The 112028-nt window shown below is 69.0% G+C and carries 110 protein-coding genes, 5 tRNA genes, 3 pseudogenes and 1 riboswitch (2 of these 119 cut by a window edge); of the genes and pseudogenes, 39 read left to right on the forward strand and 79 right to left on the reverse strand.

Annotation, left to right across the window (positions count from 1 at the left end; all coding sequences use genetic code 11):
• Together gabT and ACFVXC_RS25040 are read left to right on the forward strand one after the other, a co-directional pair.
• Window positions 1–108: the 3' end of a 4-aminobutyrate--2-oxoglutarate transaminase gene (gene gabT, locus ACFVXC_RS25035; protein ID WP_389908830.1), read on the forward strand. The gene continues 1227 nt to the left of window position 1, outside the view; only the last 108 of its 1335 coding nucleotides appear in the window; its start codon lies beyond the left edge, outside the window; it ends in the stop codon at window positions 106–108.
• 235 nt (window positions 109–343) lie between these two features.
• Window positions 344–1210: a phosphatase PAP2 family protein gene (locus ACFVXC_RS25040; RefSeq protein ID WP_389908833.1), complete on the forward strand. Its 867-nt coding sequence runs from the start codon at window positions 344–346 to the stop codon at window positions 1208–1210.
• Here the strand turns inward: ACFVXC_RS25040 and ACFVXC_RS25045 are convergent.
• The 8 genes and pseudogenes from ACFVXC_RS25045 to ACFVXC_RS25080 all read right to left on the reverse strand — a co-directional run.
• Window positions 1198–2202 (reverse strand): annotated as a pseudogene (locus ACFVXC_RS25045) (chitinase); the annotation flags it as partial. The gene ACFVXC_RS25040 and the pseudogene ACFVXC_RS25045 overlap by 13 nt on opposite strands.
• Before the next feature lie 354 nt (window positions 2203–2556).
• On the reverse strand, window positions 2557–3033 hold the full coding sequence (locus tag ACFVXC_RS25050; protein WP_389908836.1) for a hypothetical protein: 477 nt from the start codon (window positions 3031–3033) through the stop codon (window positions 2557–2559).
• Between the two features lie 137 nt (window positions 3034–3170).
• Complete coding sequence (locus ACFVXC_RS25055) at window positions 3171–4589, reverse strand: NAD(P)/FAD-dependent oxidoreductase (RefSeq protein WP_389908838.1); 1419 nt, start codon at window positions 4587–4589, stop codon at window positions 3171–3173.
• 35 nt (window positions 4590–4624) lie between these two features.
• Window positions 4625–5428 carry an ABC transporter permease gene (locus ACFVXC_RS25060; RefSeq protein WP_389908841.1) on the reverse strand — a complete coding sequence of 268 codons (804 nt, stop codon included), beginning with the start codon at window positions 5426–5428 and terminating at the stop codon, window positions 4625–4627.
• Complete coding sequence (locus ACFVXC_RS25065; protein WP_389908844.1) at window positions 5428–6357, reverse strand: ABC transporter permease; 930 nt, start codon at window positions 6355–6357, stop codon at window positions 5428–5430. The genes ACFVXC_RS25060 and ACFVXC_RS25065 overlap by 1 nt, the downstream gene beginning before the upstream one ends.
• Entirely contained in the window at window positions 6354–7514 is a 1161-nt protein-coding gene (locus ACFVXC_RS25070; protein ID WP_389908847.1) for an ABC transporter ATP-binding protein, read from the reverse strand. Before ACFVXC_RS25070 ends, ACFVXC_RS25065 begins: the two co-directional genes overlap by 4 nt.
• A 113-nt stretch (window positions 7515–7627) precedes the next feature.
• Window positions 7628–8872, reverse strand: a complete 1245-nt coding sequence (locus ACFVXC_RS25075) for a spermidine/putrescine ABC transporter substrate-binding protein (RefSeq protein WP_389908850.1) — start codon at window positions 8870–8872, stop codon at window positions 7628–7630.
• Window positions 8873–8934: 62 nt separating this feature from the next.
• Window positions 8935–10437, reverse strand: coding sequence for a gamma-aminobutyraldehyde dehydrogenase (locus tag ACFVXC_RS25080; RefSeq protein ID WP_389908853.1), 1503 nt, complete (start codon window positions 10435–10437; stop codon window positions 8935–8937).
• Window positions 10438–10642: 205 nt separating this feature from the next.
• Here ACFVXC_RS25080 and ACFVXC_RS25085 point away from each other — a divergent pair, with 205 nt between their 5' ends.
• Entirely contained in the window at window positions 10643–11194 is a 552-nt protein-coding gene (locus tag ACFVXC_RS25085; protein WP_389908856.1) for an NADAR family protein, read from the forward strand.
• Between the two features lie 489 nt (window positions 11195–11683).
• Here ACFVXC_RS25085 and ACFVXC_RS25090 read toward each other — a convergent pair whose 3' ends face one another.
• Window positions 11684–12115 (reverse strand): DUF4190 domain-containing protein, encoded by a 432-nt coding sequence (locus ACFVXC_RS25090; RefSeq protein WP_389908858.1) that lies wholly within the window; start codon window positions 12113–12115, stop codon window positions 11684–11686.
• A gap of 423 nt (window positions 12116–12538) precedes the next feature.
• Here ACFVXC_RS25090 and ACFVXC_RS25095 point away from each other — a divergent pair, with 423 nt between their 5' ends.
• The 6 genes from ACFVXC_RS25095 to ACFVXC_RS25120 all read left to right on the forward strand — a co-directional run bounded on the left by ACFVXC_RS25095 (window position 12539) and on the right by ACFVXC_RS25120 (window position 17153).
• Entirely contained in the window at window positions 12539–13633 is a 1095-nt protein-coding gene (locus tag ACFVXC_RS25095) for an adenosine deaminase (RefSeq protein ID WP_389908860.1), read from the forward strand.
• A 33-nt stretch (window positions 13634–13666) separates the two neighbouring features.
• The gene (locus ACFVXC_RS25100; RefSeq protein WP_389908863.1) at window positions 13667–14365 is read left to right on the forward strand and encodes a glycerophosphodiester phosphodiesterase; all 699 of its coding nucleotides are present in this window, start codon (window positions 13667–13669) and stop codon (window positions 14363–14365) included.
• A 30-nt stretch (window positions 14366–14395) separates the two neighbouring features.
• On the forward strand, window positions 14396–14563 hold the full coding sequence (locus tag ACFVXC_RS25105) for a hypothetical protein (protein ID WP_389908865.1): 168 nt from the start codon (window positions 14396–14398) through the stop codon (window positions 14561–14563).
• Window positions 14564–14606: 43 nt separating this feature from the next.
• Window positions 14607–15050, forward strand: coding sequence for a winged helix-turn-helix transcriptional regulator (locus tag ACFVXC_RS25110; protein WP_389908868.1), 444 nt, complete (start codon window positions 14607–14609; stop codon window positions 15048–15050).
• Window positions 15051–15117: 67 nt separating this feature from the next.
• The gene (locus tag ACFVXC_RS25115; protein WP_389908871.1) at window positions 15118–16368 is read left to right on the forward strand and encodes a serine hydrolase domain-containing protein; all 1251 of its coding nucleotides are present in this window, start codon (window positions 15118–15120) and stop codon (window positions 16366–16368) included.
• A 296-nt stretch (window positions 16369–16664) separates the two neighbouring features.
• Window positions 16665–17153, forward strand: a complete 489-nt coding sequence (locus ACFVXC_RS25120) for a hypothetical protein (RefSeq protein WP_389908874.1) — start codon at window positions 16665–16667, stop codon at window positions 17151–17153.
• A 75-nt stretch (window positions 17154–17228) separates the two neighbouring features.
• Here the strand turns inward: ACFVXC_RS25120 and ACFVXC_RS25125 are convergent, their stop codons facing one another.
• Both ACFVXC_RS25125 and ACFVXC_RS25130 read right to left on the reverse strand, forming a co-directional pair.
• Window positions 17229–18419 carry a spermidine/putrescine ABC transporter substrate-binding protein gene (locus ACFVXC_RS25125; RefSeq protein WP_389908876.1) on the reverse strand — a complete coding sequence of 397 codons (1191 nt, stop codon included), beginning with the start codon at window positions 18417–18419 and terminating at the stop codon, window positions 17229–17231.
• Window positions 18420–18652: 233 nt separating this feature from the next.
• Window positions 18653–20092: a gamma-aminobutyraldehyde dehydrogenase gene (locus ACFVXC_RS25130; protein WP_389908879.1), complete on the reverse strand. Its 1440-nt coding sequence runs from the start codon at window positions 20090–20092 to the stop codon at window positions 18653–18655.
• A 161-nt stretch (window positions 20093–20253) separates the two neighbouring features.
• Here ACFVXC_RS25130 and ACFVXC_RS25135 point away from each other — a divergent pair, with 161 nt between their 5' ends.
• The 6 genes from ACFVXC_RS25135 to ACFVXC_RS25160 all read left to right on the forward strand — a co-directional run bounded on the left by ACFVXC_RS25135 (window position 20254) and on the right by ACFVXC_RS25160 (window position 26180).
• Window positions 20254–20766: an Lrp/AsnC family transcriptional regulator gene (locus tag ACFVXC_RS25135; protein WP_249592806.1), complete on the forward strand. Its 513-nt coding sequence runs from the start codon at window positions 20254–20256 to the stop codon at window positions 20764–20766.
• Entirely contained in the window at window positions 20751–22130 is a 1380-nt protein-coding gene (locus ACFVXC_RS25140; RefSeq protein WP_389908882.1) for an aspartate aminotransferase family protein, read from the forward strand. The genes ACFVXC_RS25135 and ACFVXC_RS25140 overlap by 16 nt, the downstream gene beginning before the upstream one ends.
• Window positions 22131–22331: 201 nt before the next feature.
• The gene (locus tag ACFVXC_RS25145) at window positions 22332–23174 is read left to right on the forward strand and encodes an ABC transporter ATP-binding protein (protein ID WP_389908885.1); all 843 of its coding nucleotides are present in this window, start codon (window positions 22332–22334) and stop codon (window positions 23172–23174) included.
• A complete protein-coding gene (locus ACFVXC_RS25150; RefSeq protein ID WP_389908888.1) occupies window positions 23156–24322 on the forward strand; it encodes a hypothetical protein in 1167 nt (388 codons plus the stop codon). Before ACFVXC_RS25145 ends, ACFVXC_RS25150 begins: the two co-directional genes overlap by 19 nt.
• A gap of 217 nt (window positions 24323–24539) precedes the next feature.
• Window positions 24540–24944, forward strand: coding sequence for a VOC family protein (locus tag ACFVXC_RS25155; RefSeq protein WP_389908891.1), 405 nt, complete (start codon window positions 24540–24542; stop codon window positions 24942–24944).
• A 66-nt stretch (window positions 24945–25010) separates the two neighbouring features.
• Complete coding sequence (locus ACFVXC_RS25160; protein WP_389908894.1) at window positions 25011–26180, forward strand: LOG family protein; 1170 nt, start codon at window positions 25011–25013, stop codon at window positions 26178–26180.
• Window positions 26181–26276: 96 nt separating this feature from the next.
• Here ACFVXC_RS25160 and ACFVXC_RS25165 read toward each other — a convergent pair whose 3' ends face one another.
• The 4 genes from ACFVXC_RS25165 to rlmN all read right to left on the reverse strand — a co-directional run bounded on the left by ACFVXC_RS25165 (window position 26277) and on the right by rlmN (window position 31510).
• Window positions 26277–27317, reverse strand: coding sequence for an ABC transporter ATP-binding protein (locus ACFVXC_RS25165; protein ID WP_389909365.1), 1041 nt, complete (start codon window positions 27315–27317; stop codon window positions 26277–26279).
• Window positions 27318–27346: 29 nt separating this feature from the next.
• Entirely contained in the window at window positions 27347–29035 is a 1689-nt protein-coding gene (locus ACFVXC_RS25170) for an ABC transporter permease (protein ID WP_389908897.1), read from the reverse strand.
• The gene (locus ACFVXC_RS25175; protein WP_389909368.1) at window positions 29011–30105 is read right to left on the reverse strand and encodes a thiamine ABC transporter substrate binding subunit; all 1095 of its coding nucleotides are present in this window, start codon (window positions 30103–30105) and stop codon (window positions 29011–29013) included. Before ACFVXC_RS25175 ends, ACFVXC_RS25170 begins: the two co-directional genes overlap by 25 nt.
• 127 nt (window positions 30106–30232) lie before the next feature.
• Window positions 30233–30349, reverse strand: a riboswitch (TPP riboswitch).
• A gap of 54 nt (window positions 30350–30403) precedes the next feature.
• Window positions 30404–31510 carry a 23S rRNA (adenine(2503)-C(2))-methyltransferase RlmN gene (rlmN, locus tag ACFVXC_RS25180; RefSeq protein ID WP_389908900.1) on the reverse strand — a complete coding sequence of 369 codons (1107 nt, stop codon included), beginning with the start codon at window positions 31508–31510 and terminating at the stop codon, window positions 30404–30406.
• Between the two features lie 579 nt (window positions 31511–32089).
• Here rlmN and ACFVXC_RS25185 point away from each other — a divergent pair.
• Window positions 32090–33667, forward strand: a complete 1578-nt coding sequence (locus tag ACFVXC_RS25185; protein ID WP_389908903.1) for a hypothetical protein — start codon at window positions 32090–32092, stop codon at window positions 33665–33667.
• A gap of 57 nt (window positions 33668–33724) precedes the next feature.
• Here ACFVXC_RS25185 and ACFVXC_RS25190 read toward each other — a convergent pair whose 3' ends face one another.
• The 3 genes and pseudogenes from ACFVXC_RS25190 to ACFVXC_RS25200 form a co-directional block, all read right to left on the reverse strand.
• Window positions 33725–34384: a YdcF family protein gene (locus ACFVXC_RS25190; protein WP_389908905.1), complete on the reverse strand. Its 660-nt coding sequence runs from the start codon at window positions 34382–34384 to the stop codon at window positions 33725–33727.
• Window positions 34381–34704, reverse strand: a pseudogene (locus tag ACFVXC_RS25195) (UTRA domain-containing protein); the annotation flags it as partial. The gene ACFVXC_RS25190 and the pseudogene ACFVXC_RS25195, both read right to left, overlap by 4 nt.
• A gap of 365 nt (window positions 34705–35069) precedes the next feature.
• Window positions 35070–35456: an ATP-binding protein gene (locus tag ACFVXC_RS25200; RefSeq protein WP_389908907.1), complete on the reverse strand. Its 387-nt coding sequence runs from the start codon at window positions 35454–35456 to the stop codon at window positions 35070–35072.
• A 320-nt stretch (window positions 35457–35776) separates the two neighbouring features.
• Here ACFVXC_RS25200 and ACFVXC_RS25205 point away from each other — a divergent pair, with 320 nt between their 5' ends.
• The 8 genes from ACFVXC_RS25205 (at window position 35777) to ACFVXC_RS25240 (ending at window position 41136) form a co-directional block, all read left to right on the forward strand.
• The gene (locus ACFVXC_RS25205) at window positions 35777–36631 is read left to right on the forward strand and encodes a helix-turn-helix domain-containing protein (protein WP_389908910.1); all 855 of its coding nucleotides are present in this window, start codon (window positions 35777–35779) and stop codon (window positions 36629–36631) included.
• 11 nt (window positions 36632–36642) lie between these two features.
• Complete coding sequence (locus tag ACFVXC_RS25210) at window positions 36643–36843, forward strand: DUF397 domain-containing protein (RefSeq protein ID WP_389908912.1); 201 nt, start codon at window positions 36643–36645, stop codon at window positions 36841–36843.
• A gap of 148 nt (window positions 36844–36991) precedes the next feature.
• On the forward strand, window positions 36992–37198 hold the full coding sequence (locus ACFVXC_RS25215; RefSeq protein ID WP_389908916.1) for a hypothetical protein: 207 nt from the start codon (window positions 36992–36994) through the stop codon (window positions 37196–37198).
• Window positions 37182–37706, forward strand: a complete 525-nt coding sequence (locus ACFVXC_RS25220; protein ID WP_389908918.1) for a DUF6879 family protein — start codon at window positions 37182–37184, stop codon at window positions 37704–37706. Before ACFVXC_RS25215 ends, ACFVXC_RS25220 begins: the two co-directional genes overlap by 17 nt.
• On the forward strand, window positions 37690–38526 hold the full coding sequence (locus ACFVXC_RS25225; protein ID WP_389908921.1) for a Scr1 family TA system antitoxin-like transcriptional regulator: 837 nt from the start codon (window positions 37690–37692) through the stop codon (window positions 38524–38526). Before ACFVXC_RS25220 ends, ACFVXC_RS25225 begins: the two co-directional genes overlap by 17 nt.
• 356 nt (window positions 38527–38882) lie before the next feature.
• Window positions 38883–39149, forward strand: a complete 267-nt coding sequence (locus ACFVXC_RS25230; RefSeq protein WP_389908924.1) for a hypothetical protein — start codon at window positions 38883–38885, stop codon at window positions 39147–39149.
• 101 nt (window positions 39150–39250) lie between these two features.
• Window positions 39251–39739 (forward strand): hypothetical protein, encoded by a 489-nt coding sequence (locus ACFVXC_RS25235; RefSeq protein ID WP_389908927.1) that lies wholly within the window; start codon window positions 39251–39253, stop codon window positions 39737–39739.
• A 116-nt stretch (window positions 39740–39855) separates the two neighbouring features.
• Complete coding sequence (locus ACFVXC_RS25240) at window positions 39856–41136, forward strand: VanZ family protein (RefSeq protein WP_389908930.1); 1281 nt, start codon at window positions 39856–39858, stop codon at window positions 41134–41136.
• A 131-nt stretch (window positions 41137–41267) separates the two neighbouring features.
• Here ACFVXC_RS25240 and ACFVXC_RS25245 read toward each other — a convergent pair whose 3' ends face one another.
• From ACFVXC_RS25245 to rpsB, 5 genes are all read right to left on the reverse strand, one after another.
• Window positions 41268–42335, reverse strand: coding sequence for a phosphatidate cytidylyltransferase (locus ACFVXC_RS25245; protein WP_389908933.1), 1068 nt, complete (start codon window positions 42333–42335; stop codon window positions 41268–41270).
• 34 nt (window positions 42336–42369) lie between these two features.
• The gene (gene frr / locus ACFVXC_RS25250; RefSeq protein ID WP_351165429.1) at window positions 42370–42927 is read right to left on the reverse strand and encodes a ribosome recycling factor; all 558 of its coding nucleotides are present in this window, start codon (window positions 42925–42927) and stop codon (window positions 42370–42372) included.
• 148 nt (window positions 42928–43075) lie between these two features.
• Window positions 43076–43837 (reverse strand): UMP kinase, encoded by a 762-nt coding sequence (gene pyrH / locus ACFVXC_RS25255; protein WP_389908935.1) that lies wholly within the window; start codon window positions 43835–43837, stop codon window positions 43076–43078.
• 186 nt (window positions 43838–44023) lie between these two features.
• Window positions 44024–44860 (reverse strand): translation elongation factor Ts, encoded by an 837-nt coding sequence (gene tsf / locus ACFVXC_RS25260; protein WP_389908938.1) that lies wholly within the window; start codon window positions 44858–44860, stop codon window positions 44024–44026.
• Between the two features lie 93 nt (window positions 44861–44953).
• Window positions 44954–45919 carry a 30S ribosomal protein S2 gene (gene rpsB / locus ACFVXC_RS25265; protein WP_389908941.1) on the reverse strand — a complete coding sequence of 322 codons (966 nt, stop codon included), beginning with the start codon at window positions 45917–45919 and terminating at the stop codon, window positions 44954–44956.
• 290 nt (window positions 45920–46209) lie between these two features.
• Between rpsB and ACFVXC_RS25270 the strand changes: the two genes are divergently transcribed.
• Window positions 46210–46953: a peptidoglycan DD-metalloendopeptidase family protein gene (locus ACFVXC_RS25270; RefSeq protein WP_389908944.1), complete on the forward strand. Its 744-nt coding sequence runs from the start codon at window positions 46210–46212 to the stop codon at window positions 46951–46953.
• A 37-nt stretch (window positions 46954–46990) separates the two neighbouring features.
• Here the strand turns inward: ACFVXC_RS25270 and ACFVXC_RS25275 are convergent, their stop codons facing one another.
• From ACFVXC_RS25275 to proS, 18 genes are all read right to left on the reverse strand, one after another.
• A complete protein-coding gene (locus ACFVXC_RS25275; protein ID WP_389909371.1) occupies window positions 46991–47548 on the reverse strand; it encodes a TetR/AcrR family transcriptional regulator in 558 nt (185 codons plus the stop codon).
• A gap of 132 nt (window positions 47549–47680) precedes the next feature.
• Entirely contained in the window at window positions 47681–48523 is an 843-nt protein-coding gene (gene whiG, locus ACFVXC_RS25280; RefSeq protein ID WP_389908947.1) for an RNA polymerase sigma factor WhiG, read from the reverse strand.
• Window positions 48524–48861: 338 nt separating this feature from the next.
• Window positions 48862–50046, reverse strand: coding sequence for a DNA-processing protein DprA (dprA, locus tag ACFVXC_RS25285; protein ID WP_389908950.1), 1185 nt, complete (start codon window positions 50044–50046; stop codon window positions 48862–48864).
• On the reverse strand, window positions 50043–51662 hold the full coding sequence (locus ACFVXC_RS25290) for a YifB family Mg chelatase-like AAA ATPase (protein WP_389908952.1): 1620 nt from the start codon (window positions 51660–51662) through the stop codon (window positions 50043–50045). The genes dprA and ACFVXC_RS25290 overlap by 4 nt, the downstream gene beginning before the upstream one ends.
• Complete coding sequence (locus tag ACFVXC_RS25295) at window positions 51662–52039, reverse strand: YraN family protein (protein ID WP_389908954.1); 378 nt, start codon at window positions 52037–52039, stop codon at window positions 51662–51664. The genes ACFVXC_RS25290 and ACFVXC_RS25295 overlap by 1 nt, the downstream gene beginning before the upstream one ends.
• Window positions 52040–52171: 132 nt before the next feature.
• Complete coding sequence (locus ACFVXC_RS25300; protein WP_003965949.1) at window positions 52172–52480, reverse strand: DUF2469 domain-containing protein; 309 nt, start codon at window positions 52478–52480, stop codon at window positions 52172–52174.
• 55 nt (window positions 52481–52535) lie between these two features.
• Window positions 52536–53030, reverse strand: coding sequence for an NUDIX hydrolase (locus tag ACFVXC_RS25305; RefSeq protein WP_389908957.1), 495 nt, complete (start codon window positions 53028–53030; stop codon window positions 52536–52538).
• On the reverse strand, window positions 53020–53787 hold the full coding sequence (gene lepB / locus ACFVXC_RS25310; RefSeq protein ID WP_389908960.1) for a signal peptidase I: 768 nt from the start codon (window positions 53785–53787) through the stop codon (window positions 53020–53022). The genes ACFVXC_RS25305 and lepB (ACFVXC_RS25310) overlap by 11 nt, the downstream gene beginning before the upstream one ends.
• Window positions 53788–53867: 80 nt before the next feature.
• On the reverse strand, window positions 53868–54839 hold the full coding sequence (gene lepB, locus ACFVXC_RS25315; RefSeq protein ID WP_389908963.1) for a signal peptidase I: 972 nt from the start codon (window positions 54837–54839) through the stop codon (window positions 53868–53870).
• Window positions 54724–55809, reverse strand: a complete 1086-nt coding sequence (gene lepB, locus ACFVXC_RS25320; protein WP_389908966.1) for a signal peptidase I — start codon at window positions 55807–55809, stop codon at window positions 54724–54726. The genes lepB (ACFVXC_RS25315) and lepB (ACFVXC_RS25320) overlap by 116 nt, the downstream gene beginning before the upstream one ends.
• Window positions 55802–56521: a signal peptidase I gene (gene lepB / locus ACFVXC_RS25325; RefSeq protein ID WP_389908969.1), complete on the reverse strand. Its 720-nt coding sequence runs from the start codon at window positions 56519–56521 to the stop codon at window positions 55802–55804. The genes lepB (ACFVXC_RS25320) and lepB (ACFVXC_RS25325) overlap by 8 nt, the downstream gene beginning before the upstream one ends.
• A gap of 45 nt (window positions 56522–56566) precedes the next feature.
• Window positions 56567–56917, reverse strand: coding sequence for a 50S ribosomal protein L19 (gene rplS / locus ACFVXC_RS25330; protein ID WP_160507458.1), 351 nt, complete (start codon window positions 56915–56917; stop codon window positions 56567–56569).
• Between the two features lie 132 nt (window positions 56918–57049).
• Window positions 57050–57871, reverse strand: coding sequence for a tRNA (guanosine(37)-N1)-methyltransferase TrmD (gene trmD, locus ACFVXC_RS25335; RefSeq protein ID WP_389908971.1), 822 nt, complete (start codon window positions 57869–57871; stop codon window positions 57050–57052).
• A complete protein-coding gene (rimM, locus tag ACFVXC_RS25340) occupies window positions 57871–58434 on the reverse strand; it encodes a ribosome maturation factor RimM (RefSeq protein WP_389908973.1) in 564 nt (187 codons plus the stop codon). The genes trmD and rimM overlap by 1 nt, the downstream gene beginning before the upstream one ends.
• A 141-nt stretch (window positions 58435–58575) precedes the next feature.
• Entirely contained in the window at window positions 58576–58815 is a 240-nt protein-coding gene (locus tag ACFVXC_RS25345) for an RNA-binding protein (protein ID WP_030361979.1), read from the reverse strand.
• Between the two features lie 2 nt (window positions 58816–58817).
• Complete coding sequence (gene rpsP / locus ACFVXC_RS25350) at window positions 58818–59255, reverse strand: 30S ribosomal protein S16 (RefSeq protein WP_344525346.1); 438 nt, start codon at window positions 59253–59255, stop codon at window positions 58818–58820.
• Window positions 59256–59465: 210 nt separating this feature from the next.
• Window positions 59466–60062 carry a hypothetical protein gene (locus ACFVXC_RS25355; protein WP_389908975.1) on the reverse strand — a complete coding sequence of 199 codons (597 nt, stop codon included), beginning with the start codon at window positions 60060–60062 and terminating at the stop codon, window positions 59466–59468.
• A 265-nt stretch (window positions 60063–60327) separates the two neighbouring features.
• Window positions 60328–61755 carry a proline--tRNA ligase gene (proS, locus tag ACFVXC_RS25360; RefSeq protein ID WP_389908978.1) on the reverse strand — a complete coding sequence of 476 codons (1428 nt, stop codon included), beginning with the start codon at window positions 61753–61755 and terminating at the stop codon, window positions 60328–60330.
• Window positions 61756–61982: 227 nt separating this feature from the next.
• Here proS and ACFVXC_RS25365 point away from each other — a divergent pair, with 227 nt between their 5' ends.
• A complete protein-coding gene (locus tag ACFVXC_RS25365; protein ID WP_389908981.1) occupies window positions 61983–62846 on the forward strand; it encodes a class I SAM-dependent methyltransferase in 864 nt (287 codons plus the stop codon).
• Window positions 62847–62898: 52 nt separating this feature from the next.
• On the opposite strand, the gene ACFVXC_RS25370 is transcribed toward ACFVXC_RS25365, so the two are convergent.
• A complete protein-coding gene (locus tag ACFVXC_RS25370; protein ID WP_389908984.1) occupies window positions 62899–63807 on the reverse strand; it encodes a LysR family transcriptional regulator in 909 nt (302 codons plus the stop codon).
• Window positions 63808–63877: 70 nt separating this feature from the next.
• Here ACFVXC_RS25370 and ACFVXC_RS25375 point away from each other — a divergent pair, with 70 nt between their 5' ends.
• Window positions 63878–64501 carry a maleylpyruvate isomerase family mycothiol-dependent enzyme gene (locus tag ACFVXC_RS25375; protein ID WP_389908986.1) on the forward strand — a complete coding sequence of 208 codons (624 nt, stop codon included), beginning with the start codon at window positions 63878–63880 and terminating at the stop codon, window positions 64499–64501.
• On the opposite strand, the gene ftsH is transcribed toward ACFVXC_RS25375, so the two are convergent.
• The 6 genes from ftsH to ACFVXC_RS25405 form a co-directional block, all read right to left on the reverse strand.
• Complete coding sequence (gene ftsH / locus ACFVXC_RS25380; protein WP_389908989.1) at window positions 64498–66432, reverse strand: ATP-dependent zinc metalloprotease FtsH; 1935 nt, start codon at window positions 66430–66432, stop codon at window positions 64498–64500. The genes ACFVXC_RS25375 and ftsH overlap by 4 nt on opposite strands.
• 116 nt (window positions 66433–66548) lie before the next feature.
• The gene (ffh, locus tag ACFVXC_RS25385) at window positions 66549–68105 is read right to left on the reverse strand and encodes a signal recognition particle protein (RefSeq protein ID WP_389908992.1); all 1557 of its coding nucleotides are present in this window, start codon (window positions 68103–68105) and stop codon (window positions 66549–66551) included.
• A gap of 363 nt (window positions 68106–68468) precedes the next feature.
• Window positions 68469–70970 (reverse strand): [protein-PII] uridylyltransferase, encoded by a 2502-nt coding sequence (locus tag ACFVXC_RS25390; RefSeq protein ID WP_389908995.1) that lies wholly within the window; start codon window positions 70968–70970, stop codon window positions 68469–68471.
• 95 nt (window positions 70971–71065) lie between these two features.
• Window positions 71066–71404, reverse strand: coding sequence for a P-II family nitrogen regulator (locus ACFVXC_RS25395; RefSeq protein WP_249587501.1), 339 nt, complete (start codon window positions 71402–71404; stop codon window positions 71066–71068).
• A complete protein-coding gene (locus ACFVXC_RS25400) occupies window positions 71401–72753 on the reverse strand; it encodes an ammonium transporter (RefSeq protein ID WP_389908998.1) in 1353 nt (450 codons plus the stop codon). Before ACFVXC_RS25400 ends, ACFVXC_RS25395 begins: the two co-directional genes overlap by 4 nt.
• Before the next feature lie 416 nt (window positions 72754–73169).
• Window positions 73170–74645, reverse strand: coding sequence for a hypothetical protein (locus ACFVXC_RS25405; protein WP_389909001.1), 1476 nt, complete (start codon window positions 74643–74645; stop codon window positions 73170–73172).
• 423 nt (window positions 74646–75068) lie between these two features.
• On the opposite strand from ACFVXC_RS25405, the gene ACFVXC_RS25410 reads away from it, so the two are divergent.
• Window positions 75069–75731: a bifunctional DNA primase/polymerase gene (locus ACFVXC_RS25410; protein ID WP_389909003.1), complete on the forward strand. Its 663-nt coding sequence runs from the start codon at window positions 75069–75071 to the stop codon at window positions 75729–75731.
• 176 nt (window positions 75732–75907) lie between these two features.
• Here ACFVXC_RS25410 and ftsY read toward each other — a convergent pair whose 3' ends face one another.
• Entirely contained in the window at window positions 75908–77116 is a 1209-nt protein-coding gene (gene ftsY, locus ACFVXC_RS25415; protein ID WP_389909006.1) for a signal recognition particle-docking protein FtsY, read from the reverse strand.
• 211 nt (window positions 77117–77327) lie between these two features.
• Between ftsY and ACFVXC_RS25420 the strand changes: the two genes are divergently transcribed.
• Both ACFVXC_RS25420 and ACFVXC_RS25425 read left to right on the forward strand, forming a co-directional pair.
• Window positions 77328–78773: a purine-cytosine permease family protein gene (locus tag ACFVXC_RS25420; protein WP_389909009.1), complete on the forward strand. Its 1446-nt coding sequence runs from the start codon at window positions 77328–77330 to the stop codon at window positions 78771–78773.
• Window positions 78774–78896: 123 nt separating this feature from the next.
• Window positions 78897–79877: an LLM class flavin-dependent oxidoreductase gene (locus ACFVXC_RS25425; protein ID WP_389909011.1), complete on the forward strand. Its 981-nt coding sequence runs from the start codon at window positions 78897–78899 to the stop codon at window positions 79875–79877.
• A 44-nt stretch (window positions 79878–79921) separates the two neighbouring features.
• On the opposite strand, the gene ACFVXC_RS25430 is transcribed toward ACFVXC_RS25425, so the two are convergent.
• From ACFVXC_RS25430 to ACFVXC_RS25445, 4 genes are all read right to left on the reverse strand, one after another.
• Complete coding sequence (locus tag ACFVXC_RS25430; protein ID WP_389909014.1) at window positions 79922–81346, reverse strand: sugar porter family MFS transporter; 1425 nt, start codon at window positions 81344–81346, stop codon at window positions 79922–79924.
• A gap of 251 nt (window positions 81347–81597) precedes the next feature.
• Window positions 81598–85179, reverse strand: a complete 3582-nt coding sequence (gene smc / locus ACFVXC_RS25435) for a chromosome segregation protein SMC (RefSeq protein WP_389909017.1) — start codon at window positions 85177–85179, stop codon at window positions 81598–81600.
• Window positions 85180–85491: 312 nt separating this feature from the next.
• On the reverse strand, window positions 85492–85695 hold the full coding sequence (locus ACFVXC_RS25440; RefSeq protein ID WP_383270783.1) for a hypothetical protein: 204 nt from the start codon (window positions 85693–85695) through the stop codon (window positions 85492–85494).
• A 383-nt stretch (window positions 85696–86078) separates the two neighbouring features.
• Window positions 86079–86360, reverse strand: coding sequence for an acylphosphatase (locus tag ACFVXC_RS25445; RefSeq protein WP_389909020.1), 282 nt, complete (start codon window positions 86358–86360; stop codon window positions 86079–86081).
• A 131-nt stretch (window positions 86361–86491) separates the two neighbouring features.
• Between ACFVXC_RS25445 and ACFVXC_RS25450 the strand changes: the two genes are divergently transcribed.
• Window positions 86492–87433, forward strand: a complete 942-nt coding sequence (locus tag ACFVXC_RS25450; RefSeq protein WP_389909373.1) for a CAP domain-containing protein — start codon at window positions 86492–86494, stop codon at window positions 87431–87433.
• A 15-nt stretch (window positions 87434–87448) separates the two neighbouring features.
• On the opposite strand, the gene ACFVXC_RS25455 is transcribed toward ACFVXC_RS25450, so the two are convergent.
• Complete coding sequence (locus ACFVXC_RS25455; RefSeq protein WP_389909022.1) at window positions 87449–88048, reverse strand: flavodoxin family protein; 600 nt, start codon at window positions 88046–88048, stop codon at window positions 87449–87451.
• A gap of 142 nt (window positions 88049–88190) precedes the next feature.
• Here ACFVXC_RS25455 and ACFVXC_RS25460 point away from each other — a divergent pair, with 142 nt between their 5' ends.
• On the forward strand, window positions 88191–88613 hold the full coding sequence (locus tag ACFVXC_RS25460; RefSeq protein WP_389909025.1) for a winged helix-turn-helix transcriptional regulator: 423 nt from the start codon (window positions 88191–88193) through the stop codon (window positions 88611–88613).
• On the opposite strand, the gene mutM is transcribed toward ACFVXC_RS25460, so the two are convergent.
• From mutM to ACFVXC_RS25505, 9 genes are all read right to left on the reverse strand, one after another.
• On the reverse strand, window positions 88583–89446 hold the full coding sequence (gene mutM / locus ACFVXC_RS25465) for a bifunctional DNA-formamidopyrimidine glycosylase/DNA-(apurinic or apyrimidinic site) lyase (protein WP_389909028.1): 864 nt from the start codon (window positions 89444–89446) through the stop codon (window positions 88583–88585). The genes ACFVXC_RS25460 and mutM overlap by 31 nt on opposite strands.
• A gap of 93 nt (window positions 89447–89539) precedes the next feature.
• Window positions 89540–90379 carry a ribonuclease III gene (gene rnc, locus ACFVXC_RS25470; RefSeq protein ID WP_389909031.1) on the reverse strand — a complete coding sequence of 280 codons (840 nt, stop codon included), beginning with the start codon at window positions 90377–90379 and terminating at the stop codon, window positions 89540–89542.
• 7 nt (window positions 90380–90386) lie between these two features.
• Window positions 90387–90560, reverse strand: a complete 174-nt coding sequence (gene rpmF / locus ACFVXC_RS25475) for a 50S ribosomal protein L32 (protein WP_003965982.1) — start codon at window positions 90558–90560, stop codon at window positions 90387–90389.
• Between the two features lie 2 nt (window positions 90561–90562).
• The gene (locus tag ACFVXC_RS25480; protein ID WP_389909376.1) at window positions 90563–91207 is read right to left on the reverse strand and encodes a YceD family protein; all 645 of its coding nucleotides are present in this window, start codon (window positions 91205–91207) and stop codon (window positions 90563–90565) included.
• 170 nt (window positions 91208–91377) lie between these two features.
• Complete coding sequence (locus tag ACFVXC_RS25485; RefSeq protein ID WP_389909034.1) at window positions 91378–92490, reverse strand: cell division initiation protein; 1113 nt, start codon at window positions 92488–92490, stop codon at window positions 91378–91380.
• A gap of 130 nt (window positions 92491–92620) precedes the next feature.
• Entirely contained in the window at window positions 92621–93100 is a 480-nt protein-coding gene (gene coaD, locus ACFVXC_RS25490; RefSeq protein ID WP_383270817.1) for a pantetheine-phosphate adenylyltransferase, read from the reverse strand.
• 26 nt (window positions 93101–93126) lie between these two features.
• Window positions 93127–93720 carry a 16S rRNA (guanine(966)-N(2))-methyltransferase RsmD gene (gene rsmD, locus ACFVXC_RS25495; protein WP_389909037.1) on the reverse strand — a complete coding sequence of 198 codons (594 nt, stop codon included), beginning with the start codon at window positions 93718–93720 and terminating at the stop codon, window positions 93127–93129.
• Between the two features lie 46 nt (window positions 93721–93766).
• Window positions 93767–95977: an ATP-dependent DNA helicase RecG gene (gene recG / locus ACFVXC_RS25500; RefSeq protein ID WP_389909040.1), complete on the reverse strand. Its 2211-nt coding sequence runs from the start codon at window positions 95975–95977 to the stop codon at window positions 93767–93769.
• 64 nt (window positions 95978–96041) lie between these two features.
• Window positions 96042–97709 (reverse strand): DAK2 domain-containing protein, encoded by a 1668-nt coding sequence (locus tag ACFVXC_RS25505; protein WP_389909042.1) that lies wholly within the window; start codon window positions 97707–97709, stop codon window positions 96042–96044.
• A gap of 218 nt (window positions 97710–97927) precedes the next feature.
• Between ACFVXC_RS25505 and rpmB the strand changes: the two genes are divergently transcribed.
• Window positions 97928–98113 carry a 50S ribosomal protein L28 gene (rpmB, locus tag ACFVXC_RS25510; protein WP_160507429.1) on the forward strand — a complete coding sequence of 62 codons (186 nt, stop codon included), beginning with the start codon at window positions 97928–97930 and terminating at the stop codon, window positions 98111–98113.
• A 94-nt stretch (window positions 98114–98207) separates the two neighbouring features.
• Here the strand turns inward: rpmB and ACFVXC_RS25515 are convergent.
• Together ACFVXC_RS25515 and ACFVXC_RS25520 are read right to left on the reverse strand one after the other, a co-directional pair.
• Window positions 98208–98755, reverse strand: a pseudogene (locus ACFVXC_RS25515) (hydroxymethylpyrimidine/phosphomethylpyrimidine kinase).
• Between the two features lie 98 nt (window positions 98756–98853).
• Complete coding sequence (locus ACFVXC_RS25520) at window positions 98854–99822, reverse strand: thiamine-phosphate kinase (RefSeq protein WP_389909045.1); 969 nt, start codon at window positions 99820–99822, stop codon at window positions 98854–98856.
• A 209-nt stretch (window positions 99823–100031) separates the two neighbouring features.
• On the opposite strand from ACFVXC_RS25520, the gene ACFVXC_RS25525 reads away from it, so the two are divergent.
• Both ACFVXC_RS25525 and ACFVXC_RS25530 read left to right on the forward strand, forming a co-directional pair.
• Window positions 100032–100265, forward strand: a complete 234-nt coding sequence (locus tag ACFVXC_RS25525) for an Lrp/AsnC family transcriptional regulator (RefSeq protein ID WP_055698135.1) — start codon at window positions 100032–100034, stop codon at window positions 100263–100265.
• Window positions 100266–100291: 26 nt separating this feature from the next.
• Window positions 100292–100777, forward strand: a complete 486-nt coding sequence (locus ACFVXC_RS25530; RefSeq protein ID WP_389909379.1) for a DUF3515 domain-containing protein — start codon at window positions 100292–100294, stop codon at window positions 100775–100777.
• 25 nt (window positions 100778–100802) lie between these two features.
• Here ACFVXC_RS25530 and ACFVXC_RS25535 read toward each other — a convergent pair whose 3' ends face one another.
• Genes ACFVXC_RS25535 through ACFVXC_RS25545 form a run of 3 tightly spaced genes read right to left on the reverse strand, consistent with a single transcriptional unit; the run spans window position 100803 to window position 103817 of the window.
• Window positions 100803–101984 carry a D-alanine--D-alanine ligase family protein gene (locus tag ACFVXC_RS25535; RefSeq protein WP_389909048.1) on the reverse strand — a complete coding sequence of 394 codons (1182 nt, stop codon included), beginning with the start codon at window positions 101982–101984 and terminating at the stop codon, window positions 100803–100805.
• Between the two features lie 34 nt (window positions 101985–102018).
• On the reverse strand, window positions 102019–103029 hold the full coding sequence (locus ACFVXC_RS25540; protein WP_389909051.1) for an NAD(P)H-dependent glycerol-3-phosphate dehydrogenase: 1011 nt from the start codon (window positions 103027–103029) through the stop codon (window positions 102019–102021).
• The gene (locus ACFVXC_RS25545) at window positions 103026–103817 is read right to left on the reverse strand and encodes a lysophospholipid acyltransferase family protein (protein WP_389909053.1); all 792 of its coding nucleotides are present in this window, start codon (window positions 103815–103817) and stop codon (window positions 103026–103028) included. Before ACFVXC_RS25545 ends, ACFVXC_RS25540 begins: the two co-directional genes overlap by 4 nt.
• A gap of 148 nt (window positions 103818–103965) precedes the next feature.
• Here ACFVXC_RS25545 and cofC point away from each other — a divergent pair, with 148 nt between their 5' ends.
• Both cofC and ACFVXC_RS25555 read left to right on the forward strand, forming a co-directional pair.
• Window positions 103966–104601 carry a 2-phospho-L-lactate guanylyltransferase gene (gene cofC, locus ACFVXC_RS25550; RefSeq protein WP_389909055.1) on the forward strand — a complete coding sequence of 212 codons (636 nt, stop codon included), beginning with the start codon at window positions 103966–103968 and terminating at the stop codon, window positions 104599–104601.
• Window positions 104602–104614: 13 nt separating this feature from the next.
• Window positions 104615–104818 carry a hypothetical protein gene (locus ACFVXC_RS25555; protein ID WP_361838132.1) on the forward strand — a complete coding sequence of 68 codons (204 nt, stop codon included), beginning with the start codon at window positions 104615–104617 and terminating at the stop codon, window positions 104816–104818.
• Window positions 104819–105017: 199 nt separating this feature from the next.
• Here ACFVXC_RS25555 and ACFVXC_RS25560 read toward each other — a convergent pair whose 3' ends face one another.
• The 4 genes from ACFVXC_RS25560 to leuC all read right to left on the reverse strand — a co-directional run bounded on the left by ACFVXC_RS25560 (window position 105018) and on the right by leuC (window position 108380).
• Window positions 105018–105698: an HU family DNA-binding protein gene (locus ACFVXC_RS25560; protein ID WP_389909058.1), complete on the reverse strand. Its 681-nt coding sequence runs from the start codon at window positions 105696–105698 to the stop codon at window positions 105018–105020.
• A gap of 173 nt (window positions 105699–105871) precedes the next feature.
• Window positions 105872–106108 (reverse strand): hypothetical protein, encoded by a 237-nt coding sequence (locus ACFVXC_RS25565; protein WP_389909061.1) that lies wholly within the window; start codon window positions 106106–106108, stop codon window positions 105872–105874.
• 239 nt (window positions 106109–106347) lie between these two features.
• Window positions 106348–106941, reverse strand: a complete 594-nt coding sequence (leuD, locus tag ACFVXC_RS25570; RefSeq protein ID WP_389909063.1) for a 3-isopropylmalate dehydratase small subunit — start codon at window positions 106939–106941, stop codon at window positions 106348–106350.
• Between the two features lie 5 nt (window positions 106942–106946).
• Window positions 106947–108380, reverse strand: coding sequence for a 3-isopropylmalate dehydratase large subunit (gene leuC / locus ACFVXC_RS25575; RefSeq protein WP_389909065.1), 1434 nt, complete (start codon window positions 108378–108380; stop codon window positions 106947–106949).
• A gap of 181 nt (window positions 108381–108561) precedes the next feature.
• On the opposite strand from leuC, the gene ndgR reads away from it, so the two are divergent.
• Window positions 108562–109278, forward strand: coding sequence for an IclR family transcriptional regulator NdgR (ndgR, locus tag ACFVXC_RS25580; protein WP_383280905.1), 717 nt, complete (start codon window positions 108562–108564; stop codon window positions 109276–109278).
• Window positions 109279–109411: 133 nt separating this feature from the next.
• On the opposite strand, the gene ACFVXC_RS25585 is transcribed toward ndgR, so the two are convergent.
• Window positions 109412–109870, reverse strand: coding sequence for a DUF4188 domain-containing protein (locus ACFVXC_RS25585; protein WP_389909382.1), 459 nt, complete (start codon window positions 109868–109870; stop codon window positions 109412–109414).
• A 148-nt stretch (window positions 109871–110018) separates the two neighbouring features.
• Between ACFVXC_RS25585 and ACFVXC_RS25590 the strand changes: the two genes are divergently transcribed.
• Window positions 110019–110666 carry a MerR family transcriptional regulator gene (locus tag ACFVXC_RS25590; RefSeq protein ID WP_389909068.1) on the forward strand — a complete coding sequence of 216 codons (648 nt, stop codon included), beginning with the start codon at window positions 110019–110021 and terminating at the stop codon, window positions 110664–110666.
• 67 nt (window positions 110667–110733) lie between these two features.
• Here the strand turns inward: ACFVXC_RS25590 and ACFVXC_RS25595 are convergent.
• The 6 genes from ACFVXC_RS25595 to ACFVXC_RS25620 form a co-directional block, all read right to left on the reverse strand.
• Window positions 110734–110806: transfer RNA gene (locus ACFVXC_RS25595), tRNA-Glu, on the reverse strand.
• 22 nt (window positions 110807–110828) lie between these two features.
• Window positions 110829–110900: transfer RNA gene (locus ACFVXC_RS25600), tRNA-Gln, on the reverse strand.
• Window positions 110901–110928: 28 nt separating this feature from the next.
• Window positions 110929–111001, reverse strand: a tRNA-Glu gene (locus ACFVXC_RS25605).
• Between the two features lie 62 nt (window positions 111002–111063).
• Window positions 111064–111136: transfer RNA gene (locus tag ACFVXC_RS25610), tRNA-Glu, on the reverse strand.
• A gap of 21 nt (window positions 111137–111157) precedes the next feature.
• Window positions 111158–111229 (reverse strand) — tRNA-Gln (locus ACFVXC_RS25615).
• Window positions 111230–111318: 89 nt separating this feature from the next.
• Window positions 111319–112028, reverse strand: the 3' portion of a protein-coding gene (locus ACFVXC_RS25620; protein ID WP_389909071.1) for an HAD family hydrolase. The gene runs 16 nt beyond the window's last position; 710 of the gene's 726 nt are visible here — the last part of the coding sequence; its start codon lies beyond the right edge, outside the window — the gene reads right to left on this strand; its stop codon occupies window positions 111319–111321.

The raw sequence follows: 112028 nt of genomic DNA on the forward strand, positions 1-112028 counted from the left end.
TGCGGCACGTACGGCAACGTCCTGCGCTTCCTGCCGCCGCTGGTCATCGGCGAGGACCTGCTTTCCGAGGGCCTGGACATCATCGAGGCGGCGTTCACCCGCATCTGATCGCCCCCCCTTCGCGCCTCTTCGGAAGCGCCCACCGGAGCCGGGATCACCCCAAAGGGGGAAAGATCCCGGCTCCGTATGCGTACGCGTGCGTCCTGACGTGTGTGTACTTCGTGCGGTGCCAGAGTCGTGACCTGAGGTGACCGTCAGGGCGTGTGAAGAAGGTGTGCGGGCCCCATGTCGGGTTCCTGTTCCGCCTGTCGGCCCGCCCCTACCTGACGTACGGTTTCTGCAGATGAGAGAAACACCCCGCCCACAGGGGACTGTGGGCGACACCGGGACGGAGCCTCCCCAGCCCCGTCTTGGTCGTGCCATCGCGCACACACCCGGAGCTTCTGGCTTCGGAACTCCTCACCGATCGGATGGCCGCCCGCCCCACACCCCCCGGGGCGCGCGGCACACCGGTCAGGACGGCCGCCCCGGAACTACCCCCCCTGTTCCCGGGCGGCCGACCACTTCCCTCTTCCTCTTCTGCCTCTGCGCGCTGCTCTTCGCGCTCATCACCTGGCAGGTCCTTGCCGACGGCCCCCTCCGCGACGCGGACGAGCGGCTCGGCCCCTGGATCACCGGAAGCCGTCTCCCGGACGGCGCGGCGGAACTCCTCGCCGATCTGGGCGCAGTCACCATCGCCGTGCCGTTCCTCGCCGTGGTCATCGCCTACGCGGGATGGCGCGCCCGCGCTGCCGGTACGTTCCGCTGGTGGCTGGCCCCGGTGGCCGCCGCCGTGGCCATGGCGGCGGTTCCGGCGCTCGTGATCCCGCTCAAGGAACTGATCGGCCGCACCGCGCCGCCCGGCATGGACGGCAGCGGCTACTACCCCTCGGGCCACACCGCCACCGCCATGGTCGCCTACGGCGGGGCGGCGCTGCTCCTGCTCCCCTGTCTGCACGGCACGTACGCACGGCGTGAACTGCTCATCGCCTGCGCCCTGTTGAACTTCGGGGTCGGGCTCGGGCTCGTGCGCCGGGGGTATCACTGGCCGCTGGACGTCGTGGCCAGCTGGTGTCTGTTCGCAATGGTGCTTCAGCTGATGGTGCTGGTGGTGGCGCGGTACGGACGCCGCGCCGAGGAAGAGGGGACGGACGCGGCTCAGCCGAAGTAGCCGTCGAAGTTCTTCGAGAACTCCCAGTTGTTGTAGCGGTCCCAGTTGACCGACCAGGTCATCAGGCCACGCAGCCCCGGCCAAGTGCCGTGCGTCTTGTACGAGCCGCAGTTGGTGCCCTTCGTCAGGCAGTCCAGGGACTTGTTGACCTCCGCCGTGGGGACGTGGCCGTTGCCCGCGTTCGTCGAGGCGGGCATGCCCATGGCCACCTTCGCCGGAGGCAGCGCGGGGAAGACGTTCTTCGTGTCGCCCGCCACCGGGAAGCCCGTGAGCAGCATGTCGGTCATCGCGATGTGGAAGTCGGCGCCGCCCATGGAGTGGTACTGGTTGTCCAGGCCCATGATCGGGCCGGAGTTGTAGTCCTGGACGTGCAGCAGGGTGAGGTCGTCGCGCAGGGCGTGGATGACCGGGAGGTAGGCGCCGGCGCGCGGGTCCTGGCCGCCCCACTTGCCGGTTCCGTAGAACTGGTAGCCGAGCTGCACGAAGAAGGTCTCAGGCGCCATGGTGAGCGTGAAGCCGCTGCCGTACTTGGCCTTGAGGGTCTTGACGGCCGAGATGAGGTTCACGATCGACGGCGTCTTGGGGTTCTTGAAGTCCGTGTCGTCGGCGTTCAGCGAGAGGGAGTGGCCCTCGAAGTCGATGTCCAGGCCGTCGAGTCCGTACTCGTCGATGATCGAGGAGACCGAGGAGACGAAGGTGTCGCGCGCCCGGGTGGTGGTCAGCTGGACCTGGCCGTTCTGGCCGCCGATGGAGATCAGGACCTTCTTGCCCGCCGCCTGCTTGGCCTTGACCGCGGCCTTGAACTCGTCCTTGGACTCGACGCCCGGGCACTCGGTCCGCGGACAGAGGCTGAAGCGGATGTCGCCGGACGTGGCGGAGGTCGGCTCGCCGAAGGCGAGGTCGATGATGTCCCAGCTGCCGGGGACGTCCGAGAGCCGCGTGTAGCCGGACCCGTTGGCGAAGCTCGTGTGCAGATAGCCGACCAGGGCGTGGTCGGCGGCGGCCTTGGGCACCGGCCCCGCCGAGGAGCCCGTCGAGGGGCCCGCCGAGGCCTCGGCGGCGAGCAGGCCGGACGCGGCGAGCGCGCAGGCCGTGGCCGCTGCCACGGTGAGACGTCTGATGCGGCGCGTGAGGGGACGCCTGAGGGGACGCGGCGATGAACGGTCCACAACTGCCTCCGGGCATGGGGAGGATGGGAGGGTGGGCCGCTCAATTTGGTCCAGACCAATCAAGTTGTCAAGGTCCCGTCAAGGACCGTCCACCAGAACAGTCCGTCAGAACAGTCCGTCAGAACAGTCCGTCAGAACAGTCCATCAAGACAGTTCGTCAAGAACGCCCGTCAAGAACTACTCCTCCCTCGGCTCCTCCGGCTGCTCCCGCGGCGCCAGTTGCGCCGCTGCCTCGTGCATCGCGAGTTCGAGAAGTGCCGGATCCGTCAGCGTGCCCGAGCCGTCGGGCGGGATCAGCCAGCGGACGCCGCCCGTGGAACGGCCGGGGTAGGGCACCACGATCCAGGTGCCAAGGCCCGCGCCGCGCACCCCCGTGCCGATCCAGCGGGCCACCGTGCCCGCGGGCACGAAGAACCCCATACGGGAGTCGCCGAAGTCGGCGAGTACCGGGCCCGGACGGTCGATGCAGCAGGTCAGTACGTCGAGCGTGGGATATCCGAGTTCACCGGGGAGGATGAGTACGTCCCAGAGCTTGCCCGCCGGAAGGAGCGCGACCCCCATAGGATTGCGCTCCCATTCCCAGCGGCAGGCATCCGGTTCCGGCGCCACCGACACGAGCCATTCGACCGCCGACTTCGCCTCCGAGCCAGTCATGGCGGGGCCTCCCTCTCTCCGGTGCAACAGCTGTGCTTGTCACAGGAGAGAGGGGGCTCGGCCCGGAGCATTACGCGGGTTCCGGGAACTTGTTGACGAACAGTCGATAGAGCGAGCCGCAGCGCCGGCCGAAGTCGTCAGCTGTCGAAGCCCAGGCCCAGCTTGTCCATCGTCTTCAGCCACAGATTGCGCCTGCCGCCGTTCTCGTCCGCCCTGGCCAGGGACCACTTGGTCAGAGCGACGCCCGTCCACGCGAACGGCTCGGGCGGGAACGGCAGCGGCTTCGTACGCACCATCTCCAAGGACGTACGTTCCGTGCGCTCGCCGGAGAGCAGGTCCAGCATGACGTCGGCGCCGAAGCGGGTGGCCCCGACACCGAGCCCCGTGTAGCCCGCCGCGTACGCGACCCGACCCGCGTGGGCCGTACCGAAGAACGCCGAGAAGCGCGAGCACGTGTCGATGGCGCCGCCCCACGCGTGCGTGAACCGGACCCCCTCCAGCTGCGGGAAGCAGGTGAAGAAGTGGCCCGCCAGCTTCGCGTACGTCTCGGGTCGGTCGTCGTGCTCGGCGCGCAGCCTGCCGCCGAACGGGTAGATCGCGTCGTAGCCGCCCCACAGGATGCGGTTGTCGGCGGAGAGCCGGAAGTAGTGGAACTGGTTGGCGCTGTCGCCGAGGCCCTGCCGGTTCCTCCAGCCGATGGCCGCGAGCTGCTCCTCGGTCAGCGGCTCCGTCATGAGGGCGTAGTCGTAGACCGGGACCGTGTACGCCCGCACGCGCTTGACCAGCGAGGGGAAGATGTTCGTGGCGAGCGCGACCTGGCGGGCGCGGATCCGGCCGTACGGGGTGCGTACGGCCATCCCGGCGCCGGACGAGACGAGTTCGAGGGCCGGCGTGTGCTCGTAGACGCGTACGCCCATCTCCAGACAGGCCCGCTTGAGGCCCCAGGCCAGCTTCGCCGGGTGGAGCATGGCGACGCCCTCGCGGTCCCAGAGGCCGCCGAGGAAGGTCGGTGAGTCGACGTGCGCGCGCAAGGCGTCCGCGTCGAGCAGCTCGGAGCCGTCGGCGAGGCCGTGCTCCGCCATCTCCTCGTACACCTCGCGCAGTTCGGTGAGCTGATGCGGCTGCGTGGCCACGTCGATCTCACCGGTGCGCTCGAAGTCGCAGTCGATGGAGTAGCGCTTGACGGCGGCCTCGATCTCGTCGAGGTTGCGGGCGCCGAGCTCCTCCAGCTTCGCGATCTCGCCGGGCCAGCGGGACAGGCCGTTGGAGATGCCGTGCGTGAGGGACGCGGCGCAGAAGCCGCCGTTGCGGCCGGAGGCGGCCCAGCCCGCCTCGCGGCCCTCGACCAGGACCACCTCCCGGTGCGGGTCGCGCTCCTTGGCGATCAGCGCGGTCCAAAGGCCGCTGTAGCCGCCGCCGACGACGAGCAGGTCGCACTGCTCGTCACCGGTGAGGGCGGGCTGGGCGCGGGGTTTGCCGGGGTCGTCCAGCCAGTACGAGAGGGGCTGGGCGTCGGAGAGGGACTTGGTCCAACGGGTCATGGCGCCTGGGGCCATGATTTCCACTCCTTCAGAATGTGCGGGGTTGGTTCTCAGTTGGCTTGCTTGTTGCGGCGCTTCGAGACGATCATCCCGCCGAGCACCAGGATCACGGCGACGAGGAACATCGCCGTACCGATCACATTGATCTGAACGGGCGTACCGCGCTGCGCCGATCCCCAGACGAACATGGGGAACGTCACGGTCGAGCCCGCGTTGAAATTCGTGATGATGAAATCGTCGAAGGAGAGCGCGAAGGCGAGCAGCGCGCCCGCCGCGATTCCCGGCGCGGCGATCGGCAGCGTGACCCGGACGAAGGTCTGCACGGGGCCGGCGTAGAGGTCCTGCGCGGCCTGCTCCAGGCGTGGGTCCATGGACATCACGCGTGCCTTGACGGCGGTCACCACGAAGCTGAGGCAGAACATGATGTGGGCGATGAGGATCGTCCAGAAGCCGAGCTGCGCGCCCATGTTGAGGAAGAGCGTGAGCAGCGAGGCGGCCATGACGACCTCGGGCATCGCCATCGGCAGGAAGATCAGCGAGCTGACCGCGCCGCGCGCCCGGAAGCGGTAGCGCACGAGCGCGAAGGCGATCATCGTGCCGAGCACGGTCGCGCCGATCGTCGCCCAGGCCGCGATCTGCAGGCTCAGGCTGAGCGAACCGCACATGTCGGCGACGCCGCAGGGGTCCTTCCAGGCGTCGAGTGAGAATTCCTGCCAGGCGTAATTGAAGCGCCCCTTCGGCTTGTTGAAGGAGAACACCGTCACGACGACGTTCGGGAGCAGCAGATACGCGAGTGTGAGGAGACCGGCGATGACGACGAATTTGCCGCGGAGCCAGCGGAAGAAGGCGGCCATCAGACGAGATCCTCCGTCCCGGACTTACGGATGTAGAAAGTGACCATGACGAGGATCGCCGCCATCAGGATGAAGGAGAGAGCCGCGGCCGTCGGGTAGTCCAGAATGCGCAGGAACTGCGTCTGGATGACGTTGCCGACCATGCGGGTGTCGGTGGAGCCGAGCAGATCCGCGTTGACGTAGTCGCCCGCCGCCGGGATGAAGGTGAGCAGCGTTCCGGAGACGACGCCCGGCATGGAGAGCGGGAAGGTCACCTTGCGGAACGTCGTGGACGGCTTCGCGTAGAGGTCGCCCGCCGCCTCGTGCAGCCTGCCGTCGATGCGTTCGAGCGAGGTGTAGAGCGGCAGGATCATGAACGGCAGGAAGTTGTACGTGAGTCCGCAGATCACCGCGAGGGGCGTGGCGAGGACCCGGTCGCCGTCCGTGACGCCGAGCCAGCTGGTGACGTCGAGGACGTGCAGCGTGTTGAGGGCGCCCACGACGGGGCCGCCGTCCGCGAGGATCGTCTTCCACGCCAGCGTACGGATGAGGAAGCTGGTGAAGAACGGCGCGATGACCAGGACCAGGATGAGGTTGCGCCAGCGGCCCGCGCGGAACGCGATCAGATACGCGAGCGGGTAGCCGAGCAGCAGACACAGGATCGTGGCGGCGCCCGCGTACATCACCGAGCGCAGGAACTGCGGCCAGTAGTCGCTCAGCGCGTCCCAGTACGTCGCGAAGTGCCAGGTGACCTTGAAGCCGTCTTCCAGGGAGCCGGTCTGGACGGACGTCGACGCCTGGTAGACCAGCGGCAGCGCGAAGAAGACGACGAGCCAGAGGATGCCGGGGAGCAGCAGCCAGTAGGGGACGAGTCGGCCGCGCTTGCGGATCTTGCGCGGCGGCTCGTCCGGCTCCTGCGCCGGGGCCGCCTTGGTGAGGGTGGTCGTCATGCGGAGGCGTCCTCCTCGACCTTCTCGACTCCCGCGTCGATGTCCTGGGCGGGGTCGAGGCCGAAGGTGTGGGCCGGGTTCCAGTGCAGGACGACGTCGACGCCGGGGACCAGGCGGGTGTCGCGCTCGATGTTCTGGGCGTAGACCTCGAACGCGTCGCAGAGCGGGCTGTTGATGACGTACTGCGTCGACACACCGATGAAGCTGCTGTCGGCGATGCGGCCCGTGATGCGGTTGCGCCCCGCGGGGATCTGCCCCGCGTCGTCGGCGTGCGTCAGGGAGATCTTCTCGGGGCGTACGCCGAGGATGACCTTGCCGCCGGTGCCGGTGGGCGCCGTACATCGCGCGGCGGGCAGCGTGAGCTTGCCGTCGCCTGCCTTGAGGGTGAGGTCATCGCCGCTGCGGCCTGCGATCTCGGCCTCTATGAAGTTCGACGTGCCGAGGAAGTTGGCGACGAAGGTGGTGCGGGGGTTCTCGTAGAGGTCGGCGGGGGCGCCGAGCTGTTCGACACCGCCCGCGTTCATCACCGCGACCTGGTCGGCCATCGTCATGGCCTCCTCCTGGTCGTGCGTGACGTGGATGAAGGTGATGCCCACCTCGGTCTGGATGCGCTTGAGTTCGAGCTGCATCTGGCGGCGCAGCTTGAGGTCGAGTGCGCCGAGCGGCTCGTCCAGGAGCAGCACCTTGGGGTGGTTGATCAGGGCGCGGGCGACGGCGACGCGCTGCTGCTGGCCGCCGGAGAGCTGGTGCGGCTTCTTGCGGGCCTGCTCGCCGAGCTGGACGAGGTCGAGCATCTCGCCGACCTGGCCCTTCACCGACTTGATGCCGCGTCGGCGCAGGCCGAAGGCGACGTTCTCGAAGATGTCGAGGTGCGGGAAGAGCGCGTACGACTGGAAGACGGTGTTGACGGGCCGCTTGTACGGCGGCAGCGCCGTGACGTCCTGCTCGCCCAGGTGCACGGTGCCCGAGCTTGGCTCCTCGAGCCCCGCGATCATGCGGAGTGTGGTGGTCTTGCCACAGCCGGACGCGCCGAGCAGCGCGAAGAAGGAACCCTGCGGCACGGTGAGGTCGAGCGGCCGGACGGCCTTGAAGGAGCCGTACGTCTTGCTGATCCCGGTGAGGCGGACGTCGCCGCCGTGTTCTGTAGCAGTCGTCATGGTGCGTCCAGGGTGTCGAGGGAGAGTCGAGGGACTACAGGGGCGCGAGGGGCGCCGCTCAGGAAGCGATCAGAAACCGGGTCGGTGAGTAACCGGGTCGGTGAGGAACCGGGTCAGGCACCGGTCAGCTTGGCGAACTTCTCCTCGTACGCCGTCTCTTCCTTCGGCGTCAGCGAGCGGAACCCGTGGGACTTCGCGGCCATCTCCTTGTCCGGAAGGATCAGCGGGTTCGCCGCGGCTTCCTTGTCGAGCTTCGCCAGCTCGGGGCGCACACCGTCCACGGGGCACACGTAGTTGATGTACGCGGCGAGGCGTGCGGCGGGCTCGGGCTCGTAGTAGTAGTCGATGAGCCGTTCGGCGTTGTGCTTGTGGCGCGCCTTGTTCGGGACGAGCAGGTTGTCCGTGGACGTGATGTAGCCCTGGTCCGGGATGTGGAAGGCGATGTCGGGGTTGTCGGCCTGGAGCTGGACGATGTCGCCCGCCCAGCCGAGACACGCGGCGAGGTCGCCCTTGTCGAGGTCCGACGTGTAGTCGTTGCCCGTGAAGCGGCGGATCTGCTTCTTGTCGACGGCCTTCTGGAGACGGGCGATGGCCGCGTCGAAGTCGTCGTCGGTGAACTTCGCCGGGTCCTTGCCCATGTCGACGAGCGTCATGCCGACGCTGTCGCGCATCTCGGAGAGGAAGCCGACGCGCCCCTTGAGCTTGGGGTTGTCCAGGAGCTGCGACACGGAGGTGATGTCTTCGCCGTCGGTCGCCTTCTTGTTGTACGCGATGACGGTGGAGATACCGGTCCAGGGGTACGAGTAGGAACGCCCCGGGTCCCAGTCCGGGTTGCGGAACTGGGCGGACAGGTTGGTGTACGCGTGCGGCAGGCTGGCCGGGTCCAGTTTCTGGACCCAGCCGAAGCGGATGAGCCGGGCCGCCAGCCAGTCCGTGACGCAGATGAGGTCGCGCCCGGTCTCCTGGCCCGCCGCGAGCTGCGGCTTGATCTTCCCGAAGAACTCGACGTTGTCGTTGATGTCCTCGGTGTACTTGACCTTGATCCCGGTGCGCTTCGTGAACGCGTCCAGGGTGGGCCGGCGTTGATCGTCGTCGACGTCCATGTACTCGGTCCAGTTGGAGAAGTTGATCTGCTTCTCCTTGGCCGAGTGGTCGTCGGACGAGACGTCGCCCTGCCCTTTGCTCGCGGCCGGGATCCCGCAGGCGCTCAGTGCGCCGAGACCGCCGACGGCGAGCGCGCCGCCCGCGGAGGCGCGCAGCAGGGAACGGCGGGTGAGGGAGGCCCGGCCGTTCCTGAGGCTGCGGTGCATGGCGGCCAGTTGTGCCGGGGAGAGGGGGTCGGGCTCGTACTGCTCCATGCGCTTGGTTGCCCTTTCGGGAGGATGGGCGGCCACTGGTCGGGCGGCCTTCCAGCTGTCGGCTATCGGTCCCCGAAGATCGTGCGGTGCCAGTCCTTGCGGACGACCGCGGTGTTGTCGAACATGACGTGCTTGACCTGGGTGTACTCGTCGAAGGAGTAGGCGGACATGTCCTTTCCGTAGCCGGATGCCTTGTATCCGCCGTGCGGCATCTCGCTGAGGATCGGGATGTGGTCGTTGACCCACACACAGCCCGCCTTGATCTCGCGCGTCGCCCGGTTGGCGCGGAAGACGTCGCGGCTCCAGGCGGAGGCGGCGAGACCGTACGGAGTGTCGTTCGCGAGCCTGATGCCCTCGTCGTCCGCGTCGAAGGGCAGCACGACGAGCACCGGACCGAAGATCTCGGCCTGCACGATCTCGCTGTCCTGCGCGGCGTCCGCGATGAGGGTGGGCCGGTAGAAGGCCCCGGGGTGGTCGAGTGCCTCGCCACCGGTGACCACGCGCGCGTAGGAGCGCGCCCGCTCGACGAAACCGGCGACGCGGTCGCGGTGGACGTGCGAGATGAGCGGCCCGAGGTCGGTGTCCTCGGCGAAGGGATCACCGAGCCGGACACTCTCCATGAGCTCGGCGACACCCTCTACGAAGGCGTCGTAGAGCGGCCGTTGCACGTACGCGCGCGTGGCGGCCGTGCAGTCCTGCCCGGTGTTGATGAGCGCGCCCGCGACCGCGCCGTGCACGGCGGCTTCGAGGTCGGCGTCGTCGAAGACGACGAACGGCGCCTTGCCGCCGAGCTCCAGATGCAGCCGCTTCACGGTGGAGGTGGCGATCTCGGCCACGCGCTTGCCGACGGCGGTGGACCCGGTGAAGGAGGTCATGGCGACGTCGGGGTGCCCCACGAGCCGCTCGCCCGCGTCGCGTCCGGCGCCGCTGATGACGTTGACGACACCGTCGGGGATGCCCGCATCGGTGGCCGCCCGCGCGAAGAGGAGCGAGGTGAAGGGGGTGAGCTCGGCGGGCTTGAGGACGATCGTGTTGCCCGCGGCGATGGCGGGAAGCACCTTCCAGGCGGCCATCTGGAGGGGGTAGTTCCAGGGCGCGATGGACCCGACGACACCGATGGGCTCACGCCGTACGTACGAGGTGTGGTCGCCGGAGTACTCACCGGCCGACTGGCCCTGCAGATGCCGGGCCGCTCCCGCGAAGAAGGCCGCGTTGTCGACGGAGCCCGGTACGTCGAACTCCCGGCTGAGCTTGATCGGCTTGCCGCACTGGAGCGACTCGGCCTGCGCGAACTCCTCGGCGCGCTCGGCCAGTACGCCCGCGAAGCGGTGCATGGCGTCGGAGCGCTCGCCGGGGGTCGCGCCCGCCCACCCGGGGAAGGCGTGCGCGGCGGCGGCGACAGCGGTGTCGACGTCCTTCTCGCCCGCGAGTTCGTACCGGTGGACCTCGTCGCCGGTGGCCGGGTCGACGACGGCGTGCGTGCGCCCCGATGTGCCCTCGGTCAGCCGTCCCGCGATGTACTGCGCGCCTGCCGCGAAGTGGTCCTGCGCCTGGAAGTTGTGCATGACGCTCTCCTCCGCCGTCGTCCCCGTCCCAGGGGCCGGCGTAGCTCCAGATCGATTTGAGTGCCGATCCTGACAGAGCAGTGGTACTCCAACAAGTGATTCCGTTGTTGCCTTTTGGTTACGCGACGGAATCTGTCGACCAGGTGTCGAGTCGTCCTGGAAAACCCAGGACGGAGTGTCAGTGGTGCGTGCCAGACTCGCGTGCATGACGAAGATCGACTCGGTGGATGCGCTGGTCCGCGCGGCGCGTGCGGGGGAACGGGTCGAGTACCTGCACTTCTGGGGTCACGCCCCGCGCCGGGACGGGTCGCTCGGCGCGAGCTGCTTCAGCCAGTGGTGGCAGTCGCCGTTCACCGCGGACGGGGTGGAGTACGGGACGGCTAAGCACTGGATGATGGCCGCCAAGGCCCGCCTCTTCTCGGACGCGGAGGCTCAGACCGCGGCCCTCACCGCACGGACGCCCGCCGAGGCGAAGCAGGCGGGGCGCCTGGTGCGGGGCTTCGACGAGGCGATATGGGAGCGGGAGCGGTTCGGGATCGTGGTCGAGGGCAGCGTCCACAAGTTCGCGTCGACCGATGCGCTCCGCTCGTTCCTGGTCGGCACGGGGTCGAGGGTCCTTGTCGAGGCAAGCCCGATGGACCGCGTCTGGGGCATTGGCCTGACGGCCGACGATGAGCGGGCCCGGGAGCCGGAGAAGTGGCGGGGGCTGAATCTGCTGGGGTTCGCGTTGATGGAGGCACGGGAGCGGTTGCGCTAGGCGCGGGCGCTGGCGGCGGCACGGGAGCGGTTGCGCTTAGACGCGGGCGCTGGCGCGGCGCGGGAGCGGTTGCGCCAGGCACGGGCTCTGGCGCGGCGCTCTGGCGCGGCGCGGGAGCGGTTGCGCTAGGCACGGGCGCTGGCGGCGGCACGGCAGCGGTTGCGCCAGGCACGGGCGCTGGCGCGGCGCGGGAGCGGTTGCGCCAGGCACGGGCTCTGGCGTGGCTCTCTGGCGCGGCGCGGGAGCGGTTGTGCTAGGCACGGGCGCTGGCGGCGGCACGGCAGCGGTTGCGCCAGGCACGGGCGCTGGCGTGGCGCTCTGGCGCGGCGCGGGAGCGGTTTCGCTTAGGCGCGGGCTCTGGCGGCGGGCCTCGCTCGTCCGCCCGGCTGATCACGCGGGGCAATCGGGCGGGTGGGCGGGAGATACCCGTCGCGAAGCGGCGGTTCAGGCCGACACACACGGGAGGCGCCCCCGCCAGTAAAAAGCGGCTCAGAGGCTGACGGCCACGGAGGTCGAGTAACCGCCGTCCCCCGAAGCCCCGCCCTCCTCGAACGCGTCGTCCGGCGTCACGATCAGCACCACCAGCAATGCCACCGCCAGGACGATGCCCGCGACACCGCAGATGATCCCGGCCAGCGCCTGCCCGGAGTTCGTAGCCTCGCCGCGCCGCGCCCTGCCGCGCCCGATCGCCCCGAAGATGATCGCGAGGATGCCGAGCACGATCGCCAGAGGCCACAGACAGAAACCGGCGGCCGCGATGATCCCGAGGACAAGGGCGGCCACGCCCATCCCGTTGGCAGGCGTCATCGGCATCGCTGGCCAGCCGTACCCGGGCAGGCCCTGCCCCTGGTAGCCCTGGTAGCCCTGATAGCCCTGGTAGCCCTGGTGGCCGCCCGGAAACTCGGGGTAGCCGTACGGCATCTGACCGGGCCCCTCGGGCCCGACCGGAGGCGGCGGCACCGGCTCACCACCCGCCGGAGGACCCACCGCGGGCGGCGCATAGGGCCCGGCACCGGCACCCGGCCCCGGCCCCGGCCCCGGAACAGGAGCGGAAGGCGTCGACTGCCCGTGCGCAGACGGCGTGTAAGGCGCCGCCCAGGGATTCCGCTTCTCCAGCGGCACCGGCCCCGAACCCGGCACAGACCCCGCCTCATCCGCCGGCGGAGCCCAAGGGTCCCGCCCCTCGGACGCACCCGGCCCCGCCGAACCGTCGGACATGCCGCGCTCACCTCTTTCGTACGTTCCGTCATGCTACGGCCACCGCCCTAGGCCGAAGTCCCCCGGCCTAGGATGATCCCCGACTTACCCGATCAGCCGATCACATCCGTTCCTGGGGAGGAAACCGTGACCGATCCGAGCAGCGCCCGCGAGCCACGCGACCAGCACGACACGCGTGACCGACGCGACCGGCGCGACCCGCATGCCTTCATCGCCGGACTGCCCAAGGCGGAACTGCATGTGCACCATGTCGGCTCGGCATCCCCCCGCATCGTCTCGGCCCTCTCCGCCCGCCACCCCGACTCCACGGTGCCCACGGACGTGGAGGCCCTCGCCGACTTCTTCACGTTCACGGACTTCGCCCACTTCATCCAGGTGTACCTCTCGGTCGTGGACCTGATCCGCACCCCGGACGACGTGCGGCTGCTCACGTACGAGATCGCCCGCGACATGGCCCGGCAGAACATCCGCTACGCCGAGCTGACCGTCACCCCCTTCAGCTCCGTGCGCCGCGGCATCGACGACCGCGCCTTCATGGACGCCATCGAGGACGCCCGCAAGGGCGCCGAGGCCGAGCTCGGTGTCGTACTGCGCTGGTGCTTCGACATCCCGGGCGAGGCGGGGCTCGAATCCGCCGAGGAGACGGTCCGGCTCGCGACCACCGACAAGCTGCGTCCCGAGGGCCTGGTCTCCTTCGGGCTCGGCGGGCCGGAGATCGGCGTGCCTCGGCCGCAGTTCAAGCCGTACTTCGACCGCGCGATCGCGGCCGGCCTGCGCTCCGTCCCGCACGCGGGCGAGACCACGGGGCCCGGCACCATCTGGGACGCCCTCACCCACCTGCGCGCCGAGCGCATCGGCCACGGCACAAGCGCCGCCCAGGACCCGGGGCTCCTCGCCCACCTCGCCGAGCACCGCATCCCGCTAGAGGTCTGCCCGACGTCGAACATCGCGACCCGCGCCGTCGCCACCCTCGACGAGCACCCCATCAAGCAGTTCGTCGCCGCCGGGGTCCCGGTCACCATCAACTCCGACGACCCGCCCATGTTCGGCACCGACCTCAACAACGAGTACGCGGTCGCCGCCCGCCTCCTCGACCTCGACGAGCGAGGCGTCGCGGACCTGGCGAAGAACGCCGTCGAGGCGTCCTTCCTCGACCCGGCGGGCAAGGCGAAGCTGGTCGCGGAGATCGACACGTACACGCAGACCTGGCTCGCTCCCTAGGTCCGGCGCCACGACCGGCACCACAATGGGCCCATGCGCACCGTGACAGCCGTGGCCCACCGAGGCGATCCCTACCGCGTCCGCGAGAACACCCTCCCGTCCCTGCGCTCCGCGCTGGAGCGGGGCGCGGACGCGGTGGAGATCGACGTCCGCCTCAGCCGTGACGGCGTCCCCGTCCTGCTGCACGACGCGACCCTCAAGCGCCTGTGGGACATCGACCGCCCCCTCTCCACGCTCTCCGCCGACGAGGTGCGCGGCCTCACCGAAGGCGGCGTACCCACCTTGGAGGAGGCCGTCGCGGCGACCGACGGGCGTCGGCTGATGGTGGATCTGCCGGGCGCGACGCCGCAGTCCGTGCGCGCGGTCGTCGGCGCCGTCGCCGACTGCGGGGCGGCGGAACGGACGTACTACTGCGCGGGCGCCCGGACGATGCTCGCGGTGCGCGCGGCGGATCCCGCCGCCGAGATCGCTCTGACCTGGACGAGTCTCGCCCCGCCGCGCCGCGCCGTGCTCGACGCGATCAAGCCCCGCTGGCTCAACTACCGCTTTTCTCTGCTCCACCGCGAACTGGCGGTCCAGGTGCGCCGCCAGGGGCTCCTCGTCTCGGCGTGGACCCCGGACACGAAGCGCTCGATGCGCCGCCTCCTCGACATCGGCGTCGACTCGATCACGACCAACCGTGTCGACACACTGCGTGCCTTGCTCGCACGGCCCGGCGGCGCGCTCTCGTAGCCGGACGATCCCTCAACTAGCTTGTGGGGTATGGGGAACAGCGAGGACGACAAGCGCGAAGAGCCGCTCTTCGTGTACGAGCGCGACGAGCGGGGCTACCGCGGCCACCGGCTCAATCCGCGGCATCCCGTCGGCCGCATGCTGACCCTCGCTCTGCTGGTCGGCATCGTCCTCGTCATTCTGCTGATGGCGACGTGACGGCTGCCCCTGCCCGGGGCCCCCGGGCAGGGGCAGGCCAGCGGTGGCGCGCTCGCCTGCGCGTCCGCCCCTCTCCCCCACGCGGAGGCCGATCAGCGGCGCCGCCGTCGCCCCGACAAGACCCGCCCGCTCCCCACCACCCGCGGCGAAGGGCACGCGGCCGGCGTCCTTCACCGGCTTCCTTACGACATCCAGCGCGCCCTCGTCGTCCCCGCACACCGGTAGCCCCGAGATCCTCACCGGGGCACTGCGCCGCCTGGAGTACGGCGGCTTGGTCTCACGGCAGTCGTACGCCGAGTCACCGCCCCGCGTCGAGCACGGACTCGCCCCCCTGGGGCGTACGTTGCCGGACGCGATCGAGGCTTTCGGCGCCTGGGCCTTCGACCATGGTGACGAGGTGATGGCGGCGCCGGAGCACGCCGACCGCCCCACGGGCGAGGCCACTAGGGGACACGCGGCCAACGCCCCTTACATGTATGGGTGTTGACCCCTCAGGGAGCCACCGTCCCTCGCCCTCCCCAGTGAGGATCCGCCCCGCACGGCCGATCACCAGGATGGACAGCACACGTTCCGCCCCGCAGCCCACCTGGAGTCACACCGTGCAGTTCCGCACCCGCACCGCCCGCACCGCTCTCGCCACCGCCCTGGTCCTCGGCCTCACCGCCGCCGCGACCGCCCCCGCCCTCGCCCACTCCCCCACGTCGGCCGTGACGGCGTCCACCGATGCCTCCGCGCCCGACGGCAAGGCGCTGCGCGACGCGATCAAGGGGCTCCCGAACGCCGACGCGACCGCCGCTCTCGTCCGCGTCGGTGGCCCGACGGGGATCTGGCGCGGCAGTTCCGGCGTGCACGACCTGGTCACGGGGCGGAAGGCAGATCCGCACGGGCGCTTCCGCGCCGGGTCGATAACCAAGATCGTGACCGCGGCCGTGGCGCTCCAGCTTGCCGCCGATGGCGATCTCGACCTCGACAAGCCGGTGCAGCACTACATGCCGGACTTGTTCCCGAAGCAGGAGGACAAGGAGAAGGAGTTCAAGCCCATCCCCGTCCGCAGCCTCCTCAACTACACCAGCGGCCTGGAGTCCGGCGACGGCTTCGACGACGAATACGCCCACCGCTACGACACGTTGGAGCCGCAGAAGGTCGTCGCGTCGGCCATCGCCAAGGGGCCCGAGCACGCCCCAGGTGCCCAGCAGCACTACCGCAACATCGGCTACACCGTGCTCGGCCTGCTGATCGAGCGGATCACCGACGACTCGTTCGCCGATCAGGCCGACCTGCGGATCTTCAGACCCCTCCACCTGCACGACACCTATTTCCCCGGCGCCGATCCCCGCATCCGCGGCCCGCACAACCGCGGCTACCAGAGCATGAAGCAGCCGGACGGCACCACGCGCCTGGTCGACGTCACCGAGTGGAACCAGTTCGACCGTTTCGCGGCGGGCGACATGATCTCCACCACCGCCGACCTGGAGGTCTTCACGCAGGCGCTGTTCGGCGGAGAGGTGGTGCCCAAGGCCCAGTTGAAAGAGATGTTCACCCTGCCGAAGCTGGGGCCGGGCATCCCGGAAGCCACGTTCGGCGCCGGGCTCCAGCGGTTCGAGATCGACGGCAAGGTGGTCTGGCTCAAGACCGGCTCCCGCTACGGCTATACGAACATCATCGCTTCCACCGAGAACGGCTCACGCACCCTCGTCTACTCCGTCAACGCGACCGACGCCAAGGGCAGGGACATGAACCCGATCGCCGAGCGGATCGCGATGGCCGCCTTCAGTTCCCGCCCGTCATCTTCGCGAACACGGTGACGTTGTCGGGGTAGTGGTGCCGGCCCGCGTCGAAGTCGCCGCCACAGGTGATCAGGCGCAGACCCGCGTGGTCGATGTCTCCAGCTCGCCCGACACACCGGGGGTGGGGATGACGACCCGCTCGGGGGGAGCGGACAGGGGCGGCACGGAAGAGGGCGGCAGGACACCGGCGACGGGATGGGGCCACGCGGGCCTCGCCGCGCGTTGGCGGAGCGATACAGTCGCCGGACCGGATGGGACGCCTGGAAGGCTGTGCGCCGACGGAGCTGACAGAGTCGACGGAGCCGACAGAGCAGATGGACAAGAGAGTTGCCATGGCGGCCGGATGGGATTGGGACGGCGACGAGAACCTGCTGCGGTTCCACGCCCCAACCGAATGGGACGCCGAATATGAGCGCGGCAGAGTCCACCGCATGGGCTCCGCGGCGATCGGCCTTGCCTTCAACTGCCCCCTGACCGAGGCCTCGCCCCGCATCGTCAAGGCGACGCACTTGCCGGACAGGGCGGAGCAGGGCTTCGCGTTCACCGCGGCCGGAGCCGCCGCCCGGCTCAACGGCGAACTGACGCCGGAGTTGTACGAGGCGCTGCGCGCGGAAGGGCACGCGGGCCTCGCCTCAGACGCCATCGACGACACCCTGACCTTCGTACCGTTCCGCGAGCTGCCGCCCTGGCTCAAGTGGCGAAAGGTGTGGACGGGAGTGCGGGACACGCTGGTGGGCCGGTGGATCCGGTCGGTGGAGGCAGTCGGGGATGCCTGTCAGGCCCTGCGCCGAAACCGCTCCTGACCAGCGGGCACACGACCCTGAACAGCTGATGCCGCTCCTGACCAGCGGGCACCCGCGCCCTGGCCCGCAGCGCCCCTACAACCCCGCGATCGCGTTCCACCTCTTCGCGAACTCCGTCCGCTCCTGCGACGTGATGTCCCGCGCGATCGCGAGCCGCTTCCGCATCACGTCGTCCGGGAAGATCAGCGGGTCCTCGGCGAGCGAGGCCAGCTCCTTGTCCTTGGAGGAGGCGAGGATGTCGCGCGCGGCCGGGACGGGGCAGACGTAGTTGACCCAGGCGGCGAGCTCGGCGGCCACCTCGGGCTCGTAGTAGTAGTCGATGAGCCGTTCCGCGTTCCGCTTGTGGCGGGCCAGGTTGGGGACCATCAGGGACTCGGCCCACAGTTCGGCGCCCTCCTGGGGGACCACGAACTCGATGTCCGGGTCGTCCGCCTGGAGCTGGATGACGTCGCCGCTGTAGGCCTGGCAGGCGAGGACGTCCCCGCTCGACAAGTCCTTGATGTAGTCGTTGCCCGTGAAGCGGCGGATGTGCTTCGAGGCCACCAGTTTCTCCACCCGGTCGCACACCGCGTGGAAGTCGTCGGCCTTCCACTTGGTGATGTCGACGCCGTCGCCCTGCATGAGCAGCGCGAACGACTCGTCGAGCCCGGACAGCAGCGTGACCCGGCCCTTGAGGTCGTCGGCCCACAGGTCGGAGACGTGCTTGATCTCCCGGCCCAGCTTGCGCTTGTTGTACGCGATGCCGGTGATGCCGGACTGCCAGGGAACGGTGTGCCCCCGCCCGGGGTCGAAGCTGGGGGAACGCAGCAGCGGGTCGAGGTACTTGGTGACGTTCGGCTGCCGGGCGCGGTCCATCTCCTGCACCCAGCCGAGCCGCACGAAGCGGGCGCACATCCAGTCACTGATGACGATGAGGTCGCGCCCGGTCTCCTGGTGGTTCATCAGGGACGGGCTGATCTTGCCGAAGAACTCGTCGTTGTCGTTGATCTCCTCCGTGTAGCGGACGTCGATACCGGTCCGCTTCTCGAACGCGTCGAGCGAGGGCCGCTTGGTCGAGTCATCGTCGTCGGTGTCGATGTACAGCGGCCAGTTGGCGAAGGTCAGCGCCTTGTCCCGCCGGGAGCGGTCCCCGGCCGCGCGCTCGCCGGGTCCGATGTACGCGGCGGGCACACCGCAGCCCGCGAGCGTACTGACGGCCGCCCCGCCGCCGATGGCACGCAGCAGGGACCGGCGGGAGACTGAGGAGGCACTGGGGTTCGCTCGCACCCCGGCAGCATGCGCCCGCGTGTCACGCACAGGCAATGGACGCTGCGTCGAGCCGAACGGTCGGGAAGCGACACCCTGTCGAGACCCCTTCGATCCAGGAAGCGCGCCCTGTCGATCCGGGAAACAGCACACAACGGAGCCGCCCCCGCGTACGTGACGGTACGCGGGGGCGGCGTGGCCGGGCATCCCAATTAACCCAGGGCCCACTGGGAGTACCCCAGGGCCAGGTGTGACTAACCCTCGATCGACGTCATCACGTGCTTGATGCGCGTGTAGTCGTCGAAGCCGTACGCCGAAAGGTCCTTGCCGTAGCCGGACTTCTTGAAGCCGCCGTGCGGCATCTCGGCGACCAGCGGGATGTGCGTGTTGATCCAGACGCAGCCGAAGTCGAGGACCTTGGCCATGCGCATGGCGCGCGCGTGGTTCTGGGTCCAGACCGAGGAGGCGAGGGCGTAATCGACGCCGTTCGCGTACGACACGGCCTGCGCCTCGTCCGTGAAGGACTGGACGGTGATGACCGGGCCGAAGACCTCGTTCTGGATGATCTCGTCGTCCTGCTTCAGGCCGGAGACGACGGTCGGGGCGTAGAAGAAGCCCTTCTCGCCGACCCGCCGGCCGCCCGCCTCGACCTTGGCGTGCGCCGGAAGGCGGTCGATGAAGCCGGAGACCTGCTTCAGCTGGTTGGCGTTGTTGAGCGGGCCGAAGAGCACGTCCTCGTCGTCCGGCTGGCCGGTCTTCGTGTCGGCGGCGGCCTTGGCGAGGGCCGTCACGAACTCGTCGTGGATGGACTCGTGGACGAGCACGCGCGTGGCGGCCGTACAGTCCTGGCCCGCGTTGAAGAAGCCCGCCACCGAGATGTCCTCGACGGCCTTGGCGATGTCGGCGTCCTCGAAGACGACGACCGGCGCCTTGCCGCCCAGCTCCAGATGGACCCGCTTGAGGTCCTTGGAGGCGGACTCGGCGACCTGCATGCCGGCGCGCACCGAGCCGGTGATGGAGGCCATCGCCGGGGTGTGGTGCTCGACCATCGCGCGGCCCGTGTCACGGTCGCCGCAGACGACGTTGAAGACGCCCTTGGGCACGATGGAGCCGATGATCTCGGCCATCAGGACGGTCGACGCGGGGGTCGTGTCCGAGGGCTTGAGGACGACGGTGTTGCCCGCGGCGAGCGCCGGGGCGAACTTCCATACGCCCATCATCATCGGGTAGTTCCACGGCGCGACCTGAGCGCATACGCCGATCGGCTCGCGGCGGATGATGGAGGTCAGACCCTCCATGTACTCACCGGCCGCACGGCCTTCGAGCATCCGGGCCGCCCCCGCGAAGAAGCGGATCTGGTCGACCATGGGCGGGATCTCCTCGGACCGCGTGAGCCCGGTCGGCTTGCCCGTGTTCTCGACCTCGGCCGCGATGAGCTCCTCGGCGCGCTCCTCGAACGCGTCGGCGATCTTCAGCAGGGCCTTCTGGCGCTCGGCCGGCGTCAGGTCGCGCCAGGCGGGGAACGCGGCGGCGGCCGCCTCCATGGCGGCGTCGACGTCGGCCTGCCCCGACAGGGGCGCGGTGGCGTAGGACTCGCCGTTGGCGGGGTTGACCACCTCGGTGGTCCGGCCGTCGGCGGCGTCCCGGAATTCTCCGTCGATGTAGTTACGCAGGCGGCGCAGCTCGGTGGTCACTTCCGGCCCTCCAGTCAGATGTCCAGTGGATGAGACACCCACCCTAGTCGGTACACCGACGCTTTCAACATACCCGGGGGCCCGTAGCTGCGAAATCCGTGACGATTGAAGCTTCAGACAACGAATTTCATCGATCTGACCTTGCGGAACTGTCGAGTCCTGTGCACCATGGGGTCGTGGCCAGTCGCAGCGCAGATTCCAGTAGTTCCCGACAGGGGAACGGCTCTTCTTCCATCGACGCCGTCTCCCTGGCGATCATCGAACAGCTTCAGGAGGACGGACGCCGTCCGTACGCCGCCATCGGCAAGGCCGTCGGCCTGTCCGAAGCGGCCGTGCGCCAACGCGTCCAGAAGCTGCTCGACCAGGGCGTGATGCAGATCGTCGCCGTCACGGACCCGCTCACCGTGGGTTTCAGGCGCCAGGCGATGGTCGGCATCAACGTCGAGGGCGATCTGGATCCGGTCGCGGAGGCGCTGACGGCCATGGCCGAGTGTGAGTACGTGGTCATGACCGCGGGCTCCTTCGACCTGATGGTGGAGGTCGTCTGCGAGGACGACGACCACCTTCTCGAAGTGATCAACAAGCGCATCCGCGCCCTCCCCGGCGTGCGCTCCACCGAGAGCTTCGTCTATCTGAAGCTCAAGAAGCAGACCTATATGTGGGGAACCCGATAGCCGTGAGCAAGGACCTCAGCCGAACCGCGTACGACCACCTGTGGATGCACTTCACCCGCATGTCGGACTACGAGAACGCACCCGTGCCCACCATCGTGCGTGGCGAAGGCACCTACATCTACGACGACAAGGGCAAGAAGTACCTCGACGGCCTCTCCGGCCTGTTCGTGGTCAACGCCGGTCACGGTCGTCACGAGCTCGCAGAGACGGCGTACAAGCAGGCGCAGGACCTGGCCTTCTTCCCCATCTGGAGCTATGCCCACCCCCAGGCCGTCAAGCTCGCCGAGCGCCTCGCGAACCACGCGCCGGGCGACCTGAACAAGGTCTTCTTCACCACCGGTGGCGGCGAGGCCGTCGAGACCGCGTGGAAGCTGGCGAAGCAGTACCACAAGCTCACCGGCAACCACCAGAAGTACAAGGTCATCTCGCGCGCGGTCGCCTACCACGGCACCCCGCAGGGCGCCCTGTCCATCACCGGTCTGCCCGCCCTGAAGGCGCCCTTCGAGCCGCTCGTCCCGGGTGCGCACAAGGTGCCGAACACGAACATCTACCGCGCCCCGATCCACGGCGACGACCCGGTGGCCTTCGGCCGCTGGGCCGCCGACCAGATCGAGCAGGAGATCCTCTTCGAGGGCCCCGAGACCGTCGCGGCCGTGTTCCTGGAGCCGGTACAGAACGCGGGCGGCTGTTTCCCGCCCCCGCCCGGGTACTTCCAGCGGGTCCGCGAGATCTGCGACAAGTACGGCGTGCTGCTCGTCTCGGACGAGGTCATCTGCGCCTTCGGCCGCCTCGGCACGATGTTCGCCTGTGACAAGTTCGACTACGTCCCGGACATGATCACCTGCGCCAAGGGCATGACGTCGGGCTACTCCCCGATCGGCGCCTGCATCATCTCGGACAAGCTCGCCGAGCCGTTCTACAAGGGTGACAACACCTTCCTGCACGGCTACACCTTCGGCGGCCACCCGGTCTCGGCCGCAGTCGGCAACGCCAACCTCGACATCTTCGAGAAGGAGGGTCTCAACCAGCACGTGCTCGACAACGAGGACGCGTTCTTCCAGACCCTGCGCAAGCTGCACGACCTGCCGATCGTCGGCGACGTCCGCGGCAACGGCTTCTTCTACGGCATCGAGCTCGTGAAGGACAAGGCCACCAAGGAGACGTTCAACGACGAGGAGACCGAGCGCGTCCTGTACGGCTTCCTCTCCAAGGCACTCTTCGAGAACGGCCTGTACTGCCGCGCCGACGACCGTGGCGACCCCGTCGTCCAGCTCGCGCCGCCGCTGATCTCCACCCAGGAGACCTTCGACGAGATCGAGGGCATCCTGCGCCAGGTCCTCACGGAGGCGTGGACGAAGCTCTGATCCGTCGCACGATCACCTCTATCGTGTGATCGAGTGATCAACACCGGCCCCCGAGGCGCCCGTTCGAGTGAGACGGGCGCCCGGGGGCCGCGTCGTTTCCAGGCAGCGCGGCCTGGATCCCTAGCGTGCCCAGTGACCGATCGGCCCCGCCTTCGTTCCCCCGTACGGGGAGGCAAACTGATCTGAACCGAGGTGTACGTGATGGTGGCCCCGCCGGACAACGACGTGCTGTGGGCACGCGCCCTGCACGTCACACACAACGGCTCGCCCGCGCTCACCGGCGTGTCCCTGGGCGTGCGCGAGGGCGAGATCCTCGCCGTCACCGGGCCTCGTGGCAGCGGCAAGACGACTCTCCTGCGCTGTCTCTGCGGCCAGCTCCTGCCCGAGCGGGGCGAGGTCTGGTTCAACAGCGCACCGGTGCACACGATGGGCCCGGCGGTCCGCGAGCGCCTGCGCCGCGACCGCTTCGGCTGGATCGACCCGGAGCCGCACCTCGTGCCCGAGCTCACCGCCCGCGAGAACGTAGCGCTGCCGCTGATGCTGCGCGGCGCGGCGCACCGGGTGTCCAAGAACACCGCCCAGGAGTGGCTCGATCGCCTCGACATCGGCGACTGCGCCCGCAAGCGGCCGCACGCGCTGCTTCAGGCCCAGCGCCAGCGCATCGCCATCGCCCGCGCCCTGGTCACGATGCCGTCCGTGATCTTCGCCGACGAGCCGACCGCGCCGCTGTACCGCGCCGACCGCGCCCACGTCCTTCGTACGCTGACGACCGCGGCCCGCTCGCACGGCATCACGGTCGTCCTCGCCACGCACGACGCGGAGGTCGCCGCCCTCGCCGACCGGACGGTCACCCTGCTCGACGGGCGGCGCGTGAACACGGTGCACCTGCCGGGGGCGGGCGGCGAGCCCGCCGCGGATGGCGGTGCCGCCGACGGCTCGTCAGCCGACGGCTCCTCGGCCGACGGCTCCTCGGCCGACGGCTCCTCGGCCGAGGGCGACAGCGACGACGCGGAAGGCCGGGCCGCGTGCTCGCTCTCCGTCTAGCCCGCGGGGCCCACCCCATGGTCCAGCTGCGCAGATTGCTCGTCGCCGCCGCTTCGGCGGGCACCGGCTTCCTGCTCCTGTGCACGCTGGGGTACGCGATGGGACACGCGGACGCGTCGGGCGGCGCCCTGCTGCGCCTCGCCTGGTGCGTCGCGCCGATCGCCGCCACCGTGTACTTCGCCGTCACCGTCGCCCGCACCGATCCGGCGACCCTGCCGCGCTCCGGGCTCTCGGCGGTGGGACTCGGCCCGGCCAAGCTCACGGTGCTCGCCGCGATCTCCACGGCCGTCGCGTGCACGCTCGGCTCGATGGTGGCGCTCCTGTTCTTCCTGCACCTGCGCGGCGATCTGACGGGCCTGCCGTTCGACGGCGCCGCGGCCGAGTTGCTCGCCGCCCGGTACCCGTTGCCCCTCGCCGCCGCGCTCACCCTCCTTGCCGTCGTCCCGCTGACCGCCTCCGCGGCGAGCGCCGCCGCGTTGCGGCCCCGGCCCCCCAAGCCACGTGACGAGCAGGACGGAACGGCGCGTCCGGAAACACCGGCCGCGCCGCCGAGCGGGCTTCCCTGGGGCGTCGCGCTGCTCGCGGCGGGCCTCGCCGTCGAGTCGTACGCGAGCCGTTCCGCCGGTACGTCGGACCTCGCGATGCCGGGCGGCCTGGCCGGCAGCCCCGCCGGGGTGCTCGCCGGGTGGACGCTCACGGCGATCGGCCTCGCGCTCGCGGGTCCCGGCCTCACCTATCTGTGCGGACGGGTCCTGCAATCCGTGCGGCCCGGCGCGATGCGGCTGCTCGCCGGGCGAGGACTGCAGGAGGACGCGCGGCGGATCGGGCGTCCTCTCGGAGTGCTCTGCGTGGTGGGCTCCGGGGCGTACGCGGCGCTCACGCTCTACTCCGGTGACCGCCCCGCCATCGGCCCGCTGACCATGCTCGGTTCGCTGCTCGTCGCGGGCTGCGCGGCCCTCACCGTGATCACGGTCGCGATCGAGGCCAAGCACGCGCGCGCGGACACGACGTCCGCGCTGCTCCAGCTCGGGGCGCCGACGTCGATGCTGCGCGGCACGGCGGCGCTGCGGGCGGGCGCGCTCGCGGCCGTGTTCGGGCCGCTGACCTGGGTGGTCGCGGAGTTGGCGGCGGTACCGCTCACGAGGTGAGGGACGGGGCGATGGCCCTCACCGAACGCGTGAGAAGTAATTCCGCGATGGGCGATGAGTTCTGCGTCGAACGTATGTCTACCCCTCCGTAAGACGCAGGCGCAGGCGCAGGCGCAGACGCAGGCACCGGCACCGGCACCGGCACCGGCACCGGCACCGGCACCGGCACGAACGCACTCACGCGCCACGCAGAACTCACCGCAACGGGAGACACCTCATGTACCAGCAGATGATCTTCGTGAACCTCGCCGTGAACGACGTCGACAGTTCGAGGAAGTTCTTCACGGAGCTCGGCTACACGATCAACCCGCAGTTCTCGACGGACGACTGCGCCTGTGTCGTGATCAGCGACACGATCGTCGCGATGATGCTGAGCAAGCCGCGCTACAAGGACTTCACGAAGAAGGAGATCGCGGACTCGACGACGACCAGCGAGACGCTGCTCTGTCTGAGCGCCGAGAGCCGCGAGAAGGTCGACGAGCTGGTCGACAAGGCCGTGGCGGCCGGTGGCACGGCGGGCAAGACGCAGGACTACGGCATGATGTACGGCCGCGCCTTCGACGACCTGGACGGCCACACCTGGGAAATCATGTGGATGGACCCGTCCGAGGTGCGGGGCTGAGAGCCGCCGGTGACGGGTTCGCGGGGGGGCGACCGGCGCCCGGCGCGATCTGCTTAGCATGGGCGGATGCAGCCGACTCCCGAACCCGTATCCGCGTCAGCATCCGCGTCAGCCGCCGAGCCCTCGCCCCGGCTCCCGGGCGGCGACCGTGAGATCGAGTCGCTCGAGGAGTTCGACGAGATCGCCGCACACGGTTCGCTCGCGGGGTGCCGCGTCCAGGCGATAGACCTGACGGGGCGTACGTCCTCGCTGCGGGAGTGCGACGCCACGGGCACGGTGTTCCTCGGCTGCGCGATGGAGCAGGAAGCGGTGGACGCGGTGCGGGCCGCCGGGGCGCTGGTGTTCCCACCCGTACCCGGCCTGCCGTTCGACCCGTACCGCGGACTTCTCCACACGCCGGAGGAACTGTTCGCGGGGCTCGCCGAGGGTGGGTACGAGGCGACTCCTGACGCCCGCGCCTACGCCTGGTTCCAGGAGACCAAGGCCGACGGCGACGTCTTCTCCTCGATGCTCCGCTCGATCCACGACGACTCGGTCTCGGACGCCCTCGACGAACTCCTCGTCAGCGCACGGGTGGTGGGCGTCATGGGCGGCCACGCGATGGCCCGGGGCACGGAGGCGTACGAGGGCGCGGCCCGGCTCGGGCGCTCGCTCGCCCGCGCCGGGTTCACGGTCGCCACGGGCGGCGGCCCCGGCGCGATGGAGGCGGCGAACCTGGGGGCGTACGCGTCCGTCTTCCGCGACGAGATGCTGGACGAGGCGCTCGAACTCCTCGGGAAGGCGCCGTCCTTCACCCCCTCGATCACGGAGTGGGCGCGGGCCGCCTTCGGCATCCGCGAGCGCTGGCCGTCCGGCGGCGCGTCGGTGGGCATCCCCACCTGGTTCTACGGCCACGAGCCGCCGAACGCCTTCGCCACCCACCTGGCCAAGTACTTCGCCAACGCCACCCGCGAGGACGGCCTGCTCGCGCGCTCGAACGCGGGCATAGTGTTCCTCCCCGGCGCGGCGGGCACCGTCCAGGAAGTCTTCGACGCGGCGACGCCGAACTACTACGAGTCGCGTGGCGAGCCGGCCCCGATGGTCCTGGTGGACCGCGCGCACTGGACGGAACACCTCCCTGCCTGGCCGCTGCTACAGGCACTGGCACGAGGCCGCTCAATGGAGTCGAGGATCGCCTTGGTGGACAGGGTGGAGGAGGCTCCGGCGGCACTGGCATCAATCCAGTCCGGCGGATAGTCCCGCCCGCCGGGCGGGCTTTTCGGCCCGTCCCCGGCGGGCTTTTCGGCCCATCCCCGGCGGGCGTCTCAGCCCGTCCGGCGTTCGAGGACGAACTCAGCCCAGCACCACGACATCCCCCACATCGAACGCGACCCCCACCGTCTCCCCCACTCCGGGCGCGTCCCGAAGCGCACAGGCCGCTTCAAGGCGCGGCCCCGACCGAGGCTCCAGATGTACGGCGACATGGGTGCCCCGGAAGGTACGCGCCGTCACCGCGCACGGCAGCCCCTCGTCGGCGGGCACGAGCCGTACCCCCGCCGGACGTACAAGGAGTCGGCACGGCCCGTCCCCCCGGCACGACCCGTCCCCCACGTCCTGCGGCACCGGAACCTTTCCCCAGACGGTGTCGGCCGCCTCCCCGGCCACCGTCGCGTCGACGATGTTGTCGAAGCCGAGGAACCGCGCGACGAACTCGTCCGCCGGATGCCGCCAGACCTCAAGGGGCGTACCCGACTGGGCGATCCGCCCCTCCCGCATCACCACGACCCGGTCCGCGAGCGCGAACGCCTCGCCCTGGTCGTGCGTGACCGCAAGCACCGTCGTACCCAACTCGTCGAACAGTTCACGGAGTTCGACAACGAGCCGCTCCCGCAGCGACCGGTCGAGCTGTCCGAGCGGCTCATCGAGCATCAGCAGGCGCGGCCTCGGCGCGAGCGCCCGCGCGAGAGCGACCCGCTGCTGCTCGCCGCCGGAGAGCGAGGCGACGGCCCGCCGCTGCGCCCCCGGAAGGCCCACGAGTTCGAGCAACTCGGCCACCCGATCGGCCTGTTCCCCCTTAGACACCCCGTGCATCCGCAGCCCGAAGGCGACGTTGCCCGCGACGTCGCGCTGCGGGAACAGCTGATGATCCTGGAACATCAGGCCGACCCCACGTTTGTGCGCGGGCACCCCACGCTGGTCCTTCCCATCCAGCAGGATCTTCCCGCCGTCGAGCTCCTGGAGCCCGGCGACCGCACGCAGCAGGGTCGACTTGCCGCTGCCGCTGGGCCCGAGGACGCACACGATCTCGTGCTCGTCGACCGCGAGCCCGACACGGTCGAGCACGGCACGCTCCCCGAACCGCACGGTCGCATCGGCCAACGTCAACAGCCCCATGCCCACACCCTTGCTCACGCCCACACCCATCAGAACTCCCCGGTCGTGCGGTCGGTACGGAGCCGTTCGAGCAGCAGAAGCGACACCGCGCACACCACCATCAAGATCGTCGAAAGCGCCATGGCCTGCCCGTAGTTGAGCTCACCGGCCCGCCCGAGGAGCCGCGCCACGGCGACCGGAAGCGTCGGGTTGTCCGGCCGGGCGATGAACACGGTCGCGCCGAACTCCCCCAGGGACACCGCGAAGGCGAACCCGGCGGCGATGAGCAGCGCCCTTCGCACCATCGGCAGGTCGACCTCCCGCCACGCCCGCAGCGGCGACGCCCCGAGGACGGCCGCCGCCTCGCGCAGACGTCCGTCCACCGCGCGCAGGACGGGAAGCATGGTGCGTACGACGAAGGGCACGCCCACCAGAGCCTGCGCGAGCGGCACCAGGATCCACGTGGAGCGCAGGTCGAGCGGCGGCTTGTCCAGCGTGATCAGGAACCCGAAGCCCACCGTCACCGCGGAGACCCCGAGCGGCAGCATCAGGAGCGCGTCGAAACCGCGCACCAGCCGACCGGCCTTCCGGGTGAGCGCCGCCGCCGCGAGCCCGCCGATCACCAGGGCGATGGCGGTGGCGGCGAGCGCGTACTGGAGCGAATTCCAGACGGCCTCGATCGGCGGTACGAGGAAGGCCCCGCCCTCCGCCGATGTCAGCTCCTTGTAGTAGGTGAAGCCGTAGCCGTCGGGGCCGCTCAGCGACCGCTCGATCAGCACGCCGAGCGGCAGCAGTACCAGCACGGCGATCGTGACCATGACCCCGGCGAGCAGCGTCCACTGCCCTGGGCCGCGTGGCCGCCGCGCGACCGTGGAGGCGTCGACCAGCTTCAGCGCGGTCTCCCGCCTGCGCACCGTCCACGCGTGCACGGCGAGGATCAGGCCGACCGCCGCGAACTGCACGATCGTCAGGACGGCGGCCGTCGACAGGTCGAGGAGCTGGGCGGTCTGCCGGTAGATCTCGACTTCGAGGGTCGAGTACGCGGGTCCGCCGAGGATCTGCACGACGCCGAAGGAGGTGAACGTGAACAGGAAGACCATGAGGGACGCCGCGGCGACCGCGGGCCCGAGCGCGGGGAGCGTCACCGTCCGCCACGCCATCCACCGCGAGGCGCCGAGCATCCGCGCGGCCTCCTCCTGACGCGGGTCGAGCTGCGACCAGAGACCGCCCACGGTCCGTACGACGACGGCGTAATTGAAGAAGACGTGCGCGAGCAGAATGGCCCACACGGTCGTGTCGAGCCGCACGCCCCACATCTCGTCGAGCAGACCGCCCCGGCCGAGCAGCGCGAGGAACGCGGTCCCGACGACGACCGTCGGCAGCACGAACGGCACGGTGACGATCGCCCGCAGAACCTGCTTGCCCCTGAACTCGAAGCGCGCGAAGACGTACGCGCCGGGGAGCGCGATGAGCAGCGTGAGCGCGGTCGACGCGAGCGCCTGCCAGGTGGTGAACCACAGCACGTGCCGCACGTCGGACTGCCCGATGACCTCGACGATCCGTCCGAACTGCCACTCCCCGCCGACCTTCAGGCCACGCGCGACGATCGCGGCGACCGGATAGGCGAAGAAGAGCGCGAAGAACGCGACGGGCACGGCCATCAGACCGAGCCGAGCCGCGCCCCCGCGTCCGGCCCTCTTGCGGGCCGGGCTCTTTACTTCAGTACGAGCGAGGTCCACGACTTGACCCACTGCTCGCGGTTGTCGGCGATCTTCTTCGGGTCCATGGTCTCCGGATCGTCGACCTTGACCCCGTGTTTGACGAACAGCTCGGGCAGCTCGGCGTTCTTCCGCACCGGATTCACGAACATGTTCAACGGCATGTCGCCCTGGAACTTGTCACTGATCAGGAAGTCGAGCAGCGCCTTGCCGCCCTTCTCGTTCTTGGCGTTGCTGAGCAGGCCCGCGTACTCGACCTGCCGGAAGCAGGTGCCGGTCGCGACGCCGGTCGGCGCCTGCTTGGGCTGCGGCTTCGCGTAGAGCACCTCGACGGGCGGCGACGAGGCGTACGAGACGACGAGCGGCCGGTCGCCCTTCGCCTTCTTGCCCCCGGCGGACCCGGAGAACTCCTCGTTGTAGGCCTGCTCCCAGCCGTCGACGACCTTGACGCCGTTGGCCTTGAGCTTCTTCCAGTAGCTTTCCCAGCCGTGTTCCCCGTCGCCGTACTCGGCGGCCGTCCCCAGCAGGAAACCGAGACCGGGAGACGAGGTCGCGGCGTTCTCGGTCACGAGCAGGTTCTTGTACGCGGGCTTGGCCAGGTCGGCGAAGGACTTCGGCGGCGCGAGCTTCTTGTCGGCGAAGTACTTCTTGTCGTAGTTGACGCAGATGTCACCGCTGTCGACGGGCGTGACGCGATGCTTGCCCTGATCGACACGGAACTGCGAGGCGACCTGCCCCGACCCCTTGGCCTCGTAGGACTGGAAGAGGTCATTGTCGAGGGCGCGCGAGAGCAGGGTGTTGTCGACGCCGAAGAAGACGTCCCCTTGCGGGTTGTCCTTCGAGAGAATCGCCTTGTTCACGGCGGCACCCGCGTCGCCGTCCTTGAGGACGTTGACCTTGTAGCCGGAGCTCTTCTCGAACGCCTTCAGTACGTCCTTGGAGACATTGAAGGAGTCGTGGCTGACCAGCGTGACGCTCTTGGAATCGGCGGCCTCGTCGCCGCTGCCGGACGAGCTGCCGCACGCGGAGAGCGCGACGAGCGAGAGGCCGACCGCGACAGCGGTGACCGTGACCTTCTTGGTGGAGCTCACTTTGGTGGTGCTCACGTTGGTGGTGCTCACGTTGGTGGTGCTCACTGAATTGATTCCTCCTGGAGTGACCAGGAAGAGACGCGGCCCTGCCCACAGCCTTGAAGAGGCTGCGGGCAGGGCGCAACAGCTTGAGTGATGTCCGAACTTCCTACCCGGAATGACCCGGGCAAGGTTCAGAGGGTCTGCGGCCAACCTGTTCTTGGTGCCGCACTCTCAGCGCTGTGGCGCTCCCCTGTCGGAATATGAAGATGTGTTCCGGCTATGAAGTTGTGTTCCGGCCAGACTAACGCGCGGCAGGCTAGCGCTCGGACGCGGCGAGCTGACCGCAGGCCCCGTCGATCTCCTGGCCCCGGGTGTCACGCACCGTGACGGGCACTCCATGAGCGGCGATGGCGTCCACGAAGGCCTTCTCGTCCTCCGGCCGCGACGCGGTCCACTTCGAACCCGGCGTCGGGTTCAGCGGGATCAGGTTCACGTGGACGGGCTTGTTCTTGAGCAGCCGCCCGAGACGGTCACCACGCCAGGCCTGGTCGTTGATGTCGCGGATCAGCGCGTACTCGATGGACAGGCGGCGCCCCGACTTGGCGGCGTACTCCCACCCGGACTCCAGCACCTCGCGCACGTTCCACCGCGTGTTGACGGGGACGAGGGTGTCGCGCAGCTCGTCGTCGGGCGCGTGCAGCGAGATGGCGAGGCGGCACTTGAAGCCCTCGTCGGCGAACCGGTGGATGGCGGGCACCAGGCCGACCGTCGACACGGTGATCCCACGCTGCGAGAGGCCGACGCCGTCGGGCTCGGGATCCGTGAGCCTACGAATGGCACCGGTCACGCGGTTGTAGTTGGCGAGCGGCTCGCCCATCCCCATGAACACGATGTTGGAGAGCCGGGCGGGCCCGCCGGGAATCTCCCCGTCCCGCAGCGCCCGCATCCCGTCGACGATCTGGTGCACGATCTCGGCGGTCGACAGATTCCGGTCGAGGCCGGCCTGCCCCGTCGCACAGAACGGACAGTTCATCCCGCATCCGGCCTGCGACGAGATGCACATCGTCACGCGGTCCGGATAGCGCATGAGCACGGACTCGACGAGCGTCCCGTCGAAGAGGCGCCACAGCGTCTTGCGGGTGGTGTCGTCGTCACAGCTGATGTGCCGGACCACGGACATCAGCTCGGGAAGCAACGCCTCTTGCAGCTTCTGGCGCGAACCGGCGGGGATGTCGGTCCACTGCTCCGGGTCGTGCGCGTACCGCGCGAAGTAGTGCTGCGAGAGCTGCTTGGCGCGAAACGGTTTCTCGCCGACGGCTGCGACGGCTTCCTTGCGCTCGGCGGGCGTGAGGTCGGCGAGATGCCGCGGCGGCTTCTTGGCTCCGCGGGGCGCGACGAAGGTGAGTTCTCCGGGTACAGGCATGGTTCTTCCAGTGTCGCAGACGGAGGGGGCCCGGCCAGGTCACCGGCTATGGGTGGTGGTCGTTGTTGGTCGTCACTGGTGGGTGTGGGCCGCCCTTTGACGGCCCACAGACGGCCCGGCGGTTTCCGGGCTGACCTGCGAGAAGAAAGCCATGCGCCCTGTCCGAACCTCGTGCCGCCACGGCCCTCAGACGTGCGTCGAGAGCTGGGCCCGCAATGCTGCACGCCGCGACGTAAGCGCCTCAACGCAGGTCAGGGGGCACTCGCTAGATGGCACCTCGCGGCAGCGATCAAGCGCACAACTCACTAGCGCAGACATTCGAACACGCGGCCTAATCTTCGTCATGGCGCCAACCCTCTTCCCTAACGACCTGATCCAGCTCTAGACCGCCTGGACCCGCACATACGAGGCGCTCGCCGATCCCCAACCGGCCCACCCCTCGAGGTTGCGCCGCGTTCTACAGCCGCTCTCCACTCGCCTGATGTGGCACTCGTTCTGGTCCACCGAAGCAGGCAGGGCCCCAGCGACCCGCGTGGAGCTGCGCCACCTCGTCTCCGCGCGTACAGAGAGGCACGCGTCATGAGCGAGCGCCTCACGGAGCAGCAAGAGCGCACCCTTCGGTGCGTCCGAGAGTTGGTTACCGAGCATGGGGGAGGCACCCACACAAGTTGGGTTAAGTCGGATGTACCGAAGGAGGTTTCGCGGCAGAATGTAGCTATGCCCCCTAGGTCCACTGCCCCTGCGCACGAGCAAAAGACCGACAATGAAACCAAAGGTTATCTGCACAGAGTTGAATGCCTTGCGAGGTTTCTAATCGGCGCTGAATACAACGCTGGCACATTGTGGGACTTTCAGATTGACTTGCTGAAACTGCAGCGCGATATCCAGCAGTCAATTGGCATAGAAAAGGAACGAATCCGCCGCTCCAAGGATAAGGCCACGAAGCTCAAAAGCCTTCAGTACGCCAGGTGGAGTTCGCGGAGACTCGGAGACGCCTTCGCCTGGCTATCCCTGGGAGTGGACTCTAAAGCCATCCGACCCCTGGGTGAAAACGACCCCGTACCTATCGGCAAAGAGGACCACGGAAGTCGTGGACTGATCGGAATCTCATCCTACCTAGCGGGAGAAGGATGGGGATTCCCTGTAATCCACGATGTTACGGATTGCCTGAGGATTGGAGACGTCACCTTCGTACGATCCGAACAGGGAAAGCGGACACTCCGCACAGTAGAAATGAAGACGCGCTACCTAGGCAAGGGCGAGGGTGAAAACTCTTCGCACTATGACGTATCAGTCACTTTTCTGTCCTCCGAAGATGACCCCAAAATAGATTTTTCGACCGAGATTAACGAAGAGTCCGCAGAGACGAATCTAGGTGAGGGTCCAGCCCTATTCTCGGCATCGGCAAGCCGTGAGGACCGCAGGATCTCCCGGCAGACGAAGCGTATGGCAAAGGCACTTTCACGCCAGGAAGCAAAAGATGGAACCGTTCAGACTGTTGATGGTCAAAAGACCATAACAACTATAGTCGACTCCGCTCCCACCTCCCATTGGAAGACTCTCAGACGGGTGATCCGGAACGCGCGTCGTGATGGCTATGCCAGCGAGAGTGTGGACAAAGCATTCCTCTACGTGGCATATTATGACAGCAGCGAGATCGAGGTAGAGGCAATCCAGAACCCCCAATTCCTCGTAGATCTAACATCGTCAGGTCTGGCTAAATCTAAAGTCGACTCACGGAACTCACTCGAGATTGCCTCAGTGCCGGAATTGGAGTCGCGGGGCCCACAGCAGTACCTTCCCTACTTCCTTTACTCGATCCCAAAGAAGGCAATTTTTGACCTATTGCACGGTCGCCTCATTGTGATCATTTGCACTAATGTTGGGCATATCGCCGATGCGCTAGAAAATCACGGATTCGACGTGAGGATACCGCAAGGAGAGGGGCCGCCGATTCGCTCCATGCAGATTTCTTCCAGGATTACACACGGTGGCGTTGATTATTACTTTGAAACTAATGCACTTGGCCGTCACGTAACTGAATGCATTTACGAGTTCAAGGGAATAGATTACCTGTTGCAGATCGCACAGAAAATGAAAGAGTCGACGATACCAGCCATTCTAAGCCACTCTAGGGATGAGCAAAGAGAAAGCTGAATGCCGCAGGCCTGCTGACAACACCCCGGCGCTTATCCCAATGCGCGCCGGGTTCGCTCACGCGGCGCGATCAGGAATAATACGGCTGGTGAACCCTTCCACCCGCAGGCGTTCGAACGCCCCAATGATCGACGGCGGCACTTCTTGACTAATCATGAACCCCTGCTCGGGATAGAGCATGAGCCGCTGCTGTGCTCCCACAAGCATGTCGATGACGAGCCGCGCATCCTGGATCGAGTCGACGTACTCCGCGAGCGTCATGGCCGCAGATGCACTCACCCACGTCACGTCCGGCCAGACCTTGCAAGCTGTGGCGTAGGACCGACGCTCTTCGTACGGCTTGCTGACCAGTAGCGCAGATTCAACGGACACACCGTGCTCTTCCAGCAAGGCCCGAGACAGCGTGATGTTCTCGCCCGTGTTCCGGGCCCGCGGCTCTACGAGGATCGCGTCCGCCGGCACTCCAAGCTCCAAGGCCCGCTCACGGTAGTGCTCAGCCTCGCCCTTCGGCATGACATCACGCGTCGTACGGCTGGTGGCCCCGGTGAAGACAATGAGCGGGGCCAGGCCGCGGTGATACAGGTCCGCCGTGGTGTCAGCTACTCCGAGATCGTGGCTGCCGAGCCCGATCGCCACCGAACATCGCCGGGGCTCGTGTCCCATCAGCTGGAAGTCCCAGAGTTCCTGCGCATCGGCCCACGCCTGTACGGAGATCACGCCTTGTCGCCTTCTTCCTGCGCCGAGTCGGGCACCTTGAAGTCGTAGGACCACGCGAAGTGCGTGGCCGCATGAACGCCAATGGCGAACTCCACCACCGTGTCATCTGCGGTGTAGGTCGTGCGATGCAGCTCGACAACCCGCTCCCCGGCAGGGAGCTGCAGGAGCTTGGACTCGACGGCGCTCGGGGTCCGGGCGAAGATCTCTTCCCGCATGTGGTCGATCTCGTAGCCCGCGTCGTAGAGCACCCGGTACCCACCGCCACGACCGGCCGGACCGGGCGTCGGGTCGACGATGCGCGTCCCCTCGACGTGCTCAGGGTTGCCCCCTTCCTCCTCCGCCAACCCGCCCCCGAGTGGGACACGTGGGGGCTCTGGGTGGACGCAGTGGCGTCATGGCGAGGGGGCGCCTTGAACAAGGTGGCGGCGGGCCTCCGTGCGTCCCGGGCTCCCAGAAGCTTGGATCGACGATTCCCCACATGGCCCGTTCGGCGTTAATTGGGCCGCCTCCCCCGCGTCGAGCGGTCGGCTCTCCAACAGCCCGACATCATCGCCCATTTGATAGGTGGTACACCGGGCAAGGTCAGGAGGCTGTCCGACGAGCAGAGTCATGTCGAAGTGGAGCCACAGTTCATCCGGAGCGCCCGTGCGTCCGTTCACGGACACATGCACCATGCTCGGCGTGGTCACAAGTCGCCCCCGTCGCCCTCAACGAGGCGAAACCACACTGCCTTTGATGTCGGCTCTGGTTCGCCGAAGTGCGTGATTCCCCAGGCGTCGGCGCACGCCTCGACGATGGCTAGGCCACGGCCATCCTCGCCGTCCACCACCGACAGGGGCGTCAGGCTGTAGCGCGGCTTGTCGTCATGCACACAGACCCAGGTTTGGCGTTCGTCGACCGTCACCTCGACGTGCACAATGCGCGTCGCCGTATGGCGATAGACGTTGGTGACGATTTCGCTCGTCAAGAGGCGTGCGGTCTGTGCAAGCGTCTCGTGCCCCGTCGTGCAGAACAGGGTGACAACCAGGTTCCGCAGCACGACAGCGGCTGTCGGTACGTTCGCTGCGGTCAATCGGTAGGTCGTAGAGGACTTCGGTGCGTGGAGCGCAGCAGGTGCTAAGGCCGTAGGCATCTTTTCGTCTCCCAACGCGGTTGTAGTGTGCGCTGCTCGCCACCGTGGCTCTGGCCGCCCCATGGATTGAGGGATGGCGCACCCATGAGGGCGTGCGTCAGCGGCTGCACTGCGGGATTACCGGCGTGCTGCGTGGTGCCATTGGGGAACCTAGGGGGCAACTATGCTCCGGAGCAAGGGTGTTCCGTAACTATGGCCCTAACGGGTGGACCAGTGGTGCGATTACGCGACACACTCAGGGCAGACAAGGGGAAGGGACTATGCCGCCGAGGGACAACCCCACCGCACGTCAGACCCGCTTGGGTACGGAACTGCGGAAGTTGCGCGACCGCGCAGGCAAGACTGCGCGTGAGTCCGCTGGACTGCTGTCCACCGACCAAGCCAAGATCAGCCATATAGAAGCGGGACGCGTCGGCATCGGCGATGACCGCATCCGCCGCCTATGCACGTTCTATCAATGCGCCGACAGGGCGCTGATCGATGCGCTGTGCGCCATCGCACGCGAGCGTCGCGGACAGTACTGGTTCGACGAGTACCGGGGCATACTTGTCCCTGGCTTCCTGGACATCGCCGAGCTTGAGCACCATGCCCTACGGCTCCGATCAATGCAGAGCGTCACCCTTCCCGGTCTGCTTCAGACCGGGCGATACGCGCACGCCCTGTTCTCGGGGGTCCGCCCCAAGCTGCCGCTCGACGAGGTCGAACTGCGCGTCGAGCACCGAATGAAGCGGACAGCCATCTTCGAGCGCGAGTCCCCGCCAACGTTCATGGCGATCATCCACGAGGCGGCACTGCGCATGCGCTTCGGCGGCCGCAAGGTTGCTCGTGAGCAGCTAGAACACCTGATGGCGGCCTCACACAGCCCCACCGTCACCGTGCGAGTGATTCCCTTCACGAGCGAGGACTTCATCGAGGTCACTCAACCGGTCTTGTACGCGACGGGTGTTGTGTCCCAACTCGACACCGTGCAGCTCGACAGTGCCTCGGGGAACCAGTTCCTAGATGCCGAGGCCGACCTGTTGAAGTACACGACTCTGCTCGACATCGCCGAGCATGCGTCCCTTGATCCAGACGAATCGCGAAGCATCATCCATCACATCGCACGAGAACTGTGAGACACGTAGGCATGAGCGGATCCATACGGTGGCAGAAGTCGTCGTTCTCAGGCGGCGATGGACCCAACTGCGTCGAGATGGCGCAGCACGAGGGCGGGATCTTGATGCGCGAGAGCGACGTTCCCGACAACATCATCGTCACCAGTCGCACCAACCTGGCAGCCTTCATCACGGGCGTCAAAGTCGGCGAGTTCGACCATCTCACTGCGTAGCAACACCTCCTGTCCGCCTCGGCAGGCTGGAGGCCTCTTTATGCGAGTACGCGCATAAACGCGCACTCGCATAGACACCTTGCAAACCGCCCCCGTAGCGTCAAGGGGACCGGCCCACAGGGGCCCAGGACAAGGGGGTTCGTCGTCCATGGCACGCGAGGAATTGACCCGGCTCACTGGCAACGGCAACGGCGCGTGTGGCGAGGAGGACTGCCCGAACGTCTACCGGACAGCAAGCGGCTCGGTCGTCGTTCAAGGAAGCGTCTCAGAGGCATTCACACCACCGTCCGGTGAGGCCCTGGTGGAGATCCCGGAGGAAGTGTTGAGGGAGGCCGTACGTGCTCTTGGATGGTGACGAGTGGCGTCGTCGGTTCGCGGGGATCGATCAAGAAGCCTGGCGGCTTGAGACGCTTCCGCAGTACCTCGTACCGCAGGAAACGGAAGAGTTCGCAGCCTTCCGCGAAGGTCGGCCGATGACGCCGTACACCGCATCCTCATACACAGAACGCGTCTCACGGCAACGCGCCGAGGGCAAACGCAACGGCCGCGTGCACATCGTGACGCAGCCGCTCTCCGACTACCTGCGGTTCGAGTTCGCCCGGTTCTACGAGGTGCATGCTCGGGCAGGGGACGAAATCCGCATCCTCGATGTGACCAACCGCCCCAACCCTCTTGAAGGGGCCCCGGACTTCTGGATGTTCGACCGCGTGGAAGTCGTCCTCATGAACTATGAGGACGACGGCACGCAGATCAATCGCGAGGTGTTCGCAGGGGACGCGTCCCCGTTCCTCGAATACCAGCGGATCGCGATGGCCGAGTCGGTGCCCTTCGAGGAGTACGTGAACGGTGGCCATCGAGCCTGACGAGCTTGACCAGTCTGGCCTCGAACTGGCAGCCATGCTCAAACGCCTCCGCAATCAAGCCGGACTCTCTGGGGTCCGGCTTGCTGCGCGTTGCAACATGTCTCAGTCCAAGATCAGCCGCATCGAAGGCAACAAGCTCCGCCCGTCCCTGGTCGACGTCGAGCAGATCCTCAGAGCTCTGAGCGTTTCCCCCGCTGTCGCAGCCGAAGTAATGGCCATGGCTCGCCTAGCGCAGACGGAGTGGCAGGACCGCAAGGCCCTGCGCCGGAAGGGGCTGGACAAGAAGCAGCTGGAACTTGCCGGAATCGAAGCAGCCACCAGAGATTTCCGGTACTTCCTGCTGTCGATGACCACGGCCCTACTGGCAACACCGGACTACATCCGGGAAAGCATCGCGCACGCGCCACCGACCCAACAGGCCAAGGCCGTTGGTATGAAGCTTGAACGGCAGGCCATTCTACTCGACCGCTCGAAGCGCTTCACGTTCCTGCTCACGGAGCAAGCCATCCGATACCCGCTGGTTCCACCAGACGCAATGGCCATACAGATTGACCGACTGGCCTCGCTCGCCCTCCAGGGGAACATCCGGATTGGCGTGCTACCCATGGGTAGGAAGTTCAGCCACACTCCCTTGAGTACGTTCACGATCTACGACGACCGTCTAGCAACGATCGAAACAGACCTAGGTGCGGTCGTCTTTCGCGACCCCAAGGACGTTCACTCACTCCTCGACCGGTTCACCGGCTACGAGGAACATGCCACTTTTGGAGAGGACGCGCGCGAGCAATTGACCTCCTGGGCCTGGTCGTTCCGCCGCTGATCTTTAGTCCTCAACGCGAATAGCGCTAGATCCGCGTCCTCGCCGGGCCGACGATGAATCCATGCCGACTAAACCGAAGTCGCCGAGACAACCGTCTGCCCCACGGGGCTGGCGCGTGGGGCCGATCCCCAGTCGCACGGCCTACAAGGACGATGCCGGGCGCATTCGGATTCCGGTGTGGCTGTCGAAGAACGGTCTGCATACAGCAGACACAGAGATGGTCCTGCTGCCCTCAGAGGCCGAGCTGCTGGCCGATCACTTGGCCGACGCCATGGGCAGCAAAGCCCGGGCTGTCCTCCACGAACTGATACAGGGAAGCGCCGCCGCTCGCCCATTCCCCTCGCCGGAAGGGAACCATGCCCCCACCCACTCACGAACTGATCGCTAGTCCGTTCCTCGACGAGTACCTCGTCTTACGCCCCGGCAACGACAACGGGGGGCAGATCCCGCTCGCCCGGTTCCTCGAACTGAGCAAGACTGCGAGCACCGGCACCGAGGCGCCGCAGTGGCTCCTCGACGGCGCCCGCCAGGCATGGGGGCTTGGCCTTCCCGCCCATCGGCCCCTGCGCGAACCCGACCTCGTCCGCGCACCCTCTCCGTACGGCATGGCCCGCGCTTCCTAGGAGATCAACAAGGGCTGTCACTACGACGCTCACACTGCTACCTGAGCCTGAAGCGGTTCGAGGGGCTGCCGTGGGCCGACAAGGTTCGCCTACTCGACATCATGCGCGACATCGGCGTGCTCCGGCTCCAGATCACAGGCGGCGAACCGCTTATCGACCGCGAGTTCCCCGAGGCGTACTCATACGCCTACGACCTCGGCATTATGCCGACGATCTCCACCAACGGATCACAGCTCCACAAACAGGAGATCCTGGAGACGATCACCGAACGCCCTCCCCGCCACCTGTCCCTGAGTGTCATGGATCGACCCCGCCGTCCTCATCCTGCGGCTCATGGAAGCCGGACACACCGCGGAAGCCGCGGACAGCTGGGCACGCCGGCAGTTCCCGTCGTGGGCAGCGGCCCCGCACGCATCCGTCGCCGCGTTCTCCGAAGCGAACGCCCGAACCTGGGACGAGATCGCCCGCACGATCCACAGGACTGGAAGAAGCGCATGGGCCACCTCACTCACGACTGGGTGGCCTACTGGCACAACTGGGTCGCCTACTGGCACGACCGGGTGGCCTACTGGCGATCAAAGACCGCGTAGTCCTCTCTCTCCCTACGCAAGGCCGCCCTACGCAAAGCCGCAGCTCACCCGTCTATACATGACATGTATAGAGACTGTGTATAGTCTCCCGCATGCCTTCTGCGTACCTTTTGCCGATGAAGACGGCGGCAGCGCTCTTCCCGCTCCTCGCGCTGGTGCTTTTCCTCCCGACGGCAGTCGTCCTGTACCGCCGCCACGGCACCATGTCGCAGTGGCGTGCCCTATCGCTCCTCGGCTTCCTCTACTACGCGATCACGGCCCTGTGCATGACGCTCGTCCCGCTGCCCACGCGGACAGCGGACATGTGCAAAACGTTCGCGGCGGCCGCCAGCCCGCAGTGGATCCCGGGCAACACCTTCAGCGACATCTGGAAGGAGGCGCACCACAAGGTCACGCTGAACGCGCTGGTGCTCCAGAACCCCGCAGTCAGCGGTGCGGTCCTGAACCTGGTCCTGCTGCTCCCGCTGGGCGTCTTCGTCCGCTACCACCTGCGGCGCGGCGTCGCCGCCGCGGCCGTCGCGGGCTTCGGCGCCTCGCTGTTCTTCGAGGTCACGCAGGGCACCGCGCTGTGGGGTGCCTACCCGTGCCCGTACCGTCTGTTCGACGTCGACGACCTGCTGCTCAACACCGCGGGAGCGCTGCTCGGCTGGTACGTGGCCGGGCCACTGGCCCGACTGCTCCCGACGTGGGAGACGCTGGACCGCACGACGCTGGCCCGACAGCCCGTCACCCTCGGACGGCGCCTGGTGGCGCTGCTTGTCGACCTGACCGGAGTCTCGGCCGTCACCGTCCTCATGCTCCTGGCCACGGCGGAAGACGTGTACAGCGACTCCCATCCCATACCGCAGGTGATGATCGCGGTCTTCGCCGTGTGGTTCGTCGTACTGCCCTGGCTGACGAGGACAACCCCGGGCAAGCGGCTTCTCCTGCTGAAGCTGGCGCCGACCGAGGGCGACGGGCGGCCGGCGCTGTGGCGGATCGGGGTCCGCGCGTCGCTGCTGGGCGTGGTGACTCTCCCGCTGATGGCTACCCTCGTGGCCGCGTCGATGGTCCTGCTGTACGGGCCGTCGTGGGTGGTACGCCGGGTCCGGGACGCCACGGCTGCGGACACGCTCGCGATCCAGTGGCAGCTGATCGACCACTTTCCGCAGGTGCTGCTGATCGTTCTCGTCGTGGTCCTGCTCGGCGGGTACGTGCTGATGGCCCGGAGGCGGAGGCCGGACCTCTGGACCCACGAGCTGGCGTCCGGGGTGCGCACGGTGGGCGCTGACGCACGCTCGCGCCGACACCGGTTCCACGTCGAGCACGTGGACGCTCCGCAGGCCCCCGGACCGGGCACCGACGCGTCGCAGACCCCGGCGCCCGAATCGACCCGCACGGCGTCGGGACACCACTGACCCTCGGGCAGGACGACCACTGAGAGGCGTCGGCTTCGGGCCTGGTAACCGAGAGGCGGCATACGCCATACGAAAAGGGACCCGCCGCCCCCATGGACGACGAGCCCCTTACGTACGTACGCGGACGCAGGTCAGCCGGACCCCACGAAGACGACCAGCAGCAGCCACACCACCGGAGCCGTCGGCAGCAGGGAGTCGAGGCGGTCCATGATGCCCCCGTGGCCGGGGAGCAGCGTGCCCATGTCCTTGATGCCGAGGTCACGCTTGATCATGGATTCGCCGAGGTCACCGAGTGTCGCGCTCGCGGCGACCGCGAGGCCGATGAGCAGCCCCTGCCACCACGTGCCGCCGTCTATCAGGAACTCCATGCACAGCGCGCCCCCCGCCATCGCGAACGTCACCGCGCCGACCAGGCCCTCGCGGGTCTTGCCGGGGCTGATGCGCGGGGCGAGCTTGTGCTTGCCGAAGCGCCAGCCGATCGCGTACGCCCCGGTGTCGCTGACCACGGTCAGGAGCAGGAACGTGAGCACCCGCATCGCGCCGTCGTCCGCGGTGAGCATCAGCGCCACGAACGTGGCGAGGAACGGGACGTAGAACGCCGCGAAGACGCCCGCCGTGACGTCCTTCAGATAGCCCTCGGGCGGCTCGGTCATCCGCCACACGAGCACCGCGAGCGCCGTGAGCGCCATGGCGACCCAGGCGCCCTCGGGCCCGCGGACGTATCCGGCGACGACCATCGCGGCGCCGCCCACCGCGAGCGGGACCAGCGGCGCCTTGATGCCCTTGCGCTCCTCCAGCCGCGAGGTGAGCTCCCAGAGACCGACCACGACGGCGACCGCTATGACGCCGATGAAGACGGCCTTCACGATGAAGAGCGACGCGACGATCACCGCGCCGAGCCCCACGCCGACTCCTATGGCCGCCCCGAGGTCACGGCCCGCGCTCTTCTTCTGCGGCGCACGAGGCGCACGCGGCGTCTCGGGGGCGGGCTGTGATGCTGCGCTGGGCATGGGCTCCTGGGGTACTTCAGGCACGTCAGGCATGTCGGGCACGATGGGCATGGGCTGCGTCTCTGATGGATACAGGGCGTCATGCGCATCGTACGCGGGACCTGCCGGGGCAGCCCCTTGAGCAGGGCCCTGGTCGGGCGGCCCCCAGTACCCGGCTCTGGGAGGCGCCCCCCAGGAAGAGTCGTTCACGGATCGGATTCCTCAGTCCTCAGACCACGAGCCCTCAGACCTCGAGCAGCTCGGCTTCCTTGTGCTTGAGCAGCTCGTCGACCTGGGCGACGTACTTCGCCGTGGTGTCGTCGAGCTCCTTCTCCGCGCGCCGGCCCTCGTCCTCGCCGATGTCGCCGTCCTTGATCGCCTTGTCGATCGATTCCTTGGCCTTGCGGCGGATGGAACGGATCGAGATCTTGGAGTCCTCGGCCTTGGTCTTGGCGACCTTGATGTACTCCTTGCGGCGGTCCTGCGTCAGCTCGGGGAACGTCACCCGGATGATGTTTCCATCATTGCTGGGGTTGACGCCGAGGTCGGAGTCGCGGATCGCCTGTTCGATGTTGCGCAGCGCGCTCTTGTCGAACGGGGTCACCACGGCCATCCGCGGCTCGGGCACCGAGAACGAGGCCAGCTGATTGATCGGCGTAAGGGCGCCGTAGTAGTCGGCCACGATCTTGTTGAACATCGCCGGGTGCGCACGGCCTGTGCGAATCGCGGCGAAGTCCTCCTTGGCGACCACGACGGCCTTCTCCATCTTCTCCTCGGCCTCGAGGAGGGTCTCTTCGATCACCACTTGCTCCTGGTGTTGTGAGTGGGCTGGGGCGCCCCCACACGGTGAAGTAGGGGGAGTCCATGGGGCGTCGGCTGCGTCGCGTCTCTTTCCCTGCACCGTGTCCGACCGGCAGGGCTTTGTCCATCCCCCGGGGGCGTCCCCGGGATCAGGCGCGGGTACCCCCGTCACCCACGAGTGTGCCGATCTTCTCACCCTTGACGGCACGGGCGATATTGCCGGTGGAGAGCAACTCGAAGACCAGGATGGGCAACTTGTTGTCGCGGCACAGGGTGATCGCGGTCATGTCGGCGACCTTCAGGTCGCGGGTGATGACCTCGCCGTAGCCGAGCGCGTCGTACTTGACCGCGTCCGGGTTGGTCTTGGGGTCGGAGTCGTAGACCCCGTCGACGCCGTTCTTGCCCATGAGCAGGGCCTCGGCGTCGATCTCCAGGGCGCGCTGCGCCGCGGTCGTGTCGGTGGAGAAGTACGGCATGCCCATACCGGCACCGAAGATGACCACACGGCCCTTCTCAAGGTGCCGTACGGCGCGCAGCGGGATGTACGGCTCCGCGACCTGGCCCATCGTGATGGCGGTCTGCACGCGGCACTCGATGCCTTCCTTCTCCAGGAAGTCCTGCAGGGCCAGGCAGTTCATGACCGTGCCGAGCATGCCCATGTAGTCGGAGCGCGCCCGGTCCATGCCGCGCTGCTGCAGCTCGGCGCCGCGGAAGAAGTTGCCGCCGCCGATGACGGCCGCGATCTGGGCACCGTCGCGGACGACCGCGGCGATCTCCTTGGCGATCGCGTGCACCACGTCGGGGTCGACGCCAAGGCCGCCCCCGCCGGCGAATGCCTCACCGGAGAGCTTCAGCAGGAAACGACCGGGGACTTTTTCGTCGCCACTGTTTGTGTCGGCCTTGGTGGTCATGGAGTTCTCGCTTCTTTTTGCTCGGCGCACATACGAAGAAGGCCACTGCCGGTGGGGTGTCGTTCGCATCCCATGCTCGGCAATGGCCTCCTCGTCAGATCCTGCGGTCGTACATCGCGTACTGCGTGAGTACGCGGGCGACCGCTGTCGACCCTAGCGGGGTCTACCGTCGATCGCGGTACTGACTCAGATGCCGACCTTGATGCGCGAGAAGCGCTTCAGGGTGACACCGGCCTCGTCCAGAACCTTCTGGACGGACTTCTTGTTGTCGAGCGCGTACGGCTGACCGAGGAGGGTGGCCTCCTTGAAGAAGCCGTTGACGCGACCCTCGACGATCTTGGGCAGCGCGGCCTCGGGCTTGCCCTCGGCGCGGGTGGTCTCCTCGGCGACGCGGCGCTCGGACTCGACGACCTCGGCCGGGACGTCCTCACGGGAGAGGTACTTCGGCGCGAAGGCGGCGATGTGCTGCGCGATGCCCTTGGCGAGGTCGGCGTCAGCCTTGTCCAGCTCGACCAGAACACCGATCTGCGGGGGCAGGTCGGGCATGGTGCGGTGCATGTACGCGGTGACGAAGGTGCCCGAGAACTGCGCGAAGCGGTCCAGGACGATCTTCTCGCCGAGGTTGGCGTTGGCCTCGTCGACGTACGCCTGGACGGTCTTGCCGGCCTCGATCTCGGACGCGAGCAGCGCCTCGAGGTCGGCCGGGGACGTCTTGGCGATGTGCGCGGCGAGCGAGTTCGCGACAGCCTGGAACTTCTCGCCCTTGGCGACGAAGTCCGTCTCGCACTTCAGCTCGACGATCACGCCGGAGGTGTTGTCGTCGGCGATGAGGGAGACCACGGCGCCGTTCTCGGCGGAGCGGCCCTCGCGCTTGGCAACGCCCTTCTGGCCCTTGATGCGCAGGGCCTCGACGGCCTTGTCGACGCTGCCGTCAGCCTCGTCGAGCGCCTTCTTGCAGTCCATCATGCCGGCGCCCGTGAGCTCACGGAGCTTCTTGACGTCAGCGGCGGTGTAGTTCGCCATGATCCTGAAATTCTCTTTCGAAGGTCTGAAAGATCTACGGGTGAACGGCGGGGGCCTGTGGGCCCCCGCCGTCAACTACCGAACCTGTGAAGGTCAGGCCTGCTCGGTCTCCGTGGCGGGGGCCTCGGCGGCGGCAACCTCGGCGGGGGCCTCGGCCTGCTCGGCGTCGGCGGCCTTCTCCGTCTCGGCGGACTTCTGAACCTCGGCCTCTTCGGCCTTCGGCTCGTCGGCCTTGGCCTCGTCAGCCTTGGCCTCGTCAGCCTTCGGCTCGTCGGCCTTCTTCTCGCCCTCGAGCAGGTCGCGCTCCCACTCGGCGAGCGGCTCGCCGGCGGCCTTCTCGCCCGGCTTCTGGTCGCCCGTGGCGACACCGGAGCGGGAGATGAGGCCCTCGGCGACGGCGTCGGCGATCACGCGGGTGAGCAGGGTGACGGAGCGGATCGCGTCGTCGTTGCCCGGGATCTTGTAGTCGACCTCGTCGGGGTCACAGTTCGTGTCGAGGATCGCGACGACCGGAATGTTGAGCTTCCGGGCCTCGCCGACAGCGATGTGCTCCTTCTTGGTGTCCACGATCCAGACGGCGCTGGGCACCTTGGACATCTCGCGGATACCGCCGAGGGTCTTCTCCAGCTTGGCCTTCTCGCGGGAGAGGACGAGCAGCTCCTTCTTGGTGAGGCCGGACGCGGCCACATCCTCGAAGTCGATCTGCTCGAGCTCCTTCAGGCGCTGCAGGCGCTTGTAGACGGTCGAGAAGTTGGTGAGCATGCCGCCCAGCCAGCGCTGGTTCACGTAGGGCATGCCGACGCGGGTCGCCTGCTCGGCGATGGCCTCCTGCGCCTGCTTCTTCGTGCCGACGAACATGACCGTGCCGCCGTGGGCGACGGTCTCCTTGACGAACTCGTAGGCGCGGTCGATGTACGACAGCGACTGGAGCAGGTCGATGATGTAGATGCCGTTGCGCTCCGTGAAGATGAAGCGCTTCATCTTCGGGTTCCAACGGCGGGTCTGGTGACCGAAGTGGACGCCGCTTTCCAGCAGCTCCCGCATCGTGACGACGGCCATGGCCGTACTCCTAGGTGTTCTCGGTTGTGCCGCGTCCGCCGGATGACGGTCGCGCCTGACGCCCGCGATGCGCCGTGCCGCAAAGGACCGAGAGGCGCTGGCACCTGGCTTTTGATGGCCTGGTGTCGGGGCGTGCGAAGTCGACCCGGTGACCCGGATCGCCACAAGAAGTGTACGGGACCCGCGAGGCAGTGGGTGACGCCGCTGTCCACAAGCGAATGGTCGTCCACAGATCCGGTCCATGATCCCTGCGGACCGGCCCGGCGCGGGACCGTTCTGGCATGTCTCACATGCGAAGAAGCCTTGGCCTTGTGCTGCTGACCGTGGCACTGATCACCGCAGAACTGATCACCACGGCGCTGATCACCACGGCGCTGATCACGACGGCGGCGTCGCCTGCCGCCGCTGCCGACTCTGTCGCCGGCTCCGCCAGGGAGCCGGTCAGGGAGCCGGTGCCGAAGGTGGGGGGCGCGTGGCCCGTGGGGGTGCGGCCTTCTGTCGTACGGGGCTGGGAGCCTCCGGCGACGGAGTACGGCCGGGGGCACCGGGGCGTGGACCTCGCGGCGGCACCGGGCGCAGTCGTTCGGGCGGTGGCACCGGGCAGGGTCTCGTTCGCGGGGCGGGTGGCGGGGCGCGGAGTGATCGCGGTGGAGCTGGCGGGCACGGGGGATCCGCCCCTGCGCACGACGTACGGGCCGGTGCGGGCCACGGTCAAGAAGGGCGCCAAGGTGGCGACGGGCGAGGCACTGGGGGTACTGGAACTCCCCACGGGACCCACGACTCCCCCGGGACCCATGGGACCCACACCCGCGGCCCACTGCCCGAGCAGTTGCCTGCACTGGGGCCTGTTGAGGGCCGACGCGTACCTGAACCCGCTGTCACTACTGCCGCCGTGGCTACTGGGGCGCGGGGCGTCCCGCCTGCTGCCGGTGATCGACGTGCCGCTGCTGAGGTTGCTGCCGTGGTGGCCAGGGGCCCCCGGAACAGGCGTTCCCGGGGACGGAGGAGGCGTCCCCGAAGGCGGAGCAGGCTGACGCGGCGCCCCGCTGCCGGGCTTCGATGGGTGAGGCCTCAGCCCCGCACACCCCGCAGCGCCATGACGACGGCCGCCTCGGTGACGGCGGACGGATCCTCCGCGGCGCCCAGCTCGATCCGCCGCACAGCCGCGTCCACGACACCCTGCAGAAGCATCGCGGCGAGCCGGGGCTCCGCGTGTCCCAGCTCGCGCAACGCCTCGCCGATCATGGCGACAAGCCCACCGTGCGCGGCACGGATCTTCTCCCGCGCCCCCGCGTCCAACTCGGCCGCGGAGATCGCGACGACGGCCCTGTGCCGCCGGTCCCCCACCAGATCGAGCTGCCGCCTGACATACGCCTCGACCTTGCCCTCGGCCGTCTCCGCCCGCTCCATCGCGACGGAGACCTCCGCCGCCCAGACGGGGAAGTCGACCTCGCACAGCTCCTCGACGACCGCGGCACGCGACCGGAAGTACTCGTACACGGACGACCGCGCGAGCCCCGTGCGCTCGGCGAGGGCGGGGAAGGTCAACGCCTCCGTACCGCCCTCGGACAGCAGGGACCGCGCGGCGTCCAACAGGGCGCCCCGCTGCATCGACCGGTGCTCGGCCACAGAGGCCGCTCGAATCCTTGGCACGCACTCCACTCTACGGACGTGACCGCCGGGACGGGAGTCGTTCCACCCCGGAGAACCCCACGTCGGCACCGCACGGCACGGGCCGTGGGCAGGGACGATTCAGCGCGCTCAGCGGCCGAAACTCGCCAGCTTCGCCCGTAGCTGGAGCACCGATTTCGTGTGGATCTGGCTCACCCGGCTCTCCGTCACGCCGAGCACATTGCCGATCTCGGCGAGCGTGAGGCCTTCGTAGTAGTAGAGCGTGACGACGGTCTTCTCCCGCTCCGGCAGCGTGTTGATCGAGCGCGCGAGCAGCCGTCGCAGCTCACGGTCCTCGGCGACCTCCACGGGGTTGTCGGCCGCGGTGTCCTCGAGCGTGTCCATCAGACTCAGCCGGTTGCCGCCCTCGCCACCGGCGTGCAGGAGCTCCTCGAGGGCCACCACGTTCGCCAGCGACAACTGGCTGAAAACAGCGTGCAGTTCCTCGATCGCCACCCCCATCTCATGGGCGACCTCGCTCTCCGAGGGCGTACGCCGCAGCTGGGCCTCCAGCGTGGCGTAGGCCCGCTCGACGTTGCGCGCCTTCTGCCGCACGGACCGGGGGATCCAGTCGAGCGCCCGCAGTTCGTCGATCATCGCGCCACGGATACGTGTGATCGCGTACGTCTCGAATTTGATCGAGCGCTCGATGTCGAACTTCTCGATCGCGTCGATCAGACCGAACACCCCGGACGAGACGAAGTCCGCCTGCTCGACGTTGGGCGGCAACCCCACGCTGACCCGGCCCGCGACGTACTTCACCAGTGGCGAGTAGTGCAGGATCAACTGCTCTCGCAGCCGCCCGTCCCCCGTCTCCTTATACGACCGCCACAGCTCGTCCAGCGACGAGGGTGCGGGGGGCCGCTCCCGCTCGCCGCTACGGGCGGCGGGGGGAACTGCCGCCCGATCGGACCCTGAGGTGTGCTGGGGCATTCGTTGCCTTGAGCCGTTCTGCCGGGAACCGGTGGGGTCGTGCGAGCCGATGGATTCGCCCGCACCCGCGAGGTGGTGATCTTGCGTGAAGTGAATGAGGTTGTCCGTCTGCTTGCCCGTGGTTGCCTGTGGTTGCCTGTCCGCGTCGGAATCCTTGTGAGCGTAGCGTGACTGAAGTGTCGCAGTGTGCGAACAGTAGGCGATCTCGCGTACGCAGATACGTTCCGCTGGACCCCCCGCCGAGCTCCCCTCGTCGCCTTCCGTGACGACCGCGGAGCGCCAACTCCGCGTTTTCGCGCGGCCATCGGGGGTTCATCCAGACGGCCGAACACGGTCGGTCACGAACCGCCTCCCGCCGGGAAGACCGACACATTCGCCTGGCGTGTCAACTGCCATCCGTCGCCGTGTCGTTCGACGAACCCAAGTGAGCGCAACTCGTACAGCCGACCGACTGCATCGTCCACCGCCGTGCTCGCGCCCAGTGCGATCTCTCTGGCCGACGCGCTTCCCCGGGCGGGCAGCGCCGCCAGGACACGCGCGGCGTCCGGGGCGAGCAGGTCGCGCGGCACGACGGGGCCGCGCCGCTCCGGGGCCAGCTCACCCATGTCGCCGACCAGTTCGACGACTTCCGCCGCGTCGGTCACCAGTACACCGTCACCACGCAGGAGTTCATGCACCCCCGCCGAGAGCCCGCTGGTAGCGGGGCCCGGCACCCCCATGGTGAACCGGCCGAGCTCCCGCGCACTGCGCGCCGTGGCGAGGGCGCCACTGCGATACGCGGCCTCGACAACGACGCTTCCCCTGGTGAGGGCGGCGATCACGCGGTTCCTGAGGATGAATCTGCTCGGCGTCGGATGATCTCCCGGAGGTAACTCCCCCACCACAAGACCCTGTTCCGCGATCCTCTTGATCAACTCGGCGTGTCCCCGCGGATAGGCCCGGTCGACCCCGCAAGCGAGCACTGCGACCGTGGCCCCACCGGCCCCCAACGCTCCCCGATGCGCGGCCCCGTCCACCCCATAGGCACCACCCGACACGACCACCCAGCCCCGCTCGGCGAGCCCCGCCCCGAGATCCGCCGCCATGCGCGCCCCGTACTCCGTGCAGGCACGCGCGCCGACCACCGCCACTGACCGCAGTGCCCATATCCGCAGGCTGGGCCGCCCCCGCACCCACAACCCCAACGGCCGCGCGTCCCCCAGATCGTCCAACTGGACCGGCCACTCCGCCTCCCCCGGGCACACGAATCGCATCCCCGCGTCCCGCGCCACCGCCAGGTCCTGCTCGGGCCGCGCCTTCCCTGCCCGCGTCCGCAGCCCTTCCCACCGCGCCGGTGTCACCCCTTTCAGCGTCTCCTCCCCCTCGGCCAACCGCCGCACCACTTCGACGGCCCCGGCCTCCCGCAGCCACCTCCCTCCCACCTCGTCCCCGGGTTCAAGGATCCGGGTCAGCGCGGCCCTCGCCATCCGCTCCTCCTCCGGGACGGAACCCGAGGCCCAGCCCGGGCCCGAGCCCGAGGTCATGTCAACGCCCCGATCTCCATCGCCACCCCCCGCGACACCCCCGTACGCAACTGCAGCGCCAGGGCGACATCCTGCGCGGCAGGCCGGTCACGGCCTGCGAGGTCCGCGACGGTCCAGGCGACCCGCAGGACACGGTCGAGCCCCCGGGCGGTCAGGAAGCCTCGCTCCAGGTCGACTTCGGCGGCGTCCAGTGCACCCGGCTCCGCGGGCCATCGCGTCCGCAGGGCGTGCCCCGGCACCTCGCTGTTCGTCCGCCAGCCGGTGCCGGTCAGCCTGGCCGCAGCTCTCTCCCTGGCGGCACGCACCCGGTCGGCGACCGTCTGCGTGGAGTCGCCCCGCGGGCCGTACCCGGCCAGCTCCGATCGTGTGACGGGCTCCACCCTGACCTTCAGGTCGACCCTGTCGAGCAGCGGGCCCGAGAGCCTCGCCTGGTAGCGGCGGACGACGGACGTCGGACATTCGCAGCCGTCGCCAAGCAGCGTGTGCCGACCGCAGGGGCAGGGATTGGCGGCGAGCACCATGAGGAATTTCGCGGGCAGCCGCACCACTCCCGCGCTGCGAGCGATCACCACATGCCCCGACTCGAGGGGCTGACGCAATGAGTCCAAGGTCTGGCTGCTGAACTCCGGGGCCTCATCCAGAAACAGCACCCCGCGGTGAGCCAGCGAGACCGCCCCCGGCCGCGCGACTCCTCTGCCGCCGCCCACCAGCGACTGCATCGTCGCGGAGTGGTGCGGCGCGCAGTACGGCGCGACGTCCACCAAGGGCTTGCCCGGTGGGAGCATGCCCGCCACGGAGTGGACAGCGGTCACCTCCAAGGACTCCTCCCGGGTCAGCCGGGGCAGGATCGCCGGGAGCCGTTCCGCGAGCATGGTCTTTCCCGCGCCTGGTGGGCCCTGCAGAAAGAGGTGGTGGCCGCCTGCCGCCGCGACCTCCACGGCGGTCCGGGCCGACGTCTGTCCGACGACATCGGCGAGGTCCAGGGCATGGGCGTCCTCCAGACCGCCGCTGAGCCCCGCGCCCATGCCCGTTCCGGGCACACAGAGCCCCGCGAGCATCGGGTCGGGCCGCCCCGGCTCGTCCGGTTCCTCCTCGGGGACCGGCTCATCGGCCAGCACGGCGATCAGCTGCCGCAGGCTGCGCACCCCGAGCACCGAGACCCCCGGCACCAGTGCCGCCTCGGCCGCCGTGCACTCCGGGACCACGACCTGCTCATAGCCCGCGTCCGCCGCGGCGAGGACCGCGGGCAGCACCCCCCGGACCGGCCGCACCCGCCCGTCGAGCCCCAGCTCGCCGATCATCACGATGTCGGTGAGGGTCCGTGGATCGATCCGCTCCCCCGCGCCGAGCACCGCGCAGGCGATCGCGAGATCGAAACCGCTGCCTCCCTTGGGCACCGACGCCGGGCTGAGGCCCACCGTGAGCTTCTTCTGGGGCCACTCCCCACCCGAATTGACCACCGCGGCCCTGACCCGGTCCTTGCTCTCCGTCAGGCTCTTGTCCGGGAGCCCTACCAGGGTGAACGCCGCGACGCCCGGCTCCAGATCCGCCTGCACCTCGACGACCACGCCCTCGACACCCACGAGGGCCACGGAACACGTGCGCGCGAATCCCATCAGGCCACCCCCCGCGCGTGCTCCACGACGGGGGCGCCGCGGCGCGGGACGAGCACGCCGACGAGGTCGATCCGCACTCCGCCCGGCGGTGGGCCGCCACGCTCCTCGATCCAGCGCTGGGCCAGGCGCCGCAGCCGCTCCGCCTTGGCCCGGTCCACGGCCGCCATCGGATGCTGATACAGCCCCGCGCCCACCGGACCGGCCCTGCGCGTCTTGACCTCACAGACGACCAGCGCTTCGCCGTCCATGGCCACGATGTCGATCTCGCCGGTTCTGCCACCGCGCCAGTTGCGCGCCAGAACCGTCATTCCGGCTTCACCGAGCCGCCGCGCGGCCAGATCTTCGCCGTACCGCCCGAGTGCCCCCCGTGCGTTCATGTCGGCACCACCTCCGACATCCACACTGGGGCTCGGCCCCGAACCTTGTGGATCTTGGTGGACGAGTCACACGTTGTGGATAACTCGCTCACCCGCACCGGTGAATCCAGCCGCCGGGCCCAGCCTCCGGGCTCAGCCTCCCGGCAGCTCGAGGTCGCTCTTGTTGAGCTCCTCGATGTTCACGTCCTTGAACGTCAGGACACGTACCTGCTTCACGAACCGTGCGGGCCTGTACATGTCCCACACCCAGGCGTCCGCCATGGACACCTCGAAGAAAACCTCACCCTGGACCGAGTGGACCTGCATCTCGTAGTCGTTGGTGAGGTAGAAGCGCCGTTCGGTCTCGATCACATATTTGAACAGACCGACGACATCGCGGTACTCCCGGTAGAGCTTCAGCTCCATCTCGGTCTCGTACTTCTCGAGGTCCTCGGCGCTCATGGCATGTTCCCCTTCAGCCGTGCGTCCCCCTATTGTGCGTCAGCCCCTGAAGCCTCTACACGATTTCCGTGTCGAGGGTTTCGGGCCGGCTCGGAGGACCCTCGTCGAGCAGCCTGCGAAGCAGCTCGGCGAGCCTGGTCGGATACACCGTCTCATGTGCCTCGGTCAGTTCCTGGCACGTCCACCAACGCGCTCCCGCGACAGTCCGCCGTTCCAGCTCCGTCAGCCCGGTGGCCTGCGTGGACGTCTGCGACGTACGCGCAAGGAAGTACCGCTCGTCCTGGTCCCAGCGCCGTCCGGCGAAGGGGAACGAGCAGATCCGCTGCCACAGGGCGGGGCCGAGCTCGACCTCGGTGATGCCCGTCTCTTCCATCAGTTCACGCAGTGCGGCCTGTTCATGCGTCTCGTCGCCCTCCAGACCGCCACCCGGCGTGAACCACCAGTCGTCCGCCGTGTTCTCCGGCTCGTGACCGTGCAGCAGCAGGATCCGGTCCCGTGGGTCGAGCAACACGACCCGCGCGACCTTGCGCGGCTGCGACTCAGCCGGCACTGGCGCCCGCTCCCGCGCGATCGCGGTTCTGTGGACGCTCGCGCCTGCGCCCCAGCCGCTTGGCCACCGGACCGTACGCGGCGCCGCCAAGGACCAGGACCGCACCGGCCACCACCGCCCACACCGCGAGCCGCACGGGCCCCGGCTCGGAGATGCCGCCCGGCATGTCGGCGAAGCCCACAGGGCGCTCGAGCGTCCCGAACTTGTCCAGCGGCCAGGCCACCGCGTCGACCCGCCCCTCCACCGCGCCACGCGGCACGGAGCCGTGGTTGGAGTCGCCCAGGTGCACGCTGGAGTCCAGGGAGCCGCTGCGCTCGTCACCGAGCAGGAAGAGGTTGCCCTTGGGGACCGTGGTGGCCGGGATTCCGGTGGCCGCGGCGCCCTCGCCCTCGGGAAGATAGGGTTCTGCGACCTGCTTGCCGTTGACCATCAGTTTGCCGTCCGTGCAGCAGGAGATCCGGTCACCGCCGACACCGACCACACGCTTGACCATCGGCAGGTCGCCCCAGCTCGACTGCCTGAAGACGACGACATCGCCCCGGCGCACCTCGCTGCCGTCTATCCGCTCGGCAAGAACCCGGTCGCCCGCGCCGATCGTCGGCGTCATCGACCCGGTGGGAACGGTGTACGGCTGGTACAAGACGGCGCCCCACACGAAGCCCCCCAGGAAGAGCACACAGCCGAGGGCCACGGCCAGTCCCGACAGCACGCTGCCGAGCCGTCCGTGGCCCTCGTCCGTACGTTGTGTCCTGCTCATCCCAGTGCTCCCCCATATCGGAGACGACCCCGCGCGCCTACGAACAGACGCGCGGAAGATCGGTGATCTGGGACGGCACCCTACCCGGCGGTACCTCCGCCAGAAACCCTCGCGGACTGGGCAGCGGCCACCGTGAGCCGACGCCTGCGCCAGAGCACGACCGGAACCGCCCCCGCGAGTCCGAGGGCCGCGGGCGCCGCGCTCATCGCGGTGTTGATGCCCTGCTGGTCGAAGGTGTCCGGCTTGGGCAGCGTCGCCCAGCGGGTGGGCGGCCAGGCGATCACGATGGCGCGGCCCACGACGTTGTCCACGGGGACGGCGCCGCCGCCGGCCTGGTTCTGGTGGTAACGGGAGTCGAGGGAGTTCTGCCGGTGATCTCCCATGACCCAGATTTTGCCCGCGGGAACGGTGACCTTGAACTGGCCGCCCTGGTCGTCGACGCTGCAAGGGGTGTTGCCCTCGAAGACGTACGGCTCGTTCAGTGCCTTGCCGTTGACCTTCACCGGACCGGTGCCCTTGCACTCGACCGTGTCGCCGCCTACCCCGATGACCCGCTTGATCAGGTCCTTCTCATCGGCGGACGGCATCAGGCCGACCCAGCCGAGGACCCGCTGGATCGCGTTCGGGTCGGGTGTCGGCTCACCGTCGAGCCAGTGACCGGGGTCCCTGAAGACGACGACCTCGCCGCGCTCGGGCTCCGAGCCGAACCACGGTGTCAGCTTGTCGACCAGTACGCGGTCGCCCTTCTGGAGCGTGTTCTGCATCGAGTCCGAGGGAATCGAGAACGCCTGCACCAGGAAGGTCTTGATCACCAGCGCGAGGACGAGCGCGATACCGATGAGGAGCGGCAGCTCCTTCCAGAAGGAGCGCGGCTTCTTCGGCCCCTTTGCCGGCTTCTCGTCCTGCTCACCGGGTGCGGGACTGGCGCCCGCGGTGTCACTCCCGGGGTTCACGCCGTCCGCCGCGGCCGAACCCTCCGGCTCGTCTGACCGCCCTGGCTGCTCCTCGGGCCCACCGTGTCCGGACCGTGCGCCGACCGCCACATCCCCCACATCCACTCCTCAGTCCGTGCCGCTGCCCGCTCCTGATGCGATGCAGGCCCACCACTCCCATAACGAGCGGGAGTTCCGCAGGGGTCGGGAGTCCGGTCGATCCGTATCGATCGCCGAGTGCCACCCTATGCGACGGCCCGACGGCGGTGCCCGACCCCGCACGCGCGTCGGGCACGGACGCGTACGTATCGGGCTCCTCAAGCTTGCGCCAGTGGCCGAAGGGCCAGGCGATGACGAGCGCGCGCCCCACCACGCTGTCCTGGGAGACGGTGCCGCTGAACTTCTCGGTGCGATGGAACCGGGAGTCGGCCGAGTCGGAACGGTGGTCGCCCATGACGAAGAGGCGCCCCTCGGGGACCTTCACCTCGAACTCGAAGGACGAGGGATCGTCACCCGGGTTGATATACGGCTCGGTGAGCGGGACGCCGTTGACCGTGAGTTTCTTGTTCTTGTCACAGCACTTCACGGTGTCGCCGCCGACACCGACCACGCGTTTGATCAGGTCCCGTTCGTCGTCGGACGGCAGCAGTCCGATGAAGGTCAGGCCTTCCTTGATCTGCTTGACGCCCACGGGGTCGTTCTTCTTCTTGGACTTCTCGTCCTCGAGCCAGTTGCCGGGATCCTTGAAGACGACGACGTCGCCGCGCGCGGGCTTGGCACCGAACCACGGGGTGAGCTTGTCCACGAGGACGCGGTCACCGATCTTGATCGTCTGCTCCATCGAGCCCGAGGGGATCACGAAGGCCTGCACCAGGAAGGTCTTCAGGACCAGGGCTATAAGGAGCGCGACGCCTATGAGGAGAGGTATCTCCTTGATCGCCGAGCGTCGCCTGCGCCGCTTGACCTTCCGCGCGAGCTTGCGCCGCTCGGCCCTTCCGGGCAGTACGGGGCCACTGGTGGGCCTGGATCCGGTGGGCAGCGGGGTGTCGGACCGGTGGCCGGCGTCGCGCGCCCGCCCGCGGTTACCCATGCGCGCCGCCTGGTGCCGGCACGCGCGCGTAGCCGTCGGGACGCTCCAGGGAGGTCCAGTGGCCGATGGGCCAGGCGATCCAGTCGGCCCTGCCGATCACGGAGTCGACGGGGATCATGCCGCCGCCGGGCTGACCGAGATAGTCGCGGGAGTCACGGGAGTCGCCGCGGTGGTCACCGAGGAGGAACAGGCTGCCTTCGGGGACGACAGCGACAAAGCGCACCTTCGAGGGGGCGTCCCCCGGGTACAGGTACGGCTCGTCGACGGACTCGCCGTTCACCTTGATCCTCCCCCGCTCGTCGCAGCAGACCACCCGGTCTCCTCCCACCCCTGCGACCCGCTTGATGTAGTCGGCATCCCCGAAGTAGCCGCTGCCGTCGAAGACGACCGCGTCACCTCGCTGCGGCTCGGAACCGAAACGGTACGCCAACTTGTTGACCAGTACCCGGTCTCCGACCCGGAACGCGGGCTCCATGGAACTGCTGGGGATCTGGAACGGCTGCATCACGAAGGTGCTGACGACCAGCAGGAACGCCATGCAGATCAGCAGCGTCAGGGTGACTCTGCCGCCGGGCAACCAGGACACGAGCGACATAAAAGCGGAGCGCGACCTCTCCTCCGCCCCCTCGGACTCACCCTCGCGCTCGGCGCTCGGGGAATCGGTGGGTGGGGAGGAGCGGTCGCGCTCCGTGTGCTGTGCTTCGGTGTCCATCGGGGCCAGATGCTATCCGGCCCCGCTGTGGACCCGTGCGCGAGCTCAGTTGTCGCGCTTCTCCTTGATCTTCGCGGCCTTGCCGCGCAGCTCACGGAGGTAGTACAGCTTCGCGCGACGCACGGCGCCGCGGCTGACGAGCTCGATCTTCTCGACGATCGGGGTGTGCACCGGGAAGGTGCGCTCCACGCCGACGGAGAAGGAGACCTTGCGGACCGTGAAGGTCTCGCGCACGCCGGCACCCTGGCGGCGGATGACTACGCCCTTGAACTGCTGCACACGGGAGCGGTTGCCCTCGATGACGCGCACGTGGACGTTGACGGTGTCACCCGGGCGGAAGGCCGGGATGTCGGTGCGCAGCGAAGCGCTGTCGACGGAGTCGAGCAGGTTAGCCATGATCGTCTGCTTTCTTCACTGATGCCACAGGTCATCAGCGGTAAGTTCGTGATGAGGATTCGATAGCTGTTCACATCGGGCGGGCGTCTGTCCCCCTGTGGCAGGGGCGCACGCTGGACGTACAGCAGCGACCTATTGTTCCACGGCCTCGGGGTCTCGCCCAAATCGGCCGTCGGGGCCCGGCCGCCACCCCAGGATCGAGAGCATCTCGCGGTCCTTCTTGTCGAAGGCCGCGGGGTCGCAACGCTCGATCAGATCGGGCCTGTTGCGGACCGTGCGCCGCAGCGCCTCGTCCCTGCGCCAGCGCGCGATCTTGCCGTGGTGGCCGCTGATCAGCACGTCCGGAATGCCGTGACCGCGCCACTGGGGGGGCTTGGTGTAGACGGGGCCTTCGAGGAGGTTCGCCATGGCGCCCGGCGCGAAGGAGTCGTCGCGGTGGGACTCGGCGTTGCCGAGGACTCCGGGCAGGAGCCGGGCCACGGCCTCGGTGACGACCAGGACGGCCGCCTCGCCGCCCGCGAGGACATAGTCCCCGATCGACACTTCGTAGACCGGCATCCGGGTCGCGTACTCGTCCACGACGCGGCGGTCGATGCCTTCGTAGCGCGCGGGTGTGAAGACGAGCCAGGGCCGCTCGGAGAGCTCGACGGCGAGTTCCTGGGTGAAGGGACGCCCGCTGGGCGTGGGGACGACCAGGACGGGCCCGTGGGCCCCGCCCTCGTACCCCTCGGCGAGTACGTCGTCGAGCGCGGCGCCCCAGGGGTCGGTCTTCATGACCATGCCCGGGCCGCCGCCGTAGGGGGTGTCGTCGACCGTGTTGTGGCGGTCGTACGTCCACTCCCTGAGGTCGTGCACGTTCACGTCGAGCTGGCCACGCGCGCGTGCCTTGCCGACGAGGGAGACGTTCAGGGGTTCCAGGTACTCGGGGAAGATCGTGACGACGTCGAGCCGCATCAGGCGTCGTCCCCCGAAGGAGCCTCGTCGTCCCTGGCGGAGGCGACCTCCGCGCGGTCGTCGATCAGGCCGGGCGGCGGGTCGATGATCGCCCGCTGCTCCTCCAGGTCGATCTCGGTGACGATCTCTTCCACGAAGGGGATCATCACCTCGCTGCCGTCGGGCCGCTCCACGATGAACAGGTCCTGCGAGGGCAGGTGCGAGATCTCCGTGATCCGGCCGACCTCGATCCCGTCCTTGGTGACGACGTCGAGGTCCATCAGCTGATGGTCGTAGTACTCGTCCTCGTCCTCCGGAAGCTCTTCCGGATCGACCTCCGCGATCAGCAGCGTGTTGCGCAGCGCTTCGGCGCCCGTGCGGTCGCGCACGCCTTCGAAGCGAAGGATCAGGCGGCCACTGTGCACCCGGCCGGTCTCGATGGTCAGCGGCCCCGTGGAGGCGGGGTCGGTGGCGAGGACGGCGCCGGGGCCGAGCCGCAGCTCCGGCTCGTCGGTACGCACCTCGACGGTGACCTCGCCCTTGATGCCGTGGGCGCGGCCGATCCGCGCGACTACCAGCTGCACTGCTCTCTCCTGTCGTGTGCCTACGGAAGGGTCCCGTAGGCGTCCGCGGACGCCTGGGGACGTCTGTGGATGCCCGCAGACGACTACGGGCCGAGGAAGGCCCAGAAGCCCTCCCCGGCCCGTGCCGGTGCTACCTGTGGTTCAGTGAACCTGGTCCACGTCGACGAGGTCGACGCGGACACCGCGGCCGCCGATGGCGCCCACGACGGTCCGCAGAGCGCGCGCGGTACGGCCGTTGCGGCCGATCACCTTGCCGAGGTCATCCGGGTGGACCCGGACCTCGAGCACACGCCCCCGGCGCAGGTTGCGCGAGGCGACCTGCACGTCGTCGGGGTTGTCGACAATGCCCTTCACGAGGTGCTCGAGAGCCTCCTCGAGCATGCTCAGGCCTCGGTCGACTCGGTGGGCGCAGCCTCGGCCGCGTCCGCCTTCTTGTCAGCCTTCTTGGCCTTCTGGGTGATGGCCTCACCCTTCACCTCGTCGCCCTCGAGACCCTTGGTGAAGGCCTCGAACGCGGCACGCTTGTCCTTGGGCTCCGCGACGAGCAGCGGCGCCGGGGCCGGAAGGCCCTTGTGCGCCTGCCAGTCACCGGTGAGCTTCAGGATCGCCATGACCGGCTCGGTCGGCTGAGCGCCGACGGAGAGCCAGTACTGCGCGCGCTCCGAGTTGACCTCGATGCGCGAGGGGTTCTGAACCGGGTGGTACAGACCGATCTCCTCGATGGCCCGACCATCACGGCGGGTACGGGAGTCGGCGACGACGATGCGGTAGTGAGGCGCGCGGATCTTGCCCAGACGCTTCAGCTTGATCTTGACTGCCACTGGAGTGGTGTCTCCTGGTCTTGACGTGGTTGGGCACAACGAGATGCCACGTGGGGTTGCGGTACTCGGGGTGCCCGATGGACGCGTCAGCCGGAGGCGAGAGGGTTCCTATGCGGCTGTCGAGTACAGCGACCTATTGTGCCATACGTCGCCGGGGCGCCTTGACCCGGTCCGAACGGCCCCGACCGGCACCTCGTCGGCCCGGCCCCGTCATCCGGCGGCGACGGCGACCACTTCCGGGATACGGAAGGGCTTGCCGCAGCCACCACAGACGATGGGCGCCTGGGCGAGCACCGACGGGACCACGCGGACGTTGCGCCCGCAGTCGCAGACCGCCTTGACGCGCACGCCGCCCCCGGAGGAGCCGTGCCGGGCGGCCGGGCCCCTGAAGCTGCGTGCCGTGTCGGCGGCGGTCGCCGCCGTGTGCGCCTTGAGGGCGCGCTGGAGCCGCTCGATCGTCGGGCGGTAGCGCTTTCTCGCCTCGGGGTTGAGCGTGACCAGCGAGAAGCCGCTGCTGGGATGCGGCTCCTCGGGATGGTCAAGACCCAGCTCCTCGGCGATCGCGAGGAATCTGCGGTTGTGATAGCGGCCCGCGCGTGAGGTGTCGCGTACGCCGCGTGACGCGGCGATGCCATGGACTGCCTCATGGAGCAGTCGCTCGAAGGAGAGCTCGGCGCCGCAGGCGGACGACGACTCTCCGATCAGGGATTCGGGCGCGGCAAGATCGGGCAGCTCGGGGTGGTGCCGCTGAATATCGGCCCACGCCTGTGCCAGCTCTGCGGCGAGAACAGGTGGTGTCGTGCTCACGTCGTGAACAACGAGCCGGGGCGCCCAGGGGTTCCATTCCGGGGCATCCCAAATAATTTGCACGTACCCGTCAGTTGCCGTTGATGCGTCCGGACGAGGGCGGGTGCGCTGATCTGCCCAGAAGCCTCGCAGCTCGTAGCAAGCCGGTACGTAGTGGCGCGTACGCCCCGGCGCGTAGAAGAACCGCTCGCACCGGAGCCTGTGCTGCCTGGGCAGGCGTACGAGCCGGGAACGAGCGCGCTGGTACGTACCGGAGACGCGCTCGTCAGTAGGCGCGGGCCACCAGAGCGACGTTACCCGGGGTCTCATCGGCGTCCGGCACTGCCCCGTCCTCCGCGACCAGACACCGTACGGACACCGAGTGCTCGGCGAGCCGGGCCTCGCCCTCCGGGCCGAGCGTGGCCCAGGGGATGCGCGCCCAGCCGCCGGCGGCCGTTGCCTCCACGGCCTGCTCGACGGTCGTGACGTCCGATGTGCGGGACTCCCGGCGCTCGCGAGCCTGCTCCAGGAGCAGCGCCTGACCCTCTTCGAGGACGGTGGGCAGCAGCGCCGCCAGGGAGTCGATCGCCACCGGCTCCTTGCCCCTGCTGTCCTTGCCCAAGATCCGGCGGGCCAGCATCGCGGTGCCGTTCTCCAGGTCGCGCGGGCCGACCTCGACGCGGACCGGCACTCCCTTGAGCTCCCAGTCGACGGCACGGCGCCCGAAGGGGGTGTCCGTGCGGTCGTCGACCCGGACGCGCACCCCCGCGGCCTTCAGCCGGTCGCCGATCTCGCGGACCTTGGCCAGCACGGCGTCGTCGCCCTTGACGGCGAGGACGACGGCCTGGACCGGCGCGAGGCGCGGCGGGACCCGCAGGCCGCTGTCGTCGCCGTGCATCATCACCAGGGCGCCGATCATCCTTGTCGTACTGCCCCAGGAGGTCTGCCAGACGAGCTCCTGCTTGCCCTCCTTGGAGAGGTACTGGGTGTGGAAGGCCTTGGCGAAGTTCTGGCCGAGCTCGTGGCTCGTGCCGAGCTGGAGGGCCTTGCCGTCGCCCATCATGCCTTCGAGCGTGAGGGTGTTGATGGCGCCCGCGAAGCGCTCCCGGGCGGTCTTGCGGCCCAGGACGAAGTCCATCGCGAGGACGTCCCGCATGAAGGCGCCGTAGACGTGCCGGTGGATGCGGGCGGCGAAATCGCGTGCTTCTTCGTACGTCGCGTGGGCCGTGTGGCCCTCTTGCCAGAGGAACTCCGACGTACGCAGGAAGAGCCGGGGGCGCAGCTCCCAACGGACGACGTTCGCCCACTGGTTGATCAGGAGCGGCAGGTCGCGGTAGCTCTGCACCCACTTGGAGAAGTACTCGTTGACGATTGTCTCCGAGGTGGGGCGGATGACGACCGGCTCCTCCAGCTCCTTGCCGCCGCCGTGCGTGACCACGGCGAGTTCGGGGGCGAAGCCTTCGACGTGCTCGGCCTCCCTGGTCAGATACGACTGGGGGATGAGGAGAGGAAAGTACGCGTTCTGGGTACCCGTCTCCTTGATGCGCGCGTCCATGTCCTGCTGCATGCGTTCCCACAGGCCGTAGCCGTACGGTCGGATCACCATCGTGCCGCGCACCGGGCCGTTGTCGGCCAGCTCGGCCTTGTTGATCAGGTCCTGGTACCAGCGCGGAAAGTCTTCCGCCCGGGGCGTGAGAACGGGTGCCTTAGCCATGACGCGCATGGTACGGCGGGCCCCCTGAGCGCGTGAATTGAATTCCCCCGGGACTCCTCCAGGGGGCGCACGACGGTGGCACGCAAGCATTGCCCCACAACCTCTGGACGCCGCGACGGATGCGGAGTTCTCTGGCATACGGGGGGAGTGCGAGCGCACTGCACGGGGGCGGACGAAACGTTTGAATACGACTCTCCAGCAACTCTCGGCGGATTGGGGCGCTTTCGATGACACCTACACTCGCGCAGCCGCACCTCCCCCTCGCGGGCACGACCCCCCGTGGTGTGGACCGGTGCGCACGCGCGCGTGACTGGGCGGAGATCCAGGAACGGATGCTGGTTCCACTCTATGAAGCGGTGTACGAACGACTCGAAATAGGCAGCGGGACAAGGCTTCTCAGCCTCGGCTGCGGCTCCGGACTCGCCCTCCTGATGGCGGCGTCACGGGGCGCGTCGGTCACCGGTGTCGACCCCGCGGCCCCCGAACGGCTCGCTCTGGCACGCGAACGCCTGGCGCCCGACGCGAGCTGGGGCGAACAGCCGGACGGCGCCGCCCGGCTCGTGGAAGGCGACCCCGCAGACATCGCGGGGCCGGACGTACCCGCGTTCAACACAGTCACCGCGTTTCAGCCGATCGGCTGTGTGGCGGGCGACTCCGAAGGCCTCTCCGGTCTCCTGGAGTCCACCGTCCCACTGGCCGGGCGGGGCATCCCCGTGGTCCTCGTCGGATGGGGCCCTCCGGAGCGCTGCACGACCTCTTCTGTACTGAAGGTGGCGACCAAGCTCGCCGACCCGCTCCGTAGTACGGGAAGTTGGCGTCCCGCGCTCCGCGACGATCTGGAGGAGGTCGCCCAGCGGGCGGGCCTCAAGCCGGACGGTTCGGGACGCGTCGCCTGCCCCTTCGGGTACGCGGACACGGACAGCGCGGTCCGCGGTCTGCTCTCGACGGGCCTCTTCGACGCGGCGGTGGGCGCGACGGATCAGGTACAGGTCGACAAGGAGCTGACGGAGGCCCTGCACCCGTACAAACGGCGGGACGGGACCATCTGGATGCCGAACGTGTTCCGGTACTTGATCGCGCGTACGCGGTAGCGGTCCTCGGTTCGTGGACTTCGGCACTTGATCGCGCGTACGCGGTGGCGGGCTAGCTTCCGCCAAGGGCGTTCCGCAGCCGGTCGAGCAGCGCTCTGGCAGCCGGGCTCGCGGGTCCGTCCGTGCGCCAGGTCAGTGCGATCCTGCCCCGGGGCCGGGGACCCGTGATCTCCAGTGTCCGCAGCCCGTACGCGGCAGCGGTGCGGGGTTCGAGCGCCGGCAGGACGGCCACGCCCAGACCGCGGACGACGAGTTGCACCAGGACCTGCGGGGCGGCCGCCTCGAAGGCGATACGGGGCCGGATGCCTGCCTGCGCGCAGGCACGGTCGAGCACCCCGCGCAGGCCGGTGCCGCGCGGCAGGCTGATCAGCGGGCGGTCGCGGAGCTCGGCCAGCGGGACCGTCGTACGCCCCTCGGGCGCGAGGAGGGTGTCGCCCGGCAGGACGACGGCCACCAGGGGCTCGTCGACCACCAGGTGCAGGGAGACGCCCGGCGGGGGCTCCTCGCCTGTCAGTCCGAGGAGGGCGATGTCGAGCTCACCACGGCGCAGCGCGGCCAGCATCCGGTCCGAACTGTCCTCGGTGAGGGCGATCTCGACTCCGGGGTGGTCGTCGTGGAAGTCGGCGAGGACGGAGACCACGTCGAACTCATGAGTGGCCGCCCCTGAGACCAGGCCGATCGCGATCTGACCGCGGAGCAGTCCTGTGAACTCGTCCACGGTGTGCCGCACGCCCTCGACGGCGGCGAGCGCGGCCCGCGCGAACGGCAGGACGGCCTCGCCCACCTCCGTCAGCGTCACCGACCGCCCCGAGCGGTCGAGGAGCGGCTGTCCGAGCTCCCGTTCCAATTGCCGTACCTGGGCACTGACTCCCGGCTGGGCCAGGTGCAGGCGCTCGGCGGCGCGGGTGAAGTTGGCCTCCTCCACCACGGTGACGAAGTACTGGAGCTGCCTCAGTTCCATAACTGAGCATGCTAGCCACCAGAAGATCCAGCTCTTGGACTTATGGAGAGGCGGTCGACAACCTGAAGGAGTGGATATCAAAAGCGCTGTCGCCGCCGAACGCCGTGAGCTCGCTGCCCTGCTCGACGACCTGTCGCCCGCGCAGTGGGAGGCGCCGACTCTCTGCGCTGGGTGGCGCGTTCGGGAAGTGGCGGCCCATATGTCGCTCGGCTTTCGGTACTCGCTTCCGAAGACTCTGACCGAACTCGTCAAGGCGCGTGGGAGCCTCCACCGGATGACTGACCGCTGCGCCCGCAAGGACGCCGCCGCCCACTCGGCCGGTCAGCTCGCCGCGTTTCTCAGGGACAACGCCGGCCACCCCTGGCAGCCGCCCATGGCCGGGATCGAGGGAGCCCTGGGCCACGACGTGGTGCACGGCCTGGACATCTCGGTCGCTCTCGGCCTCGAACGCAGGGTTCCCGTAGACCGTGTACGCGTCCTTCTTGAGAAGGTCACGCCCAGGAGCATCAAGTTCTTCGGGGCCGACGTCGGCGGCGTCGAGCTGCGCGCCGACGACCTCGACTGGAGTTACGGCACCGGCACTCCCCTGGCCGGCGCCGCGCAGGACCTGCTCCTCGTCCTGTACGGCAGGAAGCTCCCCCCGGGCCGCCTCCGAGGGGCGCTTCAGAGCCGCTTCGCCGTGCGGGAGGTCTAGTCGGTGTCCTTCGTGAGCCGTGTGATGCCCGCGATCCTGTACGCCGCTTCCTCCTCCAGGGTCTCGTTCTCCAGGAGCGCGGCCGCCAGGGCGTCCAGCTGGCCCCGGTGGTCCCTCAGTTGCAGGCACGCGCTCTCGTAGCAGGCGTCGACGATCCGCCGCATCTCGTGGTCGATCGTGTCGAGTGTGACCGGGGCGGCCGAGAGCCCGTAGGCCTGCTGGGCGTCGCTCGGCAGGGCGGAGAGACGGCCCACGCGCTCGCTCATGCCCCAGCGGCCGACCATGCCGCGGGCGATGTTGGTGACCTGTTCGAGGTCGCTCTCCGCGCCCGTGGTGATGACGTCGAAGACGACGTGTTCGGCCGCCATACCGCCCAGGGCCCCGACGATCCGGCCGCGCAGATAGTCCTCCGTGTACGCGTACTTGTCGGAGTCCGGAGTCGAGAGCGTGACTCCAAGCGCGCGCCCCCGGGGCACGATGGTGATCTTCCGGACCGGGTCGGCGCCGGGCTGCAGCATGCCGAGCAGGGCGTGCCCGCTCTCGTGGTACGCCGTGCGCCGCCGCTCCTCGTCGGGCATGACCAGCGGCCGCTCGGCGCCGAGCTGGACCTTCTCCAGAGCCTCGGAGAGGTCGGCCTGGGTCACTTCCTTCTGCCCCCGCTTGACCGCGAGCAGGGCGGCTTCGTTGGCGAGGTTGGCGAGATCCGCGCCGGTCATCCCCGGTGTCGTACGGGCGACCTGGGCGAGGTCGATGTCGCCCGCCATCGGGATCTCACGCGTGTGGATCTTGAGGATGGCCTCGCGTCCGCCGCGGTCGGGCGGGCTGACGGTGACCACCCGGTCGAAGCGGCCAGGCCGGGTCAGGGCGGGGTCGAGGATGTCGGCGCGGTTGGTGGCCGCCAGGACGATGACGCCCTCCGAGCCCGAGAAACCATCCATCTCGGTGAGAATCTGGTTCAGCGTCTGCTCACGCTCGTCGTGCCCGCCCATCCCGCCGCCACCACGCGCCCGCCCGATGGTGTCGATCTCGTCGATGAAGATGATGGACGGCGCGACCTTCCTGGCCTCGGCGAAGAGTTCGCGTACGCGCGAGGCGCCGACGCCCACGATCATCTCGATGAACTCCGACGCGGACGCCGAGAAGAAGGGCACCCCGGCCTCACCGGCGACGGCACGCGCGAGCAGCGTCTTGCCGGTTCCGGGCAGACCCGCCAGCAGCACGCCTCGCGGCATCTTGGCGCCCATCTCGCGATAGGCGTCGGGGTTCTTCAGGAAGTCGACGACGTCGCTCAGCTCGCCCTCGACCTCGTCGATGCCCGCCACATCGTCGAAGGTGGTGCGCTGGTCGCCGGGTTCGAGCTCCACCGGCTTCGGCGGGGCCTTGCGGCCCAGCATGCCGCCCGCGCCGCCCATGCCCGAGCTCATCCGCCGGGCGATGAAGATCCACAAGAAGACCAGGAGCAGCATCGGGGCGAGCGAGATGAGCAGGTTGGAGAGGAAGCTGCGCTCCTGGACCACGGGCTCGGCGGTGACGGTGACGTCGTGCTTGGTGAGGTCGTCCCAGAGCTTGTCGTCGGCGAAGGCGGGCCGCTGGGTGGTGAACTTGGTGTAGTTCCCCTTCTCGTCGCCCGGCTTCTCCTGCTCCTTCTTGAGCTGCCCCTGGATCGCGTCGCCCTTGGCATAGATCTTCGTGACGTTCCCGGAGTCGACCTGCTTGCTGAACTCCGTGTACGAGATCGTCGGCTCGTCGCCCTCGTTGAAGAAGGAGAGAACGAGGTTGGCGATGAGATAGACGATGAGCGCGGTGAGGATGAGCCCGCCCCATCCGCCCGGCATCTTCTTCTTCGGCGGCGGCGTGGGCGCGGGCGGGGGTGCGCCCTCGGAGCGCCATGGCTTGTCGGGCGCCCGGCGCGGCGGCACAGGGTTGCTCATATTCGGACGTTACGACACAAACAGGGGCGGGGCACCTGCTCGTATCCGCTACGAAAACGCCTGGGGCGCCCCTCTCCACAGAGGGGCGCCCCAGGCGGCGTACGAGATGTGAGGCGTCAGCCCATGAACTTCTTGAACTCGTCCGGCAGCTCGAAGTCCTGCGCCTGCTGCCCCGCGGGGAGGCCGAAGGCGCCGCCGTCCTGACCCGCCTGCTCGCGGCGGGCGGCGTCCTCCTGCTCCTGCTGCTTGCGCTTCATCGGGTTGCCGGAGCGCTGCTTGCCCTTGGCCTGCTTCTGCTTCTTCTTCTGCTTGCCGGGGCCGCCACCCATGCCAGGCATCCCGGGCATACCCGGCATTCCGCCACCCTGCGCCATCCGCGACATCATCTTGCGGGCCTCGAAGAAGCGCTCGACCAGGTTCTTGACGGCGCTGACCTCGACGCCTGAGCCCTTGGCGATACGGGCGCGGCGCGAGCCGTTGATGATCGCCGCGTCCGCGCGCTCGGCGGGCGTCATCGACTTGATGATGGCGGCGGTGCGGTCGACGTCCCGCTCGTCCAGGTTGTTGATCTGGTCCTTGATCTGCCCCATGCCGGGCATCATCCCGAGCAGCTTGCTGATGCTGCCCATCTTCCTGACCTGCTCCATCTGGGCCAGGAAGTCGTCGAGCGTGAAGTCCTTGCCGCCCTTGCTGCCCTGCAGCTTGGCGGCCATCTTCTCGGCCTCTTGCTGGGAGAAGGTCTGCTCGGCCTTCTCGATCAGCGTGAGCATGTCGCCCATGCCGAGGATGCGGGACGCCATGCGGTCCGGGTGGAACGCGTCGAAGTCGTCCAGCTTCTCGCCGTTCGAGGCGAACATGATCTGACGCCCGGTGACCTGGGCGATCGACAGGGCGGCGCCACCGCGGGCGTCACCGTCGAGCTTCGACAGGACGACACCGTCGAAACCGACGCCGTCGCGGAAGGACTCCGCCGTGTTGACGGCGTCCTGACCGATCATGGCGTCGACGACGAAGAGGACTTCGTCCGGGCTCACGGCGTCGCGGATGTCCGCGGCCTGCTGCATCAGCTCCTGGTCGATGCCCAGGCGCCCCGCGGTGTCGACGATGACGACGTCGTACTGCTTGGTCTTGGCGAACTCGATCGAGTCCTTGGCGACCTGGACCGGGTCGCCGACGCCGTTGCCCGGCTGCGGGGCGTAGACGCCGACGCCGGCGCGCTCGCCGACGACGGAGAGCTGGTTCACGGCGTTCGGCCGCTGCAGGTCGCACGCCACCAGGAGCGGGGAGTGGCCCTGCCCCTTCAGCCAGAGGCCGAGCTTTCCGGCGAGGGTGGTCTTACCCGCACCCTGCAGACCGGCGAGCATGATGACGGTCGGCGGGTTCTTGGCGAACCGCAGGCGCCGGGTCTCACCGCCGAGGATGCCGATGAGCTCCTCGTTGACGATCTTGATGACCTGCTGGGCGGGGTTCAGGGCCTGGGAGACCTCGACCCCTGCGGCGCGCTCCTTGACCTGCTTGATGAAGGCCCGGACGACGGGAAGGGCGACGTCCGCCTCGAGCAGGGCGATGCGGATCTCGCGCGCCGTGGCGTCGATGTCCGCCTCGGACAGGCGGCCCTTGCCCCGGAGGTTCTTGAATGTCGCTGCGAGGCGGTCGGAGAGAGTGTCGAACACGGCGGTCGCGAATCCTCGGGTCGAAGGGGGCGCCCCCTGCTCGACCGAAGCCGAGAACTTGGGGGAGGGCGGATAGGTCGCCCTCCAGGGTATCTGGCCCACTGGGAGTGTGGGCCCGCAGTCCTCGCCCTGGTGTTCAGCAGCCGGGCCCGCGGTGGGGCCGCCGCCTCTTCCAGCGCTCCTCGGCGCGGGGCTCACCGAAATGCCTCTCGCACCCACCCGCCCGATCGCCCCGCATCCACCTCCGTCAGAACAAGCCTTTCCACCCGCCCGCCCGATAGCCCCGCGCCGCCAGGAGGTGGGTGGGCGATCCGCATGAGGGGCGGGTGGGAGCCGCACGGGCCGGGGGGGTGGGCAGGGCAACTACCCCCGCAACGCCTCCTCCACAGCCCGAGCCACCCCCACGGCCCGCTCCCCCGACAGAGGCGACGGCGTCGGCGTCGACGCGTCCGGCTTCGGCTCCGTCACGTAGAAGGCGTCCACCGCGTTCGCACCCAGCGTCGACACATGCGCACTGCGCACCAGCACCCCCGCCGACTCCAGCGCCCTGCCGATCCGGTGCAGCAGGCCCGGCGCGTCCTGGGCCCGTACCTCGATCACCGTCGCGAGGCGTGAGCCCGCCGATGCCACCGTCACGCGGGGCGGCGGCGCCACCGTTCCCCGGCGCCTCGGGTACGCCGCGTCCCGTTCCGCCAGCCTCGACGCGATGTCCAGTGAGCCGTCCAGCGCCCGCACCAGGTCCGCCCGCAGCCGCGCGGCCTGCGGCAGAGAGCCGTACTCCGCGGCGACCCGCCAGTTCAGGAGCAGGACCGAGTCCTCAAGACCGGACGGCAGCCCGACACCCCGGAGCTCAGCCGTCCGTACGGCGAGCCGGTGCATGGCAAGGACTCCCGCGACGGCGGACAGAACGCCGGGCTGATCCGGCACCGCGATCACCAGCTCCACGCCCAGCGGCTCGGGATCCCCGGCCGCCTCCTCCCCCGAACCAGAACCAGAGGGAGAAACTCCGACCCCCTCCGTCTGCGCCCGCAGCGCAAGCACCGGCCCACCCGTACGGAACGCCTCCACGGCCAGCCGCTCCTGCTCAGCGGTGGGAGCGACGTCCTCCCCTCCCTCCGGCTCGTCCCCGGCGAGGACAGCACCCACCCGCTTGACCAGGTCGGCGACGAGCGAACCCCGCCAGGCGGACCAGGCCGCGGGACCGGTGGCGAGCGCGTCCGCCTCCGTCAGCGCGTGCAGCAGTTCCAGCGTCCCCGTCGACCCCACCGCGTCCGCGACGGACCGCACCGTGGCCGGGTCGTCGAGGTCGCGCCGCGTCGCCGTCTCGATCAGGAGCAGGTGATGACGTACGAGAGTGGCCAGCACGGCGACATCCGCCCGGTCGAACCCGATCCGCGCGGCGACGTCCCTGGCGATGATCTCCCCGGCCACGGAGTGATCCCCCGGCCAGCCCTTGCCGATGTCGTGCAGCAGCCCGGCCACCAGCAACAGGTCGGGCCGTCCCACCCGCCGGGTCAGCTCCGAGGCCTGCACCGCCGTCTCCACCAGATGCCGGTCGACCGTCCACGTGTGCACGGCGTTGCGCTGCGGCCGGCACCGCACCCGCTCCCAGTCCGGCAGCAGCCGGGTGATCAGCCCCTCGGCCTCCAGCGCCTCCCACACCTCGACCGTCGGCCGCCCGGCCCCCAGGAGCGTCACCAACTGCTCCCGGGCCTCAGCGGGCCACGGCGTGGGCAGCGGACGTACCGCCGCGGCCATCCTGCGCACCGCGTGCAGCGAAAGCGGCAGTCCCGCCTGGGCCGCGGCAGCCGCGGCCCGCAGCGGCAGCACCGGGTCCCGCTCGGGGCGGGCCGCGCGGGCGAGGACGACCTCCCCGTCCTGCTCCACCACTCCCTCGGCCAGCGGCGACCGCTCGGCCACCGTCCCCTTGCCGCCGCCCAGCATCGCCCGCAGCCGAGGCCGTACGGCCCGGGACCGCAGCACCCTGCCCACCTCGCGCCACGTCACGTCACTCGCGTACGAAACGGTGCGGGCGGCCTCGTACACCTGCCGCAGCAAGGTGTCCGCGTCAAGGAGCCCCAGCTCGGCGGCGACCTGGTCCTGCTCCTGGAGGGCGAGCCGGTCCGTGGCACGCCCCGTGGTCAGATGCAGCGCGTCCCGCACGTCGAGCAGCCGCCGCCGGGCGTCGGAAAGGCCCTCACGCGGCGCGTCCGCGAGCCACGAGGCGGCGACGGCCCGCAGCGCGGTCGCGTCCCTGAGCCCACCCCTCGCCTCCTTCAGATCCGGCTCCAGGAGATAGCTCAGCTCCCCCTGCCGCTCGGCCCGTTCCTCGCACAGCTCCCGCAGCTCGGGCAGCTTCTTCGGCGCGAGGTTGCGCCAGTCCGCGAGCACCGCGGTGCGCAGCCCGGCGGTGAGCCCGAGGTCACCCACCACGTGCCGCGCGTCGAGCAGCCCCAGCTGCACCTTGAGGTCATCGCCCGCCGTCTTGCGGGCCTCCGTCGGCGTCCGCACGGAGTGGTCGAGCGCGAGCCCGAGATCCCAGATGGGATACCAGACGCGGTCCGCGAGGGCCGCCACCTCCCCGGCGTCCGCGCTGCCGTCGTGCAGCAACAGCAGATCCAGGTCGCTGCGCGGCGAGAGCTCGCCCCTGCCGTAGCCCCCCACGGCGACGAGCGAGGTCCCGCGCGGCGCGCCCGCGGCCATGAAGAGTCCGGTCAGCCAGTCGTCCGTGAGGTCGGACAGGCCCGAACGGCGCGGCGGCCCGGACTGCGCCTCCCCTTGAAGGAGGCGCAGCCGGGCCGCCGCATAGCCGCTGGGTCCGGAGTCTTCCGAGTCCGATTCAGTACGTTCGTCCATACTCGTCACCCAGCAGCTCCTGTCCGTCCCGCTCAGTCCCGCTCGTCCCGCTCAGTCCCGCTCGTCCCGCTCAGTCCCGCTCGGCTCAGCTCGGCCGACCCCGCTCACAGCGCGTCGGGCCCGCGCTCGCCGGTCCGCACGCGCACCGCCGTCTCGACCGGGACGCTCCAGACCTTGCCGTCCCCGATCTTGCCGGTTCGGGCGGCCTTCACCACGACATCCACGAGCTGTTCGGCGTCGTCGTCCTCGACCAGGACCTCGATCCGGATCTTCGGTACGAGATCGACGGTGTACTCCGCGCCACGGTAGACCTCGGTGTGGCCGCGCTGCCGTCCGTAGCCGCTGGCCTCGGTGACGGTCAGGCCCTGGACGCCGAAGGCCTGGAGGGCCTCCTTGATCTCGTCGAGCCGGTGCGGCTTGACGACCGCGGTGATGAGCTTCATGCGTCCACCTTCTTGTTCTTACCGGTGTCCTGGACCGGCGGGCTCGGCGCGGCGGCGGTGCGGGGCGCCGTGCCACCGCCCGCTCCGCTGTAGTCGTACGCGGTCTCGGCGTGCTGCACCTGGTCGATGCCGCCGACCTCCTCGTCCTCGCTGACCCGCATCCCGATGGTCCTGTCCACCAGGAAGGCGAGGATCGCTGAGGCGATGAGGGAGTACGCGAGGACCGCGCCGACACCGGCGGCCTGCTTGCCCAACTGGTCGAGGCCGCCGCCGTAGAAGAGGCCCTTGGCGTCGGACTGGACTCCACCGGTGGCGAAGAAGCCGACGAGCAGCGAGCCGACGACACCGCCGACGAGGTGGACGCCGACGACGTCGAGGGAGTCGTCGTAGCCGAACTTGAACTTGAGGCCGACGGCCATGGCGCACAGCAGACCGGCGATGGCTCCGACGGCGATCGCGCCGAGCGGCGAGATGGAGCCGCCGGACGGAGTGATCGCGACGAGCCCCGCCACGGCACCGGAAGCGGCGCCGAGCGTGGTGAACGCGCCGTGCCGGATCTTCTCGTAGGCGAGCCAGGCCAGCATGGCCGCGGCGGTGGCGACCTGCGTGTTCAGGAACATCATCGCGCCGACGCCGTCGTCGTTGCCCAGCCACGATCCGGCGTTGAAGCCGAACCAGCCGAACCAGAGCAGTGCGGCGCCGAGCATGACGAGCGGCAGGCTGTGCGGCCGCATCGGGTCCTTCTTGAAGCCGACGCGCTTGCCGATGACCAGGATCACGCCGAGCGCCGCGGCTCCGGCGTTGATGTGCACGGCCGTACCACCGGCGAAGTCGATGACGCCGAGCTCGAAGGCCCAGCCGCCCGTGCCCCACACCCAGTGCGCGACGGGGAAGTAGACGATCGTGACCCAGAGCGTGACGAACAGCGCCCAGGCGGTGAACTTCACGCGGTCGGCGAGCGCACCGCTGATCAGCGCGGGCGTGATGATCGCGAACATCAGCTGGAAGACCGCGAAGACATAGACCGGGATGGTGTAGCCGTCCCAGAGCTCGGTCAGGCCTATGCCGCTCAGCCCGACGTAGTCGGACGACCAGCCGAAGAGGCTGCCGTGGTCGGTGCCGAACGCGATGGAGAAGCCGTACAGCACCCAGAGGATGGTGACGATCCCCAGACTGATGAAGCTCATCATCAGCATGTTCAGCGTGCTCTTGACGCGGACCATGCCTCCGTAGAAGAAGGCCAGTCCCGGCGTCATGAGCATCACCAGGGCGGAACAGATGAGCATGAACCCGGTGTTGGCGGCAGACAGCTGCGGGGCGTCTGCGGCGATCGTGATGCCTGGGGGCATCGGCGTCTCCTCGTCGTCGTATGCGGCCCGTGCGGGCGGGGCTGGTGGGCTCTCCCCTGGTCGAGCGGAGCCGAGAGCTTGGGGAACGGTGGGCCGTTATGCGCCACGAGATTGGCGCAGCGCCGTTTCCGGGGGTGCCCCTAGGTGTTTCGCCGCAGTGACGAAGAGGTCGTACGTGTTACACGTCCATGAACTGCCGGGTCAGGCGGGGCGCGTTTCCATACCCTGCGCACAGCACGCGAACCGGCCGCGGCGGCCATCCGATGGGCCTGGCGCGGGGGAGCCGAGTCGGGCAGTTCGGGATGGGCCGGCCACGGCCGGAGTCTTGGTGGGGCGCTGTCAGACCGCCCGCGGATTCGTCAGACCGCCCGCGGTTTCGTCAGACCGCCTCCGCGGTTCTCGTCAGACGGTCTTCGTCAGCCGGCCTCCGCGGTTTCCGGCATGTCGACGGCGAGCTGCTCGGTGAGCCGCACGACCTCCGCGGTGTCGCCGAAGTCCCGCACCGCGGTGTCCACCGTCTTGCGAAGGCGGGTGTTGACCCGCTCGGAGCGGACCTTCTTGGCGATGGTGAGGGCCTGGCCCGCCAGGATCGTGCTCTGCTCGGGCTCGCGCTGGAGCAGGTGGACGGTGGCCATCCCGATGAGGTTCAGTGCGTACGAACGCTGGTGCTCGGAGTCCTTGCCGAAGAGGTGGACGGCGCGCTCCATGACGGGCTCGGCGAGCGAGGCGTAGGTGGGGCTGCGGCCCGCCACATAGGCCAGGTCGCGGAACGAGTGGGCGTTCTCGCCGTTCAGCTCGGCCTCGGAGAAGAAGCGGATCCAGTCGGGCTCGGGCTCGTCGCAGTCGGCGGCGTCGCAGAAGGTGTCCTCGGCCATGCGCACGGCCCGTTTGCACTTGCCGGGCTGGCCCATGCTGGCGTAGGCGCGGGCCTCCATCGCATACAGCATGGCCTGGGTGCGCGGGCTGGCGCAGTCTCGACTGCCGTACTGCGCGAGATGGATCAGTTCGAGCGCGTCGTCGGGCCGCCCGAGGTGGATCATCTGGCGGCTCATGCTGGAGAGGATGTACGAACCGAGCGGCTTCTCGCCCGCTTCCTTCGCCGCGTGCAGGGCGAGCACGAAGTACTTCTGGGCGGTGGGCTGGAGTCCGACGTCGTAGCTCATCCAGCCCGCCAGTTCGGCCAGTTCGCCCGCGACCTTGAAGAGCCGCTTGGACGTGGCCTCGGGCTGGGGCTCCTGCAGCAGGTCCGTCACCTCGTGAAGTTGGCCGACGACCGCCTTGCGCCGCAGACCTCCTCCGCACTGCGCGTCCCACTGCCGGAACATCACGGTGGTGGACTCCAGGAGGTCGAGCTCCGGTTTGGAGAGCCGTCCCGGCCTGCGGGACGGCGTGGCGGGCTCGGGGTTGCCGACCGGGGTCGTCGGTCCTGGGACCAGCCAGCGCTGCATCGGTTCGATGAGGGCGGTGCCCGCGGAGAGCGCGAGCGAGGTGCCGAGGAAGCCGCGCCGGGCCAGCATCAGGTCGCTGCGCGAGAACTCACTGATGAGCGCGACGGTCTGGGGTCCCGTCCAGGGCAGGTCGACGCCCGAGACGGAGGGCGCCTGGTGCGCGGCGCGCAGCCCGAGGTCCTCGACCGCGACGACGCAGCCGAACCGCTCGGAGAACAGCTCGGAGAGGATGCGCGGGATGGGCTCGCGGGGGTTCTCGCCGTCCAGCCAGCGGCGCACCCGTGAGGTGTCCGTGGAAATGTGGTGCGCACCCAACTCCCGTGCCCTGCGGTTCACTTGCCGCGCGAGCTCGCCCTTCGACCAGCCGCTTCGCACGAACCAGGAGTTGAGCAGTTCGTTGGGGCGCTTCTCAGCGTTCGCACCACTTTCGCCGTTGCCGCCCACTAGAACGCCCCCATCCCTCAAGACACTTACGCGCGGTCTCACGCCAAGCCTTACCAGAATGCCGCGCGTTGCGGCTCTCCGCCCGGAGAACGTCACCCGTCGAACAGGGGACCTAGTTGCCTCCGGCATACCCACGATTGCACAACACTTAGGGTCCGTGCACTGAAAGTAATCCTACGATCACCCCTCCGGCGAGGGCGATCGCGTAAACGCCACCATTCGCCACCCCTTCGAATGAACTCCCGCCCGGTCACAAGCGATTGACTTGACAGTGGACGTCCGAAGGTGGGCGGAAGGGAGCACTTCGGGGGCGCACATTTGCGAGCACTCCCCCCTCTCACCTCCGGGCGCCCGCACAAAAGCAGAGGGTCACGATCCGATTCCGTCACGTAACCACACCGCGCTCGACCCGTTGGAGGGGGCATGGGCTTCACGATCGGCGGCATCCGGGGAACGAGAGAGCTCCGCACCGGTTCACGTCGGCGCGGCCGCACCTCGGAGTGCACGGCGGTGGCCGAGTACACCGGACTGTGGGGATGGGCGACGGTCCCCGGCGCACGCGCCCTGGACGGCCGCTGCTCCTGCGGCGCGACCGACTGCGCGGCCCCCGGCGCCCACCCCCTGGAGTTCGCTCCCGAGGTTCCCGCCGGGGCGACGCTCGACGAAGTGACCGAGGCCTGGTCACAGTTCCCCGGCGCGGCCGTGCTGCTGCCCGTGGGGCGCGCCTTCGACGTGATCGAGGTGGCCGAGGCAGCCGGACGCAGGGCGCTGGTCCGCCTGGAGCGCATGGGCCTGCCGCTCGGCCCCGTGGCGGTCACCCCGGACGGCCGCACGCACTTCTTCGTGGCCCCCGGCGCCGCCGCCGAACTCCCCCAGCTGCTCTACCGCATGGGCTGGGACGACGCCGACATCGACCTGCACGGCCTGGGCCCCGGCACCCACATCACGGCCCCGCCGTCCGACCGCGGGGGCCTGGGCCCGGTCCGCTGGCTCCGCGCGCCGGACCTGGACTCGGCGACGCATCCGCCGCAGGCGCGGCTGATTCTGGGGACCTTGGCCTACGTGGCACACCGCTCACCGGCGTAACGCCCGCACAGCGAAATGCCCGCCCCGGCTGCACCCCGGGGCGGGCATTTCTTCTACAGCGGCACAGTGGCACCCCTCAGGGGCGCGGGGCCGTATCGATACGCGGCTCCGCCGCGGGGGTGCGACCAGCCACAACGCACCCGCGGGGCACAGACGGGCCGCCCACCGGCAAAGCGCTACTCGCCGATCAACGCGTCCACGAACGCCTCCGGCTCGAACGGCGCAAGATCGTCCGCGCCCTCGCCGAGCCCGACCAGCTTCACCGGCACGCCCAGCTCGCGCTGGACCGCCACGACGATGCCGCCCTTGGCCGTGCCGTCCAGCTTCGTCAGGACGATGCCGGTGATGTCGACGACCTCGGCGAAGACCCGCGCCTGCACCAGGCCGTTCTGCCCGGTCGTCGCGTCCAGGACGAGCAGCACCTCGTCGAGCGGCGCGTGCTTCTCGACGACGCGCTTGACCTTGCCGAGCTCGTCCATCAGACCGGTCTTGGTGTGCAGCCGGCCCGCGGTGTCGATGAGCACGACGTCGGCGCCCTCCGCGATGCCTTCCTTGACCGCGTCGAAGGCGATCGACGCGGGGTCGCCGCCCTCGGGCCCGCGGACCGTGCGTGCGCCCACGCGCTCGCCCCAGGTCTGCAGCTGGTCGGCGGCAGCCGCGCGGAACGTGTCAGCGGCGCCGAGGACCACCGAGCGGCCGTCGGCGACGAGGACGCGCGCGAGCTTTCCGGTGGTGGTGGTCTTGCCGGTGCCGTTCACGCCGACGACCATCACGATGCCGGGCGTCTCCAGGCCCGACTCGGTCTTCACGACGCGGTCCAGGTCGGGGCCGAGGAGCGTGAGGAGTTCCTCGCGCAGCAGGGTGCGCAGATCGTCCGGGGTGCGGGTGCCGAGTACGCGGACGCGCTCGCGAAGGCGCTCGACCAGTTCCTGGGTGGGGGCCACGCCGACGTCGGCGGTGAGGAGCGTGTCCTCGATCTCCTCCCATGTGTCCTCGTCCAGGTGCTCGCGGGAGAGGAGCGTGAGCAGCCCCTTGCCGAGTGCGTTCTGCGAGCGCGAGAGCCGCGTGCGCAGACGTACCAGGCGACCTGCCGTGGGCTCCGGGGTCTCGATCTCCGGTGCGGCCGGTTCTTCGACGACCACGGGGGCCGACGCCGACGGCTCGGCGAGCGGGAGTTCCACCTCCTCGATCGTGCGGCGCGGTTCGTCGCGCGGCGTCTCGGCCTCGTCGCCGACATGCGGCTCGGCCGGAGGAGCGGTGATGGTGGGCGTGGACGACGGGGCCTGCGGCGGCAGCTGCTTCTTCTTGCGGCTGCCGATCACGAGCCCGCCGAGCGCGCCGATCACGACCACGGCGATGACTACAGCAAGGATGACGATTTCCATAACTCACCCAGTATCAGCCATGGGGGCAACACGGGCCCAAGCTGTAGCTTCCTCCAAAGAACATAAGCTAATAGAGGGCACTACTCGGACTAAAGTACGATGGAGCTCTCCGTATCAACGCGCGTAGAGTCCAACTCGATCACCCCCACACGGACGGATCACGGACGGATCGCAGCGTTGCGATCCGAGCGAGAGGCACGGACCCCACCCCATGAGCACCACCGCCACCGCCGAAACCGAAGGCGCCCTGGAGACACGCGGCCTCGAGCCCGTCCCCGACTCCGAGCGCACGGGCCGGACCCGCGAGCTGTTCCCCACCTGGGTGGCGGCCAACATCAGCGTCCTGCTGCTCACCATGGGCGCGGGCCTCATCGTGACCAACGGCCTCAACTTCTGGCAGGCCCTGGTCGTCGCCCTCGTCTCGCCCCTCCTCAGCTACGGCCTGGTCGGTCTGATCTCGATCGCGGGCAAGCGCGGCGGCTCCCCCGGCATGACGCTCTCGCGCGCCGTCTTCGGTCAGCGCGGCAACCTCTTCCCGGGCGCGCTGATCTGGGTCGCGCGCTGGGGCTGGGAGACCATCAACGCGGTGACGGGCGCCTACGCGATCATCACCGTCCTGGACATCTGCTTCGGCGTGAAGTCCAGCACGTGGCTGACGGTCGTGACGCTGGTCGCCTTCGTCTCCTGCACGTTCCTGATCAGCGGCCTGGGCCGCAAGGTGCTGCACATCTGCAACACCTGGGCGACGTACCTCTTCGGCGCGTTCAGCGTCCTCGTCCTTGTCTACCTGGTGGCCAACACGCCCTGGTCGGACGTCTTCTCGCGGTCCGCGGGCTCCACCGCCGCGATGATCGCGGGCATCGGCACGATCGCTGCGGGCGGCATCAGCTGGGTCCCCACGGGCCCGGACTTCACGCGCTACCTCCCGCGCAGGGCCTCCGGCAAGGCCCTGGTGGGCAACGCGATCGGCGGCGCCGGCATCGTGGTCGTACCGATGGTCCTGATGGGCGCGGTCATGGCGGTCAGCGTGCCGAGCCTGTCGAAGGCCTCGGACCCGGTCTCCTTCGTCGGCCAGCTGCTTCCGACGTGGATCGCGGTGCCGTACCTCCTGATGGCACTGATCGGCATGCTCCTGATCAACTCGATGTCGATGTACTCCGCGGGCTTCACCGCGATGACGCTCGGCATCAAGGTCCCGCGCACCTGGGCCGTGAGCATCAACGCCGTCATCAGCCTGATCTTCGGCTACCTCCTGATGAACGTGGCCACCAGCTTCATCAGCTCGTTCGTCTCCTTCCTGACCCTGCTCGCCGTCGCGTTCTCCGCCTGGATCGGCGTCTTCGGCATCGACATGCTGAGCAGGAAGACGTACGACGCCGAGGCCCTGATGGACACCAAGCGCACCAGCGCCTACTGGTACCGGGCGGGCTTCGCCTGGCAGGCCATGACCGCGTGGGCCGTGGCCCTGGTGATGGGCCTGCTCTTCACGAAGGTCGACTGGTTCAGCGGCCCGCTCGCCACGTCCTGGATCGGCCGCAACGGCCTGGGCTGGCTGGCCACGATCGTCATCGCGGCGGCGCTGTACGCGGTACTGCCGAGGAACCCCGCCGTCGAGGCCCCCGAGGACGAGGGCGAGACCGAGCTGGTCTCGGCCTGATCCGGTCCCGGCCCGCTGCCGGCCCGGCCTGATCCGGAACAACTGCCCCCGGACCCTGTTCATCTGACACCACGTCATCTAACGTCCCTCTTCGCCCGCCCACGGTGAAGGGGGACGTTTTCCATGCCCGTGACAGTCGTACGATTCAACCTCGTCGAACCGGATGCCACGCCCACCTCGCTGAGCGACCGCTACAAGGCCGCCCTGGAGATGGCCGCGTACGCGGATGACCGGGGCATCTCCACCGTGCAGACCGAGGAGCACCACGGCGTCGACAACAACTGGCTGCCCTCGCCCTTCACTTTCGCGGGCGCGGTCTTCGGCGCGACCCGGCGCATCGCGGTCACGGTCTCCGCGATCATCGGCCCGCTGCACGATCCGCTCCGGCTCGCCGAGGACATCGCCGTACTCGACCTGCTCAGCGGCGGCCGACTGGTGACGGTGGCGGGGATCGGCTACCGGCCCACCGAGTACGAGGCGTTCGACGTCGAGTGGAAGCGGCGCGGCAAGCTCCAGGACGAGCTGCTCGAAACGCTCCTGAAGGCGTGGACGGGTGAGCCCTTCGAGTTCCGCGGCCGCACCGTGCGCGTCACCCCGCGCCCGTTCACCCGGCCCCACCCGCTGCTCCTGGTCGGCGGCTCGTCGCAGGCGGCGGCCCGCCGCGCGGCCCGGCTCGGCCTGCCGTTCTTCCCCAGCGCCCATCTGCCGGACCTTGAGGCGTACTACAACGCGCGCCTCACCGAGTACGGCACCGAGGGCTGGACCATGATGCCCGCGGCAAAGACCCCGCTCCTGCACATCGCGGACGACCCCGACCGCACCTGGGCCGAGCACGGCGAGCACTTCCTGCACGAGGCCCGCACCTACGCCTCCTGGCAGTCCAAGGACATCCGCTCGGCGGTGAAGTCCGGCGCCACGACGGTCGAGGAGCTGCGCGCCGAGGGCGTCTACCGCGTCCTCACGCCCGACGAGTGCGTGGCGTACGTGCAGGGCGGCGCCGCCAATCTCGTACTACACCCGCTGTCGGGCGGGATGCCGGTCGACGAGGGATGGCGCAGTCTGCACCACTTCTGCGAAAACGTACTGCCCCGGCTCAAGGAATAGGTCCTTGAACCGGGGCAGCTTCCTCGGAGGAGGGGCAGCGGGGGTTAGCCCATCTCCTCCAGGGTCTTGCCCTTCGTCTCCTTGACGAACTTCATGACGAAGGGGATCGAGAGCACGGCGAAGGCGCCGTAGATGATGTACGAGCCGGTCAGGCTCCACTCGGACATGCTCGGGAAGGTCTTGGTGATCGCGAAGTTGGCGAGCCACTGGGCCGACGCGGCGACACCGAGGGCCGCCGCACGCAGCCGGTTCGGGAAGATCTCGCCGAGCAGGACCCAGACCACCACGCCCCAGGAGAGGGCGAAGAAGAGCACGAAGGCGTTGGCGGCGATGATCGCGGTCAGGCCCTGCGCGTTCGGCAGCGAGACGTTGTCGCCGGACCCTGTGCGGTACGAGAACGCCCAGGCGCAGGTGAAGAGCGCGAGCGCCATACCGGCGGAGCCGATGATGGCCAGCGGCTTGCGGCCGATACGGTCGACGAAGATCATCGCGATGACCGTGCCGATGATGTTCACGATCGACGTCTCGAACGAGTACAGGAACGAGCTGCTCGGGTCCTTGCCGATCGACTGCCACAGCTGGTTCGAGTAGTAGAAGATCACGTTGATGCCGACGAGCTGCTGGAACACCGAGAGTCCGATGCCGATCCAGACGATCGGCAGGAAGCCGACCTTGCCGAGCAGGTCCTTGAACGAGGACTTGTGCTCGCTGCGCATGCCGTGCTCGATCTCGGCGACGCGTCCGTCCAGGTCGATCCCGGTGCCCTCGACCTCGCCGAGCACCTTCTTCGCCTCGGTGTTGCGGCCGACCGAGATCAAAAAGCGCGGCGACTCGGGGATGGCGAAGGAGAGCAGGCCGTAGATGACGGCCGGGATGACCATGACGCCGAGCATCAGCTGCCAGGCCTCGAGGCCGAGGAGCTTGCCGCGCTGGTCGCCGTCGGCCATGTTCAGGATGCCCCAGTTGACCAGCTGGGAGACGGCGATGCCGGTGACGATCGCGGCCTGCTGGAACGAGGCGAGGCGGCCTCGGTACGCGGGCGGCGCCACCTCTGCGATGTAGGCCGGGCCGATGACGGAGGCCATGCCGATGCCGATGCCGCCGATGAGGCGCCACATCGTCAGGTCCCAGGCGGCGAACGGCAGGGCGGAGCCGACGGCGCTCGCGGCGAAGAGGACGGCGGCGATCTGCATGCAGCGGATGCGGCCGATGCGGTCGGCGATGCGCCCGGCGATCGCGGCACCGACGGCACAGCCGAGCAGTGCGGTGGCGATGATCCAGCCGAGCATGTTCGCGTCTACGTCGAAGCGGTGCTGGATGGCGACGGTGGCGCCATTGATCACCGAACTGTCGTAGCCGAAGAGGAAGCCACCCATCGCGGCGGCGGCCGTAATGAAGATGACATGGCCGAGATGGTCCGGGTGGGCCTCTCTGCCTCCGGGCTGCGGCGCCTTCGTTGTGCTGGTCACATGGACTCCTCGGGCCACCGGCAACATCGCCGGGGGTGGGGGTGAGCACTTCAAGTGGCGCACAACTTCGTGCCGCCCACCACCTGAAGGTAAAAGCAACGTTGCAGAGACTATGCCTTCAAGTTTCGAAGTCAACACCTGGGTTCTTGCGAACTTCAGGCACGCGTGGGGCTCGTTTCGTTCAAGACTTGAAGTTAATGAGGTGAACCGGTGAAGGTCACCGCCGGAGAGCCGCAGAGAGCCGCGGAGAGCTATCGAAGCCGCTGGCTGATCACCTTGGAGACGCCGTCGCCCTGCATGGACACGCCGTACAGCGCGTCCGCGACCTCCATCGTCCGCTTCTGGTGCGTGATCACGATGAGCTGCGACGCCTCCTGCAGCTCCTCCATGATGCGGATGAGCCGCTGCAGGTTGGTGTCGTCGAGCGCGGCCTCGACCTCGTCCATCACGTAGAAGGGACTGGGCCGCGCCTTGAAGATCGAAACGAGCAGCGCCACGGCCGTAAGGGACCGCTCACCGCCGGAGAGCAGCGAGAGCCGCTTGACCTTCTTGCCCGGCGGGCGCGCCTCGACGTCGACGCCCGTGGTGAGCATGTTGTCGGGGTCGGTCAGGATGAGCCGCCCCTCGCCGCCGGGGAAGAGCCGCGAGAAGACGCCCTCGAACTCACGGGCCGTGTCCCGGTAGGCCTCGGTGAAGACCTGCTCGACGCGCTCGTCGACCTCCTTCACGACTTGCAGGAGATCGGCCCGCGTCTTCTTCAGGTCCTCCAACTGCTCGCTCAGGAACTTATGGCGCTCCTCCAACGCGGCGAACTCCTCAAGAGCCAGCGGGTTCACCTTCCCGAGCTGCTGATACGCCCGTTCGGCTGACCTCAGCCGCTTCTCCTGCTCACCGCGTACGTACGGCACGGGCCTGTTGCGCGGGTGCTCCGGGTCTTCGGGAAGCTCCTCGCCCTCGGCGGCGGGCGAGGGCGGCACGAGCTGGTCGGGGCCGTAGTCGGCGACGAGTCCTGCCGGTTCCACACCGAGTTCCTCCAGTGCCTTGGACTCCAGCTGCTCGATCCGCAGCCGCTTCTCGGCACCGAGTACCTCGCCGCGGTGAACTGAATCCGTCAGTTTGTCGAGCTCCGCCTTGAGGTCGCGCCCCTGGCCCCGCTCGGCGGTCAGATCCCGCTCCCGCACTTCCTTGGCACGCTCGGCGGCGGCACGCTCCTCCTGTGCCCGTACGAGAGAGACCTCGACGTGCGCGAGCAGCTGACGCGCACCACGGGCGACGGCCTCGGCGACCGCGGCTTCGTGCCGCATCCGGGCCTTGCGCTGCTCGGCACGCGCGCGTGCCTCGCGTTCGGCGCGGGCGGCCCGGTCGAGCGATTCGGCACGTCCCGCGAGACCCTTGACCCGCTCCTCGTGCGTACGCACCTGGAGCCTGGCCTCCATCTCGGTCTGCCGGGCATTGGCGCCGTCGGCGGCGAGCCGGTCCCGCACGGCGGTGTCGGGCTCCTCCTCGGCCGGAGCCTCTTCCGCCACGGCAAGCCGCTCGGCCAGCTCCTCGGCGTCCTCGACCGCCTTGTCCAGCGCCTCCTGCGCCTTGGCCGCGGCGGCCGCACTGCGCTCGGCCTCGCCCACGGCGCCGCGCGCCTGCCCGGCGAGCGCACCGAGCTGCTGGGCCACGGACGACTTCTCCCGGTCGGCGGCCCGCCTGCGCTCGCCCAGCTCCTCGACGAGCGCGGCCGTCTCCTTGCGCCGCTCGCCCGCCTCCTGCTGCGTACGCGCCAACTCATCGCACTGTTCGGCGAGTTGTTCCAACTCGGCAGCCGCCTCGTCGACGGATGCCTGCACTTCGAGAAGGCTCGGCGCCCCGGCGGACCCGCCCTGCGCGAAGTGCGCCCCGAGCAGGTCGCCTTCGGCGGTGACGGCGGTGAGTTCCGGGTGGGCGTAGACGACGTCCTCGGCGTCCTCCAGCGTGCCGACGGCGACCATTCCCCGCAGCAGCCGTCGCACCGCGGGCATCAACTCCTCGGGCCCGCGCACCAGTTCGGCCACCAGTGGCGGACCTTCGGAGCCTTGAGGGCCTTGAGGCCGTACGTCACGGGGGTCATCGCCCGTCCCCTCCGGCGCCCCCGCGAGCAGCAGCGCGGCCCGGCCCGCGTCCTGCTTGCGCAGCAGCCGGATGGCCTCCGCCGCCGACGCCGGTGTGCTCATCGCGATCGCGTCCGCCGCCGCGCCGAACGCCGCCGCGATCGCCACCTCGTGCCCCGGAGCGATCGAGAGCAGCTCGGCCGCGGGACCGAGCAGCCCCGTGAGGCGGTCCTTCGCGGCGAGCAGCGCGCCCGTGCCGTCCTTGCGCCGCAGGCCGAGCGCGAGCGCCTCGTGCCGGGCGGCGACCGCGGCCCGCTTGCGCTCGGCGGCGGTGGCCGCCTCGCGCGCCGCGGTCAGCGCGGCCTCGGCCTCCGCGAGGAAACGCTTCGCCTCGTCGTGCCGCTCGCCGAGCTCCGCGTCACCGGCGTCGAGGCCGTCGACCTCCGCCTTCAGCTGCTCGTACTCCTCCTGGGCGGCGACCGCCCGCTCCCCCGCCTCATCACGCGCCATGGCGAGCCGGTCGATCTCGGCCTGCGCCGAGCCCGCCCGCGAACGTGCCGCGTTGACCTGGCCGTTCAGCCGCGCGAGCCCCTCACGCCGATCGGCGATGGCCCGCGCCGCGTCCTTGAGGCGGCGCTCCTCGACCGCCAACTCCCGTTCCAGATCGGCACGGTGGCCCACCGTGTCCTCAAGCGCGTGCTCCGCCGCTTCCAGAGCGGCTTCCAGCTCCGCCTCCTGCTCGCGGATCCGCGCGGCCTCGCGCTCCATGTCCTCGGGGTCACGGCCGCGCCGCTCCTCCGGGGGCGCGGCGGTCGCACTCTTGACCCGGGCATCGGCGAGGGACACCGTGCCGCGCACCCGCTCGGCCAGCTGCGAAAGTTCGTACCACGTCTGCTGTGCGCGCTGGAGCCGTGGCGTGAGGCGCCGCACCTCGTCCTCCAGCTCCGCCTCCCGGTTCAGCGCCTTCTTCAGCTCGGCCTCGGCGCTGTCCTTGCGCTGCTTGAGCGCGGCTTCGTCGGCGACCTCCGTCCGCAGGGCGTCCCGCAGGCGTACGAGATCGTCGGCGAGCAGTCTCAGGCGGGTGTCGCGCAGGTCGGCCTGGATCACGGCGGCGCGGCGCGCGACGGCGGCCTGCCGGCCGAGGGGCTTGAGCTGGCGCCGCAGCTCGTCGGTCAGATCCTGTACGCGCGCGAGGTTGGCCTGCATCGCGTCGAGCTTGCGCAGCGCCTTCTCTTTGCGCTTGCGGTGCTTGAGGACGCCCGCGGCCTCCTCGATGAAGGCACGGCGTCCCATGGGGTCGGCGTGCAGTACGCCGTCGAGCTGCCCCTGCCCGACGATGACGTGCATCTCACGCCCGATGCCGGAGTCGGAGAGCAGTTCCTGGATGTCGAGCAGGCGGCAGGTCTCGCCGTTGATCTGGTACTCGCTGCCGCCGTTGCGGAACATGATCCGCGTGATGGTGACCTCGGCGTACTCGATGGGGAGAGCCCCGTCGGAGTTGTCGATGGTGAGGGAGACCTCGGCGCGGCCGAGCGGCGGGCGCCCGGTGGTGCCGGCGAAGATGACGTCTTCCATCTTGCCGCCGCGCAGCGACTTGGCACCTTGCTCGCCCATGACCCAGGACAGCGCGTCCACGACGTTGGACTTGCCGGAGCCGTTCGGTCCGACGACGCAGGTGATGCCCGGTTCGAACTTCAGCGTCGTGGCGGACGCGAAGGATTTGAAACCGCGCAGTGTCATGGCCTTGAGGTGCACGCGGACGGACTCTACCTGCCACCCGTGGCGCACCACCGCCCTTCCAACGGGGCGCTGCGCGCCGCACCTCTTCCTTCTCCGTTTCGCCCAGGAAGATGCAGGGCACATCAGACGGTGAAGGAAGCGGCGTACGCGGCGACAAGAGAGAAGGGACGCCGAAGCGCCCCTTGCAGATATGGACAAGCGGCTGACTTGGTCAGCCCGACCACGTGCGTGAAGAGGCTGCTCACACGAGGGCCGGAGCGCGACGAGGAATGGTCGTTACGCGGACCCTGCGGGTGAGGTGAGCCCGTTGCTCGGTGTTGGCAGTGGTCAGGTGAGCGCAGGCTCCGCCTGGGGTACGTCGATGCCCTCGAGGAGCGATTCGTGAGAAGCGGCGACCGCAAGCGCGTCGTTCTCGGCCTGGATCTTTACGAGCTCAGATTCCAGGTCCTGGACACGCTGCTGGAGCCGTCGCATCTCGGCGAGAAGTCGCGGGTCAGAGCCGCCGACGTAACCGAGAAGCGCCTTTGCCATGATGGATGGTCCTCCACAATGAGTGACCGACCGAAGCGGTGTGGGTCGTGAGGGATTCGCACCCGCGGTGCTTGGCACTCGTTGTTCCTGCTAGGTCTTGCTGGCCGTTCTCACATGCCAAACAGCTAAGGTGCGCGGGGCTTTCAGAGTCTCACCAAAAAGTTTGACGGTCAACACGATCACGCCCCGTATTGGCGGGCAACCCGGGGGCCTGCGGCCGTACGAACGGCGGCGCTGCCTCTGCTGCGGGGCCCTGGGGGCGTGTCGATCATCCTTCACCGGGGAGCCTGCCACGACGTACGGTTCTTGGCAACCACCAGGGCTTTCCTGCCCCGGGCGGTTGCCACAGCCGCACCCGCACCGGCCCGTCGGGCAGCTCTTCGTCAGCGAATCGCGAACGTGTCGTAGATGCCGCGCGGAGTGTCCCAGATCTCAGTGACGCCGTCGACGCGGCCGGGTGTGTCGCCCTCCCGCAGCCAGTCGAGCAGTCCCTGGGCGCCGACTCGGGCACCCTCGGCGACGACTTGCACACGGCCGTCGTCCAGATTGAGAGCAAAACCACTCAGGCCCCCGATCTCCAGAGCCTTGGCCCGCGTGAACCAGCGGAAACCCACGCCTTGCACCTGGCCACGCACCCAGGCCGTGACTCTGACTTCTTCGTTCATGGGTGCACGCTAACCGGCCAATTGCTCTCGGAGCACTTCGTCCCCATGCGCCATCGCGTACAGTCCCGACTCGATGAGCCTCACCCGTACGGGTGAGCCACTTTGACCGCCAGGACGAGGAAGGCCAGGAGATGGGACGCCACCGACGCTCCGGCGCAGGGGCAGCCGCCACCGGCCGCGCCACCGGGGTCTCCGACAGATACGCGGGCGAGCACGCCGGCTACCCGGAGCCCCGCCCCGCCACCGTGTCACACCGCCGCAGGGGCCGCGCCACACCGGTGCGCACCGGTCTGCTCGGTGTGTCGGCGGCGGTCGCGATGGGCGCCGTGGCGGTCGCCTCCGGCCTTGTCCCCGGCGCCGACAACTTCTCCCTGGGCGGTGGCGGCGACTCGAACAAGGTCCGCTCCGCGGGATCCCCCACCGAGGTGGCTCCCCAGGGCGGCGAGAACGGCACCGCCGATCGCGAGTCGGCCCCGCCGAGCCGCGGCTCCGAGCGCGCCGATGCCCCGGACCCGTCCCCCTCGCAGTCCGCCCCCGCCGAGAAGCCCTCGGCGGAGCCGTCCAAGAAGCCGTCGTCCAAGGCCCCCGCGCCCCAGACCGGCGAGAAGAAGAAGACGACGCCCCCGACGAGCCCGTCGCGCACCCCCTCCGAGAAGCCCAAGGCTCCGCCGGACGGATCGCAGTCGCCGTCCGCCGAGAGCGCCGCCGAGGCCTCAGTGCTCACGCTGGTCAACGAGGAGCGGGCCAAGGTGGGCTGCTCCCCCGTGCGCGCGGACGCCTCGCTGGCCTCGCTCGCCGGAGCGTTCAGCGAGGACATGGCCGAGCGGGACTTCTTCGACCACACCGACCCGGACGGCGCGACCCCGTGGGACCGCGCCGAGAAGGCCGGGATATCGGACCTCGGCGGCGAGAACATCGCCCGCGGCCAGGCCAACGCCCAGTCCGTGATGGACGCCTGGATGAACAGCGCGGGGCACCGGGCCAACATCCTCAACTGCGACTACAAGACTCTGGGCGTCGGTGCGCACTTCGCGCCGGGCGGCCCCTGGTGGACGCAGGACTTCGGCTTCTAGGAAGCCCGCGGGGTCTCAGGCCGCGACGGGCGCGACGGCCGCCCGCCCCGTCACGAACACCCGCGCGGTCTGCGTGACCCGGCGGCCGAGGTGCTCGGCCGTGGCGATGTCCGCCTTGTGTACACCTTCGGGACCCTCGTCGGAATTGGTCTGCGCGGCGGCCCCCGAGAAGAAGCCCAGACGGTTGAGGTCGTGCTCGGAGCCCTGCGTGGAGTTCCAGCCCGGGGTCAGACCGAGGCTCACCCAGTGCATCGCGTGCTGTGCCGCGAGCGTCTGGAAGAACTGCAGGGTGTGCAGCTTGTCGCCGCTCTTGGAACCGGAGTTGGTGAACCCGGCAGCCAGCTTGTCGTGCCACGCCTTGGCGAACCAGCGCTTCGACGAGGCCTCCGCGAAGACGTGGAAGGCGCCGGACGCGGTGCCCATGTAGGTGGGCGAGCCGAAGACGATCGCGTCCGCGGCGTCGAGCAGCTCCCACTCCGCTTCGGTGATCTCGTCGACCTTGATCAGGTGCACGGTGGCGCCCGCGTCGGCGGCACCGGCGCGGACCGCCTCGGCGACGACGGCGGTGTGGCCGTAGCCCGAGTGATAGGCGATCGCGACGACAGGGCTTGTCATGGTGGGTGCTCCTCGTGAGGCAGAACGCGGCAGGACCGGTCGGACCCTGGTCGGACGGGCGCCAAGCGGTGACTGAAGGAAAGCACTAACTTTCAGTTAGCGCAACCCATTGGATAGCGCTGCGCAGGAGTATGCTGTGTGCATGGATTCGTGTACCGAAGGCGCCCGGGACATGGCCGACGCGGCCGCGCAGGACTTGGCGTACGACGTGTTCTCCAAGCAGTGCCCCTCGCGCGGCACCCTGGAGCACGTCACCGGACGCTGGGGCGCGCTCATCCTGGGCGCGCTGCACGACGGCACGTTCCGGTTCAACGAACTGCGCCGCCGGGTCGACGGCGTGAGCGAGAAGATGCTGTCCCAGACCTTGCACGCCCTTGAGCGCGACGGCCTGGTGCACCGCGAGGCGCAGCCCACCAACCCGCCGCGCGTGGAGTACCGACTGACCCCGCTGGGGCGGGAGATCGCCGACCGCCTGATGAACCTCATCCACTTCGTGGAAGGCAGGATGGACGGCGTGCTCGAAGCGCGCGAGCGCTACGACAGCGTGGCGACCGGCGGCCGCTGACAGCGCGGGCAGAAGTAGCTTGAGCGGTTCATCCAGGGGCGCCGGCGCATCGCCGTACCGCAGCGGCGGCACGGCTCGTCCTCACGTCCATAGGCGTCGAGCGACCGCTCGAAGTACCCGGACTCGCCGTTCACGTTCACGTACAGGCTGTCGAAGCTCGTGCCGCCGACGGCGAGGGCCGCGTTCATCACGTCCCGTACGTGGCCCAGGAGTTCAGCCGTGCGCGGGCGCGTGAACGTGGCGGTGGGCCGCTCGTAGTGCAGCTTCGCCCGCCAAAGAGCCTCGTCCGCGTAGATGTTGCCGACCCCGCTGATCAACGACTGGTCGAGCAGCGCGCGTTTGATCGTCGTACGGCGGCGGCGCAGCGCGGCGTGGAAGGCCGCGTCGTCGAACGCGTCGTCGAGCGGGTCGCGCGCGATGTGCGCGATGACGTCCGGCAGCCCGTCCGGAGTGTTCGCGTGCAGCGAGAGCCCGCCGAAGGTGCGCTGGTCGACGAAGCGCAGCTCGGTGCCGAGCTCGTCGGCGAACCGGACCCGGATCCGCAAGTGCTTCTCGTCGGGGGCCTCTTGGGGCTGCACGAGCAGCTGTCCGCTCATGCCGAGATGGGCGAGGATCGAGGTGCCGCCGTCCTCGACGGGCAGCCAGAGATACTTCCCGCGCCGCATCGCCGTACCGACCCGGTGTCCCTTGAGGCGGTGCCCGAAGTCCTCACCGCCCGCGATGTGCCGCCGCACGGAGCGCGGATGCAGGACCTCGACATCGGCGACGGTGCGATGAGCCACCCACCGCTCAAGACCACGCCGGACGACTTCGACCTCGGGCAGCTCGGGCATTGACTACTCCGGGTGATCACATGGGTGGGTGCGGCGAAAAAAGCTGGTGCCGGCCACCCGAAGGGCGACCGGCACCAGCCGGTGAATCAACTGTCAGGCGGACGGGGCGTCGGTGCCCCCGTCGTCCTCCGCAGCGGTGGTAGCGACAGCAGCACCCGCGGCGGCTTCCGCCGCCGCGATCCGCTCATCCGCGGCGGCACGAATCTCGCGCCAGGCGGACTCCGCGGCCTGCTGCTCCGCTTCCTTCTTGCTGCGGCCGGTGCCGGTGCCGTACGAGACGCCTCCGACGCGGGCGGCAGCAGTAAAGGTCTTCTCGTGGTCCGGGCCGCTCTCCGTCACGAGGTACTCGGGAACGCCGAGGCTCTCGGTGGCGGTGAGCTCCTGGAGGCTGGTTTTCCAGTCCAGGCCCGCGCCCAGGTTCGAGGACTTCTCGATCAGCGGGTCGAAGAGCCGGTGCACCAGCTCGCCCGCCGCGTCCAGACCCTGGTCCAGATAGACCGCGCCGATCACCGCTTCAAGGGTGTCGGCGAGGATGGATGCCTTGTCCCGGCCACCCGTACCCTCTTCGCCCCGGCCGAGCCGGATGAAGAGGCCGAGTTCGAGGCCGCGACTGACCTCCGCCAGCGCACGCGAATTGACCACCGCGGCCCGCAACTTGGCCAGCTGGCCTTCGGGCAGGTCGGGGTGGGTGCGATAGAGCGTGTCCGTGACGACGAGTCCCAGCACCGAGTCCCCGAGGAACTCGAGCCGTTCATTCGTCGGCAGACCGCCGTTCTCGTACGCGTACGAACGGTGGGTCAGTGCACGCACCAGAAGGGCGGACTCGAGTTTGTACCCGAGCCGCCCTTCCAAAAGCGTGTGGGACGAGGCCGTGTTTTCCGCCTGCTTCTTGGCGTCATCCGCCGTTTTGTGGCTAGACACGGTGCCTCTCACCAGCCGCTCAGACCTCGAGGACCTGGCGCTTGTTGTACGTGCCGCAGCTCGGGCACGCGATGTGCTGCAGCTTCGGCTCCTGGCAACGCTCACACGAAACCAGAGTGGGGACCGCAGCCTTCCACTGCGACCGGCGGTGGCGCGTGTTGCTGCGCGACATCTTCCGCTTCGGAACAGCCACGGCTACTTCTCCTGCTTCTCGTCGACGCCGGCTTCGGCGCCGCTCACGTCGTCCTTCTCGCCGTCCTGGATGGTCCCGGCGAGTCCCTGCAGTGCCGCCCAACGAATGTCGGCGACGTCGTGGTGATGCTCCGGGTCGTCCGCGAGCCGTGCTCCGCACTGGGAACACAGGCCCGGACAGTCGTCCCGGCACACCGGCTGCATCGGCAGTGCGAGCACTACCGCGTCACGCAGCACAGGTTCGAGGTCGAACAAGCCGTCCTCGAGATAGAGCCTGTCCTCGTCTTCCTCGGCGTCGTCGGCCGGTTCCGCGGTGCGGCTCCGGTCGTCGGCGTCAGGGTACGAGAACATCTCCTGGAAGTCCGCGTCCACATCAAGCTTCAGCGGCTCCAGACACCTTACGCACTCCCCCTCGGCCGTTGCACGGGCGGTGCCTGTGACAAGCACCCCTTCCATGACCGACTCAAGGCGGATCTCCAGCTCGACCGGAGCGCCGGCCGACACTCCGATGACCCCGTCGATACCGAAGACACCCGGAGAACCGGGGGCCTCGACGGAACGGGTCAGCCGCTGCAGCGCACCAGGACGCCGACCCAGCTCGTGTGTGTCGAACACGAGTGGGTTTCGGTGGTCAAGGTGAGTGCTCAGGGCTGGTCCTGCTTTCGAATCCTGGAAGTTCAAGGAGGGCCGCCCCCGTCGTGAGCTTCGCTCACTAGCCGGGCAGCCTGGATCGCGGACGTACGCGCGACCGAACAGCCAGGATACTGGACCATTCGCTCTCGGCCCAATCCGGCCCCAGGCCGGCCCCCGAGCAGGCTCTAGCGGCCCTGTTCGTACTGGCGGAGCTGCTCAGCCGTGATCATGCCGGTGTCGAAGAGACTGGTCTCGTCGAGCACGCCGGGGGCCTGCTGCTGGTGCTGTTGTTGCTGCTCGTGCTGTTGTTGCTGCTGTTGCTGCTGCTGCGGGTCCACGTACCCCTGCTGTTGCATCTGGTCGTACCCCTGCTGCGGGTAGCCGTACGGATCCTGCTGCTGGTAGCCGTACGGGTCCTGCTGCGCGTACTGCTGCTGGTAGGCGTACTGATCCTGCTGCTGGTACGCGTACGGGTCGGGCTCCTGCTGGGGCGGGGCGTACGGCTGCTGCGCGGGGATCTGCGGGGCCGCCTGGGGCGGCTGCGGGGCGGCGGGCGCGGCGGTCACCGGCGCCGCGGGGGCCGCCGGGTCGGTGAGGCCCGCGAGGTACTCGGCGTCCGTGGTGTGCCCCTGGGGTCCAAGGCCCTCGGCGAGGCCCGCGAGGTCGTCGGCGGGCGCACGGCCGTGCAGGGTCTGACGGCCGCGGCCGACCGCTTCCAGGGTCTTGGCAAGGACGGCCTCGAAGGCACCGAGCTTGACGTCGACGTACGCGTCCGCGTCCCGGCGCAGGGTCTCGGGATCGTGGCTGCGCTGCGGGGCGTCCTCGTCCTCGTAACCCTGCTCGTCGAGGCCGGGGCCGGTGCCCAGGAGCTTCTCGCGGCCGCGGCCTACCGAGCCGAGGGTCTTGGTGAGGACGACCTCGAAGTTCGCGAGCTTGCTGTCCACGTAGTCGTCGGCCTCGACGCGGACCTCGTCGGCCGCCTGCCGGGCCTCCGCGAGGATGCGCTCGGCCTCGCCCTGGGAGTTGCGGGCGACCTCCGTGTCGGAGATCAGCGAACCGCGCTCGGCGTGCGCCGTCTCGATGATCCGGTCCGCCTCCTGGCGGGCCTGCTCGACCAGCTGCTCCCGGCCGCCGATGAGCTCCTGGGCCTGGGCGAGGGAGCCGGGCAGCGCCTTGCGCACCTCTTCGAGCATCGACAGGAGATCGGCGCGGTTGACCACGCACGAGGCCGACATGGGCATCGACCGGGCGCTGCCGACCGCCTCGACGATCTCGTCGATCTTCTTCTGTACGTCCACCGTGCGCTCGCCACTCTCTACAGCTGGTTGGAGACGGACGGCACGACTGTAAGGCCAGTCGGCTGCCGCACGACACCGGATGACGGGCCATCAGACCGTGCGAGGGCCCGGCAGCGACCCGTCCGGGACGTCACTTCTTGCCGATGCGCTCCGTCAGCGCCTCGTGGACCACCGGCGGCAGCAGGTGGGCGACGTCGCCGCCCCAGGCGGCGACCTCCTTGACCAGCGAGGAGGAGAGGAAGCTGTAGGTGGGGTTGGTCGGCACGAAGAGGGTCTCGACGCCCGAGAGGCCGTTGTTCATCTGGGCCATCTGCAGCTCGTAGTCGAAATCGCTGACCGCGCGCAGGCCCTTCACGATGGCCGGAATGTCGCGCTGCTTGCAGAAGTCGACGAGGAGGCCGTGGAAGGACTCGACCTCGACGTTCCCGAAGTCCGCGGTGACCTCGCGGATCAGCTCTATCCGCTCGTCGACGGAGAACAGGCCCTTCTTCGACTGATTGATCATCACCGCGACGTGCACCACGTCGTACAGCCTGGAGGCGCGGGCGATGATGTCGAGGTGTCCATTGGTGATGGGGTCGAATGACCCCGGACAGACGGCGCGGCGCAACTGAAGTCCCTCGCTCTCCGGTCCGGTCATGGCGCGATCACTGAGTCGTCGCACGTAGAGGCGGCGCGACCGTACCAAAACGTGGCTTCGCCGTACCGACGGGACCTCAGTGCCTCGAAGCCGTCGGGCCAACCGAATTCTCCGCCCCTGGTACTGCGCTCAACGGTGACGAGCGCATCGCCGGTGAGCCAGCCCTCCGCACGGAGTGTGAGCAGGATCTCGCGAAGATCGTCATCGGTGACGACGTACGGAGGGTCGAGGAAGACCAGGTCGTACGGGGCCGTGGGGGCGCCGCCCTGGACGATCTGGGTGGCTTTGCCCGCCCTGACCTCGGCGCCGGGCAGGCCGATGGCCTTCACGTTCTCCCTGATCGTGCGCACCGCGCGGGCGTCGGTCTCGACGAGCAGGGCATGGCTCGCGCCGCGCGAGAGCGCTTCGAGGCCGATGGCTCCGGACCCGGCGTACAGGTCCAAGACGCGTGCCTCGTCCAGCGTGCCCTGCAGGGCCTGCCAGGTGGAGAACAGGCCCTCGCGCGCCCGGTCGGACGTGGGCCGTGTGCCGGTTCCCGGCGGGACGGCGAGGAGACGTCCGCCGGCCACACCGGCGATCACGCGGGTCATCTGAGTCCTTGTCGGTGTACGTACGGGAAGATCCGGCCTCAGTCTGTCAGCCCTTGTCGAGGTACTGCTCGCGCTCGTCGTCCAGGAGGGCGTCGAGGGCCGTGCGCAGCTCGGGCAGGTGCTCCAGGTCAGGGTCGCGGGACACGACCGCGACGGCCTCCTCGCGGGCCTCGGCGATGATCTCCTCGTCCTCGATGACCGCGAGCATGCGCAGGCTGGAGCGGACACCTGACTGCGCCTGGCCAAGGACGTCGCCCTCGCGGCGCTGCTCCAGGTCGATCCGGGAGAGCTCGAAGCCGTCGAGCGTCGCGGCCACGGCTCCGAGGCGGGCGCGGGCGGGGCTCGCCTCGGCCATGTCGGTGACCAGGAGGCAGAGGCCGGGGGCCGAGCCACGGCCGACGCGACCGCGCAGCTGGTGCAGCTGCGATACGCCGAAGCGGTCCGCGTCCATGATCACCATGGCCGTGGCGTTCGGGACGTTCACGCCGACCTCGATGACCGTCGTCGCGACCAGGACCTGGGTCTCGCCCGCGGCGAAGCGGCGCATCACCGCGTCCTTGTCATCGGGCTGCATGCGGCCGTGCAGGATCTCCATCTTGAGCCCGCTGAGCGGGCCGCGGGTGAGCTGCTCGGCGACCTCGACGACGGCGAGCGGCGGCCGCTTCTCGGCGGTGGCGTCCTCCTCGGCCTTCTTCTTGGCCTTCTTCGGGTCGTCGTCCTCGTCGCCGATCCGGGGGCACACCACGTATGCCTGATGGCCGTTCTCGACCTCCTCGCGCACGCGCTCCCACGCGCGCGCCAGGAAGTGGGGCTTGTCCTCGGCCGGTACGACATGGGTGGCGATCGGCGAACGGCCCGCGGGGAGCTGGTCGAGGACCGAGGTCTCCAGGTCGCCGAAGACCGTCATCGCGACCGTGCGCGGAATGGGCGTGGCCGTCATGACGAGGAGGTGCGGGGGCTGTTTGCCCTTGCCGCGCAGGGCGTCGCGCTGCTCGACCCCGAAGCGGTGCTGTTCGTCGACGACGACCAGGCCCAGGTCGTGGAACTGGACCTTGTCCTCGATCAGCGCGTGCGTGCCGATGACGATCCCGGCCTCGCCGGTGACCAGGTCGAGCAGGGCCTGCCGGCGGCCCGCCACGCCCATCGAGCCGGTGAGCAGCGTGACCTTCGTCCCCTGGTCCGAGCCGCCGAGCATGCCGCCCTCCGCCAGCTCGCCCATCATCTCGGTGATCGAGCGGTGATGCTGCTGGGCGAGTACTTCGGTGGGCGCGAGCATCGCGGCCTGCCCACCCGCGTCGACGACGGCGAGCATGGCGCGCAGGGCGACCATCGTCTTGCCGGAGCCCACCTCTCCCTGGAGGAGGCGGTGCATCGGGTGCTCGGTGGCCAGGTCGTCGAAGATTTCCTTGGAGACCTTCTCCTGGCCCTCGGTGAGGGTGAAGGGCAGCTTGGCGTCGAAGGCGTCGAGCAGACCTCCCTCGCTGGGGCGGCGGGCGATCGCGGGGAGCTGCGCGTCCGCGTACCTCCGGCGGGCCAGGGCGACTTGCAGGACGAAGGCCTCGTCCCACTTCAGGCGGTCGCGGGCGGATTCGACGTCCGCCTTCGTCTGCGGCCGGTGGATCTTCAGGAGCGCCTCGGGGAGCGGGATCAGCTCACGGCCGTCGCGCAGGCTCGGCGGCAGCGGGTCGACGGCCTCCTGGGCGCTGGGCAGGACCGCGTCGACGGACTTGGCGATCTTCCAGGACTCCAGCTTGGCGGTGGCCGGGTAGATCGGGATGAGGGCGCCCGCCCAGGAGCCGACCGCTTCGTCCGCGTCGGCCGGGTTGTCGGGGTCGCCCTTCAGGAGTTCGTACGCGGGGTGCGCGAGCTGCATCTTGCGGTTGAAGACGGACGCCTTGCCCGCGAACATCGCGCGCGTGCCGGGCAGCAGGTCCTTGTGCGGCTTGTGGATGCCGCGGCCGAAGAAGACGAGCTGGAGCTGGCCGCTGCCGTCGGTGATCGTCACTTCGAGGCGCTGGCCCCTGCCGCCGTTGAACGTCAGGATGCGCGCCGTCGCGACCTGGGCGACCACGGTGACGTGCTCGTCCAGGGGCAGGTCGGCGAGTCGGGTCAGCTCACCGCGCTCCGCGTACTTCCGCGGGTAGTGGTGCAGCAGGTCGCCGACCGTGTGCAGGTCGAGGTGCTCGGCCATCACCTTCGCGGTGGCGGGACCGACCACTTTCTTCAGGGGTTCTTCGAGCGCGGGCACGAGATCCATTGCACACCACCGCACTGACAATTCGGCGTACGTCTGTGAAATCCGCTGGTCAGGGCTGTTCTTGCTATTCCACGCCGATCAGCAGCAGGGCCGACTGACGTCCACCCCGATAGACGACCGTATCGACCGCCATATGCGCCTCGCGCACATGCTTCTCCAACTCGTCACCGAGGCTGTCCGGCACGGCCTCGCCGAGCACCAGCGTGACCATCTCGCCGCCCGCGGCGAGCATCCGGTCCAGGACGGAGCGCGCGGTGCGTGCGGCGTCGCCGCCGATCACCGCGACGTCACCGTCGATCAGACCGAGGACGTCACCGGCCTGGCAGATGCCCGCCATGGTCCACGACTGCCGCTCGGCGACGGTCAGTTCGGCGTACCGGGTGGCACCGGCCGCCGAGGTCATCGCGACGACGTCCTCGTCGAAACGGCGGTCCGGCTCGTGCACGGCGAGCGCCGCGATGCCCTGGACCGCGGACCGGGTGGGGATCAGCGCGACGCGCACCCCTTCGGTGCGGGCCTGCTCAGCGGCGGCGGCAGCGGTGTGGCGCAGCTCGGCGTCGTTCGGCAGGAGCACCACCTCGCGCGCGTGGGCGCGCCGGATGGCGTCGACGAGCTCACCGCTGGCGGGCGGCTCCCCGGGGCGTGTGGGCACCGTCGTCGCCCCTGCCTCGGCGTAGAGACCGGCGAGCCCCTCCCCCGGTACGACGGCGACGATCCCGCGCTGCGTAGGTTCCCGGGGCGGCTGCGCTGCGCCCGCCGTATGCGCGTCGCCCACTCCGAAGTGGGTGATGCGGATGCGGTGGGGCCGCCCCGCCTCGACGCCCGCCTCGACGGCGGCCCCGGCGTCGTCGACATGGACGTGGACGTTCCACAGTCCGTCACCGCCGACGACGACGAGCGAGTCACCGAGCCCGTCGAGTCGCGTCCGCAGCCGTGTCACGGCCTTGTCGTCGGCTTCGAGGAGGTAGATCACCTCGAAGGCGGGGGCCGTGACGTCAGGTGATGTGTCCTGGCACTCGACGGGCTGCGCGCGCGCGTGGCCGCCCGGCGCCGTCGCCCTCAGGCGCACCGTCTCCCCCGACAGTGCTCCCACCAGCGCCCCGAGCACCGCCACGAGCCCGCGTCCTCCGGCGTCCACCACTCCCGCACGGCCGAGCACCGCGAGCTGCCGGGGCGTCGCGTCGAGGGCCCGGCACGCGCTGTCGTAGGCGGCCCGTGCCACCGCCCCGCAGTCACCGTCGCCGTCGGCACCGCAGGCCGCGTCGGCAGCGGCGGCGGCCACCGTGAGGACCGTGCCCTCGACGGGGTGCGCGACCGCTTGGTAGGCCGAATCGGCGGCCCGGCGCAGCGCGAGCGCGAGGGCACGGCCGTCGGCGTGATCAGTGTCACAGTCGGCGCCGAGCACCTGCGCCATCCCGCGCAGCAGCTGCGACAGGATCGTGCCCGAGTTCCCGCGGGCCCCGATCAGGGCGCCGTGCGCCATCGCCCGCACGGCCTCGGCCAGCGAGGGGCGGGACGGCTCAAGGCCCGTGAAGACGGCGTCGACGGCCTGGGACGCCGATTCCACGGTCAGATAGAGGTTGGTTCCGGTGTCTCCGTCCGCGACCGGGTAGACGTTGATCGCGTCGATCTCCTCGCGGGCCCCTCCCAGGGCGTCCAGAGCGAGGCCGCACCAGGCGCGCACCGCGACGGCGTCGAGGTTCTGCGGCACCTGCTCGCCTCCTAAGGGCATCCGGAATGGACGCAGCGTAGACCGGGAAGGGCGGGAGGCCCGGGGCGGGGCCGGGGCGAGACATGGTAGTTTCGTTCTATCGAAGCAGTCGTTGTATGCTGCTCCGGTTGCCCGATACCCATCGGGACATTCCTCCTGGCAACGCCACCCACGATCATTGCACTGATCCCGGCATGCCGGGATTAACCGTAAGTGCATCTGAAGTCTTGGAGTGACCCGTGGCTGCCAACTGCGACGTCTGCGGCAAGGGGCCGAGCTTCGGCAACAACATCTCGCACTCTCACCGCCGTACGTCCCGTCGCTGGAACCCGAACATCCAGCGCGTTCGTGCCGTGGTCAGCGGGACGCCGAAGCGGCTCAACGCCTGCACCTCGTGCATCAAGGCCGGCAAGGTCTCGCGCTGACGCATGTAAGCGCGGCCACCTAGCTGGTTGCTGAAAGAGCCGGTCCCCTTCGGGAGGCCGGCTCTTTCGTGTGCCCGTAAAGGCGCGCCAGTACTTACTGCCCCCAAAACCGCCACCCGTGATCCACGGGCCCGATCCCGCCGCCGAGCGCGAACCCGGCCTCGATCGCCCCGGTCACGTACTCCTTCGCCGCCGCGACGGCCTCCGGCACCGGCAGGCCCTTGGCCAGGTGCGAGGCGATGGCGCTCGCCGCATCCCGTCCTCGGACTCGACCTGGACGCCCGTGAGCTGTGCGACCTCGTCGAGGTTCGGGGTCGCGACCGTGGCGACGGGGAGCAGTTTCGTACGGACGGAGTCGAGCGCGGAGGCGGCCAGGAGCGAGTCGCCGTGCTTGGAGACGCCCACCGGGTCGACGACCGAGGGGGCGTCCGTGTCCGCGATCAACTCGGCGACGGTCTCGACCAGTTCGGCCGATGCCAGCATGCCGGTCTTGACGGCCTGGACGCCGATGTCGTCGACGACGCTGCGGTACTGCGCGCGCACCGCCTCCACCGGCAGCTCCCAAAAGCCCTGCACGCCAAGGGAGTTCTGCGCCGTGACGGCCGTGACGACGCTCATGCCGTGCGTGCCGAGCGCCAGCATCGTCTTCAAGTCGGCCTGGATACCCGCGCCGCCGCCGGAGTCGGATCCGGCGACGGTCAGGACTCGGGGCGGGGCCTGGGCCGCTCCGAGGGGCGCGCTCACTCCATGTCCCCGTTGTCGCCGAAGTGGTCCCAGCCCTTGCTGGTCCAGGGCGCTCCGTCCACCGTCACCTGCGGCAGGGCCGAGGGGTTGAGGACCTCGCCGATGACCTTCCAGCGGGCGGGCAGCTTCACGTCGGGCGGGAACGTCGCCACTATGGCGTGGTCCTCTCCGCCGTTGAGCACCCATTGCAGCGGGTCGACGCCGACGGCCTGGCCGATGTCGTTCATCTGGGTGGGCACGTCGACGTCTCCGGAGCGGATGTCGATGCGCACCTTGCTCGACTCGGCGATGTGGCCGAGGTCGGCGATGAGGCCGTCGCTGACGTCCGTCATCGAGGTCGCGCCGAGGCCGGCGGCGGCGGGGCCCGCGTGGTAGGGCGGTTCGGGCCTGCGGTGGGCCTCGACGAAGGCGCGGGGCGAGCGGAAGCCGCGGGAGAGGACCGCGTGCCCGGCGGCGGACCAGCCCAACCAGCCGGTGACGGCGACGACATCGCCCGGCTGGGCTCCCGCGCGGGTGACCGGCTCGTGGTTGCGCAGATCGCCGAGTGCGGTGATCGCGACGGTGATCGTGTCGCCGCGTACGACGTCGCCGCCCACGACCGCCGCTCCCGCGACCTGGCATTCGTCCCGCAGGCCGTCCATGAGTTCGGTGGGCCAGCTTGCGGGGAGTTCGGCGGGCACGACCAGGCCCAGGAGGAGCGCGGTCGGCACGGCGCCCATGGCGGCGATGTCGGCGAGGTTCTGTGCGGCGGCCTTGCGGCCCACGTCGTACGCGGTGGACCAGTCGCGGCGGAAGTGGCGCCCCTCCAGGAGGATGTCGGTGCTCGCCACGACCCTGCGGTCGGGAGCCGACACGACGGCGGCGTCATCGCCCGGGCCGAGCCGGACGGCCGGGGTGGAGGTGAGCCGAGAGGTGAGTTCCCTGATGAGTCCGAACTCCCCCAACTCGCCGACGGTTCCCTTCACCGGGACTCACCATGCCCTTTCACGCTGCTCGGCTCGCGGTCGCGAACCGTCACTGTCATAGGTACGGTCGAGACGACCGTCAACTTCTGTTGTCCGTCCACCGCGAAGTGCGCGCCACAGCTGCCTCGGGTCTCCCCGTGGGAAGCGGCGACGCGGTACCGTGGCGTCCCTTCTCCCCACATGATCCTCGTGGCCGCCCTGGAGGTTCCGTGGTACAGGCGTACATCCTGATCCAAACAGAGGTCGGCAAAGCGTCGACCGTCGCCGAGCTGATCGGCAAGATCCCAGGAGTGATCCAGGCCGAGGACGTGACCGGACCCTACGATGTCATCGTGCGCGCCCAGGCGGACACGGTGGACGAACTCGGCCGCATGGTGGTCGCCAGAGTCCAGCAAGTGGACGGCATCACTCGGACCCTGACCTGCCCCGTCGTGCACTTGTAGCCCCCGTCTACCCTTGGCCGGTGAAGATTTCCCCTCGCCGGCGTCGCTGCCTGGTATCAGCCCCCGCTCTCGCACTGCTGATCGCTTCAGCGGGCTGCTCCTCAGCAGACGAAGGGGTTGGCACTGCGGTTCCCACCCCGGACGGCAAGGTCACCGAACTGTGCCGGAACCTGGACAAGCAGCTGCCGAAGAAGGTGGACGGTCTTGAGCGGGCTGATCCCGAGCCGAAGTCGGAGCTGACCGCCGGGTGGGGAGACCCGGCGATCATACTGCGCTGCGGTGTCGCCAGACCGCCCAAGATGAAGGACCCGGAAGCGGACGGCGTGACGGTGGACGGCGTCAACTGGCTGCTCGAAGAGCAGGACGACGGCTCGTTCCGCTTCACCTCCACGCTGCGCGAGGCGTACGTGGAGGTGACCCTGCCCAAGGAGCGTGCGGGAAACGGCGTGAGCCCGCTCACGGACCTCGCCGCACCCATGAAGGAGGCCATCCCCAAGGGGATCGCCTCCTAGCTCCGCAGAGCCTGCACGGGAGGCGCTAGCGCAGCCCTGTCGACCGGTCGAGGGCCGCCTGGATCAGGCGGTCGACCAGTTCCGGATAGCTGACGCCGCTCGCTTCCCACATCTGCGGGTACATCGAGATGGGCGTGAAGCCCGGCATCGTGTTGATCTCGTTGATGACGAACTGCCCGTCATCGGTGAGGAAGAAGTCCGCGCGCACCAGGCCCTCGCAGGATGTGGCCTCGAAGGCGTCGACCGCGAGCCGCTGGATCTCGGCAGTCTGCTCGGGGGTCAGCGGGGCGGGCACGATCCCGGGTGTCGAGTCGATGTACTTCGCCTCGAAGTCGTAGTAGTCGTGGGACTGCACCGGCGGGATCTCGGCGGGCAGGCTCGCGCGCGGCCCGTCCTCGAACTCAAGGACCCCGCACTCGATCTCGCGGCCGCGCAGGAGCGACTCGACGAGGATCTTGGGGTCGTGGCGGCGGGCCTCCTCGATGGCCTCGTCGAGGCCTTCGAAGGAGTCGACCTTCGTGATGCCCATCGAAGAGCCCCCGCGCGCGGGCTTGATGAACAGCGGCCAGCCGTGGTCACCGGCGAACTCCGCGATCTTCTTGCGGGCGCCCTCCTGGTCGCGGTCCCACTCGCGCGGGCGGATCACCAGGTACGGGCCGACGGGAAGTCCGAAGGAGGTGAACACCCGCTTCATGTACTCCTTGTCCTGGCCGACGGCCGACGCGAGCACCCCGGCGCCCACGTAGGGCACTCCGGAGAGCTCCAGGAGTCCCTGGAGGGTGCCGTCCTCGCCGTAAGGGCCGTGCAGCATCGGGAAGACGACGTCGACCTCACCGAGCGCCTTGGGCACGGAGCCCGGCTCGCTGTAGACGACCTCGCGGTTGTTCGGGTCCAGGGGCATCACGACGCCGCCGTCGGCCGAATCGGCCAGCTCGTCGACGTTGGGCACCCGGCGGTCGGTGATCGCCATACGCTCGGGGTCGTCGGCGGTCAGCGCCCACCGGCCGTCCGTCGTGATGCCGATGGGCAGGACGTCGTACTTGGTGCGGTCGATGGCCCGCAGCACGGCGCCCGCCGTGACGACCGAGATGCCGTGCTCCGAGCTGCGGCCGCCGAACACGACGGCCACACGCGGCTTGCGGAGCGGCAGCTCAGAGCTCTGCTCGGGGCGCGGCTCGGGGCTCTGGGGGAGGTTCTCGCTGCTCATATCGGGTTGAGGGTACCCGCTGGTCCTCGGAGAGTCAGCGTCGCTCGGGCTTGGCGCTGCGCGACATCAGCTCCTTGAGGGCGACCACCGGCGGCGTGCCCTCGTGCACGATGCCCACGACCGTCTCGGTGATGGGCATGTCGACGCCGTGCCTGCGGCCCAGTTCGAGGACGGACTCGCAGGACTTGACGCCCTCGGCGGTCTGCCTGGTGACCGCGATGGTCTCCTCGAGCGTCATGCCCTTGCCGAGGTTCGTGCCGAAGGTGTGGTTGCGCGACAGCGGCGACGAGCAGGTGGCCACCAGGTCTCCGAGGCCCGCGAGTCCGGAGAACGTCAGCGGGTCCGCGCCCATCGCCAGGCCCAGACGGGTGGTCTCGGCGAGGCCGCGGGTGATGAGCGAGCCCTTGGTGTTGTCGCCCAGGCCCATGCCGTCCGCGATGCCGACGGCGAGACCGATGACGTTCTTGACGGCACCGCCGAGTTCGCAGCCGACGACGTCCGTGTTCGTGTACGGGCGGAAGTACGGCGTGTGGCAGGCGGTCTGAAGGCGTTGCGCGATCGATTCGTCTCGGCAGGCGACCACGGCGGCGGCGGGCTGCCTCGCGGCGATCTCGCGGGCGAGGTTGGGCCCTGTGACGACGGCGACACGGTCGGCGGCGACCTTCGTGACGTCCTCGATGACCTCGCTCATCCGCATCGCCGAACCCAGTTCGACGCCCTTCATGAGGGAGACGAGCACGGTGTCGGGGGCGAGCAGCGGCGCCCACTCGGCGAGGTTGGCGCGCAGCGTCTGCGAGGGCACGGCGAGCACGGTGAAATCGGCGCCGGCTGCGGCCTGCCCCGGGTCGGTGGTCGCCCTGAGGTTCGCCGGGAGTTCGACGTCGGGGAGGTAGTCGGGGTTCCTGCGTGAGGAGTTGACGGCGTCCGCGAGTTCGGCGCGGCGGCCCCACAGGGTGACGTCGCACCCCGCGTCGGCGAGCACCATGCCGAAGGCAGTACCCCAAGAGCCCGTTCCGAAGACGGCGGCCTTCACCGGATTCGTCACTTGCTGTCCTCCGTGGTGTTCTCAGGGGTGTTCTCGGCAACGCCGGAACCGATGCGGTCCGCAGCCCTGCGTCGTTGTGCGAGCCGCGCCTTGCGCGGGTCGTACGGGGTTTCGGGGGCCTTCTCCTCCCGGATCTCCTCCAGGAGTTCGGTGATCGCGCCCATGATGGTCTCGGTCACCTCCCGCAGGATCTCGGGGGTGGGCTCCTTGTCGTAGTAGCGCGAGAGGTCGACCGGGCTGCCCGCGAGGACCTGGAGCTTCTTGCGCGGGAAGAGGCTGAGCTTCTTGCTGTACGGGGGAAGCGCGAGGTTGGCGCCCCATTGCGCCACGGGGATGACGGGGCACTTGGTCCGCAGGGCGACCCGCGCGGCACCGGATTTGCCGGTCATCGGCCACACTTCGGGGTCCCTGGTGAGGGTGCCCTCGGGGTAGAACGCCACGCACTCGCCGCGCTCGATCGCGTCGACCGCGGCACGGAAGGCGTCGAGCGCGTTCGTGGTCTCGCGGTAGACCGGGATCTGGCCCGTGCCCTTCATGACCTTGCCGACGAACCCGTCCTTGAAAAGGCCGTCCTTTGCCAGGAAACGAGGGACTCGTCCGCTGTTGTACTGAAAATGGGCGTACGACAGGGGGTCGATATACGAGTTGTGATTCACCGCGGTGATGAATCCACCGTCGGCCGGAATGTGTTCCATTCCTCGCCAGTCCCGCTTGAAGAAAACCACCAGAGGCGGTTTGGCGATGACCGCCGCCAGGCGGTACCAGAAGCCGATTCTGCGGCGGGACACTCGGACACCTTCCTCCATGAACCTGGACGGCCGCTCAAGTGTCGCCCCGGGCTGCCTGTCTGTCGAGAACACCGTACGCCCGCCCTCGCGGCCCGGAACTCCCAGCAGGCCACAATGGGCACTGACGCGAAGGACGGAGCCGCCCCCCGTGCAGTGGACCCTGGTAATACCCCTGAAACCGCTGGAGCGCGCCAAGAGCAGGCTCACCGCCAGCACCGGCGACACCTTGCGCCCGGGCCTCGCTCTCGCCTTCGCACAGGACACCGTGGCCGCCGCGGTGGCCTGTGCGGCGGTAAAGGGTGTGGTGGTCGTCACGGACGACGTCCTGGCCGGGCGCGAGCTGACGTCCCTCGGGGCCCGGATCGTGCGGGACGAGCCCGCGGGGGGCCTCAACGCCGCTCTGGCGCACGGGGCGGCGGCCGTGCGCGCCGGACAGCCCGAAACGGCCCTCGCGGCGCTGAATGCCGATCTCCCCGCGCTGCGCCCCCTGGAATTGGCCCGGGTACTCGACAGCGCGGCATATTTTCCCCGTTCTTTCCTTGCGGATGCCGCCGGAATCGGCACGACTCTGCTCTCCGCGGCTCCCGGCACGGAATTGCTCCCCGCTTTCGGCGCGGCGTCCCGTTCCCGGCACTCGGCATCCGGCGCGGTGGAACTTCCGCTCGCCGACGTCGATTCCGTACGCCAGGACGTGGACACCGGCGAGGATCTGCGGACCGCGCTCGCGCTGGGCGTCGGACCGCGCACCGCGGCGGCTGCCGCGCGGCTGCTGATCGCCGACTGAGTACGCTTCCCCCATGCAGGCGACCGCGTACACGTACGACTCCGAGACCCGCAGCGGCAGCGTGCTGCTCGACGACGGCACCCCGGTGCCCTTCGATCCCCCGGCGTTCGACGCGGGCGGCCTGCGGCTGCTCAGGCCCGGCCAGCGGGTGCGGATCGAGGTCGAGGGAGAGGGCGAGCAGCGCCGCGTCACCCTCGTGACGCTACAGACGTTCTGAGCCACCCCTCCTCCGGGGGGGCGACTCCTCCACGGGGCTCGGGGGTCCGATCCCCTCCACAGGGCTCGGGGGTCCGATCCTCCACAGGGCTCGGGGGCCCGATCCTCCACGGGGCTCCACCCTCCGCAGGGCCCCGCACACGCCGCGGGCCGGGCTCCCAGTTGGGAGCCCGGCCCGGCGCGTGAATGCCCTCGTGCCCTTACTTCTTGCGGGCGGTCGCCTTCTTGGCGGTGGTCTTGCGCGCCGCCGACTTCTTGGCGGGCGCGGTCTTCTTGGCGGTGGCCTTCTTGGTGGCCGGCGCGGTCTTCTTGGCGGTGGCCTTCTTGGCGGGAGCGGCCTTCTTGGCCGTCGCCTTCTTGGCCGTGGCCGCCTTCTTGGCCGTCGCCGTCGCCTTCTTGGCGGTGGTCTTCTTGGCGGTAGCCTTCTTCGCCGTCGCCGTCGTCTTCTTGGCGGTGGTCTTCTTGGCGGGAGTGGCCTTCTTCGCCGCCGCCTTCTTGGCCGTGGCCTTCTTGGCCGCCGCCTTCTTGACGGTCGCCGAAGCACCGCCGCCCGAAAGGCTGCCCTTGGGCGCCTTCTTGACCGCGACGTCGTTCTTCGGGAGCTTCTTCGAGCCGCTCACCAGGTCCTTGAAGCCCTGTCCTGCGCGGAAGCGCGGAACCGAGGTCTTCTTGACCCGAACGCGCTCCCCGGTCTGCGGGTTGCGGGCGTAACGGGCCGGACGGTCAACCTTCTCGAACGATCCGAAACCGGTGACCGAAACGCGGTCTCCGCTGACCACGGCACGGACGACTGCGTCCAGAACCGCGTCCACGGCGTCGGCGGCCTGCTGACGGCCACCCACCTTGTCGGCAATCGCTTCTACGAGCTGCGCCTTGTTCACGTCTTCCCCTTCGGAGACCTCGCCCGAGCGTATTCGCCAGGCTTTTTCGCACGTTAGGCAGATATATACCGCAAATCAAACACGAAACGGGCTAATCACCCTTGTGCCGCAACGAACTCAGCTGTCCATGAGTTCCTCGAAGGTTCCTCGAAGGCCCGTTTGAGCCTTGTGGCTCAGGTGTCTTCGGGGAATCGGCCCTCTTCAGCTTGGTCGAGGGACGCCATCAATAGCTCCAGACGCCTTGCCGCATCGGCGAGATCGTGTTTGGCCGCAGCCGTAATGACCAGCAGCTTCCGGGTCAGCGCCATCCGTACGCCCTCCGGGACTTGCAGTGCACGCACTCTTGAGTGCGCTTCCTTCAGTTGGTCCGCAACAAGCCCGTAGAGCTCGAGTTGGCTGTCACGTTCCATGCACCGATTGTGCCATCTGGGGCGAGTTGTCGCCTCCGCAGGGGGTAACTACCCACATCCGGCGCCCTCCTGAGGGTACCCGGTCGGAGCGAGTACAAGGGGATTTCAAGCCTCTTATGCCGTCTGAATCAAGGGAGTTGAGACCACCCGTTCAGGCCATCGCGTACCCGGAAGGGGGCAGACACAGATGTACCCCCAACCGTCCACGATTGGGGGTACACCAGAGTGTTGCGGGGGTGTCAGACCCGCACCGTCCGCGGCTTGTACGAGGGGCGCGTCGACTCGTAAGCGGCGATGTCCGGCTCGTTCTGGAGCGTGATGCTGATGTCGTCCAGACCGTTCAGGAGACGCCAGCGGGCGTTCTCGTCGAGCTCGAAGTCGGCGGTGACGCCCTCGGCCCGAACCTGGCGATCCTGCAGGTCAACGGTGATTTCGGCCTGCGGGTCGGCCTCCGTCAGCGCCCAGAGCGCGTCCACGACCTTCTGGTCGAGCACGACGGTCAGCAGACCGTTCTTCAGCGAGTTGCCGCGGAAGATGTCGGCGAAGCGCGAGGAGATGACGGTCTTGAAGCCGAAGTTCTGCAGCGCCCAGACGGCGTGCTCGCGCGAGGAGCCCGTACCGAAGTCGGGTCCCGCGACCAGAACCGTGGCGCCCTGGCGCTCGGGTTTGTTCAGAACGAACTCGCCGTCCTTGCGCCAGGCCTCGAAGAGCCCGTCCTCAAATCCGTCCCGGGTGACCTTCTTCAGCCAGTGGGCGGGGATGATCTGGTCGGTGTCGACGTTGCTGCGGCGCAGCGGGACGGCCCGGCCGGTGTGCGTGGTGAATGCTTCCATGGCTCTCAGACTCCGGCGGTGACGGGGGCGTCAGGGGCATCGGTCAGGTCGGCGGGCGAGGCCAGATGGCCCGTCACCGCGGTGGCGGCGGCGACCTGGGGCGACACCAGATGGGTGCGGCCGCCCTTGCCCTGCCTGCCCTCGAAGTTGCGGTTGGACGTCGATGCGGAGCGCTCGCCGGGGGCAAGTTGGTCGGGGTTCATGCCCAGGCACATCGAGCAGCCCGCGTGCCGCCATTCGGCGCCCGCGGCGGTGAAGACCTTGTCCAGGCCCTCCTCGATGGCCTGGAGGGCGACCCGGACCGAGCCGGGAACGACCAGCATCCGTACGCCGTCGGCGACTTTGCGGCCCTCGACGATGGAGGCGGCCGCGCGCAGGTCCTCGATACGGCCGTTGGTGCAGGAACCTACGAAGACGGTGTCGACCTTGATGTCGCGCAGCGCCTGCCCCGCGGTCAACCCCATGTATTCCAGGGCCTTTTCAGCGGCGTACCGCTCCGAGGCGTCTTCGTACGAAGCAGGATCGGGGACCTGCTCCGAGAGCGGCGCGCCCTGGCCCGGGTTGGTGCCCCAGGTGACGAACGGCGCGAGCTTGGTGGCGTCGATGTAGACCTCGGCGTCGAAGACCGCGTCCTCGTCCGTCTTCAGGGTCTTCCAGTACGCGACCGCCGCGTCCCACTCCTCGCCCGTCGGGGCGTGGTCGCGGCCCTCGATGTAGTCGAAGGTGGTCGCGTCGGGGGCGATCATGCCCGCGCGGGCACCGGCCTCGATCGACATGTTGCAGATGGTCATGCGGGCTTCCATCGACAGTTTCTCGATGGCCGAGCCGCGGTACTCCAGGACGTAGCCCTGCCCGCCGCCGGTGCCGATCTTGGCAATGATGGCGAGGATCAGGTCCTTGGCCGTGACGGTGTCGGGCAGTTCGCCGTCGACCGTGATGGCCATGGTCTTCGGGGGCGCCATCGGCAGCGTCTGCGTGGCCAGGACGTGCTCGACCTGGGAGGTGCCGATGCCGAACGCCAGCGCGCCGAAGGCGCCGTGCGTGGAGGTGTGGGAGTCGCCGCAGACCACGGTCGTGCCGGGCTGGGTCAGTCCCAGCTGGGGGCCCACCACGTGGACGACGCCCTGCTCGACATCGCCGAGCGAGTGCAGCCGCACGCCGAACTCGGCGCAGTTCTTGCGCAGCGTCTCCAACTGCGCCCGCGAGACCGGGTCGGCGATGGGCTTGTCGATGTCGAGGGTCGGGGTGTTGTGATCCTCGGTGGCGATGGTGAGGTCGAGGCGCCGCACCGGGCGGCCGGCCTGCCTGAGGCCGTCGAAGGCCTGCGGGCTGGTCACCTCGTGCAGCAGGTGCAGATCGATGAAGAGAAGGTCGGGCTCGCCTTCGGCGCGCCGGACGACGTGGTCGTCCCAGACCTTCTCCGCGAGTGTCCTACCCATCGCTTTCCCTCCGACCGGCTGTGTTGGCGCCGGCCCAACTAGAGAATTTTTCGTCCACGCCCGTACCCCTCGTACCGTGCGTGGACCGCTATCCGTTGGTCCGCGGATCGCACCTACAGGGTGACGTGTTCCATGGGAAATTGAACTTGCGTTTCACAGAGTGAGACGCGAGTATCGACGCATGGACAACTCTAGCGGCGTCGGCGTTCTCGACAAGGCGGCTCTCGTCTTGAGCGCCCTGGAGTCCGGCCCGGCCACCCTCGCGGGTCTGGTCGCGGCCACCGGACTCGCACGACCCACGGCACACCGTCTCGCCGTGGCACTGGAACACCACCGGATGGTGGCGCGCGACATGCAGGGCCGATTCATTCTCGGCCCCCGGCTCTCGGAGCTCGCGGCGGCGGCCGGCGAGGACCGTCTGCTCGCCACGGCGGGCCCGGTCCTCACCCATGTGCGTGACGTGACAGGCGAGAGCGCGCAGCTCTACCGCCGCCAGGGCGACATGCGCATCTGCGTCGCCGCGGCGGAGCGCCTCTCGGGTCTGCGGGACACGGTCCCCGTCGGCTCGACCCTGACGATGAAAGCGGGCTCGTCCGCGCAGATCCTGATGGCCTGGGAGGAGCCGGAGCGCCTGCACCGCGGCCTCCAGGGCGCCCGCTTCACGGCCACGGCCCTTTCGGGCGTACGCCGCCGGGGCTGGGCCCAGTCGATCGGCGAGCGGGAGCCGGGCGTCGCGTCCGTCTCCGCCCCCGTGCGCGGTCCCTCGAACCGCGTGGTCGCCGCCGTCTCCGTCTCCGGACCGATCGAGCGTCTGACCCGCCACCCGGGCCGCATGCACGCCCAGGCCGTCATCGACGCCGCCGGACGCCTGTCCGAGGCCCTGCGCCGCACGGGCTGAACAGGCCGGACCCGCACCACGCGCAGTCAGCACACGGAACGCCCGAGGGGCCGCCTCAACGCCGCGGCGCCCCTCGGGCGTTCTCGTACGCGCCCCTCGGGTGCGCTTCTCGGATGCGCTTCCCGTGTGCGTCTCAGGCCGCCTTGAGACGGTCCGCGGCCTGCTCGCCCCGCTGCCCGACGGGCACCACACCGACGGCCTTCCCCAGGCCGAACTCCGGCATGTTCACGTACACCTGCTCATGGGCACCGGCCGGCACGTCGTACGTCTCGTGCCAGAAACCGACCTTCCCCTTGCCCTCCCGCATCCGCCGGTTGAAGGCGGCCCAGGCGGACCGGTGCTCCTTGTCCTGTGCCGACGCGTAGGCGATCAGCTTCTGCGACGACTCCCAGTACTGAACGATGTACAGCAGCCGCGGGCCGCCGCGCAGCAGCTGATAGCCCAGCATGCCGCTCCCGCGGTCCCTGGACAGCTCCTTGAGCATGGGCGGCATCGCCCGGAACACGGGCCACCAGCTGCGCACGGCCCGGAAGTTGTTGATGCGCATCCCGATGGTGAAGACGGTCACGCCGCCCCGCGCGTCGGCGGTCATGCGCCCTTCGATCGGCTTGCTGCTCACGGTGGTTCCCCCTCAAGGAGAGCGTTGGATAGCGTTGCTATCCATGATTGGATAGTGCCACTCCCCAAGCGGATGCGCAAGAGGGGACCAGGCACGAGAGAACAAGAGGGAGAGCGAGCCGATGAGACTGGCGGAGCTCAGCACGCGCAGCGGGGTCTCGACGGCCACGATCAAGTACTACCTGCGTGAGGGCCTGCTCCCGCAGGGCCGCCGCGTGAGCGCGACCCAGGCCGAGTACGACGGGAAGCACCTGCGACGACTGCGCCTCGTCCGCGCGCTCATCCAGGTGGGCCGGGTGCCGGTCGCGTCCGCGAGGGAGGTGCTCACCGCCCTGGAGGACGACTCCCTGGACCGCAGCTCCCGCCTGGGCACGGCCGTCTGGGCACTCCCCCACGGCCCCGAGCCCGTCGAGGACGATCCGGCGACGGCGACGGCACGGCACACGGTCGACGCCCTGCTCGAACGGCTCGACTGGCGGCACGGACAGGGCTACGGGCCCGAGTCACCGGCGTACGGGATGCTCGTGACCGCGGTCGCGACGCTCGCCCGGCTGGGATACCCCTGCGGCGTCGACGACTTGGCGCCCTACGCGCGCTCGGCGGGTCAACTGGCCGTAGCCGACCTGGACTTGGTGGAGCGCTTCGATTCGCCCGACGAACAGCTGGAGGCGGCGGTCGCGCTCACCGTCCTCTACGAGCCGGTCCTGCTGAGCCTGCGCAGGCTCGCCCAGGCCAAGGAGTCCAACAGCCGCTACCGGCAGAAGGATTGACCGGAGAGCGGCACGGGGGAACGACGAAGGGGCCCTCCCTTACGGGAAGGCCCCTTCTCGATTCGCGTACCCCCGACCGGATTCGAACCGGCGCTACCGCCTTGAGAGGGCGGCGTGCTAGGCCGCTACACAACGGGGGCTAGCTCGTCCTGCTGTACTGCGCTGGGCTACCAGGACTCGAACCTAGAACAACGGAACCAGAAACCGTCGTGTTGCCAATTACACCATAGCCCACTGTGGTCTAGACCAGCTAGACCCTGCGTACCCCCGACCGGATTCGAACCGGCGCTACCGCCTTGAGAGGGCGGCGTGCTAGGCCGCTACACAACGGGGGCCCTAGCGATCCTGCATCGGTAGCAGTGGGTGCGACCCTGACTGCTTCCATGGGAAGGATCTGTACCCCCGACCGGATTCGAACCGGCGCTACCGCCTTGAGAGGGCGGCGTGCTAGGCCGCTACACAACGGGGGCGTTGCAGATAAGCTCTGCGAGCTGGCCTACCAGGACTCGAACCTAGACTAACGGAACCAGAAACCGTCGTGCTGCCAATTACACCATAGGCCATCGATACGCAACCCCGTGCAGGAGTTTTGCTTCGACTTACGTCTCCCTGTCCGGACCTTTCGGCCTTCTCGGGCGGCGCAGGAAGAACATTACCCGAAGGTGGACGGCGCTCCAAAACGGGTATCGGCGCGGAGCAGTGGCGGCAGCTCCGCGAGACGCGTGATGCGGTGCACGCCCGACGGGCCTTCCTGGGACGCGCTGTTGCGGTCGAGCCAGATCCCGAGAAGACCCGCGTCACGGGCGCCGCGCGCGTCGATCTCCGGCTGGTCCCCCACGTAGGCGACCTCCCCGGGAGCCAGGTCCAGCGCCGTGCACACCGCGAGGAAGGCCTCCGCCGCGGGCTTGGAGACGCCGAGTTCGGCGGCGCACAGGACGGACTCGAAGCGGTCGCGCACACCGAGGACGCGCAGTTTGCGGTCCTGGACGGTCAGGGCGGAGTTGGAGAGGACCGCGTGACGGTAATCACCGGCGAGGGAGTCCAGGACGGGGACGGTGTCGGGGAAGAGCTTCCACGCGGATTCGTAGTGGCCGAGATAGCGCTCGAACCAGGCGTCCGCCTCCTGGTCGGTCAGGACGGCGTCCAGAAACTCGCGTACGCGGTCACGGCGCTGCGCCTCGAACTCGATCCCTCCGGCACTGAAGCGCGCCCAGTGCCGCTCGGTGACCTCTTTCCACAGGACGAGGGCGCGCTCGGCGGTCTCGTACCGCTCGATGAGGCCTTCGGCGGTGAGGTGGGCGTGCATACCGGCGGCATCGGCGTGCGCGTAATCGAAGATCGTGTCGTCTACGTCCCAGACCA

The organism is Streptomyces sp. NPDC058257 (assembly GCF_042881845.1).
Lineage (GTDB): Bacteria > Actinomycetota > Actinomycetes > Streptomycetales > Streptomycetaceae > Streptomyces.

Bases quoted from the DNA above. Each gene is read 5' to 3' on its own strand.
- ACFVXC_RS25105 (WP_389908865.1), top strand. From the start codon at position 14,396: ATGGGGAACAGCGAGGACGACAAGCGCGAAGAGCCGCTCTTCGTGTAC.
- ACFVXC_RS25050 (WP_389908836.1), bottom strand. From the start codon at position 3,033: ATGACTGGCTCGGAGGCGAAGTCGGCGGTCGAATGGCTCGTGTCGGTG.
- ACFVXC_RS25065 (WP_389908844.1), bottom strand. From the start codon at position 6,357: ATGACGACCACCCTCACCAAGGCGGCCCCGGCGCAGGAGCCGGACGAG.
- lepB (WP_389908960.1), bottom strand. From the start codon at position 53,787: ATGAGCAGGACACAACGTACGGACGAGGGCCACGGACGGCTCGGCAGC.
- ACFVXC_RS25440 (WP_383270783.1), bottom strand. From the start codon at position 85,695: ATGGCAAAGGCGCTTCTCGGTTACGTCGGCGGCTCTGACCCGCGACTT.
- ACFVXC_RS25420 (WP_389909009.1), top strand. From the start codon at position 77,328: ATGAGCACCACCGCCACCGCCGAAACCGAAGGCGCCCTGGAGACACGC.
- leuC (WP_389909065.1), bottom strand. From the start codon at position 108,380: ATGGGTAGGACACTCGCGGAGAAGGTCTGGGACGACCACGTCGTCCGG.
- ACFVXC_RS25115 (WP_389908871.1), top strand. From the start codon at position 15,118: ATGGACAGCACACGTTCCGCCCCGCAGCCCACCTGGAGTCACACCGTG.
- dprA (WP_389908950.1), bottom strand. From the start codon at position 50,046: ATGACCTCGGGCTCGGGCCCGGGCTGGGCCTCGGGTTCCGTCCCGGAG.
- ftsH (WP_389908989.1), bottom strand. From the start codon at position 66,432: ATGAGCAACCCTGTGCCGCCGCGCCGGGCGCCCGACAAGCCATGGCGC.
- pyrH (WP_389908935.1), bottom strand. From the start codon at position 43,837: ATGACCACCAAGGCCGACACAAACAGTGGCGACGAAAAAGTCCCCGGT.
- ACFVXC_RS25400 (WP_389908998.1), bottom strand. From the start codon at position 72,753: ATGCCCCCAGGCATCACGATCGCCGCAGACGCCCCGCAGCTGTCTGCC.
- ACFVXC_RS25205 (WP_389908910.1), top strand. From the start codon at position 35,777: ATGCCGCCGAGGGACAACCCCACCGCACGTCAGACCCGCTTGGGTACG.
- ACFVXC_RS25165 (WP_389909365.1), bottom strand. From the start codon at position 27,317: ATGGGGCTGTTGACGTTGGCCGATGCGACCGTGCGGTTCGGGGAGCGT.
- ACFVXC_RS25240 (WP_389908930.1), top strand. From the start codon at position 39,856: ATGAAGACGGCGGCAGCGCTCTTCCCGCTCCTCGCGCTGGTGCTTTTC.
- ACFVXC_RS25120 (WP_389908874.1), top strand. From the start codon at position 16,665: ATGGACAAGAGAGTTGCCATGGCGGCCGGATGGGATTGGGACGGCGAC.
- ACFVXC_RS25565 (WP_389909061.1), bottom strand. From the start codon at position 106,108: ATGGAACGTGACAGCCAACTCGAGCTCTACGGGCTTGTTGCGGACCAA.
- ACFVXC_RS25460 (WP_389909025.1), top strand. From the start codon at position 88,191: ATGGATTCGTGTACCGAAGGCGCCCGGGACATGGCCGACGCGGCCGCG.
- rpsB (WP_389908941.1), bottom strand. From the start codon at position 45,919: ATGGCCGTCGTCACGATGCGGGAGCTGCTGGAAAGCGGCGTCCACTTC.
- ACFVXC_RS25080 (WP_389908853.1), bottom strand. From the start codon at position 10,437: ATGCACAACTTCCAGGCGCAGGACCACTTCGCGGCAGGCGCGCAGTAC.
- recG (WP_389909040.1), bottom strand. From the start codon at position 95,977: ATGGATCTCGTGCCCGCGCTCGAAGAACCCCTGAAGAAAGTGGTCGGT.
- ACFVXC_RS25060 (WP_389908841.1), bottom strand. From the start codon at position 5,428: ATGGCCGCCTTCTTCCGCTGGCTCCGCGGCAAATTCGTCGTCATCGCC.
- ACFVXC_RS25210 (WP_389908912.1), top strand. From the start codon at position 36,643: ATGAGCGGATCCATACGGTGGCAGAAGTCGTCGTTCTCAGGCGGCGAT.
- ACFVXC_RS25455 (WP_389909022.1), bottom strand. From the start codon at position 88,048: ATGACAAGCCCTGTCGTCGCGATCGCCTATCACTCGGGCTACGGCCAC.
- trmD (WP_389908971.1), bottom strand. From the start codon at position 57,871: ATGCGGCTCGACGTCGTCACGATCTTCCCCGAGTACCTGGAACCCCTG.
- ACFVXC_RS25295 (WP_389908954.1), bottom strand. From the start codon at position 52,039: ATGAACGCACGGGGGGCACTCGGGCGGTACGGCGAAGATCTGGCCGCG.
- ACFVXC_RS25145 (WP_389908885.1), top strand. From the start codon at position 22,332: ATGGTGGCCCCGCCGGACAACGACGTGCTGTGGGCACGCGCCCTGCAC.
- ACFVXC_RS25450 (WP_389909373.1), top strand. From the start codon at position 86,492: ATGGGACGCCACCGACGCTCCGGCGCAGGGGCAGCCGCCACCGGCCGC.
- ACFVXC_RS25425 (WP_389909011.1), top strand. From the start codon at position 78,897: ATGCCCGTGACAGTCGTACGATTCAACCTCGTCGAACCGGATGCCACG.
- ACFVXC_RS25555 (WP_361838132.1), top strand. From the start codon at position 104,615: ATGCAGGCGACCGCGTACACGTACGACTCCGAGACCCGCAGCGGCAGC.
- ndgR (WP_383280905.1), top strand. From the start codon at position 108,562: ATGGACAACTCTAGCGGCGTCGGCGTTCTCGACAAGGCGGCTCTCGTC.
- ACFVXC_RS25055 (WP_389908838.1), bottom strand. From the start codon at position 4,589: ATGGCCCCAGGCGCCATGACCCGTTGGACCAAGTCCCTCTCCGACGCC.
- ACFVXC_RS25070 (WP_389908847.1), bottom strand. From the start codon at position 7,514: ATGACGACTGCTACAGAACACGGCGGCGACGTCCGCCTCACCGGGATC.
- ACFVXC_RS25395 (WP_249587501.1), bottom strand. From the start codon at position 71,404: ATGAAGCTCATCACCGCGGTCGTCAAGCCGCACCGGCTCGACGAGATC.
- ACFVXC_RS25085 (WP_389908856.1), top strand. From the start codon at position 10,643: ATGACGAAGATCGACTCGGTGGATGCGCTGGTCCGCGCGGCGCGTGCG.
- ACFVXC_RS25445 (WP_389909020.1), bottom strand. From the start codon at position 86,360: ATGAACGAAGAAGTCAGAGTCACGGCCTGGGTGCGTGGCCAGGTGCAA.
- ACFVXC_RS25090 (WP_389908858.1), bottom strand. From the start codon at position 12,115: ATGCCGTACGGCTACCCCGAGTTTCCGGGCGGCCACCAGGGCTACCAG.
- ACFVXC_RS25160 (WP_389908894.1), top strand. From the start codon at position 25,011: ATGCAGCCGACTCCCGAACCCGTATCCGCGTCAGCATCCGCGTCAGCC.
- ACFVXC_RS25345 (WP_030361979.1), bottom strand. From the start codon at position 58,815: ATGCTCGAGGAGGCTCTCGAGCACCTCGTGAAGGGCATTGTCGACAAC.
- ftsY (WP_389909006.1), bottom strand. From the start codon at position 77,116: ATGGAAATCGTCATCCTTGCTGTAGTCATCGCCGTGGTCGTGATCGGC.
- ACFVXC_RS25300 (WP_003965949.1), bottom strand. From the start codon at position 52,480: ATGAGCGCCGAGGACCTCGAGAAGTACGAGACCGAGATGGAGCTGAAG.
- lepB (WP_389908966.1), bottom strand. From the start codon at position 55,809: ATGGGTAACCGCGGGCGGGCGCGCGACGCCGGCCACCGGTCCGACACC.
- ACFVXC_RS25075 (WP_389908850.1), bottom strand. From the start codon at position 8,872: ATGGAGCAGTACGAGCCCGACCCCCTCTCCCCGGCACAACTGGCCGCC.
- rplS (WP_160507458.1), bottom strand. From the start codon at position 56,917: ATGGCTAACCTGCTCGACTCCGTCGACAGCGCTTCGCTGCGCACCGAC.
- lepB (WP_389908969.1), bottom strand. From the start codon at position 56,521: ATGGACACCGAAGCACAGCACACGGAGCGCGACCGCTCCTCCCCACCC.
- ACFVXC_RS25215 (WP_389908916.1), top strand. From the start codon at position 36,992: ATGGCACGCGAGGAATTGACCCGGCTCACTGGCAACGGCAACGGCGCG.
- mutM (WP_389909028.1), bottom strand. From the start codon at position 89,446: ATGCCCGAGCTGCCCGAGGTCGAAGTCGTCCGGCGTGGTCTTGAGCGG.
- ACFVXC_RS25505 (WP_389909042.1), bottom strand. From the start codon at position 97,709: ATGCCCTTAGGAGGCGAGCAGGTGCCGCAGAACCTCGACGCCGTCGCG.
- tsf (WP_389908938.1), bottom strand. From the start codon at position 44,860: ATGGCGAACTACACCGCCGCTGACGTCAAGAAGCTCCGTGAGCTCACG.
- rsmD (WP_389909037.1), bottom strand. From the start codon at position 93,720: ATGACCCGCGTGATCGCCGGTGTGGCCGGCGGACGTCTCCTCGCCGTC.
- ACFVXC_RS25410 (WP_389909003.1), top strand. From the start codon at position 75,069: ATGGGCTTCACGATCGGCGGCATCCGGGGAACGAGAGAGCTCCGCACC.
- whiG (WP_389908947.1), bottom strand. From the start codon at position 48,523: ATGCCCCAGCACACCTCAGGGTCCGATCGGGCGGCAGTTCCCCCCGCC.
- proS (WP_389908978.1), bottom strand. From the start codon at position 61,755: ATGGCTAAGGCACCCGTTCTCACGCCCCGGGCGGAAGACTTTCCGCGC.
- ACFVXC_RS25365 (WP_389908981.1), top strand. From the start codon at position 61,983: ATGACACCTACACTCGCGCAGCCGCACCTCCCCCTCGCGGGCACGACC.
- rlmN (WP_389908900.1), bottom strand. From the start codon at position 31,510: ATGCCTGTACCCGGAGAACTCACCTTCGTCGCGCCCCGCGGAGCCAAG.
- ACFVXC_RS25590 (WP_389909068.1), top strand. From the start codon at position 110,019: ATGAGACTGGCGGAGCTCAGCACGCGCAGCGGGGTCTCGACGGCCACG.
- ACFVXC_RS25235 (WP_389908927.1), top strand. From the start codon at position 39,251: ATGCGCGACATCGGCGTGCTCCGGCTCCAGATCACAGGCGGCGAACCG.
- ACFVXC_RS25270 (WP_389908944.1), top strand. From the start codon at position 46,210: ATGCGAAGAAGCCTTGGCCTTGTGCTGCTGACCGTGGCACTGATCACC.
- ACFVXC_RS25290 (WP_389908952.1), bottom strand. From the start codon at position 51,662: ATGGGATTCGCGCGCACGTGTTCCGTGGCCCTCGTGGGTGTCGAGGGC.
- ACFVXC_RS25370 (WP_389908984.1), bottom strand. From the start codon at position 63,807: ATGGAACTGAGGCAGCTCCAGTACTTCGTCACCGTGGTGGAGGAGGCC.
- ACFVXC_RS25185 (WP_389908903.1), top strand. From the start codon at position 32,090: ATGAGCGAGCGCCTCACGGAGCAGCAAGAGCGCACCCTTCGGTGCGTC.
- leuD (WP_389909063.1), bottom strand. From the start codon at position 106,941: ATGGAAGCATTCACCACGCACACCGGCCGGGCCGTCCCGCTGCGCCGC.
- ACFVXC_RS25585 (WP_389909382.1), bottom strand. From the start codon at position 109,870: ATGACCGCCGACGCGCGGGGCGGCGTGACCGTCTTCACCATCGGGATG.
- ACFVXC_RS25040 (WP_389908833.1), top strand. From the start codon at position 344: ATGAGAGAAACACCCCGCCCACAGGGGACTGTGGGCGACACCGGGACG.
- ACFVXC_RS25230 (WP_389908924.1), top strand. From the start codon at position 38,883: ATGCCCCCACCCACTCACGAACTGATCGCTAGTCCGTTCCTCGACGAG.
- ACFVXC_RS25535 (WP_389909048.1), bottom strand. From the start codon at position 101,984: ATGAGCAGCGAGAACCTCCCCCAGAGCCCCGAGCCGCGCCCCGAGCAG.
- ACFVXC_RS25155 (WP_389908891.1), top strand. From the start codon at position 24,540: ATGTACCAGCAGATGATCTTCGTGAACCTCGCCGTGAACGACGTCGAC.
- ACFVXC_RS25100 (WP_389908863.1), top strand. From the start codon at position 13,667: ATGCGCACCGTGACAGCCGTGGCCCACCGAGGCGATCCCTACCGCGTC.